The sequence below is a fragment of the Ruicaihuangia caeni genome (assembly GCF_029952955.1).
GTDB lineage: Bacteria > Actinomycetota > Actinomycetes > Actinomycetales > Microbacteriaceae > Ruicaihuangia > Ruicaihuangia caeni.
The window spans coordinates 1-114,961 of record NZ_JASATX010000001.1 but is presented as its reverse complement, the minus strand read 5'-3'; the positions used below and the strand labels follow the sequence as shown (position 1 = coordinate 114,961).

General features: G+C 67.2%; 102 protein-coding genes, 1 tRNA gene, 1 other RNA gene and 1 pseudogene (1 of these 105 cut by a window edge). 38 read left to right on the top strand and 67 right to left on the bottom strand.

All coding sequences use genetic code 11. From position 1 onward, the window contains the following. Both dctP and QF206_RS00520 read right to left on the bottom strand, forming a co-directional pair. Positions 1-86, bottom strand: the beginning of a protein-coding gene (dctP, locus tag QF206_RS00525) for a TRAP transporter substrate-binding protein DctP (RefSeq protein ID WP_281487247.1). It extends 1,051 nt beyond the left edge of the window; 86 of the gene's 1,137 nt are visible here — the first part of the coding sequence; the start codon lies at positions 84-86; its stop codon lies beyond the left edge, outside the window. 94 nt (positions 87-180) lie between these two features. Then, positions 181-924, bottom strand: a complete 744-nt coding sequence (locus tag QF206_RS00520) for a GntR family transcriptional regulator (RefSeq protein ID WP_281487246.1) — start codon at positions 922-924, stop codon at positions 181-183. A gap of 204 nt (positions 925-1,128) precedes the next feature. Here QF206_RS00520 and QF206_RS00515 point away from each other — a divergent pair, with 204 nt between their 5' ends. Together QF206_RS00515 and QF206_RS00510 are read left to right on the top strand one after the other, a co-directional pair. Further along, positions 1,129-1,938 carry an SDR family NAD(P)-dependent oxidoreductase gene (locus QF206_RS00515; RefSeq protein WP_281487245.1) on the top strand — a complete coding sequence of 270 codons (810 nt, stop codon included), beginning with the start codon at positions 1,129-1,131 and terminating at the stop codon, positions 1,936-1,938. A 51-nt stretch (positions 1,939-1,989) separates the two neighbouring features. After that, a complete protein-coding gene (locus QF206_RS00510) occupies positions 1,990-2,850 on the top strand; it encodes an isocitrate lyase/PEP mutase family protein (RefSeq protein ID WP_281487244.1) in 861 nt (286 codons plus the stop codon). A gap of 16 nt (positions 2,851-2,866) precedes the next feature. Here the strand turns inward: QF206_RS00510 and QF206_RS00505 are convergent, their stop codons facing one another. After that, positions 2,867-4,336, bottom strand: coding sequence for an XRE family transcriptional regulator (locus QF206_RS00505; protein WP_281487243.1), 1,470 nt, complete (start codon positions 4,334-4,336; stop codon positions 2,867-2,869). 122 nt (positions 4,337-4,458) lie between these two features. Between QF206_RS00505 and QF206_RS00500 the strand changes: the two genes are divergently transcribed. From QF206_RS00500 to QF206_RS00480, 5 genes are all read left to right on the top strand, one after another. Next, a complete protein-coding gene (locus QF206_RS00500) occupies positions 4,459-6,309 on the top strand; it encodes a phosphoenolpyruvate carboxykinase (GTP) (RefSeq protein ID WP_281487242.1) in 1,851 nt (616 codons plus the stop codon). Positions 6,310-6,350: 41 nt separating this feature from the next. After that, positions 6,351-7,289, top strand: a complete 939-nt coding sequence (locus tag QF206_RS00495) for an RNA polymerase sigma factor (RefSeq protein WP_281487241.1) — start codon at positions 6,351-6,353, stop codon at positions 7,287-7,289. Next, positions 7,286-8,149 (top strand): hypothetical protein, encoded by an 864-nt coding sequence (locus QF206_RS00490; protein ID WP_281487240.1) that lies wholly within the window; start codon positions 7,286-7,288, stop codon positions 8,147-8,149. Before QF206_RS00495 ends, QF206_RS00490 begins: the two co-directional genes overlap by 4 nt. Positions 8,150-8,204: 55 nt before the next feature. Next, positions 8,205-10,229, top strand: coding sequence for a TPM domain-containing protein (locus QF206_RS00485; RefSeq protein ID WP_281487239.1), 2,025 nt, complete (start codon positions 8,205-8,207; stop codon positions 10,227-10,229). Between the two features lie 74 nt (positions 10,230-10,303). Continuing rightward, positions 10,304-11,041, top strand: a complete 738-nt coding sequence (locus QF206_RS00480) for a PspA/IM30 family protein (protein ID WP_281487238.1) — start codon at positions 10,304-10,306, stop codon at positions 11,039-11,041. A gap of 93 nt (positions 11,042-11,134) precedes the next feature. On the opposite strand, the gene QF206_RS00475 is transcribed toward QF206_RS00480, so the two are convergent. After that, positions 11,135-12,358 (bottom strand): glycosyltransferase, encoded by a 1,224-nt coding sequence (locus QF206_RS00475; RefSeq protein WP_281487237.1) that lies wholly within the window; start codon positions 12,356-12,358, stop codon positions 11,135-11,137. A 35-nt stretch (positions 12,359-12,393) separates the two neighbouring features. Between QF206_RS00475 and QF206_RS00470 the strand changes: the two genes are divergently transcribed. Then, entirely contained in the window at positions 12,394-12,933 is a 540-nt protein-coding gene (locus tag QF206_RS00470) for a Fe-S oxidoreductase (RefSeq protein ID WP_281487236.1), read from the top strand. A gap of 58 nt (positions 12,934-12,991) precedes the next feature. Here QF206_RS00470 and QF206_RS00465 read toward each other — a convergent pair whose 3' ends face one another. Next, positions 12,992-14,428, bottom strand: coding sequence for an amidase (locus QF206_RS00465; protein WP_281487235.1), 1,437 nt, complete (start codon positions 14,426-14,428; stop codon positions 12,992-12,994). Positions 14,429-14,537: 109 nt separating this feature from the next. Here QF206_RS00465 and QF206_RS00460 point away from each other — a divergent pair, with 109 nt between their 5' ends. Beyond that, on the top strand, positions 14,538-15,167 hold the full coding sequence (locus tag QF206_RS00460; protein ID WP_281487234.1) for a hypothetical protein: 630 nt from the start codon (positions 14,538-14,540) through the stop codon (positions 15,165-15,167). An 85-nt stretch (positions 15,168-15,252) separates the two neighbouring features. Here QF206_RS00460 and QF206_RS00455 read toward each other — a convergent pair whose 3' ends face one another. Genes QF206_RS00455 through QF206_RS00435 form a run of 5 tightly spaced genes read right to left on the bottom strand, consistent with a single transcriptional unit; the run spans position 15,253 to position 18,906 of the window. Beyond that, positions 15,253-15,774: a GNAT family N-acetyltransferase gene (locus QF206_RS00455; RefSeq protein ID WP_281487233.1), complete on the bottom strand. Its 522-nt coding sequence runs from the start codon at positions 15,772-15,774 to the stop codon at positions 15,253-15,255. Then, positions 15,774-16,580 carry an ABC transporter permease gene (locus QF206_RS00450; RefSeq protein ID WP_281487232.1) on the bottom strand — a complete coding sequence of 269 codons (807 nt, stop codon included), beginning with the start codon at positions 16,578-16,580 and terminating at the stop codon, positions 15,774-15,776. The genes QF206_RS00455 and QF206_RS00450 overlap by 1 nt, the downstream gene beginning before the upstream one ends. After that, positions 16,577-17,473 carry an ABC transporter ATP-binding protein gene (locus QF206_RS00445; RefSeq protein WP_281487231.1) on the bottom strand — a complete coding sequence of 299 codons (897 nt, stop codon included), beginning with the start codon at positions 17,471-17,473 and terminating at the stop codon, positions 16,577-16,579. The genes QF206_RS00450 and QF206_RS00445 overlap by 4 nt, the downstream gene beginning before the upstream one ends. Positions 17,474-17,485: 12 nt before the next feature. Continuing rightward, positions 17,486-18,145, bottom strand: a complete 660-nt coding sequence (locus QF206_RS00440) for a uracil-DNA glycosylase (RefSeq protein WP_281488092.1) — start codon at positions 18,143-18,145, stop codon at positions 17,486-17,488. Positions 18,146-18,180: 35 nt separating this feature from the next. After that, positions 18,181-18,906 (bottom strand): Type 1 glutamine amidotransferase-like domain-containing protein, encoded by a 726-nt coding sequence (locus QF206_RS00435; RefSeq protein ID WP_281487230.1) that lies wholly within the window; start codon positions 18,904-18,906, stop codon positions 18,181-18,183. Positions 18,907-19,044: 138 nt separating this feature from the next. Here QF206_RS00435 and QF206_RS00430 point away from each other — a divergent pair, with 138 nt between their 5' ends. The 6 genes and pseudogenes from QF206_RS00430 to QF206_RS00405 all read left to right on the top strand — a co-directional run bounded on the left by QF206_RS00430 (position 19,045) and on the right by QF206_RS00405 (position 26,616). Beyond that, positions 19,045-20,148, top strand: coding sequence for an acyltransferase family protein (locus QF206_RS00430; RefSeq protein WP_281487229.1), 1,104 nt, complete (start codon positions 19,045-19,047; stop codon positions 20,146-20,148). A gap of 132 nt (positions 20,149-20,280) precedes the next feature. Then, positions 20,281-21,600 (top strand): annotated as a pseudogene (locus QF206_RS00425) (bifunctional o-acetylhomoserine/o-acetylserine sulfhydrylase); the annotation flags it as partial. A gap of 150 nt (positions 21,601-21,750) precedes the next feature. Further along, on the top strand, positions 21,751-22,959 hold the full coding sequence (metX, locus tag QF206_RS00420) for a homoserine O-acetyltransferase MetX (RefSeq protein WP_281487228.1): 1,209 nt from the start codon (positions 21,751-21,753) through the stop codon (positions 22,957-22,959). A 338-nt stretch (positions 22,960-23,297) separates the two neighbouring features. Then, positions 23,298-24,542, top strand: coding sequence for a sensor histidine kinase (locus QF206_RS00415; RefSeq protein WP_281487227.1), 1,245 nt, complete (start codon positions 23,298-23,300; stop codon positions 24,540-24,542). Beyond that, positions 24,539-25,774, top strand: a complete 1,236-nt coding sequence (locus QF206_RS00410) for a hypothetical protein (protein WP_281487226.1) — start codon at positions 24,539-24,541, stop codon at positions 25,772-25,774. Before QF206_RS00415 ends, QF206_RS00410 begins: the two co-directional genes overlap by 4 nt. A gap of 161 nt (positions 25,775-25,935) precedes the next feature. Continuing rightward, positions 25,936-26,616, top strand: a complete 681-nt coding sequence (locus QF206_RS00405; RefSeq protein ID WP_281487225.1) for a response regulator — start codon at positions 25,936-25,938, stop codon at positions 26,614-26,616. Positions 26,617-26,726: 110 nt separating this feature from the next. Here QF206_RS00405 and QF206_RS00400 read toward each other — a convergent pair whose 3' ends face one another. The 3 genes from QF206_RS00400 to QF206_RS00390 all read right to left on the bottom strand — a co-directional run bounded on the left by QF206_RS00400 (position 26,727) and on the right by QF206_RS00390 (position 28,536). Next, on the bottom strand, positions 26,727-27,539 hold the full coding sequence (locus tag QF206_RS00400) for a hypothetical protein (protein WP_281487224.1): 813 nt from the start codon (positions 27,537-27,539) through the stop codon (positions 26,727-26,729). Between the two features lies 1 nt (position 27,540). Next, positions 27,541-28,137 (bottom strand): RNA polymerase sigma factor, encoded by a 597-nt coding sequence (locus tag QF206_RS00395; RefSeq protein ID WP_281487223.1) that lies wholly within the window; start codon positions 28,135-28,137, stop codon positions 27,541-27,543. A gap of 78 nt (positions 28,138-28,215) precedes the next feature. Beyond that, positions 28,216-28,536, bottom strand: coding sequence for a thiamine-binding protein (locus QF206_RS00390; protein WP_281487222.1), 321 nt, complete (start codon positions 28,534-28,536; stop codon positions 28,216-28,218). Between the two features lie 305 nt (positions 28,537-28,841). Here QF206_RS00390 and QF206_RS00385 point away from each other — a divergent pair, with 305 nt between their 5' ends. Continuing rightward, on the top strand, positions 28,842-30,164 hold the full coding sequence (locus tag QF206_RS00385) for an MFS transporter (RefSeq protein ID WP_281488091.1): 1,323 nt from the start codon (positions 28,842-28,844) through the stop codon (positions 30,162-30,164). A gap of 39 nt (positions 30,165-30,203) precedes the next feature. Here the strand turns inward: QF206_RS00385 and QF206_RS00380 are convergent, their stop codons facing one another. The 3 genes from QF206_RS00380 to QF206_RS00370 form a co-directional block, all read right to left on the bottom strand. Next, the gene (locus QF206_RS00380) at positions 30,204-31,073 is read right to left on the bottom strand and encodes an ADP-dependent NAD(P)H-hydrate dehydratase (protein WP_281487221.1); all 870 of its coding nucleotides are present in this window, start codon (positions 31,071-31,073) and stop codon (positions 30,204-30,206) included. A gap of 169 nt (positions 31,074-31,242) precedes the next feature. Beyond that, positions 31,243-32,286 carry a hemolysin family protein gene (locus QF206_RS00375; protein WP_281487220.1) on the bottom strand — a complete coding sequence of 348 codons (1,044 nt, stop codon included), beginning with the start codon at positions 32,284-32,286 and terminating at the stop codon, positions 31,243-31,245. Continuing rightward, positions 32,283-33,614 carry a hemolysin family protein gene (locus QF206_RS00370; RefSeq protein ID WP_281487219.1) on the bottom strand — a complete coding sequence of 444 codons (1,332 nt, stop codon included), beginning with the start codon at positions 33,612-33,614 and terminating at the stop codon, positions 32,283-32,285. Before QF206_RS00370 ends, QF206_RS00375 begins: the two co-directional genes overlap by 4 nt. 249 nt (positions 33,615-33,863) lie before the next feature. Here QF206_RS00370 and QF206_RS00365 point away from each other — a divergent pair, with 249 nt between their 5' ends. After that, positions 33,864-37,667, top strand: a complete 3,804-nt coding sequence (locus QF206_RS00365) for a multifunctional oxoglutarate decarboxylase/oxoglutarate dehydrogenase thiamine pyrophosphate-binding subunit/dihydrolipoyllysine-residue succinyltransferase subunit (RefSeq protein ID WP_281487218.1) — start codon at positions 33,864-33,866, stop codon at positions 37,665-37,667. A 150-nt stretch (positions 37,668-37,817) separates the two neighbouring features. Here QF206_RS00365 and QF206_RS00360 read toward each other — a convergent pair whose 3' ends face one another. Next, the gene (locus tag QF206_RS00360; RefSeq protein ID WP_281487217.1) at positions 37,818-38,060 is read right to left on the bottom strand and encodes a zf-HC2 domain-containing protein; all 243 of its coding nucleotides are present in this window, start codon (positions 38,058-38,060) and stop codon (positions 37,818-37,820) included. Continuing rightward, on the bottom strand, positions 38,057-38,716 hold the full coding sequence (locus QF206_RS00355) for a sigma-70 family RNA polymerase sigma factor (RefSeq protein ID WP_281487216.1): 660 nt from the start codon (positions 38,714-38,716) through the stop codon (positions 38,057-38,059). Before QF206_RS00355 ends, QF206_RS00360 begins: the two co-directional genes overlap by 4 nt. A gap of 90 nt (positions 38,717-38,806) precedes the next feature. Here QF206_RS00355 and aroA point away from each other — a divergent pair, with 90 nt between their 5' ends. The 3 genes from aroA to QF206_RS00340 all read left to right on the top strand — a co-directional run bounded on the left by aroA (position 38,807) and on the right by QF206_RS00340 (position 42,139). Beyond that, positions 38,807-40,219, top strand: a complete 1,413-nt coding sequence (gene aroA / locus QF206_RS00350) for a 3-phosphoshikimate 1-carboxyvinyltransferase (RefSeq protein ID WP_281487215.1) — start codon at positions 38,807-38,809, stop codon at positions 40,217-40,219. A gap of 15 nt (positions 40,220-40,234) precedes the next feature. Further along, a complete protein-coding gene (gene rsgA, locus QF206_RS00345) occupies positions 40,235-41,260 on the top strand; it encodes a ribosome small subunit-dependent GTPase A (protein WP_281487214.1) in 1,026 nt (341 codons plus the stop codon). A gap of 132 nt (positions 41,261-41,392) precedes the next feature. After that, positions 41,393-42,139, top strand: coding sequence for an inositol monophosphatase family protein (locus QF206_RS00340; protein ID WP_281488090.1), 747 nt, complete (start codon positions 41,393-41,395; stop codon positions 42,137-42,139). Between the two features lie 244 nt (positions 42,140-42,383). Here the strand turns inward: QF206_RS00340 and QF206_RS00335 are convergent, their stop codons facing one another. Further along, positions 42,384-43,844: an MFS transporter gene (locus QF206_RS00335; protein WP_281487213.1), complete on the bottom strand. Its 1,461-nt coding sequence runs from the start codon at positions 43,842-43,844 to the stop codon at positions 42,384-42,386. Positions 43,845-44,001: 157 nt separating this feature from the next. On the opposite strand from QF206_RS00335, the gene QF206_RS00330 reads away from it, so the two are divergent. Next, positions 44,002-44,301: a DUF1905 domain-containing protein gene (locus tag QF206_RS00330; RefSeq protein ID WP_281487212.1), complete on the top strand. Its 300-nt coding sequence runs from the start codon at positions 44,002-44,004 to the stop codon at positions 44,299-44,301. 98 nt (positions 44,302-44,399) lie between these two features. Next, positions 44,400-45,353 carry a zinc-binding dehydrogenase gene (locus QF206_RS00325; protein ID WP_281487211.1) on the top strand — a complete coding sequence of 318 codons (954 nt, stop codon included), beginning with the start codon at positions 44,400-44,402 and terminating at the stop codon, positions 45,351-45,353. Positions 45,354-45,470: 117 nt separating this feature from the next. Here the strand turns inward: QF206_RS00325 and QF206_RS00320 are convergent, their stop codons facing one another. The 4 genes from QF206_RS00320 to QF206_RS00305 form a co-directional block, all read right to left on the bottom strand. Continuing rightward, the gene (locus tag QF206_RS00320; RefSeq protein ID WP_281487210.1) at positions 45,471-46,205 is read right to left on the bottom strand and encodes a trimeric intracellular cation channel family protein; all 735 of its coding nucleotides are present in this window, start codon (positions 46,203-46,205) and stop codon (positions 45,471-45,473) included. A gap of 105 nt (positions 46,206-46,310) precedes the next feature. Further along, positions 46,311-46,681: a transfer-messenger RNA gene (ssrA, locus tag QF206_RS00315) on the bottom strand. Positions 46,682-46,844: 163 nt separating this feature from the next. Continuing rightward, a complete protein-coding gene (smpB, locus tag QF206_RS00310) occupies positions 46,845-47,321 on the bottom strand; it encodes an SsrA-binding protein SmpB (RefSeq protein WP_281487209.1) in 477 nt (158 codons plus the stop codon). Between the two features lie 79 nt (positions 47,322-47,400). Continuing rightward, positions 47,401-49,230: a glycoside hydrolase family 15 protein gene (locus tag QF206_RS00305; protein ID WP_281487208.1), complete on the bottom strand. Its 1,830-nt coding sequence runs from the start codon at positions 49,228-49,230 to the stop codon at positions 47,401-47,403. Positions 49,231-49,266: 36 nt separating this feature from the next. On the opposite strand from QF206_RS00305, the gene QF206_RS00300 reads away from it, so the two are divergent. Beyond that, positions 49,267-50,769, top strand: a complete 1,503-nt coding sequence (locus QF206_RS00300; protein WP_281487207.1) for a glucose-6-phosphate dehydrogenase — start codon at positions 49,267-49,269, stop codon at positions 50,767-50,769. Between the two features lie 183 nt (positions 50,770-50,952). On the opposite strand, the gene ftsX is transcribed toward QF206_RS00300, so the two are convergent. The 3 genes from ftsX to prfB form a co-directional block, all read right to left on the bottom strand. Further along, entirely contained in the window at positions 50,953-51,870 is a 918-nt protein-coding gene (gene ftsX, locus QF206_RS00295) for a permease-like cell division protein FtsX (RefSeq protein WP_281487206.1), read from the bottom strand. Further along, on the bottom strand, positions 51,867-53,123 hold the full coding sequence (gene ftsE / locus QF206_RS00290; RefSeq protein ID WP_281487205.1) for a cell division ATP-binding protein FtsE: 1,257 nt from the start codon (positions 53,121-53,123) through the stop codon (positions 51,867-51,869). The genes ftsX and ftsE overlap by 4 nt, the downstream gene beginning before the upstream one ends. 100 nt (positions 53,124-53,223) lie before the next feature. After that, complete coding sequence (prfB, locus tag QF206_RS00285; RefSeq protein WP_281487204.1) at positions 53,224-54,330, bottom strand: peptide chain release factor 2; 1,107 nt, start codon at positions 54,328-54,330, stop codon at positions 53,224-53,226. Here prfB and QF206_RS00280 point away from each other — a divergent pair. Then, positions 54,329-55,690 carry an MFS transporter gene (locus QF206_RS00280; protein WP_281487203.1) on the top strand — a complete coding sequence of 454 codons (1,362 nt, stop codon included), beginning with the start codon at positions 54,329-54,331 and terminating at the stop codon, positions 55,688-55,690. The two genes, prfB and QF206_RS00280, sit on opposite strands and share 2 nt — an antisense overlap. A gap of 51 nt (positions 55,691-55,741) precedes the next feature. Here QF206_RS00280 and QF206_RS00275 read toward each other — a convergent pair whose 3' ends face one another. From QF206_RS00275 to QF206_RS00260, 4 genes are all read right to left on the bottom strand, one after another. After that, positions 55,742-56,185, bottom strand: coding sequence for a pilus assembly protein TadG-related protein (locus QF206_RS00275; RefSeq protein WP_281487202.1), 444 nt, complete (start codon positions 56,183-56,185; stop codon positions 55,742-55,744). A gap of 77 nt (positions 56,186-56,262) precedes the next feature. Continuing rightward, positions 56,263-56,505 carry a hypothetical protein gene (locus tag QF206_RS00270; protein ID WP_281487201.1) on the bottom strand — a complete coding sequence of 81 codons (243 nt, stop codon included), beginning with the start codon at positions 56,503-56,505 and terminating at the stop codon, positions 56,263-56,265. A gap of 342 nt (positions 56,506-56,847) precedes the next feature. Further along, positions 56,848-57,315 (bottom strand): hypothetical protein, encoded by a 468-nt coding sequence (locus tag QF206_RS00265; protein WP_281487200.1) that lies wholly within the window; start codon positions 57,313-57,315, stop codon positions 56,848-56,850. A gap of 321 nt (positions 57,316-57,636) precedes the next feature. Then, positions 57,637-58,512 (bottom strand): hypothetical protein, encoded by an 876-nt coding sequence (locus QF206_RS00260; RefSeq protein ID WP_281487199.1) that lies wholly within the window; start codon positions 58,510-58,512, stop codon positions 57,637-57,639. Between the two features lie 382 nt (positions 58,513-58,894). Between QF206_RS00260 and QF206_RS00255 the strand changes: the two genes are divergently transcribed. The 5 genes from QF206_RS00255 (at position 58,895) to QF206_RS00235 (ending at position 64,214) form a co-directional block, all read left to right on the top strand. After that, positions 58,895-59,617 carry a hypothetical protein gene (locus tag QF206_RS00255; protein WP_281487198.1) on the top strand — a complete coding sequence of 241 codons (723 nt, stop codon included), beginning with the start codon at positions 58,895-58,897 and terminating at the stop codon, positions 59,615-59,617. A gap of 61 nt (positions 59,618-59,678) precedes the next feature. Beyond that, positions 59,679-59,903 carry a hypothetical protein gene (locus QF206_RS00250; RefSeq protein WP_281487197.1) on the top strand — a complete coding sequence of 75 codons (225 nt, stop codon included), beginning with the start codon at positions 59,679-59,681 and terminating at the stop codon, positions 59,901-59,903. Between the two features lie 952 nt (positions 59,904-60,855). Then, entirely contained in the window at positions 60,856-62,241 is a 1,386-nt protein-coding gene (locus QF206_RS00245; protein ID WP_281487196.1) for an extracellular solute-binding protein, read from the top strand. 3 nt (positions 62,242-62,244) lie between these two features. Continuing rightward, complete coding sequence (locus QF206_RS00240) at positions 62,245-63,210, top strand: carbohydrate ABC transporter permease (RefSeq protein WP_281487195.1); 966 nt, start codon at positions 62,245-62,247, stop codon at positions 63,208-63,210. After that, the gene (locus QF206_RS00235) at positions 63,207-64,214 is read left to right on the top strand and encodes a carbohydrate ABC transporter permease (RefSeq protein WP_281487194.1); all 1,008 of its coding nucleotides are present in this window, start codon (positions 63,207-63,209) and stop codon (positions 64,212-64,214) included. Before QF206_RS00240 ends, QF206_RS00235 begins: the two co-directional genes overlap by 4 nt. Positions 64,215-64,244: 30 nt before the next feature. On the opposite strand, the gene QF206_RS00230 is transcribed toward QF206_RS00235, so the two are convergent. Together QF206_RS00230 and QF206_RS00225 are read right to left on the bottom strand one after the other, a co-directional pair. After that, on the bottom strand, positions 64,245-65,744 hold the full coding sequence (locus QF206_RS00230; RefSeq protein WP_281487193.1) for a flavin-containing monooxygenase: 1,500 nt from the start codon (positions 65,742-65,744) through the stop codon (positions 64,245-64,247). Next, complete coding sequence (locus QF206_RS00225) at positions 65,734-67,719, bottom strand: oxidoreductase (RefSeq protein ID WP_281487192.1); 1,986 nt, start codon at positions 67,717-67,719, stop codon at positions 65,734-65,736. Before QF206_RS00225 ends, QF206_RS00230 begins: the two co-directional genes overlap by 11 nt. A gap of 278 nt (positions 67,720-67,997) precedes the next feature. On the opposite strand from QF206_RS00225, the gene QF206_RS00220 reads away from it, so the two are divergent. Continuing rightward, positions 67,998-69,269: a PucR family transcriptional regulator gene (locus QF206_RS00220; protein ID WP_281487191.1), complete on the top strand. Its 1,272-nt coding sequence runs from the start codon at positions 67,998-68,000 to the stop codon at positions 69,267-69,269. Here the strand turns inward: QF206_RS00220 and QF206_RS00215 are convergent. The 13 genes from QF206_RS00215 to QF206_RS00155 form a co-directional block, all read right to left on the bottom strand. Next, positions 69,266-70,417 carry an acetyl-CoA C-acyltransferase gene (locus QF206_RS00215; RefSeq protein WP_281487190.1) on the bottom strand — a complete coding sequence of 384 codons (1,152 nt, stop codon included), beginning with the start codon at positions 70,415-70,417 and terminating at the stop codon, positions 69,266-69,268. The genes QF206_RS00220 and QF206_RS00215 overlap by 4 nt on opposite strands. Further along, on the bottom strand, positions 70,402-72,027 hold the full coding sequence (locus QF206_RS00210) for an MFS transporter (protein WP_281487189.1): 1,626 nt from the start codon (positions 72,025-72,027) through the stop codon (positions 70,402-70,404). The genes QF206_RS00215 and QF206_RS00210 overlap by 16 nt, the downstream gene beginning before the upstream one ends. A gap of 6 nt (positions 72,028-72,033) precedes the next feature. Further along, positions 72,034-72,450 carry a Zn-ribbon domain-containing OB-fold protein gene (locus QF206_RS00205; RefSeq protein ID WP_281487188.1) on the bottom strand — a complete coding sequence of 139 codons (417 nt, stop codon included), beginning with the start codon at positions 72,448-72,450 and terminating at the stop codon, positions 72,034-72,036. Between the two features lies 1 nt (position 72,451). Further along, a complete protein-coding gene (locus QF206_RS00200; protein WP_281487187.1) occupies positions 72,452-73,609 on the bottom strand; it encodes a thiolase family protein in 1,158 nt (385 codons plus the stop codon). Continuing rightward, positions 73,606-75,537 carry an AMP-binding protein gene (locus QF206_RS00195; RefSeq protein WP_281488089.1) on the bottom strand — a complete coding sequence of 644 codons (1,932 nt, stop codon included), beginning with the start codon at positions 75,535-75,537 and terminating at the stop codon, positions 73,606-73,608. Before QF206_RS00195 ends, QF206_RS00200 begins: the two co-directional genes overlap by 4 nt. Further along, the gene (locus QF206_RS00190; protein ID WP_281487186.1) at positions 75,527-77,506 is read right to left on the bottom strand and encodes an oxidoreductase; all 1,980 of its coding nucleotides are present in this window, start codon (positions 77,504-77,506) and stop codon (positions 75,527-75,529) included. Before QF206_RS00190 ends, QF206_RS00195 begins: the two co-directional genes overlap by 11 nt. Further along, positions 77,499-77,963 (bottom strand): VOC family protein, encoded by a 465-nt coding sequence (locus QF206_RS00185; protein WP_281487185.1) that lies wholly within the window; start codon positions 77,961-77,963, stop codon positions 77,499-77,501. Before QF206_RS00185 ends, QF206_RS00190 begins: the two co-directional genes overlap by 8 nt. A gap of 76 nt (positions 77,964-78,039) precedes the next feature. After that, a complete protein-coding gene (locus QF206_RS00180) occupies positions 78,040-79,278 on the bottom strand; it encodes a Tm-1-like ATP-binding domain-containing protein (RefSeq protein WP_281487184.1) in 1,239 nt (412 codons plus the stop codon). A gap of 15 nt (positions 79,279-79,293) precedes the next feature. Continuing rightward, positions 79,294-80,130 (bottom strand): phosphoenolpyruvate hydrolase family protein, encoded by an 837-nt coding sequence (locus tag QF206_RS00175; protein ID WP_281487183.1) that lies wholly within the window; start codon positions 80,128-80,130, stop codon positions 79,294-79,296. A gap of 47 nt (positions 80,131-80,177) precedes the next feature. Beyond that, complete coding sequence (locus QF206_RS00170; protein WP_281487182.1) at positions 80,178-80,966, bottom strand: SDR family NAD(P)-dependent oxidoreductase; 789 nt, start codon at positions 80,964-80,966, stop codon at positions 80,178-80,180. 49 nt (positions 80,967-81,015) lie between these two features. After that, a complete protein-coding gene (locus tag QF206_RS00165; RefSeq protein ID WP_281487181.1) occupies positions 81,016-82,074 on the bottom strand; it encodes an ABC transporter permease in 1,059 nt (352 codons plus the stop codon). After that, positions 82,071-83,657 carry a sugar ABC transporter ATP-binding protein gene (locus QF206_RS00160; protein WP_281487180.1) on the bottom strand — a complete coding sequence of 529 codons (1,587 nt, stop codon included), beginning with the start codon at positions 83,655-83,657 and terminating at the stop codon, positions 82,071-82,073. The genes QF206_RS00165 and QF206_RS00160 overlap by 4 nt, the downstream gene beginning before the upstream one ends. After that, complete coding sequence (locus QF206_RS00155) at positions 83,642-84,595, bottom strand: substrate-binding domain-containing protein (protein WP_281487179.1); 954 nt, start codon at positions 84,593-84,595, stop codon at positions 83,642-83,644. The genes QF206_RS00160 and QF206_RS00155 overlap by 16 nt, the downstream gene beginning before the upstream one ends. 250 nt (positions 84,596-84,845) lie before the next feature. Here QF206_RS00155 and QF206_RS00150 point away from each other — a divergent pair, with 250 nt between their 5' ends. From QF206_RS00150 to QF206_RS00140, 3 genes are read left to right on the top strand one after another with little or no spacing between them, the layout of a single operon-like run. After that, positions 84,846-85,946 (top strand): DMT family transporter, encoded by a 1,101-nt coding sequence (locus QF206_RS00150; protein WP_340309579.1) that lies wholly within the window; start codon positions 84,846-84,848, stop codon positions 85,944-85,946. Next, positions 85,943-86,686: a sulfite exporter TauE/SafE family protein gene (locus QF206_RS00145; protein WP_281487178.1), complete on the top strand. Its 744-nt coding sequence runs from the start codon at positions 85,943-85,945 to the stop codon at positions 86,684-86,686. The genes QF206_RS00150 and QF206_RS00145 overlap by 4 nt, the downstream gene beginning before the upstream one ends. 45 nt (positions 86,687-86,731) lie before the next feature. Then, positions 86,732-86,965 carry a hypothetical protein gene (locus QF206_RS00140; RefSeq protein ID WP_281487177.1) on the top strand — a complete coding sequence of 78 codons (234 nt, stop codon included), beginning with the start codon at positions 86,732-86,734 and terminating at the stop codon, positions 86,963-86,965. Positions 86,966-86,986: 21 nt separating this feature from the next. On the opposite strand, the gene QF206_RS00135 is transcribed toward QF206_RS00140, so the two are convergent. Continuing rightward, positions 86,987-87,649, bottom strand: coding sequence for a hypothetical protein (locus QF206_RS00135; RefSeq protein WP_281487176.1), 663 nt, complete (start codon positions 87,647-87,649; stop codon positions 86,987-86,989). A 116-nt stretch (positions 87,650-87,765) separates the two neighbouring features. On the opposite strand from QF206_RS00135, the gene QF206_RS00130 reads away from it, so the two are divergent. Both QF206_RS00130 and QF206_RS00125 read left to right on the top strand, forming a co-directional pair. Continuing rightward, positions 87,766-87,847 (top strand) — tRNA-Leu (locus QF206_RS00130). 551 nt (positions 87,848-88,398) lie between these two features. After that, on the top strand, positions 88,399-89,184 hold the full coding sequence (locus QF206_RS00125) for a DedA family protein (RefSeq protein WP_281487175.1): 786 nt from the start codon (positions 88,399-88,401) through the stop codon (positions 89,182-89,184). Here the strand turns inward: QF206_RS00125 and QF206_RS00120 are convergent. From QF206_RS00120 to murI, 8 genes are all read right to left on the bottom strand, one after another. Continuing rightward, the gene (locus QF206_RS00120; protein WP_281487174.1) at positions 89,159-89,860 is read right to left on the bottom strand and encodes a metal-dependent transcriptional regulator; all 702 of its coding nucleotides are present in this window, start codon (positions 89,858-89,860) and stop codon (positions 89,159-89,161) included. The two genes, QF206_RS00125 and QF206_RS00120, sit on opposite strands and share 26 nt — an antisense overlap. Then, complete coding sequence (locus QF206_RS00115; RefSeq protein ID WP_281488087.1) at positions 89,857-90,675, bottom strand: metal ABC transporter permease; 819 nt, start codon at positions 90,673-90,675, stop codon at positions 89,857-89,859. Before QF206_RS00115 ends, QF206_RS00120 begins: the two co-directional genes overlap by 4 nt. Before the next feature lie 44 nt (positions 90,676-90,719). Next, positions 90,720-91,484 carry a metal ABC transporter ATP-binding protein gene (locus QF206_RS00110; protein WP_281487173.1) on the bottom strand — a complete coding sequence of 255 codons (765 nt, stop codon included), beginning with the start codon at positions 91,482-91,484 and terminating at the stop codon, positions 90,720-90,722. Continuing rightward, positions 91,481-92,380, bottom strand: a complete 900-nt coding sequence (locus tag QF206_RS00105) for a metal ABC transporter substrate-binding protein (protein WP_422785351.1) — start codon at positions 92,378-92,380, stop codon at positions 91,481-91,483. The genes QF206_RS00110 and QF206_RS00105 overlap by 4 nt, the downstream gene beginning before the upstream one ends. A 124-nt stretch (positions 92,381-92,504) precedes the next feature. Continuing rightward, positions 92,505-93,410, bottom strand: a complete 906-nt coding sequence (locus QF206_RS00100; protein WP_281487172.1) for a cation diffusion facilitator family transporter — start codon at positions 93,408-93,410, stop codon at positions 92,505-92,507. A gap of 131 nt (positions 93,411-93,541) precedes the next feature. Further along, positions 93,542-94,168 (bottom strand): RdgB/HAM1 family non-canonical purine NTP pyrophosphatase, encoded by a 627-nt coding sequence (rdgB, locus tag QF206_RS00095; RefSeq protein ID WP_281487171.1) that lies wholly within the window; start codon positions 94,166-94,168, stop codon positions 93,542-93,544. Positions 94,169-94,175: 7 nt separating this feature from the next. Further along, on the bottom strand, positions 94,176-94,901 hold the full coding sequence (gene rph, locus QF206_RS00090; protein WP_281487170.1) for a ribonuclease PH: 726 nt from the start codon (positions 94,899-94,901) through the stop codon (positions 94,176-94,178). Next, the gene (gene murI, locus QF206_RS00085; protein ID WP_281487169.1) at positions 94,898-95,806 is read right to left on the bottom strand and encodes a glutamate racemase; all 909 of its coding nucleotides are present in this window, start codon (positions 95,804-95,806) and stop codon (positions 94,898-94,900) included. The genes rph and murI overlap by 4 nt, the downstream gene beginning before the upstream one ends. Positions 95,807-95,866: 60 nt before the next feature. Between murI and QF206_RS00080 the strand changes: the two genes are divergently transcribed. Then, a complete protein-coding gene (locus QF206_RS00080) occupies positions 95,867-97,153 on the top strand; it encodes a nicotinate phosphoribosyltransferase (RefSeq protein ID WP_281487168.1) in 1,287 nt (428 codons plus the stop codon). A 170-nt stretch (positions 97,154-97,323) separates the two neighbouring features. Here QF206_RS00080 and ilvC read toward each other — a convergent pair whose 3' ends face one another. The 12 genes from ilvC to QF206_RS00020 all read right to left on the bottom strand — a co-directional run bounded on the left by ilvC (position 97,324) and on the right by QF206_RS00020 (position 111,427). Beyond that, positions 97,324-98,349 carry a ketol-acid reductoisomerase gene (ilvC, locus tag QF206_RS00075; RefSeq protein WP_281487167.1) on the bottom strand — a complete coding sequence of 342 codons (1,026 nt, stop codon included), beginning with the start codon at positions 98,347-98,349 and terminating at the stop codon, positions 97,324-97,326. Positions 98,350-98,443: 94 nt separating this feature from the next. Then, on the bottom strand, positions 98,444-98,950 hold the full coding sequence (gene ilvN / locus QF206_RS00070; RefSeq protein WP_281487166.1) for an acetolactate synthase small subunit: 507 nt from the start codon (positions 98,948-98,950) through the stop codon (positions 98,444-98,446). A 3-nt stretch (positions 98,951-98,953) separates the two neighbouring features. Continuing rightward, a complete protein-coding gene (locus QF206_RS00065) occupies positions 98,954-100,747 on the bottom strand; it encodes an acetolactate synthase large subunit (RefSeq protein WP_422785337.1) in 1,794 nt (597 codons plus the stop codon). A 45-nt stretch (positions 100,748-100,792) separates the two neighbouring features. Further along, the gene (ilvD, locus tag QF206_RS00060) at positions 100,793-102,487 is read right to left on the bottom strand and encodes a dihydroxy-acid dehydratase (protein ID WP_281487165.1); all 1,695 of its coding nucleotides are present in this window, start codon (positions 102,485-102,487) and stop codon (positions 100,793-100,795) included. A 133-nt stretch (positions 102,488-102,620) separates the two neighbouring features. Continuing rightward, complete coding sequence (gene mnhG / locus QF206_RS00055) at positions 102,621-103,001, bottom strand: monovalent cation/H(+) antiporter subunit G (protein WP_281487164.1); 381 nt, start codon at positions 102,999-103,001, stop codon at positions 102,621-102,623. Next, the gene (locus QF206_RS00050) at positions 102,998-103,390 is read right to left on the bottom strand and encodes an MrpF/PhaF family protein (protein ID WP_281487163.1); all 393 of its coding nucleotides are present in this window, start codon (positions 103,388-103,390) and stop codon (positions 102,998-103,000) included. Before QF206_RS00050 ends, mnhG begins: the two co-directional genes overlap by 4 nt. Further along, positions 103,387-103,935 carry a Na+/H+ antiporter subunit E gene (locus QF206_RS00045; RefSeq protein ID WP_281487162.1) on the bottom strand — a complete coding sequence of 183 codons (549 nt, stop codon included), beginning with the start codon at positions 103,933-103,935 and terminating at the stop codon, positions 103,387-103,389. Before QF206_RS00045 ends, QF206_RS00050 begins: the two co-directional genes overlap by 4 nt. Beyond that, positions 103,932-105,536 carry a Na+/H+ antiporter subunit D gene (locus QF206_RS00040; protein ID WP_281487161.1) on the bottom strand — a complete coding sequence of 535 codons (1,605 nt, stop codon included), beginning with the start codon at positions 105,534-105,536 and terminating at the stop codon, positions 103,932-103,934. The genes QF206_RS00045 and QF206_RS00040 overlap by 4 nt, the downstream gene beginning before the upstream one ends. Continuing rightward, positions 105,533-106,177 (bottom strand): Na(+)/H(+) antiporter subunit C, encoded by a 645-nt coding sequence (locus QF206_RS00035; protein ID WP_281487160.1) that lies wholly within the window; start codon positions 106,175-106,177, stop codon positions 105,533-105,535. Before QF206_RS00035 ends, QF206_RS00040 begins: the two co-directional genes overlap by 4 nt. Next, positions 106,174-109,053, bottom strand: a complete 2,880-nt coding sequence (locus QF206_RS00030; protein ID WP_281487159.1) for a Na+/H+ antiporter subunit A — start codon at positions 109,051-109,053, stop codon at positions 106,174-106,176. Before QF206_RS00030 ends, QF206_RS00035 begins: the two co-directional genes overlap by 4 nt. Before the next feature lie 98 nt (positions 109,054-109,151). Next, the gene (gene otsB / locus QF206_RS00025; protein ID WP_281487158.1) at positions 109,152-109,937 is read right to left on the bottom strand and encodes a trehalose-phosphatase; all 786 of its coding nucleotides are present in this window, start codon (positions 109,935-109,937) and stop codon (positions 109,152-109,154) included. A 2-nt stretch (positions 109,938-109,939) separates the two neighbouring features. After that, the gene (locus QF206_RS00020; RefSeq protein WP_281487157.1) at positions 109,940-111,427 is read right to left on the bottom strand and encodes an alpha,alpha-trehalose-phosphate synthase (UDP-forming); all 1,488 of its coding nucleotides are present in this window, start codon (positions 111,425-111,427) and stop codon (positions 109,940-109,942) included. 120 nt (positions 111,428-111,547) lie between these two features. Between QF206_RS00020 and QF206_RS00015 the strand changes: the two genes are divergently transcribed. Further along, positions 111,548-112,393 carry a sugar phosphate isomerase/epimerase family protein gene (locus QF206_RS00015; RefSeq protein ID WP_281487156.1) on the top strand — a complete coding sequence of 282 codons (846 nt, stop codon included), beginning with the start codon at positions 111,548-111,550 and terminating at the stop codon, positions 112,391-112,393. Further along, positions 112,390-113,526 (top strand): MFS transporter, encoded by a 1,137-nt coding sequence (locus QF206_RS00010; RefSeq protein WP_281487155.1) that lies wholly within the window; start codon positions 112,390-112,392, stop codon positions 113,524-113,526. Before QF206_RS00015 ends, QF206_RS00010 begins: the two co-directional genes overlap by 4 nt. A 60-nt stretch (positions 113,527-113,586) precedes the next feature. Here QF206_RS00010 and QF206_RS00005 read toward each other — a convergent pair whose 3' ends face one another. Continuing rightward, positions 113,587-114,807 (bottom strand): MFS transporter, encoded by a 1,221-nt coding sequence (locus QF206_RS00005; RefSeq protein WP_281487154.1) that lies wholly within the window; start codon positions 114,805-114,807, stop codon positions 113,587-113,589. Positions 114,808-114,961 lie beyond the last annotated feature (154 nt).

The window sequence follows — 114,961 nt, the reverse complement described above, 5'->3', positions numbered from 1 at the left end:
GCACAACCCGCGAGCAGCAGCGCTGCGGTGGTGGCGGCGCCGATTGCGGAGAACCGCGCAGCGCGTTTGGTGATGGTGGTACCCACTGATTTCCTCTCGGTGTGATTGGACTTCGACTCGTGGAGCCGAAGTTGGGTTCCGATGCCGGGGGTCCAGCACCAGAAGTGTTGAAGGTCGCGCTCAGCCCTCAGAGACCAGTGCCCGCCGAAGCAGGTCGACACGGCTCTCGTGCTGGGTGGTGTATCTGGCGTGCAGCACCTGCGTGTAGTTGCCCTTGGTGCGCGCGATGTGCGCGGCCAGCAGTTCGTCGAGATCGCCCTTGCGTCCACTCACGAAGATGTCGCGGAGTGCGACATGGTCACGGTACGAGTGCCGCCATTCACCGTCGAGGTACACGGCGAGATGCGTGCGCAACGCGGCCACCTGGGCGAGACTCACAGAGAACGTGGCCTGCAGGTACGAGTTGTCGCAGTGGTCGACGAATGCCTGGTGGAAGAACGTGTCGGCGCGTCCGAACGCGCGCATGTCCTGCGCCTCGATCGCCGGTTCCATGAGTTCCACCGCGCGGGCGAGCGCGTCGGCGGTGGCGACCCGGTTGCGCTCGAAGGCCCAGTTCGCCGCCTGGAGCTCCATGGTGGTGCGGAACTCGACCAGCTCGGCGATCTGCTCTTCAGTGGGCACGAACACCGTGGTTCCCGACTTGGGCTTGATCTCGACAAGCCCCTGCGTCTGGAGCTCTCTGAGCGCCTCGCGCACCGGCGTACGACTCACGCCCAGCGCTTCAGCCAGCGAGTCCTCGGATAGCGCCTCGCCCAGACCGATCGAGCCGCTGACGATGGCGTCACGCAATTGGATCGCCACGCGCTCTCCGAGCGACCCGGTACCGCTCCTGCCGAGAGGCGCGCGCCCTTGAGGAATCACCATGCGGCGCTGCTCCTTCCGTCGTCGTCCGGCGGAGCATTCTCCGTTGGACACCGGCTCATGTATACACGACAGGAGCGCGAGGGTCGAATCCCAGAGCATGTATACAATTGCTCGGCGCCACAGGTATCCGAGCGGGTCCCGGGCGGCCGTCGCGCGTCGGCGGCGTTGGATCGCCCAGTGAACGGGCCATGCGAAGGAGCGACAGTGACACTTCTCACGGGAATGACCGCAGCGATCACCGGTGCGGGGCAAGGCATCGGTCGCACCATCGCGCTGCGCCTCGCGGCGCAAGGCGCGAATGTCGTCGTCAGCGACATCGATGCCACCCGCGCTGAAGCGGTCGCCGGCGAGGTGCGCGCGCTGGGCGTCCGATCTGCATCCGTTCGAGCCGACGTCACCTCGGCCGCGGACAATGCCCTGATCGTCGATGCCGCTGCCGACGAGTTCGGCCGGCTCGATCTGATGGTGTGCAACGCCGGCGTGATCCAGGTGAAGCCGTTCCTCGACGTGACGCCAGACGACTGGGACGCGACGTTCGCGGTGAACGTGAAGGGCACCATGCTGTCGATCCAGGCAGCGGCCCGCCAAATGCTGTCACAGGGACCAATGGGCGAAGGCCGGCCGAACGGCAAGATCGTCAACATGGCGTCGATCGCGGGGCGCTACGCAGCGGGCCCGATGGCTCCGATCATCCCCCACTACCGCGCAAGCAAGGCGGCGGTCATCAGCCTCACGCACAGTGCCTCAGCGACGTTCGCGCCCCACATCACGGTCAACGCCATCTGCCCGGGGTTGGTCGACACGGACATGTGGAAGCGCATCGACGCGGAGTGGTCGGCGGTGGCGGGGTGGGAGACCGGAACGGCGTGGAAGACGCGTACCGCTGCCGTACCGCTGGGCCGCCCCCAGCGCAGCGACGACGTCGCAGGCGTGGCGGAATTCCTCGCGTCCCCCGCGGCCGACTACATGACGGGCCAGTCGATCAACATCGACGGCGGACTGACGATGGGGTGACGGATGCCTCAAGAGCACTCCAGCATCCGACACCGAGAGAGAGACCACCGAATGACTCCCGCCCAGCGCCTGCGTGAACTGATCGCGACCGGCGAACCGATCGCCGCCCCCGGCGCGGCCGAGCCGCTGACGGCACGCCTCGTTGAGCAGGCCGGCTTCCCAGCGGTGTACATGACGGGATTCGGGGCGACGGCGATCCGCCTCGGAACGCCGGATATCGGCCTGCTGACGCAGACCGAGATGTCCGATCACGCACGAAACATGACCCGCGCCGTCGGCATCCCGGTCATCGCAGACGCCGACAACGGCTACGGAGGGCCCTCGAACATCGAGCGCACCGTGCACGAGTACATCCAGGCCGGCGTCGCTGCGCTCCACCTCGAGGATCAGAGCAGCCCGAAGCGGTGCGGGCATATGGCTGGCATCCGTCTGCTGGACTCCGGTTCGAGCGTGCGTCGCATCGCAGCCGCTGTCGAGGCCAGAGGCTCCGACGAGCTCGTCATCATCGCCCGCACCGACGCGCTGGGGGTGAGCGGGATGCTCGACGCCATCGAGCGAGCGTCCATGTACCGCGACAGCGGGGCCGACATGGTGTTCATCGATGGCGTGAAGCGCATCGCCGAGGTGGAGGAGATCGCAAAGCGCGTCGAGGGTCCCAAGGTCTTGCCCATCGTCGCCGGCGCGGAGACCGAGCGGCTCACGCTCGACGACGCTCGCGAACTCGGATTCTCGATCGTGCTCTATGCGCTCGATGCGCTATTCGCAGCGACGAAGGCCGCAGCGGAGACTCTCGCCGCGATGCGCCAGGCGGGTCGCTCGGTGCGCGACGAGCGCGCGCTCGGCTACGAGGAGTTCCAGCGCATGGTCGGCATCGAGCATCACCAGGACCTCGACCACCGCTTCGGAGGCTAGGCCGGCACCGGCACGCCTAGCGCTCCCCCGCGTGCGTCTCGAGGAACTCGTACAGTTCGCGATCGTCGATGCCGGGGAACGCTCCGCTCGGCAGCGGCGAGAGGATGTGCGTGTGCAGCCGCGCGCTCGGCCAGGCCTTGCCGTGCCAGCGCTTGGTCAGCTCGGGTGAGGGCTTGCGGCAGCAGGTCTCGTCCGGGCAGCGCGACTGCTGACGGTTCGAGGTGGCACGCCCGCGGAACCACTTCGCCTCGTTGAAGGGCACGCCGATAGTGATGGAGAACTCCTCGGCATCCGTGGTGCCGGTCTGGCTCGACTCCCAGAACGTGCCCTCGGGCGTATCGGTGTACTGGTAGAACTCGGTAGTGCGGTTGGTGCGCGCGAACGCCATGCGGGCCGCCCAGTGGCGGCACACCAACTGCCCCTCGGTCGAGCCAGTGACATCGACCGGGAGTCTGAGCCCATCGTTCTCGTACGCCTTGTACACGGCGCCGTCGTCGCCGACTCGCAGGAAGTGCAACGTCATGTCGAGGTGGCTCGTCGCGAGATTCGTGAATCGCAGAGCGGCCGCTTCATGGGTCACGCCGAACGCGTCGCGGAAGTCCTCCACTGCGATGTTACGGTCGGCCTTGGCCGCCGTCAGGAAGGCGACCGACTGCCGCTGGGGCATCAGGCACGCTGCCGCGAAGTAGTTGATCTCGAGCCGCTGGCGCAGGAACTCGGCGTAGCTCGACGGTTCACTGTGGCTCAGCACGCGGTGGGCCATCGCCTGGAGCGCCATCGATCGCAGTCCATGACCGCCCGGAATCGATGCCGGGGGCAGGTAGATGCGTCCGTTCTCGAGGTCGGTCACCGACCGCGCGGAATGGGGCAGATCGTTGACGTACACGAGAGAGAAGCCCAGCCGCTCGGCCATGAGACCGACCGTGCGGTGGGTGAGAGCGCCCGTGTTGTGGCCGACGCTCTCGAGCAGCTCTTGCGCGACGTCTTCGATCTCGGGGATGTAGTTGTCGCGCGTGCGCATGCGCAGCCGCAGCTCCGTATTCGCGCGCCTCGCCTCTTCCGGGGTTGCGATGGCCTCACGCGAACGACGCTGGAGCTCGCGGTGGAGGCCGACGAGCGCCTCGAGGGTTTCGTCGCTCATGGTGCGCGTGGGCCGCACCACCGGTAGGCCGAGGGCAGCGTACGCGGGACTGCGCTGCGTGCGGTCGAGCTCTATCTCGAGCGCTGCCCGGGGATTCGGAGGAGCCGTGTCGAGCAACTGGGCCACTTCCACGCCGAGCGCCTTCGCGATCGCGCCGAGCAGCGTCACACGCGGTTCGCGCTTGCCGTTCTCCATGAGGGAGAGCTGGCTTCCGGCGATTCCGACTTCTGCGCCCAGCTGATCGAGCGTCAATCCCGCCGCGTTCCTGAAGTGGCGTATGCGCTGACCCAACGTCACAAGATCGTTCACCGCTTCAGAATACCGAAAGAACCTGCCTTCTTTCATTCACCGTGGGCTGGGTGGATCAATTTTCGTCCTGCAGGCTTGTAACACTACAAATTCTTGTCGAAGCCCGAGCGTTGACCACCCCTTCTCGATCGGGCCCGGCGACATCTGAGGAGGTCGGGATGACGATTCCAGTGCTGTCACGTGCGCAGCTGTCACGTGAACACGACACCGAGGCCGCACCCGACTATGCCGACCCGCGCGTGGTGGCATTCGTCGACAAGATCGCGGCACTGACGAAGCCCGACTCGATCGAATGGGTCGACGGTTCCGTCGCCGAGTTCGATCGCCTCACCCGGCTCATGGAGCGTCAGGGCACGCTCACGCGGCTGAACCCCGAGCTGCGCCCCTACAGCTTCCTCGCGCGGAGCAACCCCGACGACGTCGCACGCGTCGAGGCGCGCACCTTCATCTGCTCCGAGAAGGCGCAGGACGCGGGGCCGACCAACAATTGGCGAGCCCCTGCCGAGATGCGCGCGACCCTTGAGCGTCTCTTCGACGGCGCCATGCGCGGGCGCACGATGTACGTCATCCCCTTCGTCATGGGGCCGCTCGATTCGCCCTTCACAAAGGTCGGCATCGAGATCACCGACTCTCCGTACGTCGTCGCGAGCATGGGCATCATGACCCGCATGGGCACCGAGGCGCTCAAGCAGATCGGCCCCGACACCGAGTGGGTGGCAGCCGTCCACTCCGTCGGAGCACCTCTTGCTGAAGGCGAAGCCGATGTGGCCTGGCCGTGCAATGACACGAAGTACATCAGCCACTTCCCCGAAACACGCGAGATCTGGTCGTTCGGCTCCGCCTACGGCGGCAACGCGCTCCTCGCGAAGAAGGGATTCGCCCTTCGCATCGCCTCGGTCCAGGCGCGCGACGAGGGCTGGCTCGCCGAGCACATGCTGCTGTTGAAGATGACGTCGCCGCAGGGCAAGGTCTACCACGTCGCAGCGGCGTTCCCCAGCGCCTGCGGCAAGACGAACCTCGCCATGCTCCGGCCGACGATTCCCGGCTGGAAGGCCGAGACGATCGGCGACGACATCGCTTGGCTCCGCATCGACGACGAGGGTCGCCTTCGCGCTGTGAACCCGGAGGCCGGATTCTTCGGCGTGGCTCCGGGCACCGGCGTGAAGACCAACGCCACTGCGGTCGACACGCTCTGGGGCAACACGATCTTCACCAATGTCGCGCTCACCCCCGAGGGCGACGTCTGGTGGGAGGGGCTCACCGACGAGAAGCCGGAGCGCCTCACCGACTGGCTGGGCAACGAGTGGACCCCGGCATCCAGTTCTCCTGCCGCTCATCCCAATTCGCGGTTCACGGTCGCTGCAAGCCAGTGCCCCATGATCGCCGACGAGTGGGATGACCCGCAGGGCGTCGTCATCGACGCGATCATCTTCGGCGGCCGCCGAGCAACCAACGTGCCCTTGGTGGTAGAGGCGCGCGACTGGGAGCATGGCGTCTTCATCGGCGCCACGGTCTCTTCTGAGCAGACGGCGGCCGCCGAAGGCACTGTCGGGCAACTGCGTCGCGATCCCTTCGCGATGCTGCCCTTCTGCGGGTACAACATGGCCGATTACTGGCAGCACTGGCTCAACGTGGGCGACCGCTTGGGCGAGAATGCGCCGCGCATCTTCCAGGTCAACTGGTTCCGCAAGGACGAGCACGGCAAGTTCCTCTGGCCCGGGTTCGGCGAGAACTCCCGCGTTGTCGACTGGATCCTCCGCCGGGTCGATGGACAGGCGGATGCCGACGAGGCACCGATCGGCAACCTGCCGAAGCGCGACGAGATGAACCTCGACGGCCTCGAGATCTCTGACGACACCTGGCAGAAGCTCTTCGACATCGACGCAAGCCGCTGGCTCGTCGAGACCGACGACATGGAGGCGTTCTTCGAGCGCTTCGGCGAGCGAGTGCCCGAGCGCGTCATCCAGCAGCTGGGCGAGCTGCGTTCCCGCCTGCACGGCGTGGAATGAGTCCCGGGCTCGCTGACCGAGCCGGTGCACTTCGAGCAGGTTTGACGGCGGATGCCGCGGAAATCGTCTTTCGAGACGAGGAGCCGCGGCATCCGCCGTTTCTCGTGCGACGACGCAAGTCGGCGCGTAGCTGCAACCCAGGGAGCCCGTTCGCTCACGATTTTGCGTCTTTGCGGTTCGCCCCAACGTTTTCGTGCCGCACGGCGTCTGAGAATGTGAAGGCTACGAGAGGAGACCGCGTGCTCAATCGCGATGCGTCCGTCAGTCCTTCCGGCGGTTCGGCCACAGTGACGTCCGCGCCGGAAGGTGCTGCCGTCGCGAAGCAGGCGCTGGACGCCGTCGACGGCGGAGCGGCTGCACGCGGCAGCGCGCCCGCCTGGGAGCGCACGGTCGAGCAACTGGTGCGCGAGCGGGGCGATGCATTGCTGCGCTACGCAACGCTGCTCACCGGGAATTCCGACGACGGTGCCGACATGGTGCAGGACGCCCTCGTTCGGACGTTCAGCCGGCTTCAGAACGGGTTCCCGGTTGAACGCGCGGAAGCGTATGTTCGCCGCGCGATCCTCAACAGCACAGTCGATCGCGCGCGACGAGGCAGCCGCTGGCGTCGCATCGCCCCGCTCGCATTCGAGCAGGATGCCCGGCCCTCAGCGAGCGAGGAGACCGACACCCGGCTGGACCTGGCGGGCCAGTTGATGAGATTGGCGCCCAGAGAGCGGGCATGCATCGTGCTGCGCTACTACGAGGACCTGAAAGTCGACGACATCGCTGCGGCTCTTGGCATCAGCTCAGGTGCGGTCAAGCGCTACCTGAGCGACGCGATGGCGAAGCTGTCGTCCGAACTCGGGCGCTCCCAGCCATCCCCCCTTCCGCATGAGGCCGCCACCGCGGAGCGCGGCGCGCACCGACGGGCCGGGTCGCCCGGCGGCGCCGTCGCAGCCGGTTCCCCAGGCGCACACACGATAGGAGCACGGCGATGACCGACGACACCTCGACCGATCGCTCGACTGGCGATCCCGGGAAGCGCCACGGCGCTGACGAAGCGCCGCCCTCGATTGACGAGTCGACGATTCGAGCGGGTCTGCACGACCTCGCTTCTCTCGCCGACGGCAGCACGCTCGACTCGAGCGACATCGCTCGGCGCGCCCGAGCCCGACGGCGACCCCGTCTCGTCGCCATGACCGCGGTGTGCTCGCTCGCCCTCCTGGGCGTCGGCACGGTCGGCGTGCAGGCCCTGCAGCAATGGAACGGGAGCAGTACGGTGACGGATTCCGCCGCTCCCCTTGCCACCGATCACGGCCACGGGGAGGCAGAGATGTCCAACGGCGCGACCGGTGCACACCCGGCACCCGACGACGGCTCTGCAGAAGGCGCTTCAGGCGACGCCAGCGTTCCTGCCCCGCTCCGCTGCGGCGATCCGGCTCCAGCGGCTTCAGCCACCGCTCCGGTCACGGTCGCCGTGGAGGCGCCCCAGGCCGCGCCCGGAGCGAATGCCGTCGAAGCCGACGTCACGATCACGAATACGAGCAGCTCGCGCATCACGGGCTGGACGGCTCCGCTCCCAACACTCGTGATCACCGATGGAGCACGTGTGCTCTGGCATACGCACGGCGCCATGATCGCCCTCGCGGTCGAGGTCGACCTCGCGCCGGGCGCATCTCACACGTTCACGGGGGTGTTCGACGCCGTGTCGTGCACGAGCGACGAAGCCCTCGAGTCAGGCGACACCGCGCCCCTGTCCCCCGGCGGGTACGAGCTCATGGCATCCGTCGATCTGACGCTTGAGGATGGCGGTGCGATCCACGCCGTGTCGGCGCCTGTCTCGCTCACTGTCGGCTGACGCGTTTCCCGAGCCGTCGTAGACTCCGGTCAGAGCCTGCGACGAGAGGATGCCGATGCGCCTTCCAGCTGTGATCGCTGCGGCTGCGCTCGCCTTCGGTTCACTGCTGGGAACCACCGCCGCACCAGCGGAAGCGCCCGTGGATCTCAACGGCGCGTACGTCGTCGACCGCGCCGGGGTGCTCGGGAATCGCCTCGGAGAAGTCGAGACGGCTGTGAAAGGCCTGGCGGCCGACACCGACCTCGGCCTCTACGTCGTGATAGTCGACGCCTTCAGCGACCCCGAGGATCGAACCCGATGGGCGGCGGAGACGGCGACCCGAAACCAGCTCGGCGACCGCGACATGCTGCTGGCGATCGCGGTCGACGACCGCCTGTACCAAGTGGATGTCACCAGCGCCTTCCCCTTGACCGACGCGCAGCTCGCCGACGCGGAGAACACCGCGTTGCTGCCCGCGCTCTCTGCCGACCGCTGGGCAGACGGCATCATCGACTATGCGAAGGCGCTCGGCGAGGCGCGCACAGGGCCCGGGTTCCCGTGGGTGCCGGTGCTCATCGTCGCGGGCATCGTGGTCGTCGTGCTCGTCGTCGTCGCACTCCGACGACGAGGCACCAAGCGGAAGAACGAGGCGAACGCCGAAGCACAACTCCAGTCCCTGCAGCGCCAGGCCGCGGGGCTCCTCGTCGAACTCGACAATGCGATCGGCGCGAGCGAGCAGGAACTGGGCTTCGCGATTGCGCAATTCGGGGAAGACGCGGGCGCGCCCTTCGCGGCCGCGATCGCGAACGCCAAGCAACGCGCGAAAGAGGCGTTCGCGCTGCAACAGCAGCTCGACGACTCCGTGCCCGACACGCCTCAGCAGCGACGCGAATGGAGCGAGCGCATCATCCAGCTCGCCAAAGCCGCAGATGCCGAGCTCGATGCCCAGGCCGACGCCTTCGACCGGCTGCGGGAGCTCGAGACCAACGCTCCCCGCATCCTTGCGCAGCTCCAGGCCGACGCGACGGCACTGGAGACGCGGGTCCGCGACGCCGCCAAGCGGCTGGCCACGATTCAACAGCGCTACTCCCCCCACGCGCTCGAGCCGGTGGCGGCCAACCACGACCAGGCGAACCAATTGCTCGCCTTCCAGCGGGATGCCATGGCCGACGCTGCGCGTGAGCTATCCGAGGGAAAGACAGGAGAAGCGGCCATCGATGTACAGGCCGCGCAGAAGGCCACGGAGCAGATCGATCATCTCCTCGACGCGATAGACCAGCATGGTCGACGACTCGACCAGTCGGCATCGAGCTTGGACGCGGCAGTCCGCGATCTGCGGGGTGACCTCGATCAGGCAGCGACGGTGCGCTCAGGGGGCGATCGAGCCACAGGCGTCGTCGATACGGCTGCGCTCGCCGCGGCCATCAGCGCTGCGCAGAACGCACTCCAGGCCGCCGCCGACCCGGCCGACCCGATCACCTCGCTGGCTGAGGTCGAGCGGGCTCATGGCGGACTCGATCAGCAGCTCGCGGCGGTGCGCGATCAGCAGGCGCAGATCGCTCGCGCCCGCACCGCGCTCGACTCGACGCTGACAGCGGCGCAGGCCCAGCTCGCCGCCGCGAGCGACTTCATCAACACCCGAAGAGGGGGCGTCGGCGCAGAGGCGCGCACGAGATATTCGGAGGGCGAGCGGATGCTGCGCTTCGCGGTCGAGCAAGCGGCCGTCGATCCGGTTCGCGCGCTCGAAGCGGCGCAGCGCGCCCATTCTCTCGGCGCGCAGGCGCTCCAGGCAGCTCAGCGCGACACCAGCACCTTCCAGAACGACCTGGGCAACTGGGGCGGAGGCGGTTCGGGCGGCGGCTTCGGCGGCGGGCTCGGCGGCGCCATCCTCGGCGGCATCATCGGCGGCATGATCAGCGGCGGCGGCCGGGGCGGTTCCTGGGGCGGCGGCGGCTTCCCATCGGGCGGCTCACGTCGAGGCGGCTCACGTCGAGGCGGCGGCTTCGGCGGAGGCTTTGGCGGCGGTTTCGGGGGAGGCCGAGCCGGGAGAGGTTTCGGCGGCTCTGCGCGAGGGGCTCGCGGCGGAGGAGGACGATTCTGAGCTGCCCCAGCCAATCGCATCATCACCAGCAGTGGAACCATGACAAGCACGACCAGCGGGAAAGGACCTCACCCATGACGAAGCAATCGATTCTCGGCCGCATCTCACAGCTCATGCGCGCGAACATCAACGCGTTGCTCGACCAGGCGGAAGACCCTCAGAAGATGCTCGACCAGCTCGTGCGCGACTACACGAACAGCATCGCGGAGGCCGAGCAGGCGGTCGCGCAGACCATCGGCAACTTGCGCCTGATGGAGCAGGACCATCGAGAAGACCTCGAAGCCGCAGCCGATTGGGGCCGCAAAGCGCTCGCCGCGAGCACCAAGGCCGATGAACTGCGAGCCGCAGGCGACACGATCAACGCTGACAAGTTCGATCAGCTCGCGAAGGTCGCGATCGGCAAGCAGATGACCTCGGAGTCGGAGGCGCGCGCCGTTGAACCCACGATCGCGAGCCAGACGCAGGTGGTCGACCAGCTCAAGCGTGGTCTCGAGACCATGCGGCAGAAGCTGAACGAGCTCACCGCCAAGCGCAACGAACTCGTTGCGCGCTCCAAGACGGCGGCAGCGCAGCAGCAGGTGATGGACGCGGTGAAGAGCATCGACGTGCTCGACCCGACCAGCGAGATCGGCCGATTCGAGGAGAAGATCCGCCGGGAAGAGGCGAAGGTGGTCGGTGCTCAGGAGCTCGCGGCATCCAGCCTCGATGCGCAGTTCAACAGTCTGGAGGATCTCGGCAAGCAGTCCGAAGTCGAGGCGCGGCTGGCGCAGCTGAAGTCCGGCGGAGGCTCGGGCGCGATCACGGCCGGCTAGGCCAGGTCGGCTAGGCCCGACCGGTTAGGCCAGGTCGGCTAGGCCCGACCGGTTCCGCTTGGACGCTCGGCGCTTCGTGCGCCCGAGCGGCGGCTACGAGTGGCCGAGCCCTCCGTAGACCGCGAGCAGCGATCGGCTGGAGCCTGCCCAACTGAATTGCTCGGCGTGGCCTCGGGCCCTGGCAGACAGGGTCGCGAGGACCGCCGGGTCTGACAAGAGGCGCTGGATCACGCGGGCCCAATCGACGGGATCGCGCCCATCGACGAGCACCCCGCTACGGCCGTCGGCCACCGATTCGCTCAACCCGCTCGAGCGCGAGGCCACCACGGGTGTTCCGCTCGCGGCAGCCTCAAGGGCGACCAGGCCGAAGGTCTCGGAGTGCGACGGCATCACGCACAGCGCGGCCGAAGCCAGGAGCACCGCGAGCTCGTCACGGTCGAGAGCTCCTACGAAGTGCACGGAGTCGTCGATGCCGAGCTCGTGCGCGACGCCACGCAGAAACGTCAGATATGCGCGCTCCCCCGGCGTGGGTTCGCCGGCGATCACGAGCACTGGGTCCTGCCCGTCGAAGCTGCGCATCGCTCCCACCGCGCGAACTGCCAGTTCCTGCCCCTTGAGAGGCTGCACACGCCCGACCAGGGCGACGATGGGCCGCCCGAGCGGGATGCCGTGTCGCTTGCGGAATGCGGTGGCGTCGCGTGCCCGTTCAGGCGAGAACAGGCCCGTGTCGACGCCCGGCGGGATGACCCAGAGGTTTTCAGCGGGCGCGCCGACGTGGTCGATCAGGCAGTCCACCTCGGCGGTGGATCCCGCGATCACCGCGGCTGCCTGCCCGGCGAGATAGCTCTCGGTCCGTGCGCGTGCGCCGGGCTCCGGCCGGTCGCCGACGGGCAGCGCGCGGTTCTTCATCGCAGCGAGCGTGTGAAAGCTCTGCACGAACGGCACGTCGAGCTCGAGGGCCACCGGTAGAACCGCAAGCCCGCTGAGCCAATAGTGCGCGTGGATCACGTCGTACTCGCGCCGCCGCGCGAGGGCGGCCACCGCTTCCCCGAACTCGTCAGCCACCGCGGCAAGCTGTGCCTTGGTCAGCGCTCCGCCAGGACCGAGTTCGTGCAGACTGATGCGCTCGCCGAGCTCGACCACGCGCTGACCGTCGCTCGCACGAGTGATGAGATCGACCTCGACGCCGAGCCTGGCGAGCTCCGCGGCGAGGGCGCTCACTGCAACGTTCATGCCGCCGGCATCCGCCACTCCCGGGGCAGCAGCGGGCGAGGTGTGCATGCTCACCATCGCCACACGTCGGATGCCCACTGTCACATCGTTACTGTAACGGCGCGGAGTATCGTGCCGATATGCCTTCTGAAGTCGCACCGAGCACGCGCAACACGGGTCGAAGGCTCGGCAGGGCGGCGGCTGACACCGCGCACGGGGCTCGTCTGGCCGTCCTCGCGGCACGCGTCGGCGGCAAGCTCGCGGTGCGCGTCGCCGAGGCAGCGGCGAACGGTGTGGTTCAGGCAGGACGACGGATCCCGGGGGTTCGCGATCTCCTGCTGAACCCCCTCGTCACGCGGCTCGGATTCGCGGCAGCCACGGTCTTCGGCGTTGTGTGGGGCGGCGTGCTGGGAGGCGGGCGCATCCGAGTGCGCAACGGGATGCTGGTGGTCACGGGCCTGCCCGCCTGGGCCTTCGGTCGCGGCGGCACAACCGTGGGCGCCGCGTTCCTCACCGACCGGACCCCGCCAGACCGGGTGATGCGGCATGAGCGCGTGCACAAGGAGCAGTGGCGTCACTATGGGATGGTCCTGCCGGTGCTCTACCTGGCGGCGGGTCGTGATCCCCTGCGCAATCGCTTCGAGATCGAGGCGGGCCTGCGCGACGGCGGCTACCTCTGAGATCGTCGCCCCTGCCAGCAGGACGCCGGACGGGCGAAGCGGAAGACCGGCGCTCGCTCTAGCGTTCGGCGCTCCATGCCGGCGGATGCCGATGCTGCCAGCCGATCGCGGCTTCGAGCTGCGACGCGAGCTTGAACAGGATCTTCTCCTGCCCCGGGCCCGCGAACAGCTGCGCCCCCATCGGGAGGCCCTCGGCGGTCACATGCACAGGCACGCTGATGGCGGGGAGGCCGGCGGCGTTCAGCATGCTCGTGTAGGGCATGACCTGCACCTGCTGCGCGAAGTTCCGTTCCCCATCGTCAGGGTCGTACCACCCGATGGGCCTCGGTGTACAGGCGAGCGTGGGGGTGAGCACCGCATCCCAGGGTTCGATGAGTTCGATCAGGTGCTGCTCGAACTCGGTCAGTGCGGCGAGCGCCTCCGCGAGCCGGGGCGCCCCGAGCGAACGTCCTCGCTCGCGAAGCCACCGGGTGAGCGGTTGCAGAGACGACAGCTGGTCCTCCCCCACCGGCAGTGTCGACGCACCGGCCTGCCAGATCGTGTGGAAGGCGGCCGCGTACTGCTCGTGGCCGGAGAGGCGCAGGATGCCGACATCGTGCCCGAGCGCCTCGAGCTCGCGCACCGCGGAGCCGACGGCATCCGTCGCCTCCTGGTGCTCGACGATGGGGAAGTCGTCGCGCCAGCCGTCCCACGGGGTGCCCTGCAGCACCGCGATGCGGAAGCGCCCCTCCGGCCGGTCGACAGCGGCCAGCCATCCCTGATCGGCGGGCGCACGCGTCGCGAAGCGGTACGGGCCTGCGAGCATGGCCTCGAACAGCAGCGCAGCATCGCCCGTCGTGCGAGCGATCGGCCCGTGCACGCCGAGGCCTCCCAGCATGGTGAGGCCGGTGCCGCTGGGTACGCGGCCGCGCGACGGCTTGAGGCCAACCAGGCCGGTGGCCGCCGCCGGCATCCGGATCGACCCGCCGCCATCAGAGCCCGGCGCGACCGGCAGCATGCCCGCGCTGACGGCGACGGCAGCGCCGCCCGACGATCCACCGGCGCCGAGCTCGGTCCGCCACGGATTGCGGGCCGGTGGCGCCACATCCGACTCGGTGTAGCCAGGGAGCCCGAACTCAGGGGTGTTCGTCTTGCCGAGGCTGATGGTGCCCGCGGCGTCGAGCGCGATCGCGAGGGCATCGCTTCGCTCAGGAACGTAGTGCTCGAACGCCTTCGAGCCATACGTGGTGCGCACGCCCGCGCGCGCGGTGAGATCCTTGTCGGCTGTCGGAAGGCCCCAGAGGGGCGAGTCGTCTGGTCCGGCATCCGCCAATCGACGTGCTCGCTCGCGGGCCGCCTCAGCGGTCACGGTGATGAAGGCGCCGAGCGACTGCGCAGTCTGGTCGAGCAGTGCGATCCGCGCCAGGTAGTGGTCGACCAGCTCGAGCGGGCTCAGTCGGCGGTCGCGCAACAGCCGCAATTGCTCGCGGGCGGTGAGATCGTGGAGCTCGGCCATGACTTCGAGGCTAGCGAAGCGCGAGCTGTAACCGGGGCGGCGTCGAACCGTACGGGGTTCCGGCATAATTTCGAGGGAGATCGGGTCTGAACGGTCCAGAAGGGAATCCATGCCCACTCGTCCTGTGCGCCACCTGCTGCTCCCGATCGCCGCGGTCGCGCTCCTGCTGACCGGCTGCGCCCAGGCGGCGCCCGAGCCGACCCCTGAGCCCGAGCCCTCCAGCGAACCGGAGTCGCCAGTCGTCGAGGAGACGCCCGAGCCCTCCGACGAGCCGGCCGACATGAGGTTCGTGCTGCCAGAGCGGTGCGATGAGATCCTCTCCCCGACTCGCGCCGCCGACTTCGACACCCGCCACCTCGACCTGCTCGGCGGGCCCGGCGGGCAATACGGCACCTCGTACTTCGCGGAGCCCACCGGCGAGGAACGCGCCGGCGGGATCAGCTGCGTCTTCGGAAGCGAGACGATGCAGACGCCCCTCATCGTGCTCTCGGTCGCACCCCTGTCGCCCTCCACCCGCCCCGGGGTCATGAACGACCTGCTGGCGCAGGGGCTCAATGAAGAGCAACGCGAAGAGACCATCCGCTACGAGAAGACCGGCGACTCGCAGATCGTGCCCTCCGAACTGCACATTCTGCGGGGCACGAGCTGGATCTCGGTGATCACATCCCCGGGTGGCGATCAGGCCCACGCCGAGGCACAGCAGCTTGCCGCCGAAGTGGCATCACAGGTCTACCGCTGACACTCTGGTCTACCGCTGACGCTCTGGCCCGTCGACCGGGCCTCGGCGGCCAGGGACACGGGCAGACACTGAGCGGCCGACCGGCTCAGAGCGACTTCTGCAGCAGCACGATGCCGAGCCACCGATCGAACTTGAATCCGACGTGCTCGAGGCGGCCCACCTCGCGGAACCCCGCGCGGAGATGCAGACGGTGCGACGCATCGGCGCCCTCGTCGGACAGCACGGCGATGACCTCGCGGATGCCGGCGGCTCTCGCGCGATCGAGTAGCGCGTCGAGCAGCAAGACCCCGACCCCGCGCCCGGTCGCCGACGCTGCGAGGTAGATGGAGTTCTCCACCGTGTAGCGGTACGCGGCCTTCACACGCCAGGGCGCGAGATACGCGAAGCCCACCACGCCGGAGTCGTCCTCGGCGATGAGGAACGGCAGCGCCTTGGCCACCACCGAGTCGAACTTCGCGACGACTTCCTGCTCGGTCCAGCCGTCCTCATCGAATGTGACAGTGGACGTCGCGACGTAGTGGTTGTAGATCTCGCGCACCGCGCCGAGGTCGCGGGGCTCCGCATCGCGGATGCTGATCCCCGCCGCTCCGGCCGCGGCCCCGTGCATCAGCTGACGTCGCGCTTCCACGTCGTGAACGACCCGATGCCGACGAGGATCGCGGCGATCCCCACCAGCACGAGCGCCCCCTGCCACCATTCGAGCAGCGCCGAACTGCTGCCCGGCGCGGCCGCCATGCTGAGGAAGCTCGCACCCACGAGCGCATCGCTCGCGGCACCGGGAAGGAACTTGCCAACATCTGCGGCCCACTCCCAGACCGCCGCGCCGGTGCGAAGAATCGGCTCGATGAACTGGGTGAACGCGAGCACGATGACGATGGCTGCGACCTGATTCGGCACCAGGGCGCCGAGCCCCACTCCGATGATCGACCACAGCATCAGCGCGAGCACGCCGCGTGCGACCATGAGCCAAGTCTCCTGGTCACCGAGGCCGGTGTCGAGCCCGCCCACTGCCAGCAGCGGAGCGCCGACGAGCAGTGCGATCGCGAACGCGGCGATGCCGAAGACGGCGCCCATGATCGCGAGAGCCACGATCTTGCCCAAGAGCGTTCGTGAACGACGCGGAGTCGTGAGGAACGTGGGCGTGAGCGTCTGATGACGGAACTCGCTGGTCACGGCGAGCGTGCCCAGCAGCACCGGGAACACGTAGCCGATTGAACTGGCCGCGCTGTAGACCAGCTCGTGCATGCCTTCAGGCGCCGGGGCGGCAGCCCCGTCGCCGAGGTCGGCGCCAGTGGAGAAGAGCAGCGCGAACAGCCCGGCGATGAAGGCGACATACGCCACCTCGACGATGAGCAGCACCCACCAGATACGAGTGGTGAGGAGCTTGCGGAACTCGGAGCGGACCAGTCTCATGCTTGCGGGCCCTCCTGGACCAGTTCGAGGAACGCCTGTTCGAGCGCTGCCCGCTCGTCGGCCAGATGACGGAGCGCGACGCCCGAGGCGAGTGCGAGCGCACCGACCGCGATCGCGTCGGTGTGGCGCACGGCGAACCCGCTGTCGCTCTCGCTGAAGATCAGGGAGGCGCCGGCGAGCGCCGAACGCAGACGGTCGCGCTCAGGCGCGTCGACCATGACCACGGCTTCACCACCGAGCCCGCTCAGCTGACCCTGGTAGACCAGTCGGCCCTTGGCGATGATGACGACCTCGTCGACCGTCTGCTGCACCTCGCTGAGCAGATGGGATGAGACCAGCACGGTGCGGCCCTCAGCGGCCAGTTCGCGCAGGAATACCCGGATCCACCGGATCCCTTCGGGGTCGAGTCCGTTGATCGGCTCGTCGAGGATGAGCACTTCGGGGTCTCCGAGCAGCGCGAATGCGAGCCCGAGCCGCTGGCGCATGCCCAGCGAGTACCCGCCGACTCGCCGTCCGGAGTGAGCGCCGAGGCCGACCAGCTCGAGGACCTCGTCGACGCGAGTGATCGGGATGCCGGCGGCATCCGCGTAGACCGCGAGGTGATTGCGTGCGCTGCGCCCCGGGTGGAAGCTCGAGGCCTCGAGCGAGGTGCCCACGGTGCGCAGCGGCGAGTCGAGGTCGCGGTAGCGCTCGCCCCCGATCGTCGCGGTGCCGGAAGTCGGGGCGACGAGACCGAGCAGCATGCGCAGCGTGGTGGTCTTGCCCGCACCGTTCGGGCCGAGGAATCCGGTGACGCGCCCCGGCTCTACCGAGAAGCTGAGATTCGACACGGCCTCCACTGGGCCGAAGCGTTTGGTGAGCGAAGAGACGGCGATCTGTCGGCCTTGGGGCATGCTGACATTGTTTCAGTCTTGAGCGGGGATCGTCCATTCGACGGGAGCCGCCCCCTGCTGGGCGAGCACAGCATTGGCCCGGCTGAAGGGCCGCGAGCCGAAGAATCCGTTCCTCGCCGACAACGGCGACGGGTGCGCCGAGGCGATGACGGGCACATCGCCGAGCAGCGGCTGCAGCTTCTGGGCGTGGCGGCCCCAGAGGATCGCCACGAGCGGCCCGCCTCGCTCGACGAGCGCGGTGATGGCGCGCGCAGTGATCGCCTCCCACCCGAGACCGTGGTGAGAGCCCGCCACTCCGGCCTTCACGGTGAGGACGCGGTTCAGCAGCAGCACCCCCTGCTCTGCCCAGTGACGCAGGTCGCCGTGCAAGGGCATTTCGACTCCGAGGTCGTCGGCGAGTTCGCGATAGATGTTCTTGAGGCTCCGCGGCAGTGGCCGCACGTGCGGCTCGACAGCGAATGCCAGTCCGATCGAGTGACCCGGAGTCGGATAGGGATCCTGGCCGACGATGAGCACTCGCACGTGGTCGAACGGCTCCTGGAACGCACGAAGCACAGCGTCCGCCGGCGGCAGGTAGTGCTCGCCACTCGCACTGCGCTCCGCAAGCGCAGCGACGACTCGTTCCAAGTCAGAAGCAACAGGCGACAGCGCACGGACCCAGCCGGGATCCATGCCCTGGAGCGACGGCACCGCGAGCGCGCCCGAGTTCACTGGCCGATCGTCGCCACGACGACTCCGTCGTCACCGCCGTGAACGCTCCACACGCTCCCAGTGCCGACCACACGAAGCGCGCCCTCGCCGACGATGAGCGCAGTGTGCTCGTCGATGGCGAGCCCGGAGTCGAGCTCGCCGGCCTCGACCGCGGCGATGAGGCGTGTCAGCGTTCCCCACTGCGCAGCGTGCACATCGATGCTCAGGTCGACCAGCCCGATGCCCGCGGCGACGGTGACCTGGTCGAGGTCTTCTCCGCACTGCTCCGAGCACACGGGCACTTCGCCGATGCGCCACCCGCCGATGATCGCGGCGTCGGCAGCGATCATCGCGCCGGCCGAGTAGCCGAGGTAGGGCAGGCCATCGGCCACCAGCAGACGCAGTTGCCCGATGATCGGCTCGACGGCGTCGAGGTATGCCGGGGTCAATCCACCGCCGATGAGCAGACCGTCGATCTCGCTGAGCACGGCGGTCTCGAGCGACTCGCCTTCGAGCAGCAGCGAAGTGACCGGTTCGACCGGAGCGGCGTCGCGCAGCATCCGCTCGAAGTCGTCACGGTACCGCTCGCCGCCATCGCGCTCGGCGACGACCAGGACGAGCGCGACTCGCGGCACGGCGCGACCGGAGGCGCTCGCCCGCTGGGCGCACTCCTCGAGGAACGGGACGAATACGGCGCCCGCGTCTCTGGGCGGCCAGCCCCCGCCGACCAGGTGAATGCTCATGGGTGAGAGCGTAATCGCACCGAGCCACCCGGCACGTCGTACCCGATTCCGCCGCCTCCATCCGGCACCCGCCGGCCCGTTCGACCCCCGATCGGCCGACATGGCGTGCCCCATTCGGGGGGATTATGCTGCGAACCGATGATCGAACCGGCCGCCGCGACAACTGATCGCACGCCGCCGCCTCGCGTCCCGATGTGGGATACGGCTCGCTTCCTCTGTGTAGCACTCGTCGTGATCGGGCACGCCATCCAGCGGCTCATCCACGACAGCGACCTCGCGCTCGGCGTCTATCTCTTCATCTACGCCTGGCACATGCCGGCCTTCGCGCTCATCAGCGGCTACTTCTCAAAGGCGGGACCGCCGACAGAGCTGCGCATGAGGCGGATGATCACCGACATCCTGCTGCCCTACGCCATCATGGAGTCGCTCTGGACGACGGTGAAGTTCGTGGTCGAAGGACGACGGGTGTTCGACCCCACGACGCCCTCTTGGACGCTCTGGTTCCTGCTGGCGCTCGCGATCTTCCGGCTGATCCTCCCCTACCTCGCGCTCATCCGGTGGCCTCTGCTGCTCGCGATCGCGGCCTCGGTGGGCATCGGCTACCTCGACAATGTCGACAAGACGTTCTCGCTGTCCCGGGCCATCGGCATCCTCCCGTTCTTCGTGCTCGGCTGGCGAATGCGCGAATGGGATCTGGTGCGCCGCTGGTTCTCCGGCCTCATCCCCCGCTGGCCCGTGCGCATCGCGGCGGTCGCGCTCTTCGCGGCATGGGCCGTGATCGTCTGGATCGGCATCGACCTCTGGCGCCAGACCGACCTGCGCTACTGGTTCTTCTACGACCGCGCCTACGACCGCCTCGGCGATGCGGAATGGTGGTTCGGGCTCGTCCGGCTCGGAGTGCTGATGCTCGGAGCGGTGCTGGCCATCGCGTTCCTCACGCTCGTGACCAACCGGCAGCTGTGGATCACGCCCTTCGGCCGCTCGACGATGTACATCTACCTGCTGCACAGCTTCGCGCTCTACCCGCTGAGGGAGTCCGGGATCCTAGAGGGCACCGCGGCACCGAATCTGCTGCTCGTGACCATGATCGCCGTGGGCGCGGCGCTATCGGTACTGCTCGGCACGAGTCCGGTGCGGCGGTTCTTCCAACCGCTCATCGAGCCCCGCGCCGAATGGCTGTTCCGTGAGAGCGAGAGCGAATCGCGCCGAACGTCCAGACCCGGGCCGACGGGATCAGGCTGAAGGTGTGCAGCACGTTGCATTACGCCATGTTGCTCGGCCATTGACCCGCTTTCGCAGCGCTGCCTATCGTGACTCTGCGAGCGGGGCACCAGCCTCGTCCCCGAGCCTGACGCCCACCACCCCAAGGAGCACCCCATGAGCGACTGGAAGTTCGAAACCCTGCAGATCCACGCCGGCGCTGCGCCCGACCCGACCACGAACGCGCGTGCCACGCCGATCTACAAGACCACCTCATACGTGTTCGACAGCACCGAGCACGCCCAGAACCTGTTCTCGCTCGCCGAGAGCGGCAACATCTACACGCGCATCATGAACCCGACCCAGGCCGTCGTCGAAGAGCGCGTCGCCGCACTCGAAGGCGGCACCGGTGCGCTGCTGCTCGCTTCGGGTCAGGCCGCCTCGACCTTCGCGGTGCTGAACATCGCGCAGGCGGGCGACCACATCGTGTCATCGTCGTCGATCTACGGCGGCACGTACAACCTGTTCAAGTACTCGCTCGCGAAGCTCGGCATCGAGGTCACCTTCGTCGAGAACCAGGACGATGTCGACGAGTGGGCGCGCGCCGTGCGCCCGAACACGAAGCTCTTCTTCGCCGAGACCATCGGCAACCCGAAGATCAACGTGCTCGACATCAGCGCCGTCGCCGAGGTGGCGCACCAGAACGACGTGCCGCTCATCGTCGACAACACCATCGCGACGCCCTACCTCATCAAGCCGCTCGAGCACGGTGCCGACATCGTCGTGCACTCGGCGACGAAGTTCCTCGGTGGCCACGGCGTCGTGATCGGCGGCGTGATCGTCGATGGCGGACGATTCCAGTGGTCGAAGCACGCCGACAAGTTCCCTGGCCTCACCGAGCCCGACGCCTCGTACCACGGCGTGAGCTACACCGGCGTGCTCGGCGATGGAGTGGCCTACATCATCAAGGCGCGGGTGCAACTGCTGCGCGACCTCGGCGCGGCCATCTCGCCCGACAGCGCATTCACGCTGCTGCAGGGGATCGAGACCCTGAGCCTGCGCATCGAGCGCCACGTGCAGAACGCACAGGCGGTCGCCGAGTGGCTCGAGAACCACCCTGATGTGGCCTCGGTGAACTACTCGGGCCTCCCGTCGAGCCCCTGGTACGCGACCGCCAACAAGGTGGCGCCGAAGGGTGTGGGAGCGGTGCTCTCGTTCGAGCTCAAGGGCGGGGTCGACGCGGGCCGCGCGTTCGTCGACAACCTCAAGCTCTTCAGCCACCTGGCGAACATCGGCGACGTCCGCAGCCTCGTGATCCACCCGGCATCGACGACGCACTCGCAGTTGACTCCTGAGCAGCAGCTCACCACCGGTGTGACGCCGGGGCTGGTGCGCCTCTCGGTCGGGCTCGAGCACATCGATGACATCAAGGCCGATCTCGAGGCCGGCTTCGCTGCCGCGCGCAAGGTGGTGGCGGCGAGCGTCAACGCTTAAGCCGTATCGGAGCGAACTCCTTCTGACGAGCGGATGCCGCGGGCGCGAGCCTGCGGCATCCGCTCGTCTTGTCTGCCGCCGAAGACGCCCCGGCGGCCGACTCGTAACACTCCCCCCGCGATCGCACGGGTTCGGGATACTGGCTAGACCATGGATTGGCAGACCTCCGAAGACACCGTTCCCTCCGAGTTCATCACCGAGGCGAACGTGCGGTCGGTGCTGGGCAAGCCCCCGGCGAGCGGTGCATGGCGCGAGGGAGACCACCCCGGGCAGCGCCTGTTCGTCTCGATCGGTGCTCTGCAGCTCGAGAGCGGTGAGCGTCTTCCCGGCGTGCGCATGGCGTACGAGACGTATGGCGAGCTCAATGCCGCCGGCGACAACGCCGTGCTGGTGCTGCACGCCCTGACCGGCGACAGTCACGTGGTCGGCGCGCCAGGGCCAGGGCATCCGACAGCCGGGTGGTGGGGCGGAATCGTCGGGCCGGGTCGCGCCATCGACACTGAACGCTGGTTCGTGGTGGCTCCGAACATGCTCGGCGGCTGCCAGGGCAGCACTGGCCCCGCGTCGCTCGGCCCGGGCGACGCCGAGTGGGGGGCCCGGTTCCCGTTCTTGACGATTCGTGATCAGGTGGCCGCGCAGCACGCGCTCGGCGAGGCCATCGGCATCGAGCGCTGGGCCGCCGTGGTGGGCGGCTCGATGGGCGGGATGCATGCGCTTGAGTGGGGCGTGAGCCACCCCGATCACGTCGAACGCCTAGCCGTACTCGCGGCACCCGCGATCTCGAGTGCCGATCAGATCGCGCTGAACTCGGTGCAGACCGAGGCGATCAGGGTGGATGCCGCGTTCAATGGCGGCGACTACTACGACGCCGCCGACGGCGACGGCCCTCACCGCGGGCTCGCCCTCGCTCGGCGGATGGCGCTGCTCAACTACCGCTCTCCCGACGAGCTCAATGCGCGGTTCGCGCGCAGCTGGCAGAGCGGCATCTCGCCGCTTGGTCACGGCGGCGTGTACGCCGTCGAGAGCTACCTCGACTTCCATGGCAACAAGTTCACGAGGCGATTCGACGCGAACAGCTACATCACGCTGGTCAACGCGATGAGTTCGCACGACATCGGCGCCGGCGATCGCGGAGGCGTCGCCGCAGCGCTCGAGCGGATCACCGCCCGCACGCTGGTGCTCGGCATCGACTCGGACCGGTTGTTCCCGCTCGCCGACCAGCAGCGCATCGCGAAGCATCTCCGGAACGGCATCGACGGCGCTGAGCCGGCCGTGATCTCCTCGCCATACGGGCACGACGCGTTCCTGATCGAGGACGCCCTGGTCGGCGCCCATCTGCGCCGACTCCTCGACGAATAGCAGGGGCGCTCTGGCTCGGAACGCTCGGCCCAGGAAGCATCCAGAGACCGAGAACCCAGAGGCGGAGAACCCAGAGACGGAAAAGGGGCCGCGTCGATGACGACGGCCCCGCTCCGTTCCCCCAATGGAATGCTCCGATGCGCGGGCGCTGCTGCGCTCCCCCCGAAGGCAGCGGTACCGGCGGCCCTGCCGCAAGGCGGGCCCGGGAGCATTCGTTCGTGGCGGCCGGGTTTCCCCGGTGTACCCCTCTGTCTACCCCAGATTAGTGCCCGCGGCGTCGCGGAATCGACGGGGTGGCACCCCCACTATTGGTGTGGCGACGTGTCACTATTGGAGCGATGGATCTGCTCTCGAAAGAGCGCGACCGGTTGCTTCACGACCTCTCGCGCCTCGTCGGCATCCTCGCCACGGGGGTTGCATTCGCTTGCCTCAGCGTGCCGGGGGTGCTCCCCTGGACGTCGTACCTCGCGACGCTGCCGCTGTTCGCACTGCTCATCGTGGCTCACGCGCGCTCGGGCGGCTCGGTCCCCGCGCTCTGGGTTGCGCTCGGAGCCGCCGCTGGGCTCGGCATCATGCTGGTCGCGATCCTGTCGCCCTCCGGCGTTCCCCTCGGCGATGTGCTCCTCGATGACGCCGGACTGGGTGACCCGCTCGATACGCCGCTCGACGGCGCTCCCGCCGCTGCGGACGAGGCTGTGACAGCATCCGTCGCCACGTCCCTCGCGGTGCTCGGAGCGGGCGGTCTCGGAGCATTCGCGCTGCTCCTCGTGTCGTCGGTGCGGCAGGTCGCCGTGCTCGCAGCTCTTGGTGCCGTCACCACCGGCTTGGTCGCAGCGGCCGACTGGCCCTCTGCAGGCCCGCCTGCCGCCACCGCCATCGGCTGGGCCGTGCTCGGGTTCACCGGCGTCTGGCTTCGACAGCTCGTGCCCATGGTGTCTCGGAGCATCCGCCACATCGGGCGGGCGCACCAGGTGGAGCGCCACTCGAGCGAAACCGAGGCGCGACGTCGCCAAGGCGCGCGACTGCTGCACGACACCGTGCTCGCGACGTTGACGCTGCTCGCCCACTCCGGAGTGGGCGTATCGCCGACTGCCCTTCGCCAGCAAGCGGGCGACGATGCGCGACTGCTCCGCCAGCTGCGCATGGGAGCGACGCCGACGCCGCAGTCATCGGGACAGTACCTGCTGGAACCAGTCGCAGAGACGGAACTCGGCACGACCCTCGAATCGGTGAAGCAGCGGTTCAGCCGCATGGGACTCGAGGTGTCGTGGCACGGCACTGGGCAGGTGCTGCTGCCCAGCCATGTGCTCGATGCCTTCCTCATGGCGCTCGCGGAGTGCCTGGAGAATGTGCGCAGGCACGCCCAGGTCACCCAGGCCGATGTCACGATCACGACCGATGAGCAGGCGGTGCGCGCGATGGTGACCGATAGCGGTGTGGGCTTTGACATCGACGAGATCGACGAGCACAGACTCGGACTGCGGGAGTCGGTGGTAGGACGGCTGCAGGAGGTCGGCGGCACCGCCAAGCTCTTCTCAACACCAGGCCAAGGCACCACGGTCGTGCTCGAGGTGCCACGATGAGCCGCACCTTGGAGTACTCGCTCGCCACGATCATCCGGCGTACGCGCGATACCGGCCCGATGCCGCGAGCGGTTCGCCAAGCCACGGAGCGAGGTGCGTCGCTCGGCGTGGGGTCGCTGTCGCTCGGTGCTGCGATCGTCAGCATCACCTACGCGGTCGCCGCCTTCGCCTTCTACCTGACTCAGCTGCCCTGGCATCCGGCTCCCGAGCTGTCGGCGCTCGCGTGGCTCGTGCATGCCGCGACACTCACCGGCACGCTCATCACGCTGCGACGCATCGGCCGAGAGATGCCCTCTTGGCTGTTCGCCGTGCTCATCGTCGGGCTGGCCCTGACCGTCGCAATCGATTTCGCGGCGGTGTGGACAGTGCCGGGCATCATCGGGAATGCGGCGGCTGCGGCATCCGCTGCCTTCTCGACACTGCTCCTCAGCTCGCTGCGACCCGCACCCCAGGTGTTCGCGCTCGTCGCGCTGGTCGGTGCGGTATTCGTCGCGGCCATCTCCATCACCACGAGAACGCCTGCCGAGACGCTGCCGGTGCAGGTCGCGGTGCTCGCCAGTGTGCTGGCCCCGGGACTGGTCGGCCCATGGATCGCACAGCGCTTCCGGTCGATGGTGCAGCTCGAACTCGATCGCGTGCTGGTGCACAGCACGGTTTCCGCGCCCCCGTTCGCGGTGGGGCTCCTGGCCTCCGAGCAACTCGCACGGCTCGACCTCGCTGCCGAGAAGCTGCTCGACTCGGTCGCCACCGGTCGTGCGCCCCTGCCGCTCGACCCCAAGACCGCGACGACCGCCGCCTCGCTCGCAACCGAGTTGCGTCTCCACCTTCTCGAGGGACGTCGTGAGACCTGGCTGCAGCACGCCGTGAGCGAGTCGGAGCTGCTCCGTAGATCGGTGCTCCTCACCGACTCCGGAGGGCTTGCAGGGCTCCTCGAGCCCAGGCAGCGCGATGGCCTGCTCTCGGCGATCTGGCTGCTCGTCGGCGAGGTGAACGCGCGGTCGGTCGTGCGTCGCATCACGCTGACGCTCGGTCCTGCCACCCAGACCCGGCTCACACCCGTCGGCCACCGGCTGATCGTGCCGATACGGCTCGAGATCAGCGGCATCGGCCGGACGCAGGTCGACCCTGCGGCGTGGAATGCGATCGGCGCAGTCGGCCGGTACACGCACTCACTGATCCGGAAGGGCATCGTCATCGACATCGAATGCCTGGCAGACAACCCGGGGCAATGACCATGACGGATGCTGCACCGCGTGACTCGCGGCACCGCCGCAGAGTCCGTTCGGCCACCCGGGCAGGTCGATCATCGGCGGTTCCGCACACCGGCCGACATGGTCTTGCGTGTGGGCGGCGACCGTTACTCTGAAAGCAGACGTCGAAAGGGGATCGTGACGTGGGGAGCGAAACAGCCGCTATTCGGGTGGCGATCGTTGATGATCACCGGATGCTGTTGGGGGCACTCACCGAGTGGATCCGCAATGCCGCGGACGACATCGAGACAGTGCTGGCCGTGCCCACGTGGGCGGAGCTGCTCACCCACCCGGCATTCCCGTCTCGCGTCGATGTCGTGCTGCTCGACCTCGACCTCAAGGACAACATCCCGGTCGCACTGAAGATCGCGACACTGCGCACTTCAGGTGTGCGCGCAGTGCTCATGAGCACCTACTCGGAGCCCAACGTGGTGCGCGAGGCGCTCGCCGCCGGCGCCCTCGGGTACCTCGTGAAGAGTGAAGACGCCGACATGATCGTCGAGGCGATTCGCGCCGCCGCGAACGGCGAGTCGTTCGTCTCGGCTGAACTCGACATGGCGCTGTCGCAGAACGACGAGAGCGGCAGTCCGCGGCTGAGTGCGCAGGAGCGCCGCGTCATGGCGCTCTACGGCGGTGGCGAACCGGTCAAGTCGGTCGCGTACCAGCTCTCGATCTCCGAGGAGACCGCGAAGAGCTACCTCAAGCGCATCCGGGAGAAGTACCGCATGGCGGGCATCGACGTGGGCACCAAGGTCGCGCTGCGCAAGCGAGCGATCCAGGACGGCATCCTCACTCCGACTGACATCCCGGGCGGCCAGTTCTAGCTCATCCGCCTGCGGATTCGGTCGCGTGCATGACCGGGCGCTGACCCTCGGCATGCCGAGGGGCGCCCGTCGTTGTCGACGAGCGCCCCGAGCAGTGCCTGCGCGAACGATCAGCGGTCGGAGCCTCGCACGCCAGTGTCGGCCTTGACCTCGGAGCTCACCGAGAGCCCCTTGCCGGCCTTGACGTCAGCCGTGACGCCGGCCTCGGCACCATCGGTCTCGGTCTCTGCTTCAACGCCGACGGAGACGTCCGCCGCGCCGCCGAGCGTCTTCGCGCGCTCGGAGACCTCTGCGCCGAACTCCGCACCGATCTTGTCGTCGGCCTGCGCCTTCTCCGAGACCCAGGCGCCGAACTCGGCACCCTCAGAGACGGTGGAATCCACGCCGTCCTGTACCTCATCGGCGGTCTCATCGACCGTCTCATCGACCGTGTCAGTCACCTCGGTGACCGGCGCCTCGATGTCTTCCGGCTCGACCTCGGGGGCTTCCTCAGTGACCGAGAACACGCGGTCGAAGGCGTCCTGAGCCGGGTCCGGCAGCACACCTGCTGCTCCGACACCGGCGGTCGCCGCAACAGCGACTGCCGAGCCGAGGGTCAATTTCGCAGCGATCCCGAGACCTGCGAGCCATTCGAGCATTCGTTTTCCCATCTTTGTCTGCGGCATCGCCTCCGACACCGCAGGGTGTTCGCGCGACAGCCGATCGGCCGCCGCCAAGACGCCGGCCGGTTCGGGCGCGCCCTGCTGCGCCTCGAGGCCGAGTCGCTCGGCGAGCGCAGCACTGGGCTGCGCGATCCGGGCGAACGAAGCATGACGGAACTCGGCGATCTCGTGTGCCAGCGCGTCCAGGTCTGGACGGCCGGCGGGCGCCGTGCCTCGCACGAGCGACTCGATGTCGCCTTCGCTGATCCTCTGCTTCGTCATCTCATTCACCGCTATCGTCCGGGCCGCTGTCAGGGGTACGGGGTGGCGCAACTTTTTTTCGGAGCTGCGCGATCGCTCGTCGCTGCAGCGCCTTCACGGCCCCCACCCGCTTCCCGAGCACCGCCGCCACCTGCTCGATGGTGAGGTCTGCGATGATCCGCAGCACCATCACATCGCGCTGGTCGGGTGCGAGCGAATCGAGCAGCGCGAGAGCATCCCTGTCTCCCAGGCGGGCTGTCGCTTCGTGCTCAGCGCTGGCCGACCGCCGCAGATCTCGCTCGGGCGTCCACGGCTCATGTTCGCCTCGACGTTCGCGTCGTCGAAGCTCGTCGACCAATCGCCGGTACGCGATCGAGAACACATAGGACCGGAACGCATCGCGATCGCCGTGGAACCGGCCGATCGTATCGAAGATCGCGAGGAATACCTCACTGGCGAGGTCTTCTGGCTCGCGAGATCCACGGGCGGAGAGAAACGCTGTGACCGCGGGCGCGTACTCGACCCAGATGGCGGTCGCCGCCCACTGCTCGCCGTCCCGAGCAGCCGCCAGCACGGTCTCGAACGACGTCTCACCGGGTTGAGGGCGTTGCGCTCGCATCACGCTGAGCGAGTGTACGTGACCCCCGCCTGGGGGATGCCGGAGCCGTTCGGTGCGGCGCCCGACGGAGGCCCGGGGTCAATCGTCGGTGTACGAGTCCCCCGCCAGCTCGCGCTCGAGCCGTTCCACCTTTCCGTCGATCTCGTCCACGTAGCCGGGGCGGATATCCGCCTTGATCACGAGGGACACTCGTGATCCGTAATGGCCGACCGCCTCGGTGGCGCGTTTGATGACGTCGAAGACCTCGTCCCACTCGCCCTCGATCGTGGTGAACATCGAGTCGGTGCGGTTGGGCAAGCCCGAGTCGCGCACGATGCGCACGGCCGCCGCGACAGCGTCGTGCACGGAACCGTCCGCGCGGCCGGTTCCGCTCGGGGCGACAGAGAATGCGACGAGCATGAGGGCTCCTAGGTCTCGGGGCTGGGTGAGCGGAAGTTCTCCGTCGGCACACGCCTCCTGCGACGTGCTCGAGGAGGCGAAGGGCCTCTCAGGGCCTCGCTCCCAGCGTGCCACGCCCGGGGTCGACCTGCACCTGCTGTCAGGGCTCACGAACGGGCACGAGCCACGCCGTGACGGGGTATCGGATGCTGTGAGCGGTGGCTATTCTCGCAAAGGTGGCCGACCAGCACGGCGGAGGCGAACTGCGCGACAGCGCGGAGCAGTCGCGCCCGGCCGGCGAGGTTTCACCCCCGAGCACCTCGGGCATGCGCGACTTCGCGCATGTGCTGGTGAACACGATGATCGCCAACGTGACGACGAGCTTCCTCTGGTTCGCGCTGACGTTCTGGGTGTACCTCGAAACCCGATCGGTGCTCGCCACCGGCGTGATCGGCGGTGCGTACATGCTGCTGATCGCCGCCTTCGGCATCCTGTTCGGCACCATCGTGGACCGGCACCGGAAGCACCGTGTGATGCTGTTCTCGAGCACGATCACCCTCATCGCGTTCGCGGTCGCCGGGCTGATCTACCTCGCACAGCCGGAATCGGCGCTGGTCGACCTGGGCGGCCCCTGGTTCTGGCTGTTGGCAGGGGTGATCCTGTTCGGCTCGGTCGTCGAGAACCTTCGCAACATCGCACTCTCGACCACCGTCACCCTGCTCGTTCCCGTCGAGCGCCACGCGAACGCAAACGGCATGGTCGGCACAGTGCAGGGCCTCGCGTTCATCGTGACGAGTGTGTTCAGCGGACTCGCCATCGGCTTGGTCGGCATGGGATGGACGCTCGTCATCGCGGTCGTCTTCACGGTCGTGTCGTTCGTGCACCTGCTGTTCGTGCGCATCCCTGAGGAGCGGCCGGTCACCGACGACGGAAGGCCGCCGGCGGTCGACCTCCGCGGCAGCATCGCGGTGATCCGTGCCGTGCCGGGCCTCTTCGCGCTCATCGTCTTCACGACCCTGAACAACCTCATCGGCGGTGTCTACATCGCGTTGATGGACCCCTACGGGTTGACGCTGTTCCCTGTCGAGGCCTGGGGAATCGTCTTCGGCGTCAGCTCGACGGGGTTCATCATCGGCGGCATCCTCGTCGCGAAGTTCGGCCTCGGACGCAACCCCATCCGCACGATGCTCACGATCGTCGTCGTGATGGGGGTGCTCGGCGCAATCTTCACAGTGCGCGAATGGTGGTGGCTCTACGCCGCCGGAATCTGGCTGTACATGGTGCTCATCCCGGCCGTGGAGGCGGCCGAGCAGACGGTGATCCAACGTGTCGTCCCCTTCCGCCGCCAGGGCCGCGTCTTCGGGATCGCCCAGGCGTTCGAGGCCGCTGCCGCCCCGATCACCGCGTTCCTGATCGCGCCCATCGCCGAGTTCTGGATCATCCCGTACATGCGTTCTGACGCCGGTGCAGCGACCTGGGAGTGGCTGCTCGGCGATGGAGACGCGCGCGGCATCGCGCTCGTGTTCTTCATGAGCGGACTTGCGCTGGTCGTGCTCGCCTTGCTCGCGTTCGCCACGCGCTCATACCGGATGCTGTCGCAGGAATTCTTGGCCGGTGGAGCGCAGACGCCCGCGACAGCCGCAGCTTGAGTGAGCTCCGCGAGGAGGCCCGCCTCATCTGGACTTCGTTCACCCTTCAGGTTCGCGAGTCGCGAGCTGGGCGAGTTCTGCTATCACCTGGGGCAGGTGCTGGCACAACTCCAGCACGGTGAACGGTCCTCCCCCGGATGCGCGGTTCGCGGCGATTCCGTGCACGACCGCGGCGCTCGCCGCGAGCTCAACCAGCGCTGCGGCATCGGCGCTGTTCGCGGGCTCCACTTCCCACCGGGCGGCTCTCGTCGCGAGCATGGCGCCGAGCACGCCGCCCAGGGCGTCGCCCGCTCCCGCCGTCGCGAGCCATGGGGTCGCCGCTCGAGCGCCCACTACAACGTCTCCGCCCGCGACGACAGTGAGGTGCCCCTTGAGCAGCACGACGCAGTCCCACCGGCGCGCGGCCTCATGCGCAGCGGCGACCGGATCAGCGACCACGTCGACGCGCGCGGCACCCAGCATCCGCGCGAGCTCGCCGGCGTGGGGCGTGATGATCAGCCGCCCCGGGTCTCCCGTCGAGCGGTGCAGCCCTTCGACTACGAGATCAAGCGCTCCCGCGTCGGCCACGACCGGCACTCCGTCGGCGAAGGCTTCTCGGAGCGCGCGCTCCGTGGAGGCGTCCCGGTGCTCGGCGTCGATGCCGCTGCCGATGAGCCAGGCCTGCACTCGCCCCCGCGCCCGGACCGCCTCAGGGCGACGCTGCAGCACGAGGGAGCCGGCGGCATCCGGCCCGACGTAGCGCACCATGCCGACGCCGGTGTGCAAGGCCGCATCGACGCCGAGCACCGCGGCTCCCGGGTACGACTCCGAGCCGGTAGCGATGCCGAGCACTCCGCGCGAGTACTTGTCGTCGTGCTCGAGAGGCACGGTGACGTGACGCGCGGCGTCGGCGGGGCGCCAGATTCGCATGGTGCCACGATAAGCGAGCCAGACTGCTCCCGCCGCGGAGGTCTCACTGTCCGAGTGGCAGCGGTCCATTGCCGCAGACATCCCGTTGAGCGCCGCTGCGCCGCCCTTAGCGCCGCGCCCGCAGCGCCCTCAGCGCCACCGCGCTCCCGGCAGGCTCACCGCGCATCGCTCAGCGTCGCCGCGTCGCGTCCCTCACCTCGCCCACGAGCTCCTCGATGATGTCCTCGAGGAAGATCACGCCGCGCGTCTCTCCGTCGGTGTCGAAGGTCCTCGCCAGGTGCACACCGTTGCGACGCATGGTCGCGAGCGCGTCTTCGAGGTCTTGGCCCTCGAAGACCGAGATCAGCTGTCGCACGCGCTTCGACGGCACCGGTTCGGTGTAGCCGCCATTGTCGAGATCGATCACGTCCTTCAGATGCACGTAGCCGCTCGGCTCACCCTGCTCATCGACGAGGACGTAACGGCTGAAGCCGCGCTGCGCGACCGACCGCTCCACATCCGACGGCGTGGCCTGTTCGGGCAGCGTCACGATGCGGTCGAGCGGCAAGGCGATGTCACGCACCTGCTTCTCTGTGAATTCGAACGCCGCGCTCAGCGCACCGGTCGTGTCTGCCAGCACGCCCTCACGTGTGGAGTGCTGCACGATGGTCGCCACCTCGTCGAGTGTGAACGCGCTCGTCGCCTCGTTCTTCGGCTGCACACGGAACAACCGCAGCACACCGTTCGCGACCGCGTTCAGCGCGACGATCACCGGCTTGAAGACTCGGCCCACGAACACGAGCGGCGGCGCCAGGAGCAGCACCGCGCGGTCGGGCATCGAGAACGACAGGTTCTTCGGCACCATCTCGCCATAGACCACGTGCAGGAACGAGACCAGCACGAGCGCGATGATGAACGACACCGTGCCGATGACCTCCGGCGACCAGCCGGTGTACTGCAGCGGCAGTTCGAGCAGGTGGTGGATCGCGGGCTCGGAGATGTTGAGGATGAGCAGCGAGCAGACCGTGATGCCCAACTGGCTGGTCGCGAGCATGAGCGTGGCATGTTCCATCGCCCACAGCGCGGTACGGGCGGCACGCGAACCGCGTTCAGCCTTGGGCTCGATCTGCGAGCGCCGCGCCGAGATGACGGCGAACTCTGCACCGACGAAGAAGGCGTTGACCAGCAGCAGGATGCCGAGCCAGGCGATGCCCCACCAGTCGGCGGCGCTCATCGTGATGCTCCTTCGTCGTCGGCCGCGTCATCGGCATGCGGGATGTACCGGATGCGGTCGATGCGCCGCCCGTCCATGCGATCGACCCGCAACGTGCCGCCGTCGAGCTCGACGGTGTCGCCGACATCGGGAATGCGGCCGAGCTCGCTCATGACGAAACCGGCCACGGTCTCATACGCACCGTGCTCCGGCACCACGACGCCAGCGCGCTCCTTGAGCTCATCCGGTCGGAGGCTTCCCGGGAAGCTCACCCAGTCGCGCGCGCGCACCACGCCGGCCCGCGATCGGTCATGCTCGTCCGAGACTTCGCCGATGAGTTCCTCGACCAGGTCCTCCAGAGTCGCCACGCCCGCGGTCCCGCCGTATTCGTCCACGACGATCGCCATCTGGTAGCCGCGCCCCCGGATCTCACCGAGCAGCATGTCGAGCCGCATCGTCTCGGGCACGCGCAACGCTTCGGTCTGCAGGGCCGAGACCGGCACCTCCGCGCGCTTCTCACGGGGCACCGCGACCGCCTGCTTGATGTGCACGAGACCGAGGATGTCGTCGATGCCGTCGTCTCCCGTCACTGGAAAGCGTGAGAGGCCCGTGCGCCGCGCGAGTTCGATCACCGTCTCGGCCGAGTCGCTGCGGCCGACCGTCGATAGGCGCGGGCGGGGGGTCATCACATCGGATGCCGTGCGGTCGGAGAACGCGAGCGTGCGCGCCAGCAGGGTCGCCGTGTCGGCCTCCAGCGAACCCTCTCGGGCGGAGCGGATCACCAGCGAGCTCAGCTCCTCTGCGGTGCGAGCGCCGCTCAGCTCCTCCTTCGGCTCGATGCCCATGCTCCGGAGCGTCGCGTTGGCGGTTCCGTTCAGCGCGACGATCGCCGGCTTGAACGCCCAGGTGAAGGCCGTCTGGAACGGAATGACGACTTTGGCCGTGGCCAACGGCAGCGCCAGCGCGAAGTTCTTCGGCACGAGCTCGCCGATGATCATCGACAGCAGAGTCGCGATCACCATGGCGATCGTCGAAGACACGGCGGGGACAGCGGCATCGGGGATTCCCAGCCCGGTGATCGGCTCTCGCAGCATCCCGCTAAAGGCCGGTTCCAGGGTGTAGCCGGTGAGCAGAGTCGTGAGCGTGATGCCGAGTTGCGCACTCGAGAGGTGCGTCGATGTGATGCGCAGCGCCGAGATGGTGAGGCCGAGACGGGTCTCGCCTCGAGCGCGGCGCGCTTCCAGATCGGCTCGGTCAAGGTTCACCAGTGCGAACTCGGACGCGACGAACAGCCCGGTGCCGATGGTCAGGATGATGCCGATGGCCAGCATGACGAGCTCAGTGGGCATCGACACCCCCGATCACCGGCGAGCGTCTATGGGAGGGATCGGACGAGCAAGACGGAGGGTCATCCATGGTGCGTTCCACTATAACGAGCGCAGTCGATGGAAATTCTGCTCGATTTTTCATGCCGCAGAAGCCCCGCCGGATGCCGGTGCCGGCACCAGAACGCGTAGGCTAGAAACCGGTGTGCCTATGACTGGAGGCGCGCGTCAAGAGCAGCGATTGCGTGATTTGGTGAAAGTGGGCGGTTGGCTGTGTCAAGCCGTGTAACCGGAACTCGCTCGAATGATTCCTCGACCGGCGAGTTCGGTGCGAACGAGTGGCTCGTCGACGAGATGTACGAGCAGTATCTCGAAGACAAGAACTCAGTGGATCAGTCCTGGTGGCCGATCCTCGAACGGTACAAGCCCTCGGTGAAGAATGGCGGCGCTGTCGCCGCCACTGAGGCCGGCGAGCTTCCGAAGCAGGCGGCATCCGACGCGATCGACGCACCGTCGACGGCCGCGAACGGCACCGCTCCACAGGCCGCGCCCGCAGCCCCGGGGGCCGTCAACCCGCCCACCAAGCCCACGCCGACGAGCCCGCCGGTCGTGACCGGCGCGCAGCCCATCGCGAAGACCACTTCGGTGCAGCCGAAGCCGCAGCCGATCCCGGCGCAGGCGCCGACGAAGCAGGCGGCGGAGCCGGCCGCCGAGGTGACCGAGCGGCAGGACGAGGTGCAGCCGCTTCGCGGGGTCGCGAAGACCGTGGCCACGAACATGGACGCGAGCCTCGCGGTGCCGACGGCGACGAGCGTACGCACCATCCCCGCGAAGCTGATGATCGACAACCGCATCGTCATCAACAACCACATGAAGCGCACGCGCGGCGGCAAGGTGTCGTTCACCCACCTCATCGCGTGGGCGATAGTGAAGGCGCTGAAGGACTTCCCCAGCCAGAACGTCTACTACGACGTCATCGACGGCAAGCCGTCCGTCGTGACCCCGGCCCACATCAACCTCGGCATCGCGATCGATCTTCCGAAGCCCGACGGTTCCCGCACGCTCGTCGTGCCGGGCATCAAGCGGGCCGACACCATGAACTTCGGCGAGTTCCTCAACGCGTACGAAGACGTCGTCAAGCGGGCGCGGAACAACAAGCTGACGCTGGCCGACTTCCAGGGCAACACCATCTCGCTCACCAACCCCGGCGGCATCGGCACGGTGCACTCGGTTCCCCGGCTCATGCAGGGCGCGGGATGCATCATCGGCGCCGGTGCGCTGGAGTACCCGGCCGAGTTCCAGGGGTCGGCGCCCAAGACGCTGGCAGAACTCGGCATCGGCAAGACGATCACCCTCACCAGCACCTATGACCACAGGGTCATCCAGGGCGCCGGTTCGGGCGAGTACCTCAAGCTGCTGCACGAGCTGCTGATCGGGCAGCGCGGCTTCTACGAGGAGATCTTCGCGGCGCTGCGCATTCCCTACGACCCGATCCGCTGGGCCGCCGACATCAAGATCGATCTCGCCGAGCGCGTCGACAAGACCGCGCGGGTCCAGGAGCTCATCAACTCCTACCGAGTTCGCGGTCACCTCATGGCCGACACCGACCCGCTCGAGTACGTGCAGCGCTCGCACCCCGACCTCGACATCAACTCGCACAGCCTCACGTTCTGGGACCTCGACCGCGAGTTCGTGACGAACGGCTTCGGCGGCAAGCGCACCATGACGCTGCGCGACATCCTCGGCGTGCTGCGCGACTCGTACTGCCGCACCATCGGCGTCGAGTACATGCACATCCAAGACCCGGTGCAGCGCCGCTGGTTCCAGGACCAGCTCGAGAAGCCGTATGAGAAGCCGACGCACGACGAGCAGATGCGGATTCTCGGCAAGCTCAACCAGGCCGAGGCGTTCGAGACCTTCCTCCAGACGAAGTACGTGGGTCAGAAGCGGTTCAGCCTCGAGGGCGGCGAGTCCACGATCGCACTGCTCGATGAGATCCTGCAGGGCGCGGCCGAGGCCGAGCTCGACGGGGTCGCCATCGGCATGGCGCACCGCGGTCGGCTCAACGTGCTCACCAACATCGCGGGCAAGACCTACGGTCAGGTGTTCCGCGAGTTCGAGGGGACGACCGATCTGCGCGCACCGCAGGGCTCGGGCGATGTGAAGTACCACCTCGGCACCGAGGGAACCTTCACCGCCGCCTCCGGCAAGCAGATCCCCGTGTCGCTCGCTGCGAACCCGTCGCACCTCGAGGCCGTCGACGGCGTGCTCGAGGGCATCGTGCGCGCGAAGCAGGACCGCAAGCCGATCGGCTCGTTCACGTGGCTCCCGATCCTGGTGCACGGCGACGCCGCGATGGCCGGCCAGGGCGTGGTCGTGGAGACCATGCAGATGTCACAGCTGCGGGCCTACCGCACCGGCGGCACCGTTCACGTCGTCATCAACAACCAGGTGGGCTTCACCACGCCGCCCGGTGAGGGCCGCACGTCGGTCTATGCGACCGACGTGGCGAAGACCATCCAGGCACCGATCTTCCATGTGAACGGCGACGACCCCGAAGCCGTCGTGCGGGTCGCGGAGCTCGCGTTCAAGTACCGCCAGGAATTCAAGCGCGATGTCGTCATCGACCTCGTGTCGTACCGCCGGCGCGGGCACAACGAGGGCGACGACCCGTCGATGACCCAGCCGCTGATGTACAACCTCATCGAGGCCAAGCGCTCGGTGCGCACCCTGTACGCCGAGGCCCTCGTCGGCCGCGGCGACATCACCGAGGAAGAGTTCCAGGCGGCGCAGCGCGACTTCCAGGAGAGCCTGGAGCGCGCCTTCGCCGAGACGCACGAGGCGCAGACCGGCTCGATCCCGGCGGTGTCGGCGAGCGGCATCATCTCGGCTCAGATCGAGGAGCCGCCCCACTCGCCCGAGACGACGGGCGTCGACCGGGCGATCATCGAGCTGATCGGTGACGCGCACAACAACAAGCCCGCCGGCTTCACCGTGCATCCGAAGCTGCAGCAGCTGATGAACAAGCGCGTGGAGATGAGCCGCAATGGCGGTATCGACTGGGGCTTCGGAGAGCTGCTCGCGCTCGGATCGCTGCTGGTCGAGGGCACACCGGTGCGTCTCGTCGGGCAGGACGCGCGCCGCGGCACCTTCGTGCAGCGTCACGCGGTGCTGCACGACCGTGAGAACGGCCAGGAGTGGCTGCCGCTCGGCAACCTCGCGGAGAACCAGGGTCGCTTCTGGGTCTACGACTCGCTGCTGAGCGAGTACGCAGCGATGGCGTACGAGTACGGCTACTCCGTCGAGCGCACCGACGCCCTGGTGCTGTGGGAAGCTCAGTTCGGCGACTTCGCCAACGGCGCCCAGATCGTCATCGACGAGTTCATCGCGAGCGCCGAGCAGAAGTGGGACCAGCGCGCCGGCCTGGTGCTGCTGCTGCCCCACGGCTACGAGGGCCAGGGGCCCGACCACTCGTCGGCCCGTATCGAGCGCTTCCTGCAGATGGCTGCCGAAGACAACATGACGATCGCCCGTCCGTCGACCCCGGCGTCGTACTTCCACCTGCTTCGCCGCCAGGCGTACGCACGGCCGCGCCGTCCGCTCATCGTGTTCACACCCAAGGCGATGCTCCGCCTTCGGGGCGCCACGAGCGAGGTCGAGGACTTCCTGACCGGGCGCTTCGAACCGGTGATCGACGACGCCTCGGTCGACGACCGCTCGGCCGTCACGCGGGTGCTGCTGCATGCCGGCAAGCTCCACTACGACCTGAAGGCCGAAGTGAAGAAGCAGGAGCGCACCGACGTCGCCCTCGTGCGGATGGAGCAGTTCTACCCGTTCCCGGCCGACGAGCTGCAGACGGTGCTGCGCATGTACCCGAACGCGAACGAGATCGTGTGGGTGCAGGAAGAGCCCGAGAACCAGGGCGCTTGGCCGTTCCTCGGCCTCGAGCTTCCGAAGCACCTCGAGGGTCGGAGCCTGCGTGTGTCGTCGCGCCCGGCATCCGCTTCCCCCGCCACAGGCTCGAACAAGCGCAGCGCGCAAGAGCACGCGGAGCTGATCGCGGCCGCGTTCGCCTGAGACCGCGCCGACACAGAGCGGCCTCCGGTGCCCGCCTCGGAATGATCCGGGGCGGGCACCGTTCGTTTGCCGCGGCTGGGCCGCCCGCGTGGTCACCGTGCTCGTCCGCTGGACGGAGAGCCCGCTCAGGGCGCCTGGGAGTGACCCTGCTCAGACCGCCTGGGTCGCCTCAACGCTTCGAATGTGGGTCAGCACCAGCGCGCGCAACTCTTCCGGCGCGCGCTCCCGGCACGCGCGGCGCACGGCCTCAGTGAGCGCAGCGCCCAATCGGTGCTCGCTCCGGCAGTCCTCGCACTCGGCGAGGTGCTGGGCGACCATCGCGGCGTCTTCGGCGCCCAACTCGTTGTGCAGGTACTCCTCGAGTTCGGCGCGGGCCTTCTCGCAATCAGTCATTTCGGGCTCCCGGTGCGGCCGATGCCGCGCTCCGCGGCGTAGTCGGCCAATCGCTCTCGCAGCATCCGTCGGCCGCGGTGGAGTCGGCTCATGACGGTGCCGGTAGGGGTCTTCATCATTTCAGCGATCTCCTGGTAGGAGAAGCCCTCCACATCGGCGAGGTAGACGGCGATGCGGAAGTCATCGGGGATCGACTGGAGGGCGTCCTTGACGGCGCCCGCCGGCATCCGGTCGATCGCTTCCGCCTCTGCCGAGCGCGACGAGCTCGACGTCGCCGACTCGGCGGAACCGACCTGCCACTCCTCGAGTTCGTCGATGGAGCCCTGGTATGGGTCGCGCTGCCGCTTGCGATACGCGTTGATGTAGGTATTGGTGAGGATGCGGTACAGCCAGGCCTTGAGGTTGGTGCCCTGTTTGAAGGACCCGAACGCGGCGAAGGCCTTGGCGTACGTGTCCTGCACCAGGTCGGCGGCGTCGGCCGGGTTCCGCGACATGCGCATCGCCGCTGCGTAGAGCTGATCCATGAACGGCATGGCCTGCGACTCGAAGACGTCGCGCACATCGCCGTGCTCGCTGCCGTGGCTTCGGTCGTCAGCGGCCGGCTGGATCGCGGCATCCGCGTCCGGCCGGGTGTCATCACCCGTCACGTCGTCCATCGTGCGCCAGTCTAGGCGCGCGGCTTCGAGCGTGAATGCCATTGCGTGAGCCCCGATCCCTTTGAGAAAGTGCCGATACTCTGGAAACCGATGCTGATCTCAAAGTATTCCCAGCCCGATTTCGATCCCTATGGCGACAACCAGCGGAACGCGGGTGAACCGGGACCATGGCAGGCGCCAGTCGCGACGGCGCCCCTTGCCGCGCGCCTGCAGCTGCCCGGCTCGAAGAGCCTGACGAATCGCGAGCTCGTGCTGGCTGCCCTGGCAGACGGGCCGTCGACCCTGCGCCGCCCGCTTCGGTCTCGCGACAGCGAGCTGATGATCGAGGCGCTGCGGGCACTCGGCGTCTCGATCGAGGCGGTACCGGGCGACGGTGCATACGGCCCCGATCGGCGAATCACGCCCCCTGAAGAGCTGCTCGGCGGCACCTCGATCGAATGCGGGCTGGCGGGCACGGTGATGCGCTTCATGCCGCCGATGGCCGCACTCGCGCTCGGTCCCGTCGCCTTCGACGGTGATGAGTATGCGCGCAAGCGCCCGATGCGCGCGACCATCGAGTCGCTTCGCTCGCTCGGTGTCGACGTCAATGACGACGGACGCGGCTCGCTGCCGTTCAGCCTGTACGGCACCGGCCGTGTCACCGGTGGCGAGCTCGAGATCGATGCGAGCGAGTCGAGCCAGTTCGTCTCGGCCCTGCTGATGGTCGCGCCCCGCTTCGAAGAGGGATTGCTGCTGCGGCACACGGGCGACCGGCTCCCGAGCATGCCGCACATCGAGATGACTGTCGAGTGCCTGCGAGCCCGCGGAGTGACCGTAGAATCCCCGGAACCCGGCGTCTGGAAGGTGGCACGGCAGCCGATTCGGGCGCGCGATCTTACGATCGAGCCCGACCTCTCGAATGCGGCGCCCTTCCTCGCGGCCGCGCTCGTCGCGGGCGGCACCGTCACGATCGACGACTGGCCTGCGACGACCACGCAGGTGGGCGCTCACCTCGAGGAGCTGCTCCCCCGCTTCGGTGCAAGCGTGACCCGCCATGGCGACGCGCTCACCGTCGACGGCGGGGATGGCGTACGAGGCGGAGCTCAGCTGCCTGGTGTGGAGCTCGACCTCAGCGAGGGCGGTGAGCTCGCGCCCGCGCTCGTCGCGCTCGCAGCGCTCGCGGCCGGCCCCAGCCGCATCACTGGCATCGGACACCTGCGCGGACACGAGACCGACAGGCTCGCCGCACTCGCAGCCGAGATCAACGGTCTCGGTGGCGCGGTGACGGAACTGGAGGACGGTCTCGAGTTGCAGCCGCGCAAGCTCCACGGCGGGCCTTGGAAGGCATACGCCGATCACCGCATGGCGACATCCGGTTCGATCATCGGCCTGGCAGTCGAGGGAGTTGCGATCGACGACATCGCCACCACCTCCAAGACGCTTCCGGAGTTCCCCGAGCTGTGGCGAGGCATGCTCTCGCACGACGGCGCCGGGTCGGATGCCGCAGCGATCGGCAGCGTGTAGGCCGGGCAGCGCGGCATGAGCTGGTGGAGCGACGACGACGTCGACGAACCGTACGGCGAGTACGACGAGTCGGCGGTGCGCTCGCGCCCCAACCCCAAGGGGAACCGACCGCGCACCAAGATCCGTCCGGAGCACGCCAACGCGCAGGAGGGACGGGTCATCACCGTCGACCGTGGTCGTTACGGCGTGGTGGTCGATGAGGGCGGAGCTGACGAACGGACCGTCACGGCGGCGCGCGCCCGAGAGCTCGGCAAGAAAGCGATCGTGACCGGCGATGTTGTGGACTTGGTCGGCGATACGTCCGGCGAGCCGGGATCGCTCGCCCGCGCCGTGCGGGTGCGCGAACGAGAGACGCTGCTGCGGCGCAGCGCCGACGACACCGACGAGGTGGAGCGCGTCATCGTCGCCAATGCCGACCAGATGCTCATCGTGGTCGCTGCGGCGAACCCCGAGCCGCGCCAGCGGCTCGTCGACCGATACCTGGTCGCGGCCTTCGATGCCGGCATCCGACCTCTCGTGGTGGTCACGAAGACCGACCTCGCTGATCCGGCCGAGTTCCTCTCGAACTTCAGCGATCTCGACCTCGAGGTCTACCTCAGCCGCCAGGACGACCCGCCCGTTGACGAGCTTCGCGAGCGGCTCGCCGGGCACCGCACCGTCGCGGTCGGGCACTCCGGTGTGGGCAAGTCGACCCTGGTGAACGCTCTGGTGCCGGGCGCTGATCGCGCCACCGGGCGAGTGAACGAGGTGACCGGTCGCGGGCGGCACACCTCGTCGTCGACGGTGTCGCTCCGACTGCCGACAGGGGGGTGGATCATCGACACTCCCGGCGTGAGGTCGTTCGGCCTCGGCCATGTCGACCGCGGCAATGTGCTCCGCGCGTTCACGGATCTCGCGGCGATCGCAGAGGGGTGCCCCCGCGGATGCACGCATATGCCGGACTCACCCGATTGCGCGATCGAAGAGGCGGTCGAGCGGGGCGAGATCGCTCGCCATCGCCTCGACTCGGCGCAGCGGCTGCTGGCGGCGCTCGGCGCCTGAGCCCCGGCCGGCCCCACCGTGCTGGCGCTGGTGCTGGGCCGACGTTGGGCACGCCCTGGCCGCGCGCGCGGCGGCTACGCTGATGGCGTGACCGAGCACAGCATCGACGACGATCTCGCCTTCGCCCTCTCGATGGCGGGTGATGCAGACCTGATCTCGCTCGACCGGTACCGTGCCGCGAACCTCGATGTGCAACTGAAGGCCGACCGCACCCATGTGACGGATGCCGATAAGCGCGTCGAGGAGGTGCTGCGTCAACGCATCGCCGACTCACGCAAGGGCGATGCGGTCTTCGGTGAGGAGTTCGGTTCCGCAGGCGCATCCGCGCGTCAGTGGATCATCGATCCCATCGACGGCACCGCGAACTTCATGCGAGGGGTGCCGATCTGGGGCACGCTGATCGCGCTCGCGATCGACGGCGACGTGGTGCTCGGAGTAGTGAGCGCGCCGGCGCTCGGCCGACGCTGGTGGGCCTCGCGCGGCGAAGGCGCGTGGATGCAGCACGACGGCGGCGCGCCCCAGCGGCTCGCGGTCTCAGACGTCGCGACGCTGGCCGAGGCGAACATCAGCTACAACCGGCTGCAGGGCTGGGACGAGATCGGCCGCCTCGATCGCATCATCGAACTCACGCGCACCGTCTGGCGCGAGCGGGGCATCGGCGACATGTGGTCGTACATGCTCGTGGCCGAGGGCGCCATCGACCTGGTGAGCGAGCCCGACCTCAAGCCCTACGACATGGCCGCCATCGTGCCGATCATCGAGGAGGCGGGCGGCAGGTTCACCTCGATCGACGGTGAGACGGGCCCCTGGCACGGCAGTGCGCTCGCCACCAACGGCCTGCTGCACGACGAAGCGCTTCGCGCGCTCGCCGCTCGCTGAAGCTCAGCGCGAACTCACGCCGCGCCACCCGGCGGGGCCCCCTGCGCCGAGATGACAGAATCGGCGAGCGTCAAGCGGTTTGCGGCAGCAGATTGCGTCATCTCGCCGCAAAGGGGTGCGTCGCCGAGGGGTGCGTGAGCGATGGCTCGCGGGCGGGCGTGTCGCGGCGTGGTGTGGCATGGGCGGGTGTGTCGCGGCGTGGTGTGGCATGGGCGGGTGTGTCGCGGGCGGTGGGGTCCCGCGGTCAGGCGATGGGTCGGTCGCGGCGGAGGATGCGCACATCGGCGATGGCGAACACGGCAGCGACCAGCAGGATGCCGAGAGCCGCCGCCATGCCCGAGGCGTATGCCGAGCGGAAGCCCGCGGCATCCGCTCCCGTTCCGGCGAGCACCGCGTAGAACGTGGAGGCCGCGACGGCCACGCCGATCGCCGTGCCCACGCGCTGGCCCACCTGGCCGACCGAGCCAGCGACACCGCCCTGCACGACCGGAACCTGCGAGAGCGTGATGGTCTGGTTCGGCGAGATGACGCAACCAGCGCCGAGCCCGCCCAGCGTCATTCCGCAGGCAATGGCCCACGGCACCAGGTCGTGCGGAACGAGCACGCCCGCGATGACGACGATGGAGAAGCCGACGAACACTCCTGCAACGCCCACCGCGACCAGCTTGGGCCCGTACTGCTCGACCCGTCGTCCGCTCCACCACGACGTGAATGCGGAGGTGAGTGCGAACGGGATGCTCACCATGCCCGCGATGACCGGCGAGAAGCCGAGTCCCTGCTGCACGTAGAGCACCGTCAGCAAGAAGCTCGCCGGCATCGCCGAGAAGTAGGCGGTCGCGATCAGCGTGCCGTTTCGGAACGTGGCGAGGCGGAACAGCCGGAAGTCGATCACGGGAGACTTGCCGCGCCTGCGGTACGCGAGCTCCCAGTAGGTGAAGAGCGAGCCGAAGACGGCGAAGCCCACCAGCCACCACCACCGCGCAGGGTCGTCGGAGGGCCCCCCGGTCGTGAGCACGAACGGCAGCATCAGGCAGAACACGGTCGCACCGAGCAGACCGATGCCCACGAGGTCGAGCGAGCGGTCGCCCTGCGGCTTCAGCTGCACCGCCGGCAGCAGCTTGATCGCCAGCAGCAGAGCCAGCACCCCTAGGGGCACGTTCATCCAGAACAGCAGGCGCCAGCCGTTCTCGGGACCGCCCGCCGCGATGAGCACTCCCCCGAGGGTCGGGCCGATCGCGGTGGAGATGCCAATGATCGCGCCGAATACGCCGAACGCCCGGCCGCGCTCGGGGCCGACGAACAGTTGCTGGATCAGACCGAGCACCTGCGGCATCTGGATGCCGGCCGCGACGCCCTGCAGCAACCTGCCCACGACCAGCATCTCGATGTTCGGAGCGAGCGCGCACCAGAGACTCGCGAAGGTGAACGCGGAAAGGCCGATGATGAACATGGCCTTGCGGGAGCGGAGATCACCCAGCCGGCCGGCCGGTACGAGCAACAAGCCAAAGGCGAGCGCGTACCCCGCCACGATGAGCTGCAACTCGGTCGGTCCGCCGTTGAGCGAGGCTTCGATGGGCGGGATTCCCACGTTGATCTTCGAGATGTCGAGGATCGTCAGCGCCGCGACGGTCACGCAGACCGCGAATGCCTCCCACTTCGCGCGATCGGAATGACCAGGGGATGCGTGTGCTGAGGAATCTGTCATGGGGCTCCCCTCAGTTATAGCCCTACGCCCCCGTTCTTGCAGAACCTGCACGTTCTTGAGCGGCGTGTTCGACGAAGCGGCTCGCACAACGCAGCACCGATGCCCCGGCACCGACATGCCAGCGGCCGCTGACGGCTGCCTGTGGCACGGTGGATGCGTGCGATTCGAGTTCGATGCGGAGCTCTGGCGGTGGCAGGCCCGCCGACACGAGCTCTGGACCTTCGTCAGTGTGCCGGCTGAGGCATCCGCCGATATCCGTGAGGTCGCCGCTGGCCTCGCCGGCGGCTTCGGTTCGCTCAGAGTCGAGGCGGTCATCGGCGAGACGACGTGGCGTACCTCGATCTTTCCAGGAGGCGACGGCACCTACGCACTGCCCGTGAAGAAGGCCGTGCGCGACGCTGAGTCGCTCGACCTCGGCGACGTGGTGACCGTCGCGATCGAGCTCGTTGACGTCTGACCGACCGCTGTGAGAGCCGGCGGCCACCCTTCTCGCCGGGATGACAGGCTCGCACAATGGCCCCAGGAGAGCGAGCACCGTTCTCAAGGGAGGCACTGATGAAGGCATGGCAGTTCACCGGCACCAACAAGCCGCTCGAGCTGAATGAAGTACCCGAACCGACCGCCGGACCTGGACAGGTGGTCGTCGAGGTGAAAGCCGCGGGCGTCTGCCACTCCGACGTCTCGGCGATCGACGACCCGGGCTGGATGGCGCTCTTCCCGACGCTTCCCCGCACGATGGGCCATGAGAACGCCGGCGTGATCGTGGAAGTGGGCGAAGGCATGGACCAGTGGAAGGTCGGCGACCGCGTTGGCCTCGCCCCGGTCATGAGCGACGGTGACGCGCTCGGCTACGGCAAGTGGGACGGCGGCTTCGCGCACAAGCTCGTGGCCACCGCCGACAATCTCGTGCGGCTCCCCGACGAGGTGCCGTTCGATCTCGGGGCGATGGCGACGGATGCCGGCCTCACCGCGTATCACGCGATCATGACCGTCGGCGGAGCCAAGCCCGGCATGCGCGTGGGAGTGATCGGACTCGGCGGGCTCGGGTACATCGGCGCCCGCGCCGCCGTGCTGTCGGGCGCTGAGGTGTATGCGGCCGAGGTCAACCCTGAGACGCAGAAGCTCGCCGACGAGATCGGGCTATCGGGTGTCGCCGCGTCGATCGACGCCTTCAAGGACAAGAACCTCGAGCTGATCGTCGACTACGCGGGATTCGGCACCACCACGGCAGCGGGCATTGAAACGCTCGGCGAGTTCGGCACATTCGTGCAGGTCGGCATGGGCAAGCTGGAAGCGCACATCAGTACCTACCCGATCATCATCAATCAGTTGACCATCAAGGGTTCGAAGTCAGGGACGCGCGAAGACCTCGAGGGCATCTATGAGCTCATGAAGACCGGCAAGCTGAACCCTCCGATCAACCACATCACGCATGACGACATCCCAGACGCGATCGACAAACTGCGCGCCGGCGGTGTGATCGGTCGCTTCATCGCGATGTACGAGTGACCGCGCGATCGAACCTGCTCATGCGACGCGCGGGCTGAGCGCCGCGGTGCGGCAGACCGGGTCGGTGTGCTTCACCGGGAAGCACAGCGTCCACGGCGTCAACCGCGGTCGATAGCGTCAACCGCGCGGCACCGCTGCTCCCCCGTCGCCCTCGTCCTCAGTGCCGCGACGCCTGCTGCCACGACTCCGGCTGCTGCGGGCGAGTCGGGCTCTGGCGGCCCCCAACGCTGACCACTCGTCGCTCTGCGGCAGCGTCCACTGCTGCCACCGTGCGAGCAGGCAGAGCGCTCCGCCGACCAACGTCGCCACCACGGAACCGACGACGGGCATGCCGAGTTCGAAGAAGACCACCATGACAGCACCCGCGAGCAGTGCGCAGGTGGCGTACAAGGTGTTGCCGCCGAGGATCGTGGGGACCCTTCGCAGCACCACGTCGCGCGTGAACCCCCCGCCGACTGCCGTGACCGCGCCGAGCAGAACCGCCGGGAGCCAGCCCAGGCCGACGGCGAGCGCCTTCTGGGCACCGGCCGCCGCCCAGCATCCGAGCGCCAGTGCATCGATGTACGGCCAGACGCGATCCCAGATCGGTCCTTCGATCTTCACGAGGTAGACCACGAATGCCGCGGCGAGCGCGGTCGGCACATAGGCGTAGTCGGTGAGCGCGACCGGCGGACCGTGTTGCAGCAGCACATCGCGGATCATGCCGCCACCGAGGCCCGACATGACCGCGAGCGTTGCGGAGCCGAGCGGATCGAGCCGCGCTGAGCGGGCGATCACCGCGCCGAGCATGGCGTTGGCGAAGACCCCGATCAGATCGAGCACGCGGAGGGCCGCGACGACGGTGTCATCCACCGCGCGCGCTCCGCTGTCGATTTGCGCTCATCGGTCACAGGTTAGAACAGACCAGAGGCATCGACAGGACGCCCAACAGCGTGTGATCGCGACGATGGTGACCGTTGGTGGAGATGCGGGGAATCGAACCCCGGTCCACTGCTGTAGTCGTGCGCCTTCTACGGGTGTAGCCTGCTCAGCGTTCTGCTCGGCTCCGACCTTTGCTGCAGGCCTCTAGGTCGACGAGCCCAGCCTCAGTGCATGTCCCGCAACACCCTGAGACGCAGTGTCGCGGCAAGCTCCCTAGATGACGCCAGACACCGGGGCGGGAACGGACCCACGGGCTGACGGACTATCGGGCTCGCTTAGGCAGCGAGGGCGAAGTCAGTGCGCTTAGCATTGGCACTTATTGTTTGCGGAGGGCGTTAACGAGATAACCCCGCATCCTCGACCCGCTTCTCGCAGTCGTTCAGGCAATGTCGAAACCGATCATCCCCATGCGCACCGCGAAGTGGTCGCAATCACACGCTGTTGAGTTTCCAAGGCACCACCGGAGCGCGCGGCATCCGGTGAGCATCACAGTCTAGAACACGCAGGCCGGTTCTGCTATTCCACCGAGCCGACGCTTCGGCACACGCGCACGCGCGCTGACCTTGGGCGCTACTCGCCGAGGTTGCGGCGGTGCGACATGGCGCGGTCGGCCTCGCGCTTGTCCTGCTTCTCGCGCAGTGCCTGGCGCTTGTCGTACTCGCGCTTGCCCTTCGCCAGGGCGATCTCGACCTTGGCCCGACCGTCGTTGAAGTAGAGCTTCAGCGGCACGATGGTGTACCCGCCCTGCTTGACCTTCGCCTCGAGCTTCAGGATCTGCTGCTTGTGCAGCAGCAGCTTGCGCTTGCGCCTCGGCGCATGGTTGTTCCACGTGCCCTGGTTGTACTCGGGGATGTGCACGGCCTCGAGCCAGGCTTCTCCGCGGTCGATGTAGGCGTAGCCGTCGACAAGGGAAGCCCTGCCGTGCCGAAGCGACTTCACCTCGGTGCCCGAGAGCACGAGACCCGCCTCGATGGTGTCTTCAATGAGGTAGTCGTGCCGGGCACGGCGATTGGTCGCGACGACCTTCTCACCACGTTCCTTAGCCACAGCGCGCTCCAGCTCAATCGAGTCGACACGCCCGACGGATGCCGGGCAGCCGTCCAGTCTAGCGCGACGTGGCGCCCACTCAGACCCGGGTCTCCTGCTGCTCGCCCTGCTGCCCGCCCGGCGCCTGCTCCCCCGACATCCGCGCGATCCAGTCGGCCGCTTGCACGAGCGCCAGGTGCGATAGCGCCTGCGGCGTGTTCCCCGCGTGCCGGCCGGTATCGGCGTCGTACTCCTCCGAGAGCATGCCGACGTCGTTCGTGAGCGCGACGAGCCGATCCATCAGCCGGCGCGCATCATCGAGGCGCCCGGATCGTGCGTACTGCTCGACGAGCCAGAAGGAGCAGGCGAGGAAGGGATGCTCCCCCGGAGGGAATGCGTCGACGTGGGTCTCGTCGGTGAAGCGGTACCGCATGAGCAGCCCGTTGTGCATGAGGTCGTGCTCGATCGCGGCGACGGTTCCCAGCATGCGCGGGTCGTCGGCCTCGCAGTAGCCGACCTGCGGCAACTGCAGCAGCGACGCGTCGACCGCTTTCGAACCGTATGACTGCACGTAGCTGTTCCGCTCCTTGTCGAAGCCGCGCTCCTCGATCTCCGTTCGGATCTTGTCGCGCAGTTCCTGCCAGCGCTCGACCGGGCCGGGAAGTCCGTGCTGCTGCACCGCGTGGATGGCGCGGTCGAGCGCGACCCACATCATGACCCGCGAGTGCGTGAAGACACGCTTGGGCCCGCGCATCTCCCAGATGCCCTGGTCTTCGCGATGCCAGTTCTGTTCGACGAAGTCCATCAGGGCGCGTTGCAGGGGCCACGAGAACGCGTCTTCCTTGACCCCTGCCTCGCGCGCTTCGTCGAGGGCCACCATGACCTCGCCGATGACATCTCCCTGGAACTGCGCCACCGCTGCGTTGCCGACGCGCACCGGAGCCGCCCCCTGGTACCCGGGCAGCGACGTCAGTTCGCGTTCGGGGAGGAAGCGCTCCCCGGCGAGCCCGTACATGATCTGCACATCGTTGGGATCCCCGGCGATCGCCCGCAGCAACCAATTGCGCCAGTTCTGGGCCTCGCTGACATAGGAGTGGGTGAGGAACGCGCTCAGGGTCAGCGCGGCATCCCGCAGCCACACATAGCGATAGTCCCAGTTGCGAGGGCCGCCGAACTGCTCGGGAAGGCTCGTCGTCGCGGCGGCCACGATGCCGCCGGTCGCCTCGTGGGTGAGCGCGCGGAGCATCAGCAGCGAGCGGATGACCGGCTCGTAGTACGGGCCCTCGTGCACGTACATCGACGCCCACTTCTTCCACCACGCGAGCGTGTCGTCATAGGCCGCATCGAGGTCGATCGGGCCGGGGTCGTGCAGGTGCGACTCGAACCAGGTGATCGAGATGTCGATCGTCTCGCCCTCTGTCACTGTGTAGTTCGCCTCGTGAAGGTGGCCGCGGGCCTTCAACCGGGGACCGCGGCGCACGATCGCGTCGGGGCCGGCGATCGCGACGAGTGCCGGGTGGCCGTGCTCGTCGATCTGCCGCACCCAAGGGATGGCGGCCGCATAGCCGAAGCGCACGCGCAGCTCCTCGCGCATCTCGACCTCGCCGCGAATACCCCGAACGCGCCGCACCACGTCGGCGCGGTGGTCGCCATGCGGCATGAAGTCGAGCACCTCCACCTCGCCGGTGGCTGTCTGCCAACGGGTCGCGAGCACGAAGGTGTGATCGGTGTAGCCGCGAGAGACCTGCGCGTCAGCGTCTGCCGGGGCGATCAGCCACCGCCCGTGCTCCTCATCGCCGAGCAGTGCGCCGAACATCGACGGCGAGTCGTATCGCGGCAGGCAGAGCCAGTCGATGCTGCCGTCTTTCCCTACGAGCGCCCCCGTGTGACAGTCGCTGATCAGCGCATAATCCTCGATGGGCAGGCTCATGGTGCCATCCTGTGCGCCGGGCGTACGCTCGACAACATGGCCCCCGAAGGAGCTCGCGATCACCAAGCGGATGCCGCGTCGAACCCGGGCGAACCGGGTACAGGATCGGCGCGAGCCTCCCGGAGCGCTGGTTCCCGTCCGTCCGATTCCCCTCCCGCCGAGCCGCCTCGCATCGAAACGCTGCTCGTGCTGGGCGCCAGCGGCGACCTCGCCTCCCGTCTGCTGCTGCCGGCCCTCGGCCAGCTCCTGACAGTGGAACCCGACCGCCGCATCCTGCTGGTCGGCGCCGGGGCCGAGCAGTACGACGAAGAGCAATGGCGCACGCGCGTGTCGGATGCCTTCAGATCGTCACAGGCCTCCGGCGACGCTGTCGACGAGCTGCTCTCGCACACGCGGTACCGCTCGGCCGACCTCACGTCCGACGATGGCGTGCGGTCGGTGCTCGACGAGTGCGAAGGCGCAGTCGCGATCTACTTCGCGCTTCCGCCCGCGATCACCTTCAGAGCATGCCAAGCACTCGAGCGGATCGGTGTGCCCGACGGCTCGGTGCTCGGTCTCGAGAAGCCGTTCGGCAGCGACGCCGCGTCGGCACATGAGCTCAACGAGCTCGTGCAGCGAATCGTGCCCGAACGGTCGATTCACCGAGTCGATCACTTCCTCGGCCGCACGACCGTGCTCAACCTGCTCGGTCTGCGCTTCGCGAACCGCGTGTTCGAGCCGCTATGGAACTCGACCCACATCGAACGCGTCGACATCGTCTATGACGAGGAACTCGCGCTCGAGAACCGCGCACGGTACTACGATCACGCCGGCGCGCTCGTCGATATGCTGCAGAGCCATCTGCTGCAAGTGCTCGCGATCTTCGCCATGGAGCCTCCCGCAACCCTCGGTGAAGCAGATCTGCGCGACGCCAAGAGCACGACACTGCGAGCAACGCAGGTGTGGGGCGGGGATGCTGCTGGTTCATCGCGCCGAGCCCGCTACACCGCCGGCCGGATCGGCGACCGGACGCTCCCCGCGTATACCGACGAAGCCGGAGTCGATCCTTCGAACGAGACGGAGACGCTCGCCGAGCTGACCGTCGAGGTGGGCACGTGGCGCTGGGCGGGCGTGCCCTTCACCCTTCGCTCGGGCAAGGCCATCGGGCGGAAGCGCCGCGAGATCATGGTCACCTTCCGAGAGGCGCCTCGGGTGCCGAGCGGGCTCGAGGGCGAGGCGCCGGCGAACGTGCTGCACATCGCGCTCGCCCCGGAGCGGATCGCGCTCGAGTTGAACATGAACGGGCCGGGAGACCCCGAGACGCTGAGCCGCGAGGTGATGCAGGCCGACTTCGATCCAGGCAGGCTGAAGGCCTATGGCGAGGTGCTGCGCGGCATCCTCGACGGCGACCCTTCGCTCTCGATCCGGGCCGACACCGCCGAGCAGTGCTGGCGGATCGTCGAGCCGGTGCTCGAGGCCTGGCGAGCGGGCACGGTGCCGCTCGAAGAGTACGCCGCAGGCTCCAACGGGCCGGATGCGTGGCGCACCAGCATCCGCTAGACGCTATCCCTGATCCGGCTCTCTCTCGCGCCCTCCGCGCCCTCCGCGCCCCTTCGCCGAGATCGCACAACATGCGCAAATCATCGCGAAATCCCAGCAGATCGTGGCATCTCGACGCAATACTCGACCGCGACAAGAGGGGTGAGCGCGGCCAGGGGTGACAGTCGGAGCTGGTCGCGGGAGTCAGATGCGCAGGTAGCGCCGGATGGCGAAACTCGCGGAGATGCCGGCCAGCAGCACGCCGAGCCCGATGATGATCGGCACGACCATGAGCGCCTCGGGAACCCCCACGAGCGAGGTTGTCGCTGCGAGCGACGGCGCGAGGTAGCCCTGCACGAAGAAGTGCACGAGCCCGACGACGGTCGCACTCGCGAGCGCCGAGCCGATGAGCGCCGCGACGATGCCTTCGAGCACGAACGGCGTCTGGATGAAGCCGTTCGATGCGCCGACGAGTCGCATGATGCCGAGCTCTCGGCGACGTGAGAACGCTGAGAGCCGGATCGTCGTGGCGATCAACAGCACCGCCGCCACCAGCATGAGCGCGGCGATGCCGACCGCAGTGATGCTTGCCGCGTTCAGCAGGTCGAAGATGCCGTCGAGGTAGGCGCGCTGGTCTTCGACGTTCTCGACACCGGCCATGGTCGAGAGGCTCTCGACCAGGATCGCGGCCTGGTTAGGGTCTTTGAGGTTCACCCAGAACGTCTCGTTGAGGAACTCGGGCTCGACGAGGTCGGCCACGGGGTTGCCTTGGAACTGGCGCTGGAAGTTCTCATACGCCTGATCGCGGTTCTCGAACTCGAAGCGGTCGATGTACGGCGCGAGCGTGTCTGACTCGAGCTGCGCGCGCACTGCGTCGATCTGCTCCTCGGTCGCAGCCGAGAGCATGCAGTTGCCGCCGTTCGAGACCTCCGTGCAGAGGTACACGGCGACCTGAGCGCGGTCGTACCAGTAGCCCTTCATCTCGGTGATCTGAAGCTGCAGCAGCGCGGCAGCACCGACGAACGTCAACGAGATGAAGGTGACCAGGATCACCGAGATGACCATCGAGATATTTCGGCGGAGGCCCTGGCCGACCTCGTGCATCACCAGGCCGAACCTCATCGGGTGCCCTCCCCGTTGCTGCCGTCGAAGCGGTCACGGTCGGCACGATCGACGCGGTCGACTCGCTCGGGCCGTTCCATGGCGCCGGGGGCGCGGATGACCGTGTCGTCGAGGCCGTCGTCCCACGGCGCGGTGGGCTCGGCGAGCTCACCCGCGTGAAGCGGTGAATCGACCTCGAGTCGCGCCGCACGCGCGAGCGCTGCCGCAACGTCGTCGCCTGGGGCATGCTCGGGGCGCGGTGGCGTCGACGGGGTCGCCGTCGCTGGGGGCGGTGCGGGCTGGGCGTCGCGAGGCTGGGTCGAAGCGGGGGCGGATGCCGCGGCATCCGCCGGCGCGAAGCGTTCGGGCCTGGGAGGCGCCGGCGCCTGCCACGCCGGGGGTGCGCTCTGGGCGCTCTGGGCGCTCTGGGCGCTCTCGGCATTGTGAGGGCCGGGCGCGCTCGCGGGGCTCTGCACATTCAAGGGGCTGACGGGAGAGGAGACCGCGCCGGACGACGAAGCGCTCGGCATCGGCGCGGACGGCGCCTCGCGCACGGCGCCCGCCTGGTCGCGCGAAACGACCGGCATGGCTTGCGTGACGTACCCGCCTTCACGCTCATCGCGCACGACCCGCCCGCCGATGAGCTCGATCACGCGTCGCTGCAGGCGGTCGACGATCGCGACATCATGCGTCGCCATCACCACGGTGGTGCCGTTGGCGTTGATGCGCTCGAGCAGCGTCATGATGCCGGCGCTCGTGGCCGGGTCGAGATTGCCTGTGGGCTCATCGGCCAGCAGCACGGCGGGTCGGTTCACGATCGCGCGCGCGATCGCGACGCGCTGCTGCTCGCCGCCGGAGAGCTCGTGCGGGAAGCGGCCCGATTTGCCGGCGAGTCCAACGAGGTTGAGCACATCGGGCACAGCCTGCTGCACGAAGCCCTTGCTCTTGCCGATGACCTGCAGCGTGAACGCGACGTTGTCGAACACGGTCTTGTTCGGCAGCAGCCGGAAGTCTTGGAAGACGACGCCGATGTTGCGCCTGAAGTACGGCACCTTGCGGCTCGAGATCGTGTTGAGGCTCTGCCCCAGCACGTGAAGTTGACCCTTCGACGGCCTGTCTTCACGCAGCACCAGGCGCAGGAAGCTCGATTTGCCCGAGCCCGAGGCGCCGACGAGGAACACGAACTCGCCCTTGAGGATCTCGAGGGTCACCGAGTCGAGCGCTGGCCGCGAATTGCCCTTGTAGACCTTGGTGACTTCATCGAAACGAATCATGACCATCCGAGCCTAGGCAGCATCGAACGGATGCCGCGCAGCGACTCGCCTTCGACCGGTTCCGATACGCCGCGTGGTGCGAAACCTGGCCGGTCGTCACTCAGTCGTTGTCCTGCTTGCGCCAGCGGATGCCGGCGTTGATGAAGCCGTCGAGGTCGCCGTCGAAGACGTCGTCGGGCTTGCTCACCTCGTACTCGGTGCGCAGGTCTTTCACCATCTGGTAGGGCGCGAGCACGTAGCTGCGCATCTGGTCGCCCCAGCTCGCGGTGATGTTGCCGGCGAGCTCCTTCTTGGTTGCCGCCTCCTGCTCCTTCTGCAGCAGCAGCAAGCGGCTCTGCAGCACCCGAAGCGCAGCGGCGCGGTTCTGGATCTGGCTCTTCTCGTTCTGCATCGAGACGACGATTCCGGTCGGCAGGTGCGTGATGCGCACCGCAGAGTCGGTCGTGTTCACCGACTGCCCGCCGGGCCCGCTCGAGCGGAACACGTCGACGCGGATGTCGTTCTCGGGGATGTCGACCTGCTCGGTCTCCTCGAAGAGCGGGATCACCTCGACGGCGGCGAAGCTCGTCTGGCGCTTCCCTGCCGCACCGAAGGGCGACATGCGCACCAGTCGGTGCGTGCCGGCCTCGACGCTGAGCTTGCCGAACGCGTAGGGAGCGTCGACCTCGAAGGTGGCGCTCTTGATGCCAGCCTCCTCCGCGTAGCTGGTGTCCATGACCTTCGCGGGGTACTTGTGCTGCTCGGCCCAGCGCAGGTACATACGCAGCAGCATCTCGGCGAAGTCTGCGGCATCCACCCCGCCCGCTCCTGCGCGGATCGTGATGACGGCCGGGCGGTCGTCGTACTCCCCGTCGAGCAGCGTCTGCACCTCGAGGTCGGCGAGCGTCTTCTGCAGCCCAGCGAGCTCGTCGGCCGCCTCGCGCGCCGATTCCTCGTCATCCGCCTCATTGGCCATCTCGACGAGCACCTCGAGGTCGTCGAGGCGGCGCCGGATGCCGGTGATGCGCGCGAGGTCGGACTGCTTGTGGCTCAGCGCACTCGTCACCTGCTGCGCCTTGTCGGGGTCGTCCCAGAGGTCTGGCGCACCGGCCTGCTCGCTGAGCTCGGCGATCTCGGCTTCGAGTCGGTCGACCCCGATCACCGCGACGATTTCGCCGAAGGTCGAGCGCAGCTGGGCGATCTGGTCTGTGAAGTCGAGGTCGATCATGGCTGCACCAGACTACCGCCCGCGACTGTGCCGCATCAGCGGCGGGCGCGGCCGTAGGCTCGGACGAGTGAGCGCGGATGCCGGGAACTTCAAGTGGCGCACCGTCATGCTCGCCGCGGTGGCGCCCACCCTGGTCTTCTCGATCGGCGAAGGCGCCATCGTGCCGGTCATCCCGCTCGTCGCCACCGCCCTCGGCTCCGGGCTCGCCGGCGCCGGCCTGGTCGCGTCGCTGCTGACGATCGGTGCGCTGCTCGGCACCCTGCCAGGCGCCCGGGTCGTGCAACGCCTCGGCGAGCGCCGGGCCATGATCGGCGCGGCGGCCGTCTCGGCCGGTGGTGTGCTGCTCGCGGCGCTAGCGCCCAACCCGGCGCTGCTCGCCGCCGGCATCCTGCTCATCGGGCTCTCGGCAGCGGTGTTCGGACTGGCACGACTGTCGTTCATGACCTTGTACGTGCCGCTGCAGTACCGGGCGCGTTCGCTCTCGACGCTCGGCGGCAGCTTCAGGCTCGGCTACTTCATCGGCCCGTTCGCGAGCGCAGGCGTCATAGCGCTGTCGCATGACCCGCAGACGGCCATGTGGGTGCACCTCGCCGCGTGTCTCGCGACCGTGGCGATCCTCTTGATCGTCGAAGATCCGGAGGCGTCGTACCGCTCGCAACTGCGGGGGCGCGCGGTGGAATCCGCTGCGGTCGCGAGCCCCGAGGCCGCAGCGTCTCACGCGCCGACCGGTGTGATCGCGACCATGCGCAGCCGCCGCGACGTGCTCGCGCGCTTGGGGGTCGGGGCCATGCTGGTCTCGGCGCTGCGCATAAGCCGCCAGGTCATCGTGCCGCTCTGGGCGGTGAGCATCGGCATCCCTGCGGCAGAGACCGCGCTCATCATCGGCATCGCGGGCGCCCTCGACTTCGCGCTCTTCTACACCGGCGGGCAGATCATGGACCGGTACGGGCGTCTGTGGACAGCGGTTCCGTCGATGCTCGGACTCGCGGCCGGCCACCTCGCCCTCGCGCTCAGCCACGATCTCCCGAGCGCGCAGGCGTGGTTCATCACTGCGGCCATGGTGCTCGCGGTCGCCAACAGCCTCGGCAGTGGGCTGATCATGACGCTCGGCGCCGATCTCGCCCGTGGGCGGCATCCGGCGTCTTTCCTGAGCGTGTGGCGCTTCACCGCAGAGAGCGGCGGCGCCCTAGCACCGGTGCTCATCTCGGCCATCACGGTCGTTGCGTCACTGAGTTGGGCCGCTGCTGCCATGGGCGCGCTCGGAGTGATGGGAGCAGGCATACTGATGCGCTACCTGCCGCGGTTCGTTCCGAAGACGCACCGGAGCACGCCCCCGCCGAGCGGCGACGTCGGCGACTGAATGCAGCGTCTGACTCGGCGGGTGCCAGAGCGCCACCTGCGAGAGCTCGGATCAGCGCAGCGCTGTGCGAGCGTGCGCGGTGACCTCCAATCGGATGCCGTCGGGAACGAATGCGGTGATGAGCGGCGGCCGCCACCATGACGAGAGGGTGACGCGTGCGCTGGCGCCGTCGGGGCTGTGCGCCCTCTCCAACCGCAGCGACTCCAGGGCTGTCGTGGCGGCGCGCGTCAGGTAGGCGGTCGCCGCCGAGGCCACATCACCCGAATCGAGCACCGGACGGCGCGGCCCATCAGAGGCGACCATGGTGAACGCTTCCGCGCCGGCGAGGGCCGCGCCGTCAGCGAGGGTGAACAACCGCTTGCGCTCGACGTACAGACTCGTCGCTGCGGCCCCCACCAGCACCAGCACGAGCGCGAAGACCACCACCCCGAGGATGAGTGGCAGGATCGAGCCGCGTTCCGAGTCGGCACCGCCGCGCTCTCGGCGATCCGCCATTTGGTGAGCGCCTTCCGCCTCCACGCGACCCCGGAAGCGAAGCAGCTCGCGCCGTTTCCGGCCGGCACGTGCCGCGTTCACCGGGCGCCCCAGAAACGCGACACCGGCTGCGAGGCGGCCGCTTCCACAGCGACCGCGAACGGAGTCGAGGCGTCGATGGCCGGAATCAGTGGCAGCGGAACGCGCAGCGTAAGTTCGATCGTCACCGTGTTGCCGCGCGTGAGGCAGTCGGCCCTCGGTGCGCACGCGATGCGCGCTGCCGCCTGCGCGCGGCTGAACGCCACCCCGGTGAAAGCGTTGATGGTGCTCGCTAGAAGCACACGTCGGCGACGTGAGAACGTCCTTGGCGACGTAGTGAACCATTACCGAGTACGCGCAGCGCGTTGCAGCATCTGCAGCCCCCGATGCCTGGAGATCAGCGCGTGCTCGTCTCCAGCCTTCTCCGTAAGACGAGGATCTCGAAGGAAACGCCACGTCGCCCAAAGAGTGCTCTGATACGGCGGGTAGCCTGACGTTTCTCGCGAGCTAATCGCCTGTAACGCGGGTCTGAATCTCTGGCTGGGCTGATGCAGTCAGAATGTCGCCGAGCATGGACGGCACGCGGGCCACCGGCTCAGAAATGGGCGTGGCGGAGTTGTCGGTATCAGACATAGGTCACCCCCTTAGATCCATTTGAGTGCGGCGAACCCCGAGATGAGGGCGCTCGAAATCATAGTGACGATGAGCAGCGCAATGGCCGCCTTCGTCCAGAACGCTTTGCGGGCCAGGTCCCCTTTGAGCGCTTCGATCTGTTTGAACAAGTCGCGGACAAGCGCGGCTTCGAGGGTGACCGCAGCGAACGAGAGCAGAGTATCGAGCGGCACGAGGGTCACGTCCACCGTTTTACTCTTCCAGAGCGCAACTGCGCGCAGTGCGCACAGAGCCGTGATGACAGCCAACGCGATGGGAATCCAGCTCCAGCCATTCACAATCGAAGCAGGTTGTACGAGCGCAAGCAAGGCTGCGGCGGCTAGGACAAGCGAAGCACGGTTGATCATGTTGCTCTGCTTGGCTAGCAGCTCGTCCGCGATCCGCAAACCGTACAAGTGCACGAGCTTGAGCTGCTCAGCGGATGCTGCCTCGACGGTCATGGGGCAAAGCGTAGTAGTCGGGTACGACACGCCGATCATGCGGGCACACAGACCCACGCATACATCCCCTTACAGCGCGGCGGGCACGGGAGGGGCGCTAATGCGAGCTGAAGACGAGAACGATCTGCTCGCGGGTCACCGGCGTCAGTGCACTCCTATCTGGACTTCGTTGAGGCAGCACGACCGGCTGCAACGCGCTCTAGCCAAGATCTGCGCTGATCCGCGAGGCGGCGTGCTCGACTGGAATTACTAGATGAGCGAAGCTCGACCTCTCGACGGTTCCGTTCTAGTCCCACCTCGACGCGGTTAAGAACGGCAATCTCATAGGGCTCTGCTACCTGTGACATCGTTTGCCTCCTCGGGTCCAACGTTAGACCTTGATACCGACATTCCGTCAGGGCTCTGCATAACCGCAAGGCCTTGCGGACCGGCATCGAAGGCGTACACCATCGCCATGCCGCGAGCCATAGCAAGGAGCGCAGCTCTCTGAGCGCCACCGATTGAGCCCGCCTCGCTGGAGTTCGTGCTTAGCATTCCGAACTGGGCGAGTCCGGCCTTCACCGGAACGGAGATGAAGGTCTTGTAAACCTTCCTGTCCCAGTCCACGCCGTGCACGACATCGCCTTCGCTGAAGACAACCGCCTCATTGTCTGGACCGTCCATCACCTTCCAGATGGGATGTTCAGGTTCATCCTTTTCGATGAAGGGCCTCATTGGCGTGTCACTTCTGCCATAGGCGGTGCCGTGCACCGGCGGTCCGAGTGTTCGCCAGCCTTCGGCGTCTCTGGTCAGAGGGAAGAACGAGGCGCGTCCACCCTGCACACCGACCGCTCTGGCGGCAACGGAAGCGAGCGTCTTGCGAAGAATCTGGATCGCGCGCTCTCGTGCCGCCCCCTTCGTTTCCGCGACTTCGATCGCGTGCTCCAGGAACGTGTTGAGGTCGAGCACGCTCCGTTCGGCATCGTCTTCGGCTGCTCGAAGTAGGAGGTCTCCGTGGCGTGCCTCGCTCGTGTCTGCAATCCGATCAAGCACGACGGCCACACCCGCCGCGATCGCTAGGTACACCCACGCTGCCCGCCACTCGGGAGTTTGATCACCGTTCTCGTCTAGAAACAGGACCGGGCCAGCGATCGCTACGACGGAACCGAGGAGAGTAAACCCTGTAAGGACCCAATGGTCCCTCAGCCAAACAGCCATCGGCCCGATGTACGTCAGAATCCATCCCAACCGGGGGTCTGGGGGGTCTCGCTTGACCGCACCTGACGTTTTCGCACCTTTAGCCACTCTCGCACAGTGACACAGGAGCAGTCGGCAGTGCAACATCATCAATCAGCCGCTCCGGACTAAAGGGAAGTCGCTGCTCCCGGGGCCGAGGATGATGCAGTAACTACCCGAATACTCGGCACTGGGCCCGAGCCCGTGTCGGTTGCGTCGGCGCCGGGGCCGCGCCGACAGACTTATGGTCGTGTTCTCACTCACGACGCCAACACCGACGCCAACTCCGCTTTCGGCACCAACGCCAACGGTGACGCCCAGCCCATCGCCCTCGCCCGCCCCCTCCAAAGTCGATACCGACAGCGTGACCGAGATGCTGAGGGACCTGGTCTCGCTGTTGGATGAGCGCTTCGGCACGAACCTGCTCAACGAGTCCGTCGCTCCCATCGCGACGATTGTGCTCGCGCTCGCGGCGGTCGTGGTCGCCGTCTTCTCCTGGCACACAGCGAAACGAGCGAACAACATCGTCGAGCAACATCGAGAGGAGGACCGCTCGGAGAGGGAGGCACGATTCCGGCGGGGCATTGCCGTTGACGTGCGGGAGTGGCTCAGCGAGTCCATCTGGCGGGCCAAGTACGGTGTCTACCTCCGTGGGCACGACGACGACGGCAAGGACCTGCGGGCTCAGCGGAAACGGATTGAAGCGCGGCTGGAACGCGAGGGCGAGGAGAATGGACTGCGGCTCATGAAGCTTATCCAGCGGAGATTAATCTCACTCGACATGGCGTCAACCACCATGTCAGGCAAGGAACTTGCGCGTTCCCGGCATCCATCCCGCTTGTACATGGAGCGGGATGAACTCCTCCCCCTATTGAAAAGGTGGACTGCCGATCCCGCGAGCATCGAGACCGAGCTGGCGGCCGAAGAGAGTGGTGAGACGATGAAAGCCAAGGCGCGGGCGCAGGCGTTGCGTCGAATGCTGGACAAGCTCACTGCGGAGGCGGAAGTCGGGTCTGGGGCTATCGCTGACTTGGAGGAAGAGTCTCGCGATCCGTCTCCAACCGCGCGAAGCGAAGGAGATCATTAGCCCAGCTCTGCGCGGGGGCTGGCCCGAGTTGGCGAGACGGCGCCGCCGATAGAGTGCGCACATGCATCAAGACGCTCTGCAAACCGCCTTGCAGATCATCGCGGGGGTTGCCACACCCTCGGCCGCCATCATCATTTCCACGGTGGTCGCCGTGGAGCTGGCGAAATGGGAGCGGCTGGCAGCCACGGCGGCCCGTGCCGTGGAGCGAGCGCAGATGGCAGCCGACAGGCTCGAAGATCGGAGCGACGACGCTTTCATCCGTGTCCTCATCGCGCTCGCGACTTAAGCACGGTCAATCTGCGGGCCGAGTCCGCCGCCGAACCCTTCCGAGAACTCCGTGTCGGCCTGACGCTGTTGGAGGCGGCCAACGGACCGCTCGACACATGACCAGCACCGAGTGGCTCACCGCATGGCAGCCCTGAAACGAGTCCCTGGACGACCAGGCCTATCGAGCGCTCCAGGTCGTCGTCGATATGGTCGAGCGCTCGTCATTGAGCACCTCGAGCTGGTCCGCCGAGACCGCGAGCGATGCGATCGAGGCAGCGCGCACGTTGTCGGCCTGGCGTATCGCCGATATTCAAGCAGGCCGAGATTGCCCGACGCACGGGCATCCCAGAACGCCAAGTGCGACGGACGCTCTGACCTTCCACGAAGGGCGAGCCTTCACGAATACTCGGAAGGCTCGCCCTTCTCGCGAGACCGGCGGTCATCCCACGGCATCAGCGGGTCGCGCGGGCGCGGCTCGAGTTGCCAGCCGCAGCCGGGGCATAACCACTCACGCTCCTCCGCGCGCATGACGGCATCGCACCATATGCACGACGGAATGCGTAGGTCCGGATCGCTCATCGTGCCGACGATATCCGAGCTCGAGGGCGTCCGGCCAGGCCTCTAACTTCCCTCGACGCATGACCAACGGCTCCAACGGCACGCACGGGCATCGGGCGGAGGTCAACTAGCGGCAGGGTCGAGCTCCAGCCAGGTGAGAGGGAGTTTGAGACCCGTGTAACCATTCGGCCATCATGACGACTCGACGAGCAAACCTCAGGAGTTATTCACACCGCTGAGACGCTTACGAGCGCGGGCCGACTGAGCGGCACAGGACGGGAAGAAGCAAACCCGCGTTGACCAGGCAAAAGAAGCGCTGCTCAGAACCGTTGCTCCGCTTCAGAAGCGGGAGTACCGTTCGCAGCAGTCGGGCCCGAACGACTTCCGCCCGACATTGGCTTCGGGAGGCTCTCATGCGGGTTCGCACACTGTCGAAGGTCGCGATCGCGGCCGTGGCTGTTGGAATGCTGGCGTCGTGCGCGACGGGTTCCAATCAAACCGCCGATGACGACATCAAGTACGACCGCGATGCGACTCTGAGCGGAAACCTTCAGGTGATGGGATTCGGCGGTGTCGACGAGATCGCGACCACGCGCTATGACCTTGCGACGAAGGCGCTCGGCGACGGTGTGACCGTCAAGCTCATCGAGGGCGACCTCGACATGCAGCAGTTCCTCTCGGCGGTGGCAGCCGGTGACCCGCCGGCACTCGTGTATGCGAACCGCGACCAGATCGGTTCGCTCGCGGCACGCGGCGCGATCATGCCGCTCGACAAATGCATCGAGGGCGAAGACATCGGCACCGACCAGTACCTCGAAGCGGCGCTCGACCAGGTGACGTTCGACGGCAAGGTCTACGGCATCCCCGAGTTCAACACGGTGCAACTGACGATGGCGAACGCCGACCTCCTCTCGGCCGCGGGACTCACCATCGACGATGTCAACGGCTCGGATTGGGATGCCGTCACCAAGGCCGCAGAGGCGATGATGAAGAACGATGGCGGCAAGCTCAGCGTCATCGGGGTCGACACGAAACTGCCCGAGTTCTTCCCCCTCTGGGCGAAGTCGAACGGTGTCGACCTGATCTCTGAGGACGGCCGCACGGCGCAGCTCAATGACCCGAAGGCGGTCGAGGCGCTCGAGTTCGCAGTGGGCATCTACGACCTGCAGGGCGGATTCAGCGCCGTCAAGGCGTACCGCGACTCCGCCGACTTCTTCGGCGGCGGCAACCAGTACGCGACCAATGTGCTCGGATCCATGTGGATGGAGCAGTGGTACATCAACGTGCTGAACGATGTGTCGCCCGACGCGCCTATGGCGTTCGACACCTTCCACTCGAAGGACGGGGAGAGCCTCGCCTACGCCAGCGGCTCGGCGTGGGCGATTCCCGCCGGCAGCAACGAGACCGCACCCGCGGCGTGCCGCTTCGCACGGGTCATGACCGAGGTCGACAGCTGGGTCGCCGCGGCGCAGGCCCGCCTCGACCTCAGGAACGCTGACGGCAAGCCCTTCACCGGCGTGCTGACCGGCAACGCGGATGCCGACGAGAAGATCCGCGAGATGGTGACCACCGGCGGCGAGCCGTGGGACACCGGCGTGAAGAAGATGTACGAGGCGAACGACAACACGTTCTCGCTTCCCGCAAACCCGGCCGACGCCGAGTTCAAGACGGCCTGGCAAGACGCGGTGAACCGCGTGCTGAACGGGCAGGAGGATCCGCAGACTGCGCTCGACAAGGCGCAGGACGAGGCGCAGAAGGCGCTCGACGCGGCGTGGAAGAAGATGGAGAACGGGAAGTGATCGATGAGCGTCACCGAGCTCGCGCCCGCGGCATCCGGTATCGATCCTGAGCGGCAGCGCACGCGGCGCGCGGCCCGCCGCCGCAACACCCGCGCGGCGCTGCTGTTCCTGAGCCCCTGGATCATCGGCTTCCTGGTCTTCACCGCCTGGCCGATCGGCTACAGCGCGTATTTGTCGCTCACCGACTACGACGTCATCAACGACCCGTCGTTCATCGGGTTCGACAATTACGTGCAGCTCATCGAGGATCCGAAGATCGCGTTGGCGCTGTGGAACACGTTCATCTTCACGGTGCTGCAGGTTCCGCTGTACGTGATCGTCTCGATCGCGCTGGCGGTGCTGCTGAACCAGGCCGGGCGCCGGTCGTCGGGCTTCTTCCGCACGGTGTTCTTCCTGCCGAAGATGACCCCTCCGGTCGCGGTCGGTGTGCTGTTCCTGCTGCTGTTCAACGGGCAGAACGGGCTCATCAACCACGTGCTCGGCTGGTTCGGCATCAACGGTCCGGCGTGGACGACCGACCCGGCATGGGTGAAGCCGGGCCTCGCGATCATGAGTCTGTGGACCGTCGGAGGCTCGGTGATCATTCTCCTCGCCGCGCTTCGAGCGGTGCCCAACCAATTGTACGAATCGGCGCGGATCGACGGGGCGAACTTCTGGCAGCAGACGACGAAGATCACGGTGCCGATGATCAGCCCGACCATCTTCTTCATCGTGGTCGTCAACACCATCGCGGCGTTCCAGACCTTCGATGAGGCGTACACAGCCTTCTTCGGTAGCGGCAACACCACCTACAGCAACGATGCGGCGTTGTTCTACGTGATCTACCTGTTCCAGCAGGCGTTCCAGTTCCTGCACATGGGCTATGCCTCGGCGATGGCCTGGCTGCTGTTCGTCGTGATCATGGCGGTCACCGCGATCCAGCTCTGGGTGAGTCGTCGAGTGGTCTACTACGAGGCGGACGTGCGATGACCCAGCAGGTCTCACGACCCATGGGCGAACCGGTGCCCGCTCCCACGGCTGCTCCACTCGGCTTCGAGGCGGGCATGCGGTCGCGGGCCGAGAGGAGCAGCGGCCTAGAGCAGGATGCTGTCGAATCCGAGCCCACGGCAGGATCCAAGCCACCGCAGGACCGCCAGCGCCGTCGCAAGCCGTTGCTGGTGCGCATCGCCGTCACAGCGCTGCTGGTGGTGTTCGGTGTCGTCTTCACCTACCCGTTCATCTGGTTGGTGAGCGCATCCTTCAAGCCTCGTGGCGAGGTGTTCGACAACCAACTCATCCCGAACACGTTCACGCTCGAGAACTACGTGACCGTGTGGCAAGAAGCGCCGCTCGCGCTGTGGTTGTGGAACACCCTGCTCGTGACGGTGCTCGCGGCGGTGACGGTGACGATCTCGAGCGCGATGGTCGCGTGGGGATTCTCGTACTTCCAGTTCCGCGGAAGAAATGCGCTCTTCGGATTCGTACTCGCCACCATGATGCTGCCGGGCGCCGTCACGATGATCCCGACGTTCCTCATCTGGAACGGGCTCGGCGCGACAGGCACGCTCTACCCGTTGTGGGCCGGCAATCTCTTCGGGAGCGCGTTCTACATCTTCCTGCTGCGGCAGTTCTTCCTCGGCATGCCGCGCGACATCTTCGAAGCTGCCCGCATCGACGGCGCGAACAACTGGACGATCTTCACGCGGATCGCGCTGCCCTTGATGAAGCCGGCGCTCGTGGTGACACTGCTCTTCGAGGCACAAGCGGCGTGGACCGACCTCATGCGCGGGCTCATCTACCTGCGCGACTCAGACACCTTCACGGTGCCTCGGGGGCTCAAGGCGCTGGTCGACCAGTTCGGCTTCGGGGGCGAGTGGCACTGGGAGATTCTGGTGACGGCGAGCGTCATCACGACCGTGCCGATGATCATCCTCTTCTTCATCGGTCAGCGGAGCTTCGTCGAGGGCATTGCGACGACCGGCAGCAAGGGTTGAGGCTAGGGAAGGGGCACGGGTGTGCTCACTTCAGCCGCGCGAGGCCAGCACTGGAGAGATCGCCTCCGCCAGTTCCCTCTGAACATCCAGCGGGGCGTGCGCGTCGAAATCAGCGATGAGCCGCGCCGCCGCGTCCGGGAGTGCGTCTGGGCCCACGATTCGGAACATCTCGCCCGTCACGGCGCTCTTTTCGAGCACTGCGGCGAGCCGCTCGTTCACTACACCGGCGGGGTCCGTCCCCGCGAGCTTTGCGAAGCGGATCGCCATTTCGTGTTGTTCCCGGTAGCCGGTGTGATGGTTCTCCTGGATGCACCGGCGCACGCCGTCGCGGAGTTCGCTCTCGGTGGGCATCGGCGCGAGCCCGGCCCAGGCGTACGCGAGGTACCGCGCCTGCTGCTCGAGCACGACCGGATACGGACCCAACTGCGCCCAGAGGCCGAGGAAGGCGAGCCCGGGCAGTTCCGGGTGAAACGTGAACTCGGAGAGGTTCATGCCCTTGCGAGTCAGAGCGATGATGTCTGAGATCTCGTCGTCCAGGTACGGCAGGTTGAGGTCGAAGCCTGTTCCAACGATGATCGCGTCGGTCTCCTCCTGTGTGCCGTCGAGGTAATGGACGATATTGCCCTCGAGGTGGCTGATCCACGGGCGCACTGTGATGCGGTCTTCGGCGATCAGATTCAGATAGTGCTGACTCCCGGTCACGCCGGCCTTGGCAAGGTCATCGTGCGGAGCGGGTGCGCCGTAGCGCGCGGGGTTCCCGCCGATGCGAAGAAGGAGTTCCTTCGCGTCGGCCAACAACGTCTCATCGGGTGTGTCAGCGAGGCGCAGCGCACCGGCGCGAGTGAAGACGAAGTACTCGAGGGGAGCGCCCGCGACCATCTTCGGCATCACGAACCTCTGCCTGCGCTGCGCCAGCGAGACCGAAGCGGCGCCGCCCATTGCCTGGTCGCTCGCGATCTCGAGTGACGAGATCGAACCGCCGCACACCAGCACGCGCATGCCACGGAACCGTTCCGGCTCCTTGTAATCGAAGGTGTGGACGACACCACCGGCGCCCGTGAATCCATCGAGACCGGGGATGGCGGGGATCTCTGGCTTGTTGAAGCGCCCGCTCGCGACGACGGCGCGGTCGAATCGCGCGGTGTGCTCCTCGCCGCGCTCATCCGTCCATGTCACCGAATATCCGGCATCCGCGCGCTCGAGGCGCGTGACGGTCGAGTTGAAGCGGATGCACCGGCGGAGGGCGAATTTCTCGGCGAACTCGTTGATCATCGCGAGCACTTCACCGTTACGGGGGAACAGCGCGGTGCCGGCGGGGTACTGCACGTCGGAGAGCTTTGTGGCGAACTTTCCAGTGTTCGTCCGCATCTGCGGCCAGACGCCGCTCTTCGGGTTGGCGCGGTTCCACTGCCCGCCGAGATCCGAATACGCTTCGAAGATCGTCGGCTGGAAGCCGTTCGCCGCGAGGTAACGCGCGGCGGAGAGGCCGCTCACCCCGGAACCGACGATGGCGACGGTTTCACTGCTCATGCTGGTGTGTCTTCCCTGTTGTGGGTGTCGGCGTTCCGGACGCACTCTGGATACTGAACGCCGCCTCGGCCGCTTCGTGACTGGCCCAATAGACGTCTCGGGGGGCCGCGGCGTCACCGATCACGTGCACCGGGATGCCGGGCATGTCCGCCTTGAGGCGTGCGCCGAGCTCCCAGAGCGACCTGCGCCCGCCGACCACCACGGTTGCGGCCTCCACCGCAAGGCGCGCACCATCCACCTGAGTGACGATGGAGCGAGCATCGATGTCCTCGACAGTCGATAGCCGGTGCACGGTGATCTTGTCCACGGCGACGACCTTCGCCTCGATGAAGGATCCGAGCGGAGCGGGGCGATCGGCCGCGAGCGCGGTTCCCTGCTCCACCAGGTGCACTTCGACCCCGCGGCGCGCGAGCAGCAACGCCAGGTGGCAGCTGGCGGAGTCCCCCGTCGTGACCACCACCGGACCCTCGACGGTCTCGTGCTCCGCGAATGCCTCGAAGACATCCAGCATCCGGACGCTGCCGTCGTTTAGTCGCACCCGAGGAAGGGTGCCGCCGGCGCCTGTCGCGACGACGACCGCGTCGGGCGCAAGCTGCGCCACGAGTTCCGCGTCGGCGGTCGTCGAAAGCCGGACGTCGACGCGATGCTTCTTGAGCTGGCGTTCGAGCCATCCGACCAAGAGCGCGTGGTCGGGCTGCGTCGCCATCGAATTCAGGATCTGCCCGCCCAGCCGCGTTTCTCGTTCCACGAGCGTGACCTCGTTTCCCGTGCGCGCGAGCACGCGGGCTGCGTGCATTCCGCCCACCCCACCCCCGACGACGAGCACTCGTCTCGGGGTCTCGGTCGGCGTCATGCGGCGGCTCTCCTCGTGATTGGAGTGCGGGTTGGCGGCGCACTGCACCGGAGTGCGGGCGACCGACATCCAGAGACACGCGTTGCACGCGATGCACGGAAGGATGTCGTCGGCGGCCTCGCGCTCGATCTTTCTCACGAGATGAGGGTCGGCGTGGAAACCGCGGGCGATGGTTATGTAGTCGATGCCGTACTCGAGCATCGCCTGCTCGGCGACGACCGGGTCGCTGAGCTTCTGCGCGACACCGACCGGCAGCTCCCCGACCGCCGCCTTGATCGCGGCCGCCTGCGGCAGGAACCCCCCTCGCGGCGCGTCTGCCCCCTGGAAGATGACCGACATCGACTCGTACGTGCCCCCTGCCACGTCGATCATGTCGATGCCGGCATCCTTGAGCATGCGAGAGAACTCGACGCTCTCGTCGAGCTCGAGTCCGCCGTCCACATACTCGACCGCCGAGATGCGATAAGCGATCGGGTAGTCCGCGCCGACGACTTCGCGCACGGCCTCAAGAATCTGCAACGGGAACCGAGCACGGTTCTCGAGCGACCCTCCGTATTCGTCGGCTCGCCGATTCGATTGCGGAGAGAGGAACTGCCCGAGCAGGTAGCCATGCGCGCCGTGAAGGGTGATCATGTCGACACCCGCCTCGAGACACCGGCGCGCCGCCGAGCGATAGGCGCGTTCGACATCGTGGATGTCTTCGAGCGTCATCTCCCGAGGTGTGGCACCCGGTCCCATGGCCCTGCTCGCGATCGCGGACGGGGCGATCGCCTGACGGCCGCTGGCCGATGAGCTCGACTGTCTGCCGCCGTGGTGAAGTTCGAGCGACAACTGCCCGCCACCGGCATGAACCAGATCGGCGAGTCTGCGCAATTGCGGAATGACGCCGTCGTGGTGAGACCCGACCTGGTACGGATTGCCTCGTCCGCCTTCATCGACATAAGTTGACTCGAGGTTGATGAGCGAAGCACCGCCCCGCACCCGCTCGGCCACGTATTCGATGTATCGCTCGCTCAGCGATCCGTCCGGGTGAGCCATGGATTTCTCCATCGGCGCGACCATGAGGCGGTGGCGCGTGCGCATCGAGTTGATGCGCCCGGGTCGAAGAAGATTCTCGAACATCAGCCCGCCGTTTCCGGAACCATCGGCCGGCATCGGTGTGCTTCCGGGGTCGTTCGCTGAATCGGCAAGCCCGTCAACCTCCTCGTCAACTGATCGCATGAGCCGCATCGCGGCTTCCGACAGATTGCCAGCGCCGGCTTAGTATGCGCTTTGGGAGTAGAGACAAGAGCACACCGTTTCTTGGTGTTTGTCACGACCTCCCTTTGCGGTTTTCACGATCGTGCGCACGGGTGCCGCGTTAGGATGAACCGCTTGAGCGGATGAGACGGAGTTCCACGATGGAGACCGATTTCGACGGGACGATCGTCGCGCATCCAGACACCGACGTGGTCGACACGATCCTGGGCCGCGTGCGGCCTCTGCTCCCCCATTACGCGACGATGGCGGCGGAGGAGTACGGGCGACGATTTCAGGACTACGCGCGACTGTCACCCGCGGCGTTCGAGTCGGTGATCGAGTCGTCGTTCGCCAACCTGCGGGCGCTGGTCGAGGCGATAAAGTCCGAAGCCGAACGGCCGGCCTTCAACTCGGTCTCGTGGGAGCGCATCGGAGCGATCAGGATGCGGCAAGGCATCTCGATCGAGTCCCTGATGCGCTCGTACAACGTCTGGGGGCGATTCGCGTGGGCGATGTTCCTCTCGCAGATCAGACGGGATGATCGCCGCGAACTGGAGACTCTTCTCTACATCTCTGCGAGGCTGTTCTGGCACATCGAGAACGCGACGGGCAGCATGGCGGCCGGCTTCATCCGAGAGGCGCAATCGACCTGGTCGAACCGAGAACTCACGCGGAACTCGCTCGTGGACGCCCTGATCACCGGCAAGCTCGACGGCGGCGCGCTGAGCGCGGAGCCGTACGGGAAAGACCTGGCGTCGAGCTACGTCGCGATCGCCATGCTGCCGAGGCGAGCGGGTGCTGCGCAGTCGCCCTCGCTTGAGGACCATGTGCGACGCGTCTACCAGATCGCGACGAGGATCCGCTCGGACCATCGTGCGTTCGCCGGGGTGCGAGACAGCAGCGTCTTCCTGCTGTGGCCGGTTGACGATGCCGTCGGCCAGAAGACCCTCGGCCCCGTGGCCAGAGAACTCGCCGAACGCTTCTCGACGATGGGGGTCGGAGTGGGCGCGGCCCACCCAGGGCTCGAAGACGTGCGGCTCTCGTTCGAAGAAGCGCAGGAGGCCTCCCACATCGCCGTCGCGCTCGATACCGGTGAGCCGCTGAGCTTCAACGACCTGCGGCTCGAGAGACTGGCCCGGAGCAGCGGCCTCATCCAGGAGATGTCGCGCGACGCGCTCGGGCCCCTCCTGGAATACGAACGTCGGCGGCCGTCGGCGCTCGTCGACACGCTGCGTGCGTACATCGACGCAGGAGGGAACATCTCGGGAGCCGCCGAGAGCATGTTCGTCCACGCGAATACGGTCATCTACCGGCTCAAACGCATCGCCGAGATCACCGGGCTCGATCCCCGCGAGTCACGCGGGCTGCTCGTGCTCTCTCTTTCACTGCTCGCCTACCAGATCGGGACCGACCGGCCGGGCACCGAAGGCTAGCGACCCGCGAACCGCAGGAGCACCGCCTCGCCCTGACCTCCGCCCCCGCAAAGCGTGGCCACACCGAACTCGACCGCATCCCGCCGCATTTGCAGAGCCAGCGACATTATCAAGCGGAACGCTGAGCCGCCGAGCGGGTGGCCGAGCGCGATCGCGCCGCCATTGACGTTGACCGTTTCCTCGTCGAGGCCGAGGTCTCGCTGAGTGGCGATGACGACGCCCGCGTATGCCTCATTGACCTCCCAGAGCCCGATGTCAGCGACCGAGAGCCCCGCCGCCGCGAGCACTTTCTCCGCCGCGCGCGCCGGTTTCAGATGCAGCGACACGTCGGGACCCGCGACGACGGAGCTGGCGACTACCTGGACGATAGGCTCGAGCCCCAGGCTCGCCGCATAGTCGGCGTTCGCCAGCACACCCATCGATGCGCCGTCGGAAAGCTGAGAGGCGTTGCCGGCGGTGATGGAACCGCCCTCGGCGAACACCGACCGCAGCGACCCGAGACGCTGCAGATCCGTATCGGACCGGATCCCTTCATCATCGCCGACGGAGTCGACCGGAACGATTTCGTCGGCGAAGCGGCCCTCCTGCCTCGCCTGTGCCGCGCGTCGGTGACTGCGCAGGGCGAAAGCATCCTGTTCCGCGCGACCGATGCCGAGGGCGGTGTTCGCCGTCTCAGCGATCACTCCCATCCCGTCACCGCTGATCGCACAGGTCAGTCCGTCGTGCACCATGAGGTCGACCAGATCGACGTCTCCCGCCTTGACCGCGCCGCGAAGGCGCACGGCGTGCGGCGCCCGGGTCATCGAGTCGGCCCCGCCCACGAGTGCGGCCTGCGATTCGCCGAGGCGGATCGCCATCGAGGCGAGGCGAACCGCCGACGCTCCTGCGAGACAGACGTCGTTGAGAGTGATCGCGGGAACCTGCAACGACACCCCGGCGTCGAAGGCTATCGATCTCGCCGGGTTCTGGCCGCCGGCGGCTTGGAGCACCGATCCGATCAGCACCGAATCGACGGATGCGTCGCCGGCCCGCGACAGAGCCTCCGCGGCCGCGGCCGCCCCGAGCCGCCGCGCCGAAACGCCGGCCAATGCGCCGTTGAGCTTGCCGATCGGCGTGCGAGCGGCCGACACGATCACCGGCGGACGCATGCGAGGTCCTCCGTGAAGCACACCGCGGTGCCTTCGAGAGCGACGACCCCGTCGTCTCTCGTGACCGTCGTCGCGATCTTGGTGATGGGCTTGTCGTCGCGCACCTCTGTCACCGTGACCGTGCCCGTGATCGTGTCGCCCGGGCGCACCGGCGCGAGGAACTTCCACTCCACCCCGAGGAATACCGATCCTGGCCCCGGCAGGCGCTCGGCCACGACGGCGTTGAGGATCGCGGTCGTGATGCCGCCCTGCACGATGATGCCGCCGAACCGCGAGGCCGACGCCGCCGGTTCGTCGTAGTGCAGCGGATTCATATCTCCGCTGATCCGGGTGAAGAGCTCGATGTCTTCGGGGAGGATCGTGCGGCTGAGTTCCGCGCTCTGTCCCACTTGCGGCATCCGCTCTGACCAGTTCGACATTTTCAATCGCTTTCTTCTCTTTCGTCCCAGCACATGGCTGAGCCTGACCATCGCCACGGCGCCGAAGACCGGCCCGGGCACGAGCACCAGGAACGCCCACTGCCATCCCGCGCTCTCACCGATCGCGCCCACCAGCAGAATCGACCCGATGGTGAGACCGAAGCCGACAGCTGTCTGGGCGGTAAGGGCTGTGCCGATCCTGTCTGAGCGCGCGGTCTCGCTGAGCGCCGTTGAGAACACGCCGGAATCGGCGATCACGCTCGCGCCCCACAGCAGGAGGATGGCGATCGCCACAGGCGCGGGCAGCAGGCCGAGCAGCGGTGAGAGCAGCGCACACGACCCGCTCGTCGCAAGGGCGATGCCGGCGGCCGCGGGGCGGCCCACCGCATCGGCGAGCCAGCCGCCGATCAGCGCCCCGGCGACGCCGGCGAGCCCGATCACGGCGAAGATCAGCAGAGCGGATGCCGCCCCGGAACCTGCGACTCCCGAGGTGACTGCCAGGTGGGGCGCCCACGCCCAGAACGCGTACAGCTCCCACATGTGCCCGAAGTATCCGAAGTTCGCGTACCGCGGTCCCGGCTCGCGGAACATGCGCGCGGCGTATCCCAGGTCGATCCGACCAACCGTCGGCACCGCGAAGGGTCCTTCGCGCACCCCGAACACGCTTAGCGCGGCGGCGATCGCCGCTGCTCCCCCGGCGATCGCCATCAGCGATCTCCAGGGCAGGCCGTCGAGCCCGGCTATCACATGCGGCAGTGCGGTTCCGAGCGTCAGTGCTCCGATCAGCACCCCATAAGCACGCGCCCGCAGCGACTTGGGCGTCCAGGTCGCCACGACTTTTAGTCCCACGGGATAGACGGCCGCCAGGCACGCGCCCGTCAGGACGCGGAGGATCGCCACCCCGATCGCCCCGTCGACGAGCAGGGTCGCACCCGTGCTCGCCGCCGCACCGAGGCACCCGATGGCCATCAGACGACTCGCGCCGATTCGATCCGCGATGCCCAGCCATGCCGCGAGAACCGCGCCGATCACGAAACCCGCCTGTACCCCGACCGTCAACCACACCGTCTGCAGCGTCGACAACGACCACTCCGCAGCCATACCCGGTGCTGCTGCTGTGGCCGAGAACCAAGTGCTGATCGCCAGCACCTGCACGACCGCGATCAGCGCGAGTTCGAGACGACGAGACACGACGGTTCATCCCTCACGGATGACCTCGAACCGATGGATTCCGTCACGGTCAGGGTTTGCGAGCCGGACGAGATCACCCACGGTCACGGCGGTGGGGGGATCCACCCGTGCGAGAAGTCGTGGACCCTCTTCGAGCTCGATGATCGCGATCGTGTAGGGCGCCTCCTCGAGCCACGCCGGGTGGCCGGGCATGGTGATGTCGGTGAATGTTACGATCCGCCCGCGGCCGGAACCATCGAACGACTCGACTTGCCGCGACCAGCACTTCGCGCAGAGCGACCGGGGATAGTGCTGCGCCTGCCCGCAATCGAGGCACCGCTGAAGCAGAAGCCGCCCCTCCGAGGCCGCTTGCCAGTACGCCTGAGTGAGTGGCGTCGTGACGAGACCGGGGCGAGGAACACTGGAACCGGATGCGTCGGGCACGTCATCCCCTCCGTTCGAGCATGAGGGCGACCGCTTCGCTGAGCGTGGCGCCGTTCCCGGTGACGAGCGCGCGCCGCGCCCCTTGCATCTGCCTGCCCACTGCGTCGCCGCGCAACTGCCTTACGGCCTCGACGATGTGCCCCATGCCGCCCGCGAGATCGGACTGCCCGCAGCCCAGCTGCCCTCCATGGGGGTTCAGCGTCACATTGCCCTCGGGGCTCGTGTCGTTGCGTCGCAGCCACTCGGCGGCGGTCCCTCGCTCACAGAGCCCGGCGTCCTCAAGTGTGACGAGCACGACGATGGAATAGCAGTCGTAGAGCGACAGCACCTGCGCATCGGCCGCCCCGAATCCCGCCTGCTCCGACGCGCGGGCGATCGCCGTCGCGAGCGGCGAACGGTCGAAGCTCTCGGCGTGGCTCAGCGCCCTATGCGTGATGTATTCGCCCGCCCCCTGAAGCGCTACCGATGCACGCGGGTCGCGAGCGGCTCGTTCGGCGGTCGTCACGATGACCGCCGCTCCCCCGGCGCACGGCATCACGACTTCGAGCAGATGGAGCGGCGACGCCACCACCGGCGATTCGAGCACGTCCTCGACGGTGATGGGCCGGCCGTAGAACACCGCATCGCGGTTGCGCTGGGCGTTCTCCCTCGCGCGAACGGCGACGAGAGCGAGGTCTTCAGCGGTCGCCCCATGGTCGGCGAGGTAGCGCTGCGCGACCATGGCGTATGCCTGGTTCGCGCCGCTGGCGCCGTAGGGAACCTCGAATTCCCGGATCGGATTGCGGTTCGGCGACCGCAGCGAACGCTCCGGATCCCTCGTGTTGGCGAGCACGCAGAGCACGGTCTCCGCTTGACCGGCGGCGATGGCCGCGGCTGCGCGCCAGACCATGCCTGTGCCGGTCGCTCCGCCGAGATCGACGATGTCGGCGAACGTCGGCCTGAGACCGAGGTACTCGGCGACCGTGGCGGGCACGTGCTGCGGCGTCTCGCCCACGTGCGGTCCCACAATCAGTCCGTCGATGTCGGCGGGAGCGATACCCGCATCGTGAGCCGCCATGGCCGAGACTCGGCCGATGAGTTCCAGAGTGGTCGTACCGCTCGAGGTGCGCTTCGGCGGCAGTTCGGCCACTCCGGCCACCGCATAATCCGACCATCTCATGAGGCCACGGCCCGGATGTTCTCTAGGGGAGCCTGGCTCTCGAGCGATGAAGTGTCGCCGAGTTCAAGTCCCAGATACGCCTGGCGCACCAGGCGCCGTAGCACCTTGCCGCTGCGATTCCGAGGCAGATGATCGACGCAGTGCACCGCCTGGGGGAGCAAGGCCGGGCCGAAGTGCGTGACGATCCTCGCGGCGACCTCGTCGGCGACGTCCCGGTTCTGATCCACCGCGACGAAAAGCACGAGTGTCTCGCCCTTTACCGGATGAGGGATGCCGATCGCCGCGGACTCGTGAACTCCTTCGATCGCGTTCACGACGGCTTCGACCTCTGCCGGGCCGATTCTCTTGCCCGCGATCTTCAACGTGTCATCGCTGCGACCGAGGATGAACCAGCAGCCGCGGGAATCCGCGGCCACCCAGTCCCCGTGGTACCAGCGGCCGGGCCAGCGCGACCAGTAGGTGTCGTGAAATCTTTCGTGGTCGTTCCAGAACGTGAGCGGCATGCCCGGCGAAGTGTGGTCAAGCGAGAGCTCGCCCACCCCGCCGTAGATCGGAACCCCGTCCGAGTCGACGATGCACGCCCCCATGCCAGGCAGGGGACCTGCGAAGCCGCAGGCGACGATCGGCATCGCCACCGTGTTCGACAGGATCGCGCCCGAGACCTCGGTTCCACCGCTGTAGTTGATGATCGGCAGCCCCTCGCGCCCGACGCGCGAGAACAACCACTCCCACGCGTCTGGAGTCCAAGGCTCGCCGCTGCTCGCGAAAAGGCGGATCGAGGCGAGGTCCACCGACTCCGGGTCCTGCTCCACGCGCTGAAGCGCCCTGATCAGCGAAGGCGAAAGTCCGAGCAATGTGACGCCCGCCCCCGCGCACGCCCGCCACAGCACCCGCTCATCCGGAAAATCCGGGGTGCTGGGCAGGAGCGCCACGGCTGATCCCGCGAGGAGCCCGCCGAGGCTGAAGATCGGCCACATGATCCAGCCGGGGTCGGTCACCCACGCGAGCGTGTCGTCGTGGTGCGCGTCCAGGCTCAGCATCACATCGCTCGTGGCCTTCACCGCGAAGCCCGCATGGGTGAGCACCACGCCCTTGGGGACCCCCGTGGTTCCGGAGGTGAAGGCGATCAGAAGCGGATGCTCGGCGTCAAGACGCTCCGCCTCGAAAGGAGCGACCATGGGGAACGAGGCCCAGTCCGTGCCGCGCCGAGGCTTGGCGCTGTCTCCCAGCATCGGCACCGTTACGACATGCCGGACACCCGGGCATAGGGCGAGCAGCTCCTCCGTCGACGAGGCAAGATCGATCTCCCGCCCGCGGCGGCGATACCCGTCCGCCGTGATGTGGACGCTCACATCGGCAAAGTTCAGCCGAACCGCCACAGCATCCACTCCGAATCCGCTGAATACCGGCACCGCGATCGCGCCGAGCTTCGCGATCGCGAGACTCGCCACCAGAGCGGGGACGCTCATCGGCAATTGCATCGAGACCCTGTCGCCGACGCGCACTCCGAGCCCGCGGAGTCCGGCCGCGACGCGGTCGACTTCGGCCGCCAGGTGCTCGAAGTTCAAGGCGCCCGAGTCGCCCTCGCCGTCGTCCCATCGCACGGCGAGATCGGCACCCCGGCCGCGTCGGACCCAGCGTTCCACGGCGTTCTCGGCCAGGTTGAACTGGCCGCCGATGAACCAGCGCGTTCCTTCGGGGAGCGAGAGGTCGTCGGCGATCGCCGCGTAATCCCGCTGCCAGTCGAAGTCGAGCCACTCCGTCACCAGGTCCCAGAAGGCCGCGGGGCGCTCCGAGCCGAGCCGATCGAGTTCGGTCAGATCCCGGCATCCGGCGAGCCGCATGAGCTCGACGTGCCGGCTGCCGTCGACGAGATCGTCGGAGGGGTGCCACCGCACCGCGGTGGGCGCGCTCTCGTCACCATTCACGGACAAGCCTCTCGCCCTCCCTGATCGCGTCGTGCATCGTACGCGCCGCCACGGCGTCGCCGATCCGGGTGACACTCGGATGCTTGCCCTTCAAACCGAAATAGAGTCCTGTGTCGGGAACATGCCATCCCGCGAGCACGATGCTGTCGAAGGTCTCGGCTTTGTTCTTCCCGTGGTCGACAAGCGCCGCCGTGTTACCGTCGACCGAAGCGAGCGTCGTGAACGGACGCGCATCGATACCCGATCGAAGCAGCCTGCCGATGAGCTTGTGCTGCGTGTACGGGCCGAGCTTCGCCCCCACATATGGGTGGGGTGTGATGAGCGTCACGTCGTGGCCGGCCTCGTCCCAGCCGAACGCCGACGCTATGGCCTTCCAACCGCCCTCGCCGTCGTCGACAACGAGAATGCGCTTGCCCACCGAAGCACCGCGCTCGAGCACGTCGAGCACTGTCGTAACCGCGTCACCATCGAGCCCGGGTACTTCGTGATTGCCGAACGCAAGGTTTCCCACGACGATGCGCTTCGCAGTCGCTCCGGTCGCGATGACCACGCGATCCGCATCCTCCGCCAGAACGGACTCCACCGTCGCCGTCTCGCCCAGCCTCACTTCGACGCCGAGCTTGCGGATCTGATGGTCGAGGTAGTCGATCGCGGGACGGATATCTTCGCGGCCGGGCAGCGCGGCGGCGAACTGCAGCTGCCCGCCCGTGGTCTCGCGGTGGTCGACGATAGTCACTCGGTGCCCGCGTCGCGCCGCAATCTCGGCGGCCTTCATCCCGCCCGGCCCGGCTCCGACGACAAGGATCCGCTGACGCTCGGTGGCCGGCTTGAGAGTGCCGATCCCCATTGTTCGTTCGTAGCCGGCCGACGGGTTGATCGCGCACGTCACGTGATGACCTGCGGCGAGCTTGTCGAGGCATCCCTGGTTGATGGCGATGCACCAGTTGACGTCGTCAGCGCGCCCCTCTGCCAGCTTGTTCACGGTCTCGGGGTCGGCGATGTGCTGCCGCGTCATCGCGATCATGTCGACCGCACCCGACTCGATGATCCCGGTCGCTTCACGTGCATCGTTGAGACGCCCGACCGCGAACACCGGTACCGGGCCGGTGACCGCGCGAATGCCAACAGCCAGATCCAGCCAGAGACCCTTCGGATGCTGCATGTCAGGCACGTTCTGGCCCTCTGATGCATAGGTGCTCGCCTTTACCGTGAGGTAGTCGAGCTTGCTCGTGTCGGCGAAGAGCTTGGCGATCCTCCGGCCCTCGCCCTCGTCGATGCCGTCGGGGCTGAAGTCGGCTCCCTGCGTCTGCATCCCCACGACGTAGTCGGGACCCACAGCATCGCGCACCGCGTCGATGACTTGGAGCGGCAGTCGCATCCGGTTCTCGAAGCTTCCGCCGTACTCGTCCGTGCGGAAATTCATATAAGGAGACATGAAGCTCGAGAGCAGATATCCGCCGTAGCCGGAGTGGATCTCCACGCCGTCCATTCCGGCTTCCTTGATGCGGATAGCAGTTTCGGCGTGTCCCCGAACGACTTCCTCGATGTCCTCGAGCTCCATCTCCTTGGGCATCTCTTGATTGATCGGGCATGGTGCCGCTGACGGCGCCCACAGGGCGGTCTCCGTCCAGAGGCTCGTCTGCTGCCGACCCGAGTGGCCGAGCTGCACGAACATCTTCGCCCCGTGCTCGTGGACCGCATCGGCGATCCTGCGCAGGCCGGGAATCACGTCATCTGTGAACGCGTTCACATCGCTTCTTGAATTGCGAGATGTCGGATGGATGGACGGGAACGCCATGACTATCAGCGAGCAGCCGCCCTTGGCACGGTCACGGTAATAGGCAACGTGCTGCTCAGACGGAAGGTTGTCGACGCCGAAATCGGTGACGTGACCGGTCATCAGGATCCTGTTGCGCAGCGTCACCCGGTTGATAGTGAGCGGTCGGAGAAGCGGGGCGAACTCATTCATCGGTGGTCGCCTGCCGAGGGTGCTGAACAAGTTCGACGGTGTTGCCGTCAGGGTCGCGCAGGTACACGATCCACGTTCCTTCCCAGCCTCCGCTGGGGATGTACTGGGGATCGGAGACCGGTCGAGCTCCAGCTCGCGAGAGTCGTTCCAGAGCGCCCTCGATGTCGTCCGTGTTCACGGCTATGTGAGCACTGCCGACATCGTGGTGGCGCAGGTCGTTGGTCGCGACACCGTCATCGGGCCGCGCGTACTCGAGCAGTTCGAGGATCGCCCCGTCGCCCGTGTCCACGAAAGCGACCCTGAGCAGCGTGTCTGCGGTCGCCGTGACCTTCTCGATCCATTCACCGCTCGACTCCGAGATCGAGTCGGGCCTGGGGAAGCCGATCTGGTCGCAATAGAACTCGAGCGACCGCTCGATGCTCTTGACGGTCAATCCGAAGTGGTTGAGGGTGCTCATGCTGATGGGCCTCCTAGGCATTGGTGTGGAGATAGCCCGCTCGGGCTGAAGAGTTCGGCGATGCGCGAGGGCGGGGCTAAGACGCTTCACGTCGGTTCTTGAACCCCGCGGCGTCGCGCACCTCGAGAGTGTGTGCCACCAGCGTTTCCGCGAACGCCGGATCGTTGATGTGGGCATCGATCTCGATCACCTTGATCGATCTCGGCAAGGTCTTCGAAAGGCCGGTCAGGAATGCTGCGGTGGCGTTCGGGTCGAAGAACTCCCCGCCCTCCTTGTCGAGCTCCGAGACACCCTTGAGCGGCACGACGACCACCGTCGGCGCTGTCGCCGGCGCGAGGCGCTCGCCCATGGTCTTGCCCAGGAGCAAGTTCTCGGCGGGGGTCGTGCGAACCAGCGTCACGAGGTCGTTGTGCGGAAGAAGCTTGCGACCGCGATAGACATCCGGAACGGTGTCGAGCGGTCCGAAGTTGATCATGTCGATCGCGCCGGCGGAGACCACTTGCGGCACGCCGGCCTTCGCCGCGGTGCGGAGGCGCTCGGGACCGGCCGGGAACATGCCTCCGAAGAGCTCGTCCGCGAGTTCGGTCGTGCTGATGTCGAGCACGGTCGAGACGAGCGAATCGGCGATGAAGCGCTCGAGCGACTGCCCTCCCGCCCCGTTGGCATGCACGACGAACGCGTCGAGACCCTCCGCCTCGACGAGCCGGCGCGCCGCAGACACGCACGGGGTCGTGACGCCGAACATCGTCAGCCCCACTCGACTGCTCGCGTTCGCTCGCAAGTCGATCTGGTTGCTGTCGGCCGCTGCCACCGCCATCGATGCGAGGCGTGAGGCCATCGACTGCACCACTGCGCCGCTGCCTTCGATGTCCACGATGGGGTAAAGCATCACAACATCCGTCGCATTCATCATCGGCCGGGTGTTTCCGGCGACGACGGTCGACATAAGGAACTTCGGGATGCCGATGGGCACGACACGGGTGAGCATCGAGAACACGGTCGCCGCGTTCGATCCGCCGATGCAGACGACCGCGCCGACGGAACCTGTGCGGACGAGGCGCTCGGCCAGCGCAGCCGCTCCTTCGCCCATCGAGTGAACCGCGACGGCGCGCCCGACCCCGGCGAGCGAGGCGTGGTCGTATCCCGCCTCGCTCGCCACGGTCGCGGCGTCGTAGTCGAGCTCCGGAGCACCATGCGCGAACACGCTGGTGTCAATCGCGACCGGGGTTCCCCCGAGTCGCCTGATCTCGTCGAGCAGCAGTTCCAAGGGTTCTCGCTTTGCGTCGAAAGCACCCACCACGAGAATCGATGCCATGGTTCCGGCCTTTCCTCAGCGCTTCATCGAGATCGACTTGAAGCCGCTTACGGTCTCGGTGAGCGCTCGCTCCACGGGCAGACGCTCCATGGTCGATGCGCCGATGAACCCGTCGACGCCTGCTTCGTGGATCACGCGAGCCGCATCCGCGGGGGTCTCGATGGGCCCGCCGTGCGAGACGACGAGCACATCCGATCGCACCTCGCGAGCGGCATCGGCGATCTCCTTCGTGAGCCTCACCGACTCATCGAGCGACTTCGCCAGGCCCTCCGACGCACCGATCGACCCGCCCGTTGTCAATCCCATGTGGGCGACCACCACGTCGACGCCGGCATCGACCATCGACTGCGCTTCCTCGGGCGTGAAGCTGTATGACAACGTGAACATGCCTTGCTGATGCGCCGTCGCGATCATCTCCACCTCGCGGTCGTAGCCGAACCCGGTCTCCTCGAGGCTCCGTCGCCAGTGCCCATCGATGATGCCGTGCGAAGGGAAGTTGATCACGCCCGAGAACCCCGCCGCCTCGACCCCGCGCAGGAATCTCGACATCACGCGAGTGGGGTCGGTTCCGTTGACACCGGCGATAACTGGGATGTTCTTCACCACCGGTAGCACCTCGCGCTCCCCCATCTCCATGACGATGGCGTTCGCGTCGCCAATGGCGAGCAGACCGGCATTCGACCCGTGACCGCCCATCCGGTACTTGCCGGAGTTGTAGATGAGAATCAGGTCGGCCCCGCCGCGCTCGGCGAACTTCGCGGAGATTCCGGTGCCGGCGCCCGCACCGACGATGGGCGATCCGCTCTCGGCCGTCTTGCGCAGCCGGGAGAGCACTTCTTCACGGGTGTACATCAATTGCCTTTCTTGGCGAAGGGAAGGTCGGAGCGCGTGGCCGCGCGTCAGTCGATCATCAGCAGGCCGCCGTTGACGTGCACGGTCTGCCCGGTGATGTAGCTGCTGGCGGCAGCGGCGAGGAACACGCAGGCGCCGACGACGTCGTGTGCGAGCTGCATCCGGCCGACGGGGATGTACTTCTCGTACTCATAGATCAGCGCGCGGCGGTCTTCGTGCATCTTGGTGTCGACGACACCGGGGGCGATGGCGTTGACCCGGACGCCCGAGGTCGCGCCGTCTTGCGCAGCGGATCGGGTCAGCGCCTGCAAGGCGGCCTTCGAAGCGCAATAGTCGGGTCCGCCGCCGTCCTGGTTGAACGCCGACGCGCGGGACGACCACGAACTGCCCATGTTGATGATGCTTCCGCTGCCCTGATCGATCATCGCCTTGAGCGCCTCGCGCATGATGCGCATCGGAGCGCGCAGGTTGATTCCCATCACCCGGTCCCACTGGTCGTCGCCCATGTCAGGGAAGTCGGCGGTGCTGAGGATCCCCGCGTTGTTGACAAGGATGTCGACACCGCCGAGCTCACGGGCCGCCTCGATGATGCGGGCCGGCGCGTCGTCCGCGGTCACGTCGAGCGAGATGGTGCCGATGATGCCGCCCTGGCTCTCCAGGCTCGCCCGCGCTTCCTCCACACCGTCCTTGTTGAGGTCGACGAGAAGCACCTTGGCGCCGTGCTCCATCAGGCCCCGCGCCATTTCGTATCCCATGCCGCGCGCGCTTCCGGTGACGATTGCGGTCTTTCCTGTGAGATCGAACATTCCCTTGTAAGTGGTCGGAATCTCGTGCATCTTGCTGTCTCCGTTCAGATCGGTTAACTGGTCATTAGTGATGGCAGCGTCATCGTCGTCGACGCGGCCCCAGGGTGTAGCTCATGAGGAGTGCCACCACGAGCAGGGCCCCTTGGACGAAGCTTTGCGCGTAGTAGGGGAAGTTGAACATCGTCAGCCCGTTGATCAGCGTCGCGACGAAGACCGCGCCGACCAAGGTTCCGACCGCATTGGGCTTGTTGGCTCCGAGCACGGCGTAGCCCACGAGCGCCGCCGAGATCGCCTGCAGGAGGTAGGCATCGCCGACCGCCACGTCGCCTCGCCCGAGTCTGGCGACAAGTAGAACTCCGCCGATCGACGCAAGCAGACCGGAGATGACGTAGGCAAGCACGCGATAACGGCGCACCCGGATGCCGACTGCTTCCGCCGCAACCGGGTTTCCCCCCACGGCGTACAACGCGCGACCCCACCGGGTGAAGTTGAGCAGAACAACCACGAGACCGAAGACCACCGCCGACACGATCACGCTCGCGGGGATGCCCAGGAATCGGCCTGAACCGAGCCACTCGAACACCTCGGTGAAGACGCCCGGCGCGGGCTTTCCGTCGATTGTCATTCCAACGGCGACCGACTGCCCGTTGACCCACCATAGGGTCACGCCGTTGACGAGGAACATCGCTGCGAGAGTCGCCACGAGGTCGGGAATTCTCGCGATGACGATCAAGAAGGCATTGAGTAGGCCTACGCCGACGCCGGCCAGCAGCGCGAACAGAATCGCCGTCGTTCCCGTCATCGCGAACTTGACCATTGTTGTCGCGGCGACCATCACCGACAGGCTCACGGTCGCACCCACCGATAGGTCGAAGCCGCCGACAGTCATCGAGACCGTCGCGCCGAGCCCAACGATCGCGACCACGGCCGATGCCTGCAGAATGAACAGGAAATTGTCGACCGTGCGGAACGCGGGTTGGGTGACGGCGAAGAAAACGATCATGAGCACCAGCACAAGCACGAGCCCGTACTTGAACGTGAACGCGGCGAGTTTGGGCCCGATGGCAGGTCGACGGTGTTCGTCGCCTGGCAGAGGCGCCGATGCTGTTGGGACGTCGGCGGGTGCGGTGGTCGTCATGATTGCGGAGCTCCTGACGTTGTGGTTCTTTGCACTTCGCTCATCGCGTCGGCGAGTGCTTCTGAATTCATCTCGAAGGCCGGTGAATCGCTGACGATGCGCCCATCGACCATGACGAGAACTCGATCTGCGACTTCCAGCACCTCTTCGGGATCTGAGCTCGCGACAATCACGGCCGCGCGCTCGGAGTATTCATGGAGTTCTGTGGCGATCACGGCCCGTGCGCCGATATCGACGCCGCGGAAGGGTTCATCGAGGATCACCAGGCTCTGTTGTTCAACCAGCCACCGGCCGACGAGAGCCTTCTGCTGGTTGCCGCCCGATAGCGTCTCTATCGCGGCATCAGGGCCCGCAGCCTTGACCGCGAACTTGGCGATCACCTGCTCGGCGAACGATCGTTCGCGTGCCCGATCCATGAAGCCAAGCCGACTCACCTTGCCCATGCGGCCGATTGAGAGATGCCGCGACACGGACTCATCGGGGAAGATGGCCTGCACGGCCCGCTCTTCAGGCATCATTACGACGCCCTTCGCGATTGCGTCGGCGACGGATTTCGGCTTGTACTCCGAACCATTCAGAGTGATCACGCCGCTCTCCAGCGGGCGGGTCCCGGCCAGTTGCTCGAGTAGTTCGGTCTTACCGGCTCCGACCAGTCCAGTCACGCCCAGTACCTCGCCGCGTCGCACTTCAAGGTCAAAGGGTGCAGTCTCCTTGCCGGAACGGACGCCTCGCAGCCGCATGACCACGTCCCCCGGGGCGTGCTGCCTGCCTGCGCCCAGCGATGTCGACGCCAGATCGCCGAGGATTGACTGGGTGACCGCTCTAAGATCCAGGGGCTGCTGGTGTTCGGACACGACTGAACCGTTGCGCAGGACAACAGCACGATGGCACAGCTCTTCGATCTCACTCATCCGGTGCGAGACATAGAGCACGGAGATGCCCCGGTACTGCAGGTCGCGCACCGCGCCGAAAAGCAGCTCGGCCTCTCTGGATGAGAGGGTCGAGGTCGGCTCGTCGAGGATCAACAGATTGGGGCTCTTCGCCAATGCGCGGCCAATGGACACCTGCTGCCGATCGCTCGCGGAGAGCTGTTCGACTGGTAGGTCGAGTGGCAGTTCCAGCTCGAGTTCTTCGAGCAGAGCACGAGCCCTGCGGCGAATCTTCCGGTAGGTGAGGAACGGGTTCGGTTGGAACAACCCCAACGTGTCCAGCATCAGGTTCTCGGCCACAGTCATGCCGAAGACAACACCATCGTCGATGTTCTGGTGGACCGTGACGATACCGAGTTGTTGCGCCTGATTCGGGGAGGTGAACTCGCGACCTTCTCCCTGCACGCTCACAGTGCCGGATGTCGCCGGCTGCAAACCCGACAGGATCTTGATGAGAGTGGATTTTCCAGCGCCGTTCGCTCCGAGGAGTCCGAGAGTCTCGCCCTTGCGGATATCGAAGGACACGCTTCTCAGCGCGACCGTCGCACCGAAACGCTTGCTCAGCTGGGAGATCTCAACGAACGGCGCGGTCCGGGAGGACTCGGCAGCGCCGAGCCCTCCCGGAGTGTGATGCTGAATCACTTCGCCATCCACGGCGCGCGCATCAGGTCAGGCGTGAAGAGGTCAGGCACCTCCGCGATGAGCTGGTCCATGTTCTGGATCGAGGCCGCTCGCAGCTGATCCTGCGTGATGATCGCCGGTGGGATCGAGAGCACGTTTCCGTCGACCTGATCTGCGATCTTCAGCGCCATGGTCCGCATCGACACTTGTCCGACGTTGACGTGGTCGGTCGTGCCGGTGACTACCCAGGGGCTGCCGTCCTTCGTCATCACGGCGATGTCCGCCGTCGAGATGTCGATCCCGTACACCTTCACCTTGTCCTGAAGGCCAAGCTCCTCAACCGCGAGGACAGCGCCCTTCGCGAACTCATCCCACGGCGCGACGATGGCAGTGACGTTGGGATTCGCGGTCAACGCCGCCTTCGCCTGATCGGCTGTCTCTGCTGCCGTGTTGCTGCTGACTACTCCTATCTGCGCAACCTGGTTCAGCCCGCTGTGCTCTGACAGGAACGACTGGTACTCGACGTCGCGGTTGTCGAGAGCCTGGTAGCCCGGGACATAGCAGTAGATGATGTCGGCATCCTCACCGGTGTGATCTAGCATCTGAGCGAGGATCTCTTTCATCATGAGGTCATCGCCCTGGTCCATCGCCAGCACATTTTCTGAGGGCTCCACCTGCACGTAGTACGAGACGACCGGAATCCCCGCGTCTTCGGCAAGCTTCAGTCCAGGTGCGAGGCTGTCTCCGAAGCCCCAGCCGATCAGGATGCCGTCTGGCTTCGACGCGACCGCTTGCTCCATATACAGGGCTTGTTTCGCGTTGTCGCCATCAGCGTTGTAGACGTCGAGCTTGATGCCGAGTTCGTCGGCCTGCTGCTGCACACCATCGATCCAGTCTTGGTAGACATCGCCGACGTTGAGTTGCCGAACGACCGCGACGGTCACCTCGCCGTCCGAGAAGGGAGCCGGCACTTCCTCGGTGGCCGAAGACGAGACAGTGGCCTGAACGCGCTCGTTCGTAGCCGGGTCCCCAGTGTCGTCTGGGGCGGGCGCAGCAGGAGCTTGAGAGCATCCTGCAAGTACCGTAGTGACCGCCAAGATGGTCGCGCCAAGCGCAAGCCTGCTTCGCATCAATAGCCTCCTTGCTATTCCGGTGTTCGCTGTGCACGGGGCGCCGTCGCACCGGCGCTTTCGATAATGGCAAATCGACATCGAGCCTCCGATGGCTGGAGGACAAGAACCTCACCCGTTGTTTGGGGAATCCACAAGGCCCCCGATGCAGCTTCCCCGCTACATTCAGGAATTCGGCGGGCGGAACAAGGTGAGGATGCTGGTGGCTACGAGCTTTGGATCCCAATCGCTGCGCCGGTCACGCGGCGGCGGGCGCGGGGTTGTGGTCGTGAGCGCGGTAGTCGCGGTTCTGGCTGGCGCCATCCTCGCGGTTCAGGTCCGCGTGAATGGCGCATTGGGAGCAGCGCTCGGAGACGCACTGGTGGCCTCCGCGATATCGTTCGCGGTGGGTCTTCTCGGCGCGGCGGCGGTCGTCGTCGGCAGCCGGAAGGCACGCCGTGGCTTCCGGCTCCTGCATCATGCGATTGCGACACGGCGCGTACGTTGGTGGGAGTTGCTCGGCGGCTTGTCTGGCGTGCTGTACATCTTCTCGCAGGGACTGACGGGAGCGTCCCTGGGTGCCGCACTGTTCACTGTGGGAGTAGTCGCAGGCCAGACACTGAGCAGCCTGATAGTCGACCGTCTGGGTTGGGGCCCGGCAGGGCCGATCACCATGACTCCGACACGACTCATCGCGGCTGCACTTGGGCTCGCGGCGGGACTGCAGGCGGTGGTCGGCGGCCTGGCTTTCGCTGACAATCTCTTACTTCTTGCGTTTCCTTTCGCAGCAGGCCTCAGCCTCGCCTGGCAACAGGCGGTGAACAGCACCGTCGCAGTCGTCTCCGAGGAGCCACTCGGCATCACCCTGATCAACTTCGCACTCGGCGCGGTGTTACTTGCTCCGGCCGTGCTACTGCTGCCCTCTTCGCGTCAGGCACTGTCAGGCGCATGGCCGTCTGAAGTATGGATCTACTCCGGGGGCCTCTTCGGCGTGGCCTTTGTCGTGCTGGCGACCGTGATAGTCGCGAGGTCTGGTGTGCTGGTGTTCGGGCTGGCCTCGATCGGAGGGCAGCTTGCGGTCTCGGTGGCCCTTGACCTGTTGTTCCCCACCGGTCGCCCTTTCCAGTGGACATACTTGCTGGCAGTGGTGACGGCCTTCTCGGCCGCTGCAATCGCACTCCCCTGGCGCCAACGCACCCGCTCCTCGACGTGAGCGACGCTGCGCTCTTCCCAACACTCGTCGCCATGGCTGCGGTGCTCGTCTCGGCAGTGCTCCACGGAATCTCTGGCACTGGTTTCGCGCTGGTCGCAGTTCCCGCCTTCGTGATTCTGTACGGCGCACACGACGGCATCCGCATCGGGCTCGCGCTCGGTCTGATGGTCTCGGCGTTCGCGCTCGTGTCCACGATCCGCATGGTCGAGTGGGCTCGCGCTCTGACACTTCTCGCGCCGGCGCTCGTGCTCATCCCCGCCGGAGCCTGGATCGTCTCGAGGCTCGACTCTCGATTGCTCACCTTAATCACCGGGGTTCTTGTGATCGTGCTAGTGCTCTTTGCCCTGAGAGTTTCTGCAACTTCCGACCGTGGCGGGAGCCGCTACCGATGGCCGATAGCGCTGGCGGTCGGAGCCGGGGCAGCGCTGGTGCATGTGACCAGCGCCCTTTCTGCGCCTCTTCTCGCCGCACATGCCATCCACATCAGCTGGCCGCCGAAGGCGTTCGCCGCCACGGCGCAAGTGACCTTCATCGGCTACAACATCCTGTCGCTAGCATTCCTGCAAGTGGACGGAGGAAATCTCAGCACAGCTGGTCTGCTCCTCCTCCCCCTCGCAGCGGGTCTAGCAATCGGCATGACCGTCCGCTTCAGGTTGAGCGACCGAGTGGCTATCTTCGTTCTGAGCGTCGTCGCCATGGCTGGGGGCGTCGCCGCAATCATCAAAGTTGCGCTGATCTGATCCTCAACACACTGCAGCCTCCGGGCGTGCCGCTCTCAAGACGGTGTGTACGAGAGCACCGGTGCGCTCATGAGCAGGATGCGCTCGTCCGCGGCGTCGGAGTGCAGCTCCACAGTGCGGGTCGGATCACCTCCGCTCGCGATGAACTTCGGGGGCGAGTGGCACTGGGAGATCCTGGTGACCGCGAGCGTCATCACGACCGTGCCGATGATCATCCTCTTCTTCATCGGTCAGCGGAGCTTCGTCGAGGGCATCGCGACGACCGGCAGCAAGGGCTGAGGCGCGCGACGGGGGCCGCGATCAGAACGGTGTGAACGACAGCGCGGGGGCTCTGAGCAGCACGATGGTCTTGTTCTCGGGATCGGAATCGAGTTGCACAGTGCGCGTCGGCTCGCTCAGATCCGCGATCAACTCGGGCTCGCTCGGGTCGATGCGGTACGCGGTTCCACCGGTGTTCAAAGGCTCCTCCACCCCGACACCAGCGGCACGCACCTGGTCCACGCTCGACCCGACCGCGAGGCCCGCCGCAGTCTGGATCGAGATGCCGCCCACCTTTTCAGCACGCACTTCGACGGCGGCGGGCAAGAAGTAGTCGCTGCGCGACATCTCGCCGAGTCTCGCGATGGACAGTGAGAATGCGTCCCAGGTGTACACATCGAAGTCGGCGAAGTGCGTGCCGTCGCCGGGCTGGAACGACTGGCTGGAGCGCATCCCGAACACCTCGTCCAGTTCAGTGACGATGTCGCCTGGATCGTCCGCCCATGCGAACTCGATCGTCGATCGACCACCGCTGTCGAGCACGGAGAATCCCTCTGCCTCGATCACGATCGTCGCTGGCACAGCGGATGCCGGCGATGCAGTGCCAGTTGCCGGAGAGCCGGTCGGAGCGCTCGTCGGAGTGACCGGAACCGCCTGGGCGCACCCGACGAGTGCGAGCAGGAGCAGCAGGGCGGGTAACGGCACGAAGCGCTTCACGCTCAAGTTCTAGCGGCCTGGCTCTGCGATCCGCAAGAGCGCCGCAGCGCAGACTTCTTCGGCGAGGAGCCATGTCGCCGCGGCCCCTACACTGGAGTCGCCGCGCGGAAGTGGTGAAATTGGCAGACACGCAGGATTTAGGTTCCTGTGCTCTCGGGCGTGCGGGTTCAAGTCCCGCCTTCCGCACGAAGCGAGTCCGGCACCTTCAGGTGTCGGACTTGATTCGTTCAGAGGGCGTCGCGCGAATTCGCCCTGCGGGTGGGCCCCTGCCGCCGGAGGCTCCGCACGACGCGAAGCGGCGTGTGGAGAAGCGGTAGGGACAAGTCCCGCCTTCCGCACGAAGCGAGTCCGGCACCTTCAGGTGTCGGACTTGATTCGTTCAGAGGGCGTCGCGCGAATTCGCCCTGCGGGTGGGCCCCTGCCGCTCGAGGCTCCCCAGCCGGGGTCTTGGTCAGCGTCCGCGCCACCTGCGGACATCCGCGCCAGGTACACATGGCGCGAACGTGAATAGCTGGCGCGAACGCAAGCTTGACGAGCGAATCGACGTGACTACCAAGATCCGGCTGTCGCAGCAGCGCAACTCCGCGGGAGTGGCCGCCACCGCGTGGCACGGCGCCCGCACGCGATTTGGGGGTGGATTCCCCGCTTAGAAGCTCGATCCCGCCAGTACGCTTGTCTCACCCGAAGCAGTTCACCCCGAACCGTTTTCACGACCCGCTCGATGACGGAGGTCATGCATGCCCATCATGGCGTCCGGCCTCTTCGACATCGAAGGTCTGCTGCACGGTGCGGGACCATGGGCGCTCGCCGTGGTCTGCGCGATCATCTTCGTCGAGTCGGGGCTGCTCGTCGGGTTCCTGCTGCCCGGTGACACGCTGCTGATCATCACCGGCGTGCTGCTGTACCAGGGATTCATCGACGTACCCGTGTGGCTCGCCTGCCTGTTGATCTTCGTCAGCGCGTTCCTCGGTGACCAACTGGGGTACTACATCGGCGTGAAGAGCGGGCCCGCGATATTCGAGAAACGCGCGACCGGCTTCTTCAGCCGGGCGAGCATCGAACGCACTGATCGGTTCTTCACGAAGTATGGCGGCTTGGCCGTGACCATTGCACGCTTCATCGGCGTCGTGCGCACGCTGACACCGGTCGCGGCTGGGGTCGGCCGCATGCACTACGGGCGGTTCGTGGCCTACAACGCGCTCGGCGGTCTCGTGTGGGGGGCGGGGCTCACCTTCACCGGCTGGGCGGTCGCCCACATCCCCGCCGTGCGCGACTTCGTGACGCAGTACCTCGAGTTCGTGCTGCTCGGGGTCATCGCGCTCACCCTCGCCATCATCGGCACGCATTGGGTGCGCATGCGACTGGCGATCCGTCGAGAGCGGTCGTCGAATGCCGGGCACACGAGCCCAGGCCAGCCGAACCCAGGCCAGCCGAACTCCGCGGAGCAGCATGCAGAGGGCGCACGGGCGGTCGAGCCGTCGGCCGTGTCACTCGACCTCAGCGCGCCGCATCCGCACCGCTAGGTCCGCTGACCCAGATCGCACCGACAGCGTCTTCGCCGAGATCGACCGGCTGCGAAGCCGAGCCTCGATCGTCGGATGCCGCGTGCACCCGCACCGTGAACGCCCCGCCGAACGGCACGCGTCCTTCGACCTCGAGCTCGGCGCCAACGACGATGCCGCGCGCCTCGAGGTGGCGGAGCAGCGCAGGATCGCGATCGCTCACCCGGCAGACCACCCCGCGAGTGCCGCTCCCGGCATCCGCCAACGGCATCGCGCGGGGCGGCGCCAACGTTCCGTCGGCCGCGGGGATCGGATCGCCGTGGGGGTCGACCGACGGCCGGCCGAGCTTCTCGTCGATCGCGTCAAGCAGCCGGTCGCTGATGGCGTGCTCGAGCACCTCGGCCTCGTCGTGCACCTCGTGCCAGCCATAGCCGAGCTCGCGCACCAGCCAGGTCTCGACCAGCCGGTGCCGGCGCACCATCGCGAGCGCGCGCTGCCGCCCCGCCTCGGTGAGCGTGATCGCCCCGTACCGCTGATGCGTCACGAGGCCCAGTGCTGCCAGCTTCTTCACCATCTCGGTCACCGACGATGCCGCGAGCCCCAGGCGGGCGGCGAGTTGCGACGGTGTGATCGGGTCTGGCTGCCACTCGGTATGCGCGTAGATGACCTTGACGTAGTCCTCGATCGCGGTCGTCACGCCGCCACCACCTCTCTCCGGCTGCGGATCCAGTTCACCACGACGCCGCCGCGCGGACCGAATAGATAGGCGAGCAGGAACGCCGCCGACTGGGTCAGCACGACGGCGCCGCCAGCAGAGGCGTCGAGGTAGTAGCTCAAGTAGAGGCCGGCCACTGCGCACACCACGGTGATCGCCATGCTGAGCCACAGCATCCGGTCGAAGCGCTTGGTGAGCAAGTACGCCGTGACGCCCGGGGTGATCAGCATGGCGACGACGAGCAGGATGCCGACAGCCTGCAGCGCGACCACGACGGTCAGCGCAAGCAGTCCGAGCAGCAGCATCGATAGCCACCGTGTGTTGATGCCGATGGCGTCGGCGTGCGCCCGGTCGAAGGCGTACAGGGTGAGATCGCGGCGCTTCAGGAGCAGCAGCGAGACCGCGATCGCCCCGCTGCCGAGCACCTGCCAGATATCGGCGTCGCTCACTCCGAGCACGTTGCCGAACAGGATGTGCCCGAGATCCGTTTGGCTCGGCGTCTTCGAGATGATGACGAGACCGAGCGCGAACAGCGCCGTGAAGACCACGCCGATCGCGGCATCCGACTTGATGCGGGTGGTCGCGCGCACCCCGCCGATGAGCGCGACCGCGCCCGCTCCGAAGATGAACGCGCCGACGGCGAATGGCCAGCCGAGAATGTAGCTGATCGCCACTCCCGGCAGCACCGCGTGGGAGACCGCATCGCCCATCAGCGCCCACCCGATCTGCACGAGCCACACGCTGAGGATCGCGCAGGTGAGCGCGGCGACCACGGTGACGAGCAGCGCGCGGGCCATGAACGCGAATTGCAGCGGCTCGATCAGCCACGAGATCCACTCGGTCACGCCGACTCCAACCCGAATACGAGTGCCAGCCGCTCCGGGCTCAGCGCCTCACTCGGCTCGCCGCGGAAGAGCACGCGGTTCTTCAGCAGCACCACGTCGTCGCACAGCTCCGGCACGCCGGCGAGGTCATGGGTCGAGATGAGGATGCTGCACCCCTCGTCTCGGAGTTCCCGCAACAGCGCGGAGATCGTCGCCTCCGAGGCCTTGTCGACGCCGGCGAACGGCTCGTCGAGCAGCAGCAGGCGAGCCCCTTGAGCGATCGCCCGCGCCACGAAGACGCGCTTGCGCTGACCACCGCTCAGCTCGCCGATCTGGCGGGAGGCGAGCTCGGTGAGACCCACCCGGTCGAGTGCCTCGCCCACCGCTGCCCGATCACGCCCATGCGGCCGTCGGGTGAGGCCGAGTCGGCCGTAGCGGCCCGTCATCACCACCTCGCGCACCGAGATGGGGAAGTCCCAGTCGACGTTCTCCGACTGCGGCATGTAGGCGACGAGCCCTCTGCTGCGCGCTTCCTTGGGCGCAGCGCCGAAGAGCCGAACCGAACCCGCAGTGGTCTTGACCGTGCCCATGATCGCGCCGAAGAACGAGCTCTTGCCCGAGCCGTTCATGCCGAGCAGCCCAGTGATCGTGGCCGAATCGAGCGTCAGGTCGACGCCCTGCAGGGCTTGCACCGTGCCGTAGCGAACGGCGACTCCGCGTGCTTCGAGCGTCTGCGCGGATGCTGCCGAGTCCACGTGGTGGTCCGCAGCGGTGGGCGTCATCGTGCCCCACCCCCGAGACCCTCCGCGATGAGTGCAACGTCGTAGCGGAGCAGGTCGAGATAGGTGGGCACCGGCCCGTCTGCCTCGCTGAGCGAGTCGACGTAGAGCAACCCGGCGAATGCCGCGCCGGATTCGCGCGCCACTTGCTGCTGGGAGGCGGGGTTCACCGTGGTCTCGCAGAACACCGCCGGCACCTGTCTCTCCCGCACCGTCTCGATCGCCTGCTTGATCTGCTGGGGTGTGCCTTGCGTGTCGCTGTTCACCGGCCAGAGGTAGGCCTCGTCGAGACCGAGGTCGCGCGCGAGGTAGCTGAACGCGCCTTCACAGGTCACCAGCATCCGGTGGTCAGCGGGAATCGATTCGACTGTTGAGGCGAGGTCATCGGCGATCGCTTGCAACTCGGCCTTGTACGCGATCGCGTTCCGCTCGAACTCCTGCGCGTGCTCGGGCAGCAGCTCGGCGAGTGCGGCCGCGACGTTGTCGACATATGACTGTCCGGCGATGGGTGACATCCAGGCGTGCGGGTTGGGCAGTCCTTCATAGTCGCCGGCCTTGATGGCGATCGGCTCGACCCCGTCGCTCAGCACCGCGTGCGGCACATCGAGTCGGTCGACGAACGACTCGAACCAGCGCTCGAGCCCGAGCCCGTTGTCAAGGATGAGCGAAGCGGATGCCGCGGCGCGAAGGTCTGAAGGCGTGGGCTCGTAGCCGTGGATCTCGGCTCCGACTTTCGTGATGGAGGCCACCTCGATGCGATCGCCGCCGACGACGCGAGCCATATCGGCGATGACTGTGAACGTCGTGAGCACGGTCGGACGTCCGGTCTCGCCGGTGCCGGGCGCCGCAGCGTCGGTGCTCGAAGTGGTGCAGCCCCCGAGGGCCAGAGCCACCACCAGTGCCCCGGCTACGGCACTCAGCGCCGCGTGCAAACGCGGCCGGTCGCTTCGGTTAGGCGTGTGTCTGAGTTTCGGCACACCGAAATCTTAGCGCCATGCGTTCATGCGCCGACAAAGATTCTTCTCAAGGGTGCGGCTGGTGACTGCCGTGCGTCGCGTGCTCGATCGGCTCCAGCTGGATGGTGGAGTGGTCGACGTCGAAGTGATCGCGCAAGCAGTCGTCGAACTCACGGAGCATCGCCCCCGCGCGCCCCTCGGCGAAGACCTCGGCCTCGACCACCACGTGGGCAGAGAACACGGGGGAACCAGACGTGATCGACCACACGTGCACGTCGTGCACATCGACGACCCCGTCCACTCCGCCCAGGTGCTCGCGGATCGTCGCCACGCTGATATCCGCCGGCACGCTCTGCGCCAGCACGCGGAAAACGTCTCGAAGCAGCACGAACGCCCTGGGGGCGATGAGCAGTGCGATGGCGACGGATGCCGCAGCATCCGCCTTCGTGAAGCCGGTCGTCACGATGACGATCGAGGCGGCGATCGCGAGCACCGAGCCGATGAGGTCGCCGAGCACTTCCAGGTAGGCGCCACGCATGTTGATCGAGCTGTCTCGTCGATCATGGAGCACCAGGAGCGCCGCGACGTTTGCTGCGAGGCCTGCCGCGGCCACCACGAGCATGGCGGTGCCCGCGACCTCGGGCGGCTCCTCCGCCACCAACCGTCGCACCCCCTCGATGCCGACGGCGAGCGCTACCACCGCCAGGATGCTGCCGTTGATGAGCGCGCCGAACACTTCGGCACGCTGGTAGCCGAAGGTCTGTCGGTCGTTCGCCGGCCGAGCGGCGATGACGGTCGCGATGAGCGCGATCGTCAGGCCGAGCGAGTCGGAGAACATGTGCCCGGCATCGCCGAGCAGTGCGAGTGACCCGCTGAGCACCGCGCCGACGATCTCGACGACGAGGAACACCACGATGATCGCGAGCGCGATCGCCAGCCGTCGCCGGTTGGAGTGCGTGTGCTCGTGGGTCATCTCTCCAGGCTACCCAGCGGGGAAGCGCAACGATTCAGGGCACCGGGGCTCGACAGCGCGCACGTTTCGATCGCCTCTGCAGGGCGCGCGGGTCGGTCATGCCGCGGCGGTTGCCTCCTCGCGGGTGATGGCTATCCGAGACGCTCGCGCACCATCGGCATGATCGCGGCGAACGCGCGCGTTCGGTGGCTCACAGCGTTCTTCTCTTCCGGAGTCATCTCTGCCGACGACACGTCGCTGCCGTCCGGCTGGAACACCGGGTCGTACCCGAACCCGTGCTCCCCCGCCGGCGCGTCGAGCACCCGGCCGGGCCAGATGCCGAGCTCCACGTGTTCGAACTCGCCGTCGACGAACGCGGCTGCGCATACGAACTGAGCCGAGCGGTCCGCCGCCCCCTCGAGGTTCCGCAGCAGCAGTTCGTAGTTGTCGCGGTCGTCGCGGGTGCCTGCGTACCGGGCCGATTGGATGCCGGGGGCGCCGCCAAGCGCGTCTACCGCGATTCCGCTGTCGTCGGCGAGAGCGGGAAGCCCCGTGTGCTTCGCCGCCGCGCGCGCCTTGATGAGCGCGTTCTCTGCGAAGGTCGCGCCGTCCTCGACTGGTTCGGGGCCCTCGTAGCCGACCAACTCGTGCATGCCGAGTCGATCACCGAGAATGCGGCGCAGTTCGGCCACCTTGTGCGCGTTATGCGTGGCCAGCACGATCCTCGTGCCCGGCCGACGGGCGTCCGCTGCCGCTTCGATCCGCTCTTCGTTCGCCATCGCGCCTCTAGCTCTCGAGCGCTTCGCGCTGCAGACGCGTGAGCTCGGTGGTGCCGGCGAGCGCGAGGTCGAGCAGCGAATCGAGCTCGGTCCGATCGAACGGCACACCCTCGGCGGTGCCCTGCACCTCGATGAACTTGCCGCTCCCGGTGGCGACGACGTTCATATCGGTGCCCGCGCCGACATCCTCCACATACGCGAGGTCGAGCATCGGCACCCCGCCGATGATGCCGACGCTGACAGCGGCGACGCTGTCGGTCAACGGTGTGGCCTTCGCGGGGATGTGCTTCTTGCCGCGGGCCCACTCGACAGCATCCGCGAGCGCGATGTACGCACCCGTGACCGCGGCGGTACGAGTGCCCCCGTCGGCCTGCAACACGTCGCAGTCGATGACGATGGTGTTCTCACCGAGCGCCTTCGTATCGATCACGCCTCGCAGTGAACGGCCGATGAGCCTCGAGATCTCGTGGGTGCGACCACCGACGCGGCCCTTGATCGACTCGCGGTCGGAGCGCGAGTTCGTCGCACGGGGCAGCATCGAGTACTCGGCGGTGACCCAGCCCTTGCCCTGGCCGGTGAGCCAGCGGGGTACCCCCGGGGTGAACGACGCGGTGCACAACACCTTCGTGTCGCCGAACGACACGAGGCAACTGCCTTCGGCCTGCTTGCTCCAGCCGCGGTCGAATGCAACCGGGCGCAGTTGGTCGGCGGTGCGGCCATCGGTACGGATCATGTGCTCGCTCTCTCTTCAGGGGATGCCGAGTCGGTTCGTGAGGTTGCGGCTGGCGCGCTGCCCGAGGCCGACGCGCGCTCCGCGATCGGCACCGCGCCCGTCTCGAAGGTCTCGACCCGGTTGACCTCCGGTCCGAGGAAGCGGTGCGCAAGACGGAGGAAGTGCTCTTTGTCAGCACCGGTCGCCTCGAACAAGTGGCGAGGCGGTGTCTGGTCGCGGCGCAGCATCCCGTGCCTGACGAGCACGCGGTAGACGTCGAACGCCGTCTCTTCAGCGCTCGACACCAGCGCGACTCCGCGCCCCATCACGTACTGCAGCGCGGCGGCCATGAGCGGGTAGTGCGTGCACCCGAGCACGAGCGTGTCGATATCCGACGACTTCAGCGGCGCCAGATACTCCTCGGCCACTTGGAAGAGCTCTTCGCCGCTCGTGATGCCGCTCTCGACGAACTCGACGAAGCGGGGGCATGCCTGCGTCAGCACCTGCAGATCGGGGTCGGCGATGAAGGCGTCTTCGTAGGCGCCCGAGCGGATGGTGCCCTCGGTGCCGATGACCCCGATGCGCTTGTTGCGGGTCTTTCGCACCGCAGCGCGCACCGCCGGCTGGATGACCTCGACGACGGGAATGCCGTGCCCCTGCGTGAACCGTTCGCGGGCATCGCGGAACATCGCAGCGGATGCCGTATTGCACGCGATCACGAGCAGCTTCACGCCCGCGTCGACCATGTCGTCGAGCACCTCGAGCGCATAGCGTCGAACATCTGCAATGGGCTTGGGGCCGTAGGGCGAATGCGCGGTGTCGCCGACGTAGAGGATGCGCTCGTTGGGCAGCTGGTCGAGGATCGCCCGGGCCACGGTGAGTCCGCCGACACCGCTGTCGAAGACTCCGATCGGCGCGTCGCTCACAGGGGTCAAGCCTAGTCGCCGCTCCAAGGCGGCAGTGCTGCGGTCGGTAGGCTGACCCCCATGAGCACGGCCCTGCTGACCGACCGGTACGAACTCACCATGCTCGATGCGGCGCTTCGCAGCGGCCACGCCGAACGGCGGTGCATGTTCGAGACGTTCGCGCGGCGGCTCCCCCAGGGCAGGCGCTACGGCGTCTTCGCAGGCGGTGGGCGGCTTCTCGACGCGATCGAGCAGTTCCGCTTCGGCGACGAGGAACTCGAGTGGCTTCGCCAGGAGCGGGTGGTGCACGACGACACGCTCGAGTGGCTCGCGAACTACCGCTTCTCCGGCAGCATCCGCGCGTACCGCGAGGGCGAGGTGTACTTCCCCGGATCGCCGGTGCTCGAGGTCGAGGCGAGTTTCGCCGAGGGCGTGCTGCTCGAGACGCTGATTCTGAGCGTGCTCAATTACGACACGGCGATTGCGACCGCCGCAGCTCGGATGGTGTCCGCAGCGGCCGGTCGCCCCCTGGCAGAAATGGGGTCGCGTCGAGTGGGCGAGCGCAGCGCCGTCGCTGCCGCGCGCGCGGCATATATCGCCGGCTTCGGCGCCACCAGCAACCTCGAGGCGGGGAGGAGCTGGGGCGTGCCCACCATGGGCACCGCCGCGCACTCGTTCACGCTGCTGTACGACAGCGAGCGCGAGGCGTTCTCAGCGCAGCTCGACGCCATGGGCGCCGGCACGACGCTGCTGGTCGACACCTTCGATGTCGCACGCGCCATCGACCTCGCCGTGGAGCTCGCCGGACCGGAGCTCGGCGCGGTGCGTCTGGATTCGGGCGACCTGCCAGTGCTCGTGCACGAGGTGCGTCGCCAGCTCGACTCGCTCGGAGCGACTGGCACCCACATCACGGTGACGAACGATCTGGACGAGTACGCGATCTCGACGCTCGCCGCGGCGCCGGTCGACTCGTACGGCGTCGGCACCTCGCTCGTGACCGGCTCAGGCTCGCCCGCGGCCGGAATGGTCTACAAGCTCGTGGCGCACACCGACGGAGACGGCTGGGTGCCGGTGGGCAAGCGCTCCGCCGGTAAGGCGAGCGTGGCCGGCCGCAAAGATGCGGTGCGTGAGCTGTCGAGCGGGCGGGCGCGGGCCGAGATCGTCCACGTCGAGTCGGATCCCGAGGCATCCGTTGGTCGGCTGCTGCAGGTGCCGCTCGTGGTCGACGGCGAGATCGACGAGCAGTGGCGGGGGCCCGCCGGGGTGCAAGCGGCCCGTGAGCACCGCGCGATGGCGGTTGCTGAACTCCCCCGCGACGCGTTTCGCCTGAGCCAGGGCGACCCGGCCATCCCCACCGTCTACCGCTGAGCTCCGATCGCCGCCGACCGCCGACCGCTGACAGCCGACCGCTGCTGATCGGCGTCTGCCTCTGGCTGCTCAACCGAATCGCTCGTTAACGGCGGATGCCGGGAGCGTGGGCTCCCGGCATCCGGAGGTCTGCGGCGTCAGCGCCGCCGCAGCGCGAGGTCAGCGCAGGCTCAGCGCGCGGCCGAACCGTCGACGTAGTCCTCGTCCTGCTGCTTCCAGGCGAAGAGCGAACGCAGCTTCTTGCCGGTCTGCTCGATCGGGTGCGCCTCGCCCTTCGCGCGCAGCGCGAGGAACTCGGGGGCACCGGCGTCCTGGTCGGCGATGAACCGCTCGGCGAACGCGCCCGACTGGATGTCGGCGAGCACGGCCTTCATGTTCTCCTTGACACGCGGGTCGATGACGCGCGGGCCCGAGACGTAGTCGCCGTACTCCGCAGTGTCGGAGATGCTCCAACGCTGCTTGGCGATGCCGCCCTCCCACATGAGGTCGACGATGAGCTTGAGCTCGTGCAGCACCTCGAAGTACGCGATCTCGGGCTGGTAGCCCGCCTCGGTGAGCACCTCGAAGCCGTACTGCACCAGCTGCGACGTGCCGCCGCAGAGCACGGCCTGCTCGCCGAAGAGGTCGGTCTCGGTCTCCTCGGTGAAGGTGGTCTTGATGCCGCCGGCACGCAGGCCGCCGATCGCACGAGCGTACGACCAGGCGAGGTCCCACGCCTTGCCCGACGCGTCGACCTCGACCGCGGCGATGACCGGAACACCACGCCCGGCCTCGTACTCGCGACGCACGGTGTGGCCCGGGCCCTTCGGCGCGACCATGAACACGTCGACGCCCTCGGGGGCGGTGATGTAGCCGAACCGGATGTTGAACCCGTGGGCGAACATCAGCGCCTTGCCCGGCTTCAGCGCCGGCTCGATGTCCTCGGCGTAGAGCTTCCGCTGGTGCTGGTCGGGAGCGAGGATGACGATCACGTCTGCCTGCTCAGCCGCCTCGCGGTTCGAGAGCACGGTGAAACCGGCCTCCTCCGCCTTGGCGATCGACTTCGAGCCCTCGCGCAGGCCGATGACGACGTCGACGCCTGAGTCGCGCAGGTTCTGCGCGTGGGCGTGGCCCTGCGAGCCGTAGCCGATCACGGCCACCTTCTTGCCCTGGATGATCGAGAGGTCGGCGTCCTTGTCGTAGAACACTTCGGTCACTGTTGTGGTTCTCCTTGTTCGTTGTGGATGATGCCCGCTCGCGCCTTCGGCAGACGACTGAGCTGCGGATTCGTTGGTTGCCTGACTTGCCTGTTCAGCTCTTGAACACGCGATCGCTGATGCTCTTCGAACCGCGCCCGATGGCGAGCAGTCCGGACTGGGCGATCTCGCGGATGCCGTAGGGTTCGAGCACGCGCAGGAACGCCTGCACCTTGCCGGAATCCCCCGTGACCTCGATCACGAGCGAGTCGGTGGCGACATCGACGACGCGTGCGCGGAAGAGCGTGACGGCCTCGAGGATCTGCGAGCGAGTGACGTTGTCGACGCGCACCTTGATCAACAGATGTTCGCGCTGCACCGATTGTGCGGGGTCGAGCTCAACGATCTTGATGACGTTGACCAGCTTGTTCAGCTGCTTGGTGACCTGCTCCAGCGGGCCCTCTTCGACATCGACCACGACCGTGATCCGCGAGAGGCCCTCGATCTCGGTGCGGCCGACCGCGAGCGATTCGATGTTGAACCCGCGGCGGGCGAACAGCCCTGCGACCCGGGTGAGCAGACCCGGCTTGTCTTCGACGAGCAGTGACAGCACGTGCGACATGGCCTACTCCTCCTCCCACTGCGGCGCGTGATTGCGCGCGTACTGGATCGCCGAGTTGGTCGCGCCCTGGGGCACCATCGGCCACACCATCGCATCGCGCGACACGATGAAGTCGATCACGACCGGACGGTCATTGGTCTCGAGCGCCAGCTTGATCGCGTCGTCGACCTCCTCGGGCTTCGTCACGCGGATGGAGAGCGCGCCGTAGGCCTCACCCATCTTCACGAAGTCGGGGATGAACGCCTGCTGCTCGCCGGCCTGCAGGTCGGTGAACGAATGGCGGCCGTCGTAGAAGAGCGTCTGCCACTGCCGCACCATGCCGAGCGACGAGTTGTTGATGATCGCGACCTTGATCGGGATGTTGTTGATCGTGCAGGTGGCGAGCTCCTGATTGGTCATCTGGAAGCATCCGTCACCATCGATCGCCCACACCACACGATCGGGCTGTGCGACCTTGGCGCCCATGGCTGCGGGCACGGCGTAGCCCATGGTGCCTGCCCCGCCGGAGTTGAGCCACGAGTTGGGGCGCTCGTACTTGATGAACTGCGCCGCCCACATCTGGTGCTGACCGACACCGGCCGCGTACACGCCCTCGGGCCCCGTCAGCTCGCCGATGCGCTCGATCACCCACTGCGGCGACAGGAGCCCGTCGTCGGTCGGGGTGTAGCCGAGCGGATACTGGGTGCGCAGCAGCTCGAGCCTGCTCCACCAGTCGCTGTAGTCGGGCGTCTGCTTCTCGGCGGCCTTCTTGAACGCGTCGATCAGGTCGACGATCACTTCGCGGGCATCGCCCACGATGGGCACGTCCGCCGTGCGGATCTTCGAGATCTCTGCGGGGTCGATGTCGACGTGCACTACCTTGGCGTGCGGCGCGAAGTCGCTCACCTTGCCGGTGACTCGGTCGTCGAACCGCGCGCCGAGCGAGATGATCAGGTCGGACTCCTGCAGGCCGAGCACCGCCGTCACCGCGCCGTGCATCCCGGGCATGCCAAGGTGCTGGTCGTGGGAGTCGGGGAACGCACCGCGTGCCATGAGAGTCGTCACCACGGGAGCGCCAGTCAGTTCGACGAGCTCTTTGAGCTCTGCTGACGCGCGCGAGCGCACGACACCGCCGCCCACGTAGAAGACGGGCTTCTTCGACTCGACGAGCAACTGTGCCGCGGCATGGATCTGCTTGCCGTGGGCCTTCGTGACCGGCCGGTATCCAGGCAGATCGACCTTTGGCGGCCAGATGAAGGGAGCGGAGTTCTGCTGAGCGTCCTTCGTGACGTCGACGAGCACGGGACCGGGACGCCCCGTGGTCGCGATGTGATACGCGGCCGCCATCGTCGCGGGGATGTCTTCGGGCCGGCGCACGAGGAAGGAGTGCTTGGTGATCGGCATGGTGATGCCGACGATGTCGACCTCTTGGAAGGCATCGGTTCCCATGACGGTCGAGAAGACCTGTCCGGTGATGGCGATCAGGGGCACCGAGTCCATATGCGCGTCGGCGATCGCGGTGACCAGGTTCGTGGCGCCGGGACCGGACGTCGCGATCGCGACGCCTGGTCGGCCGCTGGCCGAGGCGTAGCCCTCGGCGGCGTGGCCCGCGCCCTGCTCGTGGCGCACGAGGATGTGGCGGATGCCCTTATCGCTCATGAGCTCGTCGTAGAACGGCATGATCGCGCCGCCCGGCAGGCCGAAGACATCAGTGATGCCCAGCTTCTCGAGCGATCTGAGGATCGCGCCGGAGCCGGTCAGGATCTCAGGCTCTGCGGCATCCGCCGGCCCTGGCGCGGGTCGTGGTTCTGCAGCCATGGAGGAAGTTCTCTTCTTTCGATGGGAGTGGTCTGTGACAGCCGCCTACCCGGTGATCGCGCCCTTCGCAGCGGAGTGCACGAGCTTCGAGTACTTGGCGAGCACGCCTCGGGTGTAGCGCGGGGGAAGGGGAGCCCAGCCTTGACGGCGGGTTTCCAGCTCAGCCGGGTCGACCAGTAGGTCGATCGAGCGAGCTGCGATATCGACCCGTATCAGATCACCATCGCGCACAAAGGCGATCGGTCCAGCGTCGACCGCCTCGGGAGCTATGTGGCCGATGCACAGGCCGGTTGTGCCGCCGGAGAATCGACCGTCAGTCAAGAGTAGTACATCTTTTCCGAGCCCCGCGCCCTTGATCGCCGCCGTGATGGCGAGCATTTCGCGCATTCCGGGGCCGCCCTTCGGGCCCTCGTAGCGGATGATCACCACGTCGCCGTGGCCGATCTTCCCCTCGGTGAGGGCGTCCATGGCCGCGCGCTCGCGCTCGAACACGCGCGCCGGGCCTTCGAACACCGCGGCGTCGAAGCCGGCGGTCTTCACGACGGCGCCCTCGGGCGCCAGCGATCCGTGCAGGACCGTGAGGCCGCCGCTCTTGTGGATCGGGTTGTCGAGCGTGCGCAGCACTTCGCCGTCGAGCGGGTCGGGGTCGAGTTCGGCAAGATTCTCGGCGACCGTCTTGCCGGTGACCGTGAGGGCGTCGCCGTGGATGAGGCCGGCATCCAGCAGCGCCTTCATGACGACCGGAACACCACCGTGCCGGTCGACATCGTTCATGACGTACTTGCCGAACGGCTTGAGGTCGCCGATGTGCGGCACGTTGTCGCCGATGCGGTTGAAGTCGTCGAGCGTGAGTTCGACCTCGGCCTCGTTGGCGATCGCGAGCAGGTGCAGGATGACGTTCGTCGAGCCGCCGAACGCCATGGCCACGGCGATCGCGTTCTCGAACGCCTTCTTGGTGAGGATGTCGCGGGCGGTGATGCCTTGACGCAGCAGGTTCACGACCGCCTCGCCCGACTGCCGGGCGTAGTAGTCGCGACGGCGGTCGGCCGAGGGCGGCGAGGCCGAGCCCGGAAGGCTCATGCCGAGGGCCTCGGCGACGCTCGCCATGGTGTTCGCGGTGTACATGCCACCGCACGCGCCTTCGCCCGGGGCGATGGCGCACTCGATGCGCTTGAGATCCTCGGGGCTCATGGTGCCGGCCTTGCAGGCACCGACGCCCTCGAAGGAGTCGATGATCGTGACTTCCTTCTCGGTTCCGTCACTGAGCTTGACCCAGCCCGGCGCGATCGAGCCGGCGTAGACGAATACGGCGGCGAGATCGAGGCGCGCGGCAGCCATGAGCATGCCGGGGAGCGACTTGTCGCAGCCGGCGAGCAGGACAGACCCGTCGAGGCGCTCGGCCATCATGACGGTCTCGACCGAGTCGGCGATGACCTCGCGACTCACCAGCGAGAAGTGCATGCCCTCGTGGCCCATGCTGATGCCGTCACTGACCGACACCGTGCCGAACTGCAGCGGGTACCCGCCTCCCGCGTGCACGCCCTCCTTCGACGCCTGCGCCAGGCGGTCGAGCGAGAGGTTGCACGGGGTGATCTCGTTCCAGGAGCTGGCGATGCCGATCTGCGGCTTGTCCCAGTCCTCGTCACCCATGCCCACCGCGCGGAGCATACCTCGCGAGGTGGTGGCTTCGATACCGTCGGTGACGGCGCGCGAACGCGGCTTGATGTCGATTTCGGCCATGGCTACGAGTCTAGAGCGCGCGGGATGTGCACTCGTCCGCTCGGATGCCGCAGGCATCCGTCATCGCGGTGGCGCTGCAGCGGGGACGGGAGTTGCCGCCGCCCCACCCGAAGCCCCTGCGGCCGAATGCGGCTCAGCGCTCCGGCCCGCGCCGCCGCTGCTCGCGCGTGGCCTTGTCGACTGCCGGCCCGAGCTCGTCGACCAGGGTGTGCTCGTCGCTGAAGTTATGCGTGCGGTATGCGGCTCGACCGATCATGTGCGCCGAGATCGGCGCAGTGAGCGTCTGCAGCACGACCACCGGTATGAGGATGAGGACCGTGACCCACGAGCGCTGGTCGAGCGCGATCGCCGCCAACACGAAGAACAGGCCCATGATCTGCGGCTTGGTCGCTGCGTGCATGCGGCTCAGCGCGTCAGGGAAGCGCAGCAAGCCGACTCCCGCGGCCATGGAGAGGAACGCGCCGAGCGCTAGGCAGATCAGTGCGGCACCATCGAGGATCGCGTCGAGGTTCACAGTGGACCTCCCTTCTCGGGCGCGGGGTTCCCCGCCTGCTCGGGCGCTTCGGGCCCGGATGCCGGGTGGTCGGCCGTGGGCCCGCGTCCCAGCGGCCTTCGTCTGCCGCTCTCATCTTTCGGTCGGTCCTGCTTCGAGACGTACCTGGCCACCGAGATCGACGCGAAGATCGCCGTCGAGGCGAGCACGATCATGAGGGGCACGGTGTCGAGGTGATCGTTGTAGACCATCTCGACGCCGACGACGATGACCAGCGTCGTGAGCAGCATGTCGGAGGCGATCATGCGGTCGAGGATCGACGGTCCGCGAACGATGCGGTAGAGCGCGAAGAGCGAGGCGAGCAGCAGCATGGTGCCGCTGAACCAGAACAGCAGGGATGCCGCGCTCATGCGCCCAGCCTCCTCAGATCGTTGCGATCGCCCACCGCCCGGATCAGCAGTTCCTCGATCCAGCGGACTTCGCGTCGCATCGCCTCGACATCCTTGAGCGTGCGCGTGTTCAGCACATGCAGGTAGAGGGTCGACTGATATCGATCGACCTCCGCGACGAGCGAGCCGGGGATGAGCGAGATGGTCATGCCGACCATGGTCAGGATGAAGTCGGACTTCGTGCGGAGCTTCACCCGCACGAACGAAGAGTGCGGCACCCCGCGTGGATCCAACGCGAGGAATGCCACCTGGAACGACGCGATGACGAGCTCGCGCAGGAAGTACCCCAGGTAGCGCAGCAGCCACCACGGGTTGACGCGACCCGAAATATCAACGGGCGGCAGGTAGAAGACGCGCGTCACGATGATCGCGAGCACCACGCCGACCACGACGTTCAGTGCCGTGACGTCGCCCCAGAGCATCAGCCAGAAGACGACCAGGCCGATCATGACCGGCAACTGCCGCAACCGGAGCCGCCTGATGAACCCGTGCTCGGCGGGACTCATGGGGCACTCCCGTTCACACTGTCGACCGATGCGTCGGCTTCGGCGCTCGTGCCGGGTCCGAGCACGGAGTCGATATAGGTGCCGGGGCCCGTGATGTTCTGCCCGGCGCGATCCGCGAACGCGTAGAGCGGTCCAGCGAGCACGGTCAGCGCCACGCTCACCGCGACCATGGAGGTGGTAGCCACCGTCATGAGGCGCGGAATGCGTCGCTGCTCGCGCGGCGAGCCCATCTCCGGCGCCGAGCGGAGCAGAGCGGTGATCGTCGAGTCGTAGTCCTCGACTTCCTCGCTGCGGCGCCAGAAGGCGAGGTTCCAAACTCGCGCGAGCGCATAGAGCGTCAGCAGCGATACGGCTGCTCCGACCCCCATGAACACATACGCCAGCGCGCTGCCTTCGCGGGCGCTCGCGTCGAAGAGCGCCAGTTTGCCGATGAAGCCTGAGAAGGGCGGGATGCCGCCGAGGTTCAGCATCGGGACGAAGAACAGCACCGCGATCACCGGCGCCGACTTCAGCAACCCGCCGAGACGATTGATCGACGTGCTTCCACCGTGGCGCTCGATCAGCCCTGCGGAGAGGAAGAGGGTCGTCTGCACGACGATGTGGTGGACGATGTAGAAGATCGCTGCGCTCATGCCCGCGGCCGTGCCGAGGGCGACGCCGAGCACCATGTAGCCGATGTGGCTGATGAGCGTGAATGAGAGCATGCGCTTGATGTCGACCTGCGCGACAGCTCCGAGTATCCCGACCACCAGCGTGAACAGGGCGACGACCATCAAGGCCGTATTGAGCTCCGGCAGTGGGAAGAGCAGTGTCTCCGTGCGGATGATGGCGTAGACGCCGACCTTGGTCAGCAGGCCCGCGAAGACAGCGGTGACCGGTGCGGGAGCCGTCGGATACGAGTCGGGCAGCCAGAACGCGAGCGGGAACACGGCCGCTTTGATGCCGAAGGCGACGAGCAGCATCACGTGCAGCACGATTCGGAGGTCTTCGGGCACCTCCTGCATCCGCAGGGAGATCTGCGCCAGGTTCACTGTGCCGGTGGCACCGTAGATCATGGCGATCGATGCGAGGAAGAGCAGCGACGACAGCAGGCTCACGACGATGTACGTGATGCCGGCGCGGATGCGCTGCTCGGTGCCCCCCAGCGTGATGAGCACGTAACTGGCGACGAGCAGGATCTCGAATCCCACGTACAGGTTGAAGAGGTCGCCGGCGATGAAGGCGTTGAAGACGCCGGCCGAGAGCACGAGATAGGTCGGGTAGTAGATGGAGACCGGCGTCTCCTCATCACCGTCGGCAAGACCCTGGCCGACCGAGAAGAGGAGCACCCCCAGCAGCACGATCGCCGACACCATGAGGAGCAACGCCGAGAGCCGGTCGACGACAAGCGCGATGCCGAACGGGGCGGTCCAGCCGCCCACCGACATGGCGAGCGGTCCATCGTTGTCGACGATGCCGAGCATGACTGCGCTCAGAACGAGCACAGCGCCGAGGGCACCGACCGTGATGAGCTGCTGCAGCCGTGGACGGCGGCCGAATACCAATGCGCCGGCCGCGCTGAGCAGCGGCACCAATACGACGAGGGGCACCAGGGCGTTCATCGTGCGTCCCCCTCGGTGCTGTCGTCACGCGGGTCTTCGTCACGGTGGCCGTCGTGATCGGCCGTCGCACCGTCGGCGGCTGCCTCGACGGAGGTCGCGTCGCTCGGAGAGCCCGGGTACGCAGCATCCGACCCGTGGATCTCGTCGGTCATGGCAGCCGCATCGGCATCGAGCGAGCGGTGCACCGCACCCAATTCCTCCTGCAGTGCCCGCGCTTGCACATCGTCGGCGAACTCGGTGTCGCTCGTGTCGACCTCTTCGATGCTCGTCTCAGCGATCGCGCTGCTCTGCTTCGCGATCTCGATGTCGTCGAGGTCGTCCTGCACGATGTCGACCTTGCCGAGCCGCCATGAGCGATAGATGAGCGCCATGAGGAATGCGCTCACGCCGAACGTGATGACGATCGCCGTGAGGATGAACGCCTGCGGCAACGGGTCGCTCATCACAGCGGGAGCACTGCCATCGTCGCCGAGCAGGGGCGCAGCGCCGAACCCGTCTGACATGAGGAAGATGAGCAGGTTGGTCGCGTTGCCAGCGAGGAGGAAGCCGAGCAGCACCCGCGTCATGCTTCTCTCGAGCATGAGGTAGATCCCTGCCGAGTACAGCACGACCATCAGGGCGACGAGCACGAGAGGCATCATGAGCGCACCTCCGTCTGCTCGGCGTCTTCTTGGTGGCGGTCGACTTCGGCCCCGAGGCTGCGAAGCACATCGAGCGTCAGCCCGACGACGACGAGGTAGACGCCGCTGTCGAAGAGCGTCGACGTGACGAACACGATCTCGCCGAACCAGCCGAGGTCGAGTTCGAACCACGTCGAGGTGAGCGCGTCGGCGCCGAACAGCAGCGGCACGGCTGCCGTGCCCGCCGCGAACAGCAAACCGGCGCCGAGCAGCTTTCCGGCGTCGAGCGGCGCCGCAGCGCCGAGCTCGTGCCGTCCGCCCGCCAAGTAGCGGCTGACGAGCGCCAGGCCGGCGACGAGTCCGCCCGCGAAACCGCCGCCCGGTGCGTTGTGCCCAGCGAGCAGCAGGAAGATCGACAGGAGGATGATCGCGTGGAACACCAGCCGCACGACCACTTCGAGCATGATGGATCGGTTGCGGGCGGCGAGGGTGCGTCCTGCCAGCAGCCAGGACCCGCGCTCGGTGGCGTCGTTGGGGTCGGCGACTCGGCGAAGCGTCTCGCGCACGCGCTCCTGGGCGTCGCGCCGCGAGAGTCTCGGCAGGTAGTCTCGTCGTCCGCTCACGAAGATGAGGCTCGCGACACCCGTCGCGGCCGCGATCACGACGCTGAGCTCACCCATGGTGTCCCAGCCACGGAGGTCCACGAGCATCACGTTGACCACGTTCTGCCCGTGTCCGCCCTCGTACGCGAGACGCGGCATCTCGTCGGAGATGGGCGCGTCGACGCGAGCTGCAAGGGCTGCGAGAGCGATGGTGCCCATGAGCAGACCGACCGCGACTCCGATCCCTGCGCGGGCGAGCCGGTGCACCGAGCCGTGCCTCTCGCCGAGGCGCGCGGGAAGCCTGCGCAGCACGAGCACGAAGGCGATCAGGGTCACCGTCTCGACGAGCACCTGCGTCAGCGCAAGATCGGGCGCGCCCAACAGCGCGAACAGGGCGGCCATGCCATAGCCGGAGACACCCACGAGCACGACCGCTTGGAAGCGCTTCTGCGCGGTGGTCGCCGCGAGGGCGGCGATGATCACGAGGATCGCCACCGCGCCTTCGACCGGATGACTCATGAACGTGAAGGTGTCTGGCCAGGTGCGGTTGAGCACCAGCGGGACGCCGACGAACGCGAGCAGAGCGATGAGGATGACGCTGAGGTAGAACGGCAGGGAGCCCCGCTGCGTCGTCACGGTCACCCGCGCCGCTCCCCTGTCGACGCCGCGGAGGATGCGCCAGTACATCTCATTCGACCCGAGCGCTTCGGGCACATGCCACCCGGATCTGTTGACCCAGCCGGAGACCAGGAGCGCCCCCGCACCGAGCACGAGCACCAGCACTGAGAGCCCGAGCGCGGGAGTGAGCCCGTGCCACAGGGCCAGGTGATACGGCTCACGAGCCGGCGGGAACGAGTCGGCGTAACCGGCGACCCAGCTGTCGACGACGTTCGGGAGCAGACCGAGCACCAGACCCGCCGCCGAGAGCACCGCGGGCGCGATGAGGAAGTCGACGCGCTGGCGGTGAAGCGGCGGGGCCGACTCGACACCCGGCTTGCGTGAGAACGCGCCCCAGATGAGTCGGGCGGTGTATGCGACGGTGAGGATGCTGCCCACCGCCACACCCGCGAGCGCCACCCAGCCGACCGTAGATCCCTCCCCGGCCATCGCGAGCAATGAGTCGAAGACAGCTTCCTTGGCGACGAACCCGATCAGCGGAGGCAGCCCCGCCATGGAGGCGGCGGCGACGATGGCGATGACCGCGAGCGCCGGCGCATCACGTCCGAGTCCGCTGAGCTTGCGCAGGTCGCGCGTGCCGGCGCGGTGGTCGATGATGCCGACGACAAGGAACAGTGTCGACTTGTAGAGCGCGTGGGCGATGAGCAGAGCCAACCCCGCGAGCGCGGCATCCCGCGATCCAGCCCCCACCACGACGGTGAGGAAGCCGAGCTGACTGACCGTGCCGAACGCGAGGAGCAGCTTCAAGTCGTATTGCCGGAGGGCGCGCCCCGCGCCGATGAGCATCGTGATGACTCCGAAGAGCACAAGCACCTCGCGCCAGCCGGGGATGTCGGCGTAGCCCGGCGCCAGGCGTGCGATGAGGTAGACGCCGGCCTTCACCATGGCGGCCGCGTGAAGGTAGGCGCTGACCGGCGTCGGCGCCGCCATCGCTGCCGGCAGCCAGAAGTGGAATGGGAACAGCGCAGATTTCGATACCGCGCCGAGCAGCACGAGCATGATCGCGACGATGACGATCGCACCCTCTGGCGGGTTCGCGACGAGCGCGGAGAGCTGGGTCGTGCCGGCCGTGACCGCGAGCAGCACGAAGCCGACGAGCATCGCAAGCCCGCCGAACGTCGTGACGAGCAGCGCCTGCAGGGCGGCTCCGCGACTGGCCCGGCGGCCGGTGTAATGCCCGATCAACAGGTAGGAGAAGACGGTGGTCGCTTCCCAGAACACGAACAGCAGGTAGACGTCATCGGCGATGACGAGGCCGTACATGGAGCCGGCGAACGCCAGCAGGATCGACGCGAAGCGGGGAAGACCCTCCTCATCGGCGTCGAAGTACCGCATGCAGTAGAGCAGCACCAGGGCGCCGACGCCGGTCACGACGAGTGACATGACCCAGGCCAGCACATCCAGTCGGGTGCTGACCTGCATCCCGAGCTCCGCGATCCACAGGTACTGCTCGCGAACACTGCCGCCGGCCAGCACCGTCGGCGCCTGCGCAATCGTGTAGACGAATGCCGCTGCGGGAATAAGCGCCGCTACCGCGAAGGCGGGCCGCCCGATCGACCGGGTGAGAGGGTAGAGAACGAGGGAGGCGACCGCGAAGACCGCGAGGATCACCAGCATCCAACCCTCCCTCAGTCATGACTCTCACGCATGCTGGTCCGTCGAAGGTCGAACCGCTACACCCGTCGCCGGGAACTATTTTAGACGATGAGCAGTACTCATTCCCGCCGGTGCACATACGCGGACCGCTGCTCAGCCAGCTGGAGCAGCACCTCTGCCACATCCGCGGGAGCCGGCACGCAGAACTGCGCGTGCGTCGGCGGGGCCCCGCACTTCAACCCGAGGTCTCCGTCCTCGAGCGCTGCGAGCGCGTCTTCATCGGTGACGTCATCACCGGCGAACAAGACGGCATCGGCGCCCGTGAGGGTGCGCAATTCCACGATGCCATCGCCCTTCGTCGCCGGCCGGACCGCGAACTCGAGCACATTCTTGCCCGCGCGCTCCGTGATGTCGCTGAGCGAGGATGCCGCGACCGCTGCGCGAGCGGACCGCTGCGCCTCTGCCGCCGCATCGTGGGTCACCAACCGTGTGTGCACGGCGAACCCCACGGGCTTCGCTTCGAGCCACACGCCATCGTGCTGGTCGACGCTCGCTGCGAGCACTTCGCCGAGCAGGCGCCGCCGCTCGAGATCGTGGGTGCCGAGCAGCGAGCGCTCGCGCCCCTGGTAGCGCATCTCCACGCCGTGCGACCCGACGAGTGTGACCGAATCCGTCACACCGGCGACTCGCTCGAGGCTCGGCAGACCACGGCCTGAGACGAGCGCGACCGGAGTGCGGGGCAGCAGCGCCAATCGGCCGATCGCCTCCTGGGCAGCCGGCAGCATCCGCGCCTGCTCCGGGTCGTCGACTTCCGGAGCCAGCGTGCCGTCGAAATCGAGCGCGACCAGCAACGTCGGTACCTGAGCGACCCAATGGAGTGCCTCTGAGAGTGAAGCGGCGGTCACGCTCACGCTCCTGATCCCGCCTGCTCCAGGACGGGATCGACGTGCGACTCGTCACGCGCGGCACTGTTTCCGCGAGCTTCGCGTAGCACGTCGAGAAAGCTCGACGACCATCTCGCGACATCATTCTCGAGCACGCGCCTGCGCATGGCACGCATGCGCCGTCGCCGATCGGCCTGCGGCATCCGTGTCGCCTCGAGGATCGCCGCCTTCAAACCGTCGATGTCGTGCGGGTTGACGCGAAGGGCCGTTCGCAGTTCGTCGGCGCTCCCGGTGAACTCGCTCAGCACGAGCACCCCGTCTTCGTCGAAGCGCACCGCCGGGTATTCCTTGGCGACGAGGTTCATGCCATCGCGGAGCGCAGTGACGAGCATCACGTCGGCGGCGAGGTACAGGGCGACCATCTCGTCACGGGGGTAGCCGTGGTGCAGGTAGCTCACGGGCTGGTGGCGGATCGACCCGAAGTCGCCATTGATGCGCCCCACGGTGAGCTCGATCTCGTCGCGCAGTTGGCGGTACGTCTCGACGCGCTCCCGGCTCGGACTCGCCACCTGCACGAAGCTCACCTCTTCGGGGTCGAGCTCGCCGGCTGCGAACAGCTCCCCGAGCGCCTTCAGCCGGTGCTGGATGCCCTTGGTGTAGTCGAGCCTGTCGACACCGAGGAGGATCTTCTTCGGGTTGCCGAGATCCTCCCGGATCTGGCGTGCTCGAGCTTGCACATCCGGCCGCTTCGCGACCTCCTCGAACGCTCGCGAATCGATCGAGATCGGGAAGGCGCGCGAGATGACCCGCCGGAAGGGTTTGCCGTCCTCTTCGATGTCGATGGCTCCGGCACGGCGCACCGAGTGGCCGAGCAGCCGGCGAACGGCAAGGCTGAAGTTCGCGGCATCCCCCACCCGCTGGAAGCCGATCACATCGGCGCCCAGGAGGCCCTCGATGATGCGTCGGCGCCACGGCAGCTGCGAGAAGATGCCATATGGCGGAAATGGAATGTGGTTGAAGAACCCGATGGTCAGATCGGGCCGGCTCTCGCGAAGCATCATCGGCACGAGCTGCAATTGGTAGTCGTGCACCCACACCGTGGCGTCCTTCGCCGCGAGCCGCGCTGCCGCGTCGGCGAAGCGCCGGTTCACGCGCACATACGCGTCCCACCACACTCGGTGGTAGCTCGGCGGAGCGATCACGTCGTGGTACAGCGGCCAGATCGTGTCGTTGCAGAAGCCCTCGTAGTACCGCTCCACCTCGACCGCCGTCAGCGAGACGGGCACCAAGTGCATTCCGTCGTGGTCGAAGGGGTCGAACTCCAGATCGGGGCGACCCGGCCAGCCGACCCAAGCACCTCCACTGGCCTGCATCATCGGCTCGAGCGCCGTGACGAGGCCCCCCGGTGAGGCTTGCCAGTACTCGGTGCCGTCCGGCGACGTCTGTCGGTCGACCGGCAATCGGTTCGACACCACGATGAAGTCGTATTCGCCCTGCTTCTCCGAAGCCATCGTTGCGGATCGTCTCCTTCTGCCCCGCTGGCGGGGCGTTGTCGCGCCTTCAGGCTAACAGTGTGCCTCTAACGGGGGTTCCCCAGGGCGGCCCCGGACGGCCGACGTAGACTCGAGACGATGATCAGCCTCGGCATGAGCACCTCGTGCGTGTATCCGCGCGGCCCTGAGCATGCGTTCCAACTCGCTCGGCAGGCCGGTTACGACGGGCTCGAAGTCATGGTGACGAATGACCCGGTCACGCAGGATGCCGACGCGCTGAACGCTCTCGCAGAGCGCTTCGGCATGCCCATCCTCTCGATCCACGCTCCGGTGCTGCTGCTCACCACGTTCGTCTGGGGCCGCGATCCTCAGGTGAAGCTGGAGAAGTCCGCCGAGCTGGCTGCCAAGGTCGGCGCAGACACGGTCGTCGTGCATCCGCCCTTCCGCTGGCAGGCGGGATACGCCCGCAACTTCGAGCGCATCGTGCGCGAGACGGCCGCGGCATCCGGTGTCGAGATCGCCGTCGAGAACATGTTCCCGTGGAAGGTGCGCGGCTCGAGTGTGAAAGCCTACGCACCGAGTCCGGATCCGACCGACATGGACTGCGACGCCATGACGCTCGATTTCTCGCATGCCGCGCTCTCCGGGGCCGGCTCGCTCGAACTCGCCCGCCGCATGGGTGATCGTCTGCGGCACATCCATCTCTGCGACGGCTCCGGGTCGATGGACGAGGGCCGGGTGTTCGACGAGCACCTGGTGCCCGGCGCGGGTCACGAGCCGGTGGCGGAAGTGCTGAAGATGCTGATCGACAGCGGCTGGAACGGTTCGATCGTGGCTGAGGTCAACACTCGAAAGGCTCGCACCGAGAGCGAGCAGCTCGACCTGCTGATCGCGACCAGATTGTTCGCGAGTCGCATCATCGGTCGTCGTCGACCGAGCATCCGTGCGAGGGCGAGGCGAGCGGTCGCTTCGCTCCGTCGATGACGCGACCAGTCGGCAGGCTGAGACGAGCAGCGGTCTACGCCGGCGGCTTCATGGGCCCTTTCGCCGGCGGTATGGCGGCGGCGATCCTCACGGAACTCGGCGGAAGCTTCGGAATCAGCGCGGCAGCCGCGGCCGCTTGCATCCCGGCGTATCTGGTCCCCTTCGCGTCGATCATGCTCGTCTCCGGTTCGATCGCCGAATCGGTCGGCCGCGCTCGGGTGCTCCGCATCGCGTACGCGAGCTATGTCGCAGCGGCGCTCATGTGCGCGCTCGCTCCCACTTGGGGAGTGTTCATCGCGGGCTGCGTCCTCGCGGGCTCGTCCAATGCGTTCACCACCCCGATCCTGCTCGCCACACTCGGAAGGAGCGCGGCGAAGGCGCGGCTCGGCAGGGCGCTCGGGCTCTATAGCGCTGCCCAGTCCCTGGGCCAGCTCTCGGCGCCCGGGTTCGGCGGCCTCGTGGCCGTGCTCGATTGGCGGTTCGCGTACGGTGCAGTGGCGCTGGTGGCACTGGTGCTCTTCATCATCGGTGTTCCAGCGGATGCCGGCAGTGGCCGGCTGCGCCTCCGCTCGCTCGTCGACGGCATCACACTGCCCGTGCTGCGAATCGGCGGCGCACAGTTCGCGATCGGCTTCGGAGCCCTGGGTATGGCGTTCCTCATCGCGCTGCAAGCCGGGACCGAGTTCGGTTCAGGCCCGGCGGAGCGAGGCCTCATCGTCATGTGCGGCGGGCTCGCGGCCTTCGTCACCTCACCCCTCGCCGGGAGGGCGGTCGACCGCTGGGGCACGAAGCGGGTCATGCTCGCCGGGCTCGCAATGACCGCGGCGGCCATCGCTCTCCCGCCGCTCACTCATGCTCCGTGGGCGATCGCGCTCGTCTGGTCGTTGGCGTTCGCGTCAGCGCAGCTCGTGACGGTGTCATCGAATGGCGCCGTACTGGCTCTCCCCAACGGCGGGGCAGGCGTCTCGGTGACCCAGGCGTTCCGGTTCTTCGGCTCAGCCGTCGCGCCGGCGGTGGTGCTTCCGATCTATATCGCGCAGCCCGGCTGGGGATTCTGGGTTCCCGCCATCGCGTTGATCGCCGCGATGTCGCTGCTCGCGATCAGCTCGGGGAGGCGTCCCCGGCAGGGGTGAGGCAGCGCATCGTTTGCACGCCCGCGCGTCGGCACACGGGACGCCTCGACTCGAGCCGCGCTAGCGCCCTGGCCGCCAGCGATCGAGCAGGTCGGTCTTCAGCATGACGATCCCTCTCGCCGAGGCGGCGAGCACGGCCATTGCGGCCAGGAGCAGCAGCGGCAGGGTCGTGCCGATCGACGGCTCCACGAAATCGAGCAGCAGAGGCACAGCGAACCCGAGGTACGTGAACACGTAGAAGACGCCGATCACCATTCCGCGCGTGGCCACGGGCGCGAGAAGGTCCACGTCGACGAGTCCTTCTCGCAGGCACAGGCCGTAGGCGGTGCCGAGCACCACGATCGCGACCAAGAACAGCCAGACGGGCGGATGCTGCACATAAGCCGTCACCGTGAAGCCCGCAGCCGCGAGCCCGGCTCCGCACACCCCCGCGATCGGTCCCCAGGCGAAGCGGCGCGCCAGCGCTTGCGCGCCGATGCCTGCCCCGAATCCCAGTATCGAGACGAGACCGGCGACGAGTGCTGTGGATCCCGCGGGCAGGTCCATCCGGCTCGGGAGCACGATGAACGCGACGGTCGCGGTCGAGAACACCCAGAGCGCCATAGGAAGAGCGACCGAGAACGCTCGGCGTGCGCTGCGGATGCGGATCGGCGCGGATGCCGGCACGGCCACACCGCCGCCCGGGGCTCGAGCCTGCAGTGGTGACCCCCCGGTCGAGGCGCGAGACAATACGACGAGCGCCACCGCGACGACCGACAATGCAGAGGTGGCGACGAACGGGACGGTCATTCCGGGGTCCAAGGGAAGCACTGCGGCGAGGATGCCGCTGGCGAAGGGGCCCGTGGCGAAGCCGGCGGTGAGGATGATGCCGGCAAGTGTCGCGCCACTCGCGCCTCGCAGCATGACGGCCCAGACGGTACCGGCGCTCACCGCGAGCCCGATGCCGCCACCGACCACGAGGCGTCCGGCCAGCACGCCGAACTCGGCGTGCCAGACGGCCATGGCGAGGTTGCCGGCTGCGGCGATCGTCGCACCCGCCAGCACGATGCGTCGAGGTCCGATTCGGTCGGCCAGCGCTCCACCGCCAAGCAGACCCGGCAGCAATCCGATCGCGTAGATCGCGAAGGCGCTGTTCACGGTGACGCTCGGCAGTTCGCCGGCGGTTCGGAGCACCGGAACCAGCGCGGTGAAGTGGTTCGCAGCCCACCCCGTGGCGAAGAGGAGCAGCGCCACGCGCCAGAAGACTCGATCGCCGCTGACTCGGCCCGCCCCCGGCGTCATGAAGCTCTCTCCTTGAAGTACTACGAGCCCCTCAGACGCTTCGCGTCTTCGGGTTAAACAGAGCTGGCCACCCCGTTGGGGTGGCCAGTTCCGGAATGAGGTCCGGCGGTGTCCTACTCTCCCACAAGGTCGCCCTTGCAGTACCATCGGCGCA

Coding starts and splice junctions, on each gene's coding strand:
- QF206_RS00300 (WP_281487207.1), top strand. CDS start 49,267: ATGGCCCCCGAAGGAGCTCGCGATCACCAAGCGGATGCCGCGTCGAAC.
- QF206_RS00015 (WP_281487156.1), top strand. CDS start 111,548: ATGATCAGCCTCGGCATGAGCACCTCGTGCGTGTATCCGCGCGGCCCT.
- QF206_RS00395 (WP_281487223.1), bottom strand. CDS start 28,137: ATGCGAGCGCAACGCCCTCAACCCGGTGAGACGTCGTTCGAGACCGTG.
- QF206_RS00430 (WP_281487229.1), top strand. CDS start 19,045: ATGATCGAACCGGCCGCCGCGACAACTGATCGCACGCCGCCGCCTCGC.
- QF206_RS00415 (WP_281487227.1), top strand. CDS start 23,298: ATGGATCTGCTCTCGAAAGAGCGCGACCGGTTGCTTCACGACCTCTCG.
- QF206_RS00020 (WP_281487157.1), bottom strand. CDS start 111,427: ATGGCTTCGGAGAAGCAGGGCGAATACGACTTCATCGTGGTGTCGAAC.
- ilvD (WP_281487165.1), bottom strand. CDS start 102,487: ATGGCCGAAATCGACATCAAGCCGCGTTCGCGCGCCGTCACCGACGGT.
- QF206_RS00360 (WP_281487217.1), bottom strand. CDS start 38,060: ATGACTGATTGCGAGAAGGCCCGCGCCGAACTCGAGGAGTACCTGCAC.
- QF206_RS00170 (WP_281487182.1), bottom strand. CDS start 80,966: ATGCACGAGATTCCGACCACTTACAAGGGAATGTTCGATCTCACAGGA.
- QF206_RS00185 (WP_281487185.1), bottom strand. CDS start 77,963: ATGAGCACCCTCAACCACTTCGGATTGACCGTCAAGAGCATCGAGCGG.
- QF206_RS00180 (WP_281487184.1), bottom strand. CDS start 79,278: ATGGCATCGATTCTCGTGGTGGGTGCTTTCGACGCAAAGCGAGAACCC.
- ftsX (WP_281487206.1), bottom strand. CDS start 51,870: ATGAGGTTCGGCCTGGTGATGCACGAGGTCGGCCAGGGCCTCCGCCGA.
- QF206_RS00065 (WP_422785337.1), bottom strand. CDS start 100,747: ATGGCTGCAGAACCACGACCCGCGCCAGGGCCGGCGGATGCCGCAGAG.
- QF206_RS00150 (WP_340309579.1), top strand. CDS start 84,846: ATGGCTGGAGGACAAGAACCTCACCCGTTGTTTGGGGAATCCACAAGG.
- QF206_RS00520 (WP_281487246.1), bottom strand. CDS start 924: ATGGTGATTCCTCAAGGGCGCGCGCCTCTCGGCAGGAGCGGTACCGGG.
- QF206_RS00510 (WP_281487244.1), top strand. CDS start 1,990: ATGACTCCCGCCCAGCGCCTGCGTGAACTGATCGCGACCGGCGAACCG.
- QF206_RS00190 (WP_281487186.1), bottom strand. CDS start 77,506: ATGAATGAGTTCGCCCCGCTTCTCCGACCGCTCACTATCAACCGGGTG.
- QF206_RS00215 (WP_281487190.1), bottom strand. CDS start 70,417: ATGCGTCCGCCGGTGATCGTGTCGGCCGCTCGCACGCCGATCGGCAAG.
- QF206_RS00460 (WP_281487234.1), top strand. CDS start 14,538: ATGCCCACTCGTCCTGTGCGCCACCTGCTGCTCCCGATCGCCGCGGTC.
- QF206_RS00165 (WP_281487181.1), bottom strand. CDS start 82,074: ATGACGACCACCGCACCCGCCGACGTCCCAACAGCATCGGCGCCTCTG.
- rdgB (WP_281487171.1), bottom strand. CDS start 94,168: ATGGCGAACGAAGAGCGGATCGAAGCGGCAGCGGACGCCCGTCGGCCG.
- QF206_RS00455 (WP_281487233.1), bottom strand. CDS start 15,774: ATGCACGGGGCCGCGGCCGGAGCGGCGGGGATCAGCATCCGCGATGCG.
- QF206_RS00265 (WP_281487200.1), bottom strand. CDS start 57,315: ATGACCGTCGAGGCAGCATCCGCTGAGCAGCTCAAGCTCGTGCACTTG.
- QF206_RS00380 (WP_281487221.1), bottom strand. CDS start 31,073: ATGCGAATCTGGCGCCCCGCCGACGCCGCGCGTCACGTCACCGTGCCT.
- QF206_RS00125 (WP_281487175.1), top strand. CDS start 88,399: ATGCCCATCATGGCGTCCGGCCTCTTCGACATCGAAGGTCTGCTGCAC.
- QF206_RS00115 (WP_281488087.1), bottom strand. CDS start 90,675: ATGGCCCGCGCGCTGCTCGTCACCGTGGTCGCCGCGCTCACCTGCGCG.
- QF206_RS00235 (WP_281487194.1), top strand. CDS start 63,207: ATGACCCAGCAGGTCTCACGACCCATGGGCGAACCGGTGCCCGCTCCC.
- QF206_RS00355 (WP_281487216.1), bottom strand. CDS start 38,716: ATGGACGACGTGACGGGTGATGACACCCGGCCGGACGCGGATGCCGCG.
- QF206_RS00100 (WP_281487172.1), bottom strand. CDS start 93,410: ATGACCCACGAGCACACGCACTCCAACCGGCGACGGCTGGCGATCGCG.
- QF206_RS00225 (WP_281487192.1), bottom strand. CDS start 67,719: ATGTTCGAGAATCTTCTTCGACCCGGGCGCATCAACTCGATGCGCACG.
- QF206_RS00240 (WP_281487195.1), top strand. CDS start 62,245: ATGAGCGTCACCGAGCTCGCGCCCGCGGCATCCGGTATCGATCCTGAG.
- QF206_RS00370 (WP_281487219.1), bottom strand. CDS start 33,614: ATGCCCACTGAGCTCGTCATGCTGGCCATCGGCATCATCCTGACCATC.
- QF206_RS00280 (WP_281487203.1), top strand. CDS start 54,329: ATGGCTGCACCAGACTACCGCCCGCGACTGTGCCGCATCAGCGGCGGG.
- QF206_RS00035 (WP_281487160.1), bottom strand. CDS start 106,177: ATGATGCCTCTCGTGCTCGTCGCCCTGATGGTCGTGCTGTACTCGGCA.
- ftsE (WP_281487205.1), bottom strand. CDS start 53,123: ATGATTCGTTTCGATGAAGTCACCAAGGTCTACAAGGGCAATTCGCGG.
- QF206_RS00260 (WP_281487199.1), bottom strand. CDS start 58,512: ATGGCTGTTTGGCTGAGGGACCATTGGGTCCTTACAGGGTTTACTCTC.
- QF206_RS00175 (WP_281487183.1), bottom strand. CDS start 80,130: ATGTACACCCGTGAAGAAGTGCTCTCCCGGCTGCGCAAGACGGCCGAG.
- QF206_RS00445 (WP_281487231.1), bottom strand. CDS start 17,473: ATGCCCCAAGGCCGACAGATCGCCGTCTCTTCGCTCACCAAACGCTTC.
- QF206_RS00435 (WP_281487230.1), bottom strand. CDS start 18,906: ATGAGCATTCACCTGGTCGGCGGGGGCTGGCCGCCCAGAGACGCGGGC.
- QF206_RS00440 (WP_281488092.1), bottom strand. CDS start 18,145: ATGGATCCCGGCTGGGTCCGTGCGCTGTCGCCTGTTGCTTCTGACTTG.
- QF206_RS00480 (WP_281487238.1), top strand. CDS start 10,304: ATGACGAAGCAATCGATTCTCGGCCGCATCTCACAGCTCATGCGCGCG.
- QF206_RS00045 (WP_281487162.1), bottom strand. CDS start 103,935: ATGAGTCCCGCCGAGCACGGGTTCATCAGGCGGCTCCGGTTGCGGCAG.
- QF206_RS00305 (WP_281487208.1), bottom strand. CDS start 49,230: ATGAGCCTGCCCATCGAGGATTATGCGCTGATCAGCGACTGTCACACG.
- QF206_RS00490 (WP_281487240.1), top strand. CDS start 7,286: ATGACCGACGACACCTCGACCGATCGCTCGACTGGCGATCCCGGGAAG.
- QF206_RS00335 (WP_281487213.1), bottom strand. CDS start 43,844: ATGACAGATTCCTCAGCACACGCATCCCCTGGTCATTCCGATCGCGCG.
- QF206_RS00450 (WP_281487232.1), bottom strand. CDS start 16,580: ATGAGACTGGTCCGCTCCGAGTTCCGCAAGCTCCTCACCACTCGTATC.
- QF206_RS00390 (WP_281487222.1), bottom strand. CDS start 28,536: ATGCTCGTCGCATTCTCTGTCGCCCCGAGCGGAACCGGCCGCGCGGAC.
- QF206_RS00465 (WP_281487235.1), bottom strand. CDS start 14,428: ATGGCCGAGCTCCACGATCTCACCGCCCGCGAGCAATTGCGGCTGTTG.
- QF206_RS00385 (WP_281488091.1), top strand. CDS start 28,842: ATGCGCGACTTCGCGCATGTGCTGGTGAACACGATGATCGCCAACGTG.
- QF206_RS00040 (WP_281487161.1), bottom strand. CDS start 105,536: ATGAACGCCCTGGTGCCCCTCGTCGTATTGGTGCCGCTGCTCAGCGCG.
- QF206_RS00250 (WP_281487197.1), top strand. CDS start 59,679: ATGCATCAAGACGCTCTGCAAACCGCCTTGCAGATCATCGCGGGGGTT.
- prfB (WP_281487204.1), bottom strand. CDS start 54,330: ATGATCGACCTCGACTTCACAGACCAGATCGCCCAGCTGCGCTCGACC.
- QF206_RS00470 (WP_281487236.1), top strand. CDS start 12,394: ATGCCTTCTGAAGTCGCACCGAGCACGCGCAACACGGGTCGAAGGCTC.
- ilvN (WP_281487166.1), bottom strand. CDS start 98,950: ATGTCGCACGTGCTGTCACTGCTCGTCGAAGACAAGCCGGGTCTGCTC.
- QF206_RS00340 (WP_281488090.1), top strand. CDS start 41,393: ATGGCGGGTGATGCAGACCTGATCTCGCTCGACCGGTACCGTGCCGCG.
- QF206_RS00410 (WP_281487226.1), top strand. CDS start 24,539: ATGAGCCGCACCTTGGAGTACTCGCTCGCCACGATCATCCGGCGTACG.
- metX (WP_281487228.1), top strand. CDS start 21,751: ATGGATTGGCAGACCTCCGAAGACACCGTTCCCTCCGAGTTCATCACC.
- QF206_RS00500 (WP_281487242.1), top strand. CDS start 4,459: ATGACGATTCCAGTGCTGTCACGTGCGCAGCTGTCACGTGAACACGAC.
- QF206_RS00010 (WP_281487155.1), top strand. CDS start 112,390: ATGACGCGACCAGTCGGCAGGCTGAGACGAGCAGCGGTCTACGCCGGC.
- rsgA (WP_281487214.1), top strand. CDS start 40,235: ATGAGCTGGTGGAGCGACGACGACGTCGACGAACCGTACGGCGAGTAC.
- QF206_RS00485 (WP_281487239.1), top strand. CDS start 8,205: ATGCGCCTTCCAGCTGTGATCGCTGCGGCTGCGCTCGCCTTCGGTTCA.
- QF206_RS00030 (WP_281487159.1), bottom strand. CDS start 109,053: ATGCTGGTGATCCTCGCGGTCTTCGCGGTCGCCTCCCTCGTTCTCTAC.
- QF206_RS00245 (WP_281487196.1), top strand. CDS start 60,856: ATGCGGGTTCGCACACTGTCGAAGGTCGCGATCGCGGCCGTGGCTGTT.
- QF206_RS00005 (WP_281487154.1), bottom strand. CDS start 114,807: ATGACGCCGGGGGCGGGCCGAGTCAGCGGCGATCGAGTCTTCTGGCGC.
- aroA (WP_281487215.1), top strand. CDS start 38,807: ATGCTGATCTCAAAGTATTCCCAGCCCGATTTCGATCCCTATGGCGAC.
- rph (WP_281487170.1), bottom strand. CDS start 94,901: ATGATCCGTACCGATGGCCGCACCGCCGACCAACTGCGCCCGGTTGCA.
- QF206_RS00275 (WP_281487202.1), bottom strand. CDS start 56,185: ATGGCGGATCGCCGAGAGCGCGGCGGTGCCGACTCGGAACGCGGCTCG.
- QF206_RS00050 (WP_281487163.1), bottom strand. CDS start 103,390: ATGAGCGCGGCATCCCTGCTGTTCTGGTTCAGCGGCACCATGCTGCTG.
- QF206_RS00200 (WP_281487187.1), bottom strand. CDS start 73,609: ATGAGATGGTCGGATTATGCGGTGGCCGGAGTGGCCGAACTGCCGCCG.
- QF206_RS00505 (WP_281487243.1), bottom strand. CDS start 4,336: ATGAAAGAAGGCAGGTTCTTTCGGTATTCTGAAGCGGTGAACGATCTT.
- QF206_RS00400 (WP_281487224.1), bottom strand. CDS start 27,539: ATGACGAAGCAGAGGATCAGCGAAGGCGACATCGAGTCGCTCGTGCGA.
- QF206_RS00220 (WP_281487191.1), top strand. CDS start 67,998: ATGGAGACCGATTTCGACGGGACGATCGTCGCGCATCCAGACACCGAC.
- QF206_RS00375 (WP_281487220.1), bottom strand. CDS start 32,286: ATGAGCGCCGCCGACTGGTGGGGCATCGCCTGGCTCGGCATCCTGCTG.
- QF206_RS00110 (WP_281487173.1), bottom strand. CDS start 91,484: ATGACGCCCACCGCTGCGGACCACCACGTGGACTCGGCAGCATCCGCG.
- QF206_RS00230 (WP_281487193.1), bottom strand. CDS start 65,744: ATGAGCAGTGAAACCGTCGCCATCGTCGGTTCCGGGGTGAGCGGCCTC.
- QF206_RS00325 (WP_281487211.1), top strand. CDS start 44,400: ATGAAGGCATGGCAGTTCACCGGCACCAACAAGCCGCTCGAGCTGAAT.
- QF206_RS00080 (WP_281487168.1), top strand. CDS start 95,867: ATGAGCACGGCCCTGCTGACCGACCGGTACGAACTCACCATGCTCGAT.